Genomic DNA, 114,703 nt, shown 5'->3' with positions numbered 1-114,703 from the left:
CCGGTGATCAGGCCCCAGACCCAGTTCTTGTCGTCGTCGTCACTCAGGTACGCGAGAAGGTCCATGCCTCACGCTAACCGACAGTGATCACCCTTGGGGCGGGTTCGCGAGCATTGTCCGGACTGCCCCGTCGAAGCCCTCGTCGCCGAGGTCGCGGCGCAGGTCCACGAAGTACGGGCCCTCGGCGGCCACCAGCTCCCGGCTCGGCGCGCGCTCCCCGGTCAGCGCCCGCTCGATCGACTCGGCGACCGCCTCGGGGCCGACCCCGGCGGCCGGATCGGAGAAGGCCCGCCGGTACATGGCGTCCACCTGGGACTTCACCTCCGAGTACGGGCCGCCGGCCGCGCCGTTCGCCGCCAGGGTCCGCAGCGCGGTGGCCCCGAACTCGGTGCGCACCAGCCCCGGCTGGATCAGGGTCACCCCGACGCCGAACGGGCCGACCTCGTAGCGCAGCGCGTCGGCGAGGGACTCCAGCGCGTACTTCGTCAGGTGGTAGCCGGCCGCCGCCGGGAACGTGAACAGCCCGCCGGTCGAGCCGACGATCACGATCCGCCCCGCGCCGGCCGCCCGCATCCGGGGCAGCGCGAGCTGGCAGAGCCGCACGGTGCCCACCACATTGGTCTCGAAGCCCCGGCGCAGCGACTCGACCGGCAGCTCCTCCACCACCCCGTACTCTCCGTAGCCCGCGTTGTTGACCAGCCCGAACAGCGCGTCGCCGGCCTCGTCGACCACGGCGCGCATCGACTCCTCGTCGCAGGTGTCCAGCCGGCGCACCCGGGCCCCCGCCGCCGCCAGGTCGCGCAGGGTCTCGGGGTCGCGGGCGGTCGCGTAGACGGTCCAGTCCCCGGACGCGGTCAGGCGCTCGGCGGTGGCCCGGCCGATGCCGGTGGAACAGCCGGTGATGAGGACAGCGGGTTTCTCGGTCATGGGCACAAGTAGTAGCGGACCGGGGCGGCCGGGACTGTCAGCCTTTTGCCAGTTCGACCAGCTTGGCCGCGTACGCGTCGGCGGCCGCCGTGCCCTTCTTCAGGTCCTCGGCGGACGGTGCCTTGGGGTTGGGGAACAGGACGGTCACCTTGACGTGCAGCAACAGGGTGGCCGACTGGTAGAAGTAGCAGCGCGGCTGGTGGGAGAGGGTGGCGGTCTGCGGCCACTCGTACACCGACAGGCCGTTGCCGAGGGCGGTGTCGCGGCCGTCCAGGGGCTGGGGCAGCGCGTCGCCGCCGCCGGCCCGGCACAGCCCGAAGAAGGCCTTCTGGAGCTTGTCGGCCTGCACGGCGGCGGTCACCGGCTGCACGTGCGCCTCGGCGACGGCCGCGTGCCGGGTGGCCTGGCCGGAGTCGCCGGCCGGCAGAGCGAGGGCGTCCAGGCAGGTCACCCCGGTCGTGCCGTCGCCGCCGGAGATCGGTTGCAGCGCGGTGTGGTTGCTGGTGCCGACCCCGGTCGAGCCGGTGGCGGTCAGCAGGGGGGCCAGGGCCGTCGTGCAGGTCCCGGCGAGGGTCTGCTGGGCGGCGTTCATGGTCGCCGGGGGCGCGGGGGAGGGGACCGCGGCGGTCGGCTGGGCGGCCGGCGGGGGGCCGACACATCCCGAACCGAACAGGACCGCGCCGAGGGCGGCCGCGACCGCGAGGTGCCGGATGCTCATCGGCACACCGTACTGAAAACAAAGCTTCCAGAAAAGGGTGTCAATTCCTGGGATGGATCGCGATGAGTACCTGGTACTCCGGTTCGGACGGCTCCTCCGCCGCCCGGAACTCCTCCGCGAGCGCCAGCAGCCGGGCGCGGAACTCCTCGGCGCGGGCGGGTGACACGTGCGCGATCGAGTGGCTGATCATGGCCCGGGTCTCCGGCGGCGCCTCGCGGCTCATCACGTTGTGGCCGGTCAGCAGGCGTTCGTTGATGTCCCCGCGCACCTGGTCGAACAGGGCCATCATCACGTCCTCCACCGCGCCCTCGGGGTCGCGGGGGTGGTCGGGGCCGCGCTGGAACGTGATCCGCTGCTGGCTCGCGCCGTAGTGCTTCTCGATGATGCCGTTCACGATCCGGGTACTGCGGATCTGGAGCAGCGCGCGCTGCTCCAGCGTGTTCAGGTGGTAGTAGATCTTCGTGGTCGAGATGCCGACCCTCGACGCCAGTTCCTTGGCGGTCCACGAGCGGGTGTGGTCGGCCATCATCAACTCGAGCACCGTGAGGCGGATGGGATCGGCGAGCGCCTTGAGGGTGTCGACGTCCTGCACGATGCGGCGTGACGGTTCTTGCTCCATTCCCGCTACCTCATCACGTTCTGCTCTGATTTGGTTAAGGAAGTGTATCAAATGTTTGACAAAAGCTTGTCGTTTTACCAACAGTGAGCGTTACTTCGTGGCGGCGATACGTACAGGTCAAGCACAGGAGTCGTGATGAACGTCGACCCCCAGATCGTGATCCACGCGGTCGAACAGATCAAGGATGCGGGGGAGACCGTTTTCCGGATGTTCCTCGAGGAGATTACCCAGGTGGTCAGCACCCTCGATGACGGCACCCACAGCGGGCACGACGGCGGCTGCTCGGTCGAGTGAAGGCGCAGCCCAGCCGGTACGTGATCGTCGGGCCCACCACCTTCCGGCACCCGGCCGGGCACCCCGTGCGCCCCGTGCTGCACGCGGCCACCGCCCGGGTCTACCTGGTCGACCCGGTCACCGCCGGCCGGCTCGCGGGCGGGGCCCCGCTGCCCGAGGACGCGGAACGGGCGCTGCGCGCGGCCGGGCTGCTCGTCGGGCCCGGGGTCGACGAGCCGGCGGCCGTGATCGCGGCGGGCCGGCGCGCGGTCGCCGACACCCGGGAGCGCCGGTTCGTGGTCATGCCGACGAGCTGGTGCAACATGTCCTGCTCGTACTGCGGGCAGGCCCATGTCCGGGGCGGGACGGGGCCGGGGCACCGCGACCTGCTGGCGGCCCGGTTCGCCGCCGCCGTCGACAGTGGCCGGTACGACACCGCGCACGTCTCCTGGTTCGGTGCCGAGCCCCTGGCGGGCTACGCCGTCGTCCGGGACCTGTCGCGGCGGTTCACGGCGGCGGCGGACACGGCGGGCGTGGGCTACTCGGCGCACATGGTCACCAACGGCGCGCTGCTCGACGCCCGCAAGATCGCGGCCCTGCACGTCGAGGACCGGGTGGGCTACTTCGAGGTCACCCTGGACGGTCCGGCCGCCGCGCACGACGCGAGCCGGCCCCTCAAGCGTGGCGGCGGATCGTTCGCGCACGTCGTGGACGTGATCGGCGCCGCGTTGGCCGAGCACGGGGACCTGCGCTGGCGGATCCGTACCAACGTCGGGGTGGCCAACGCGCACCTGGCCGACGAGTTCGCGGCGACCCTGGCGGCGGCGGGGCTCGCCGACCCCCGGGTCACGCTGTACTCCGCGCCGCTGCACCCCTGGGGCAACGACGTCTCCGCGGCGGCGCTGGACCGGGCCCGGATGGCGGACACGGAACTGGCCTGGCTGGCGGCGTACGCCCGGCACGGTCTGACGACCTGGCTGCTGCCGGGCAGCCCCAAGCCCGTCGTGTGCGTCGCGGTCACCCCGCACGCCGAGGTGGTCGCCGCCGACGGCGGGGTGTACTCCTGCACCGAACAGCCCCTGGTGCCCGGCTTCGCCGACCGGCGGGTAGCGACCCTGGCGACCCTCGGCGGCGGGGCCCGCCCGGCGGGGGAGTTCGACGACTGGGCCGACGCGCTGGAGGCCGACGAGACCGGCTGCCGGGGCTGCCGGATCCTGCCGCTGTGCGGGGGCGCGTGCCCGAAGCTGTGGCGGGAGGGGCATGTGCCCTGCCCGCCGCTGAAGCACAACGTCGCGGGGCGGCTGGACCTCTACGCCCTCTCGGCGGGCTGCACACCCCTCTGAGGCCGCACGGCGACGAGGTCCGCCTCGTTGTTCCGCTTCCAGGCGAGCAGGCCGCAGAGCGCCAGGCCGAGCGCGGTGGCGACTCCGTGGGTGGCGGTCAGCCAGGTCAGGCCGAAGCCCGGGGTGCCGAACGCCTCGCCGGCGGCCCAGAGCACGGCGAGCAGCACCGTGGCGGCCAGGACCGCCGAGCTGAGCTTGAACAGGAACCCGTCGCGCCACATCAGCCAGCCGACGAACCACATGCCGGTGGTGAGCACGAGGGCGCCGACGAGTTCGAGGTGGCCGCCGACGAAGTACCCGATCAGGATGGTCTCCGCGCCGATCGGCACGGTGAGGGCCGCGATCCGGGCGGCCGTCGAGTCCTGGTCGGTCCGGTGGATCAGGCCGGCGACCAGGGCGGCGGTGAACCCGGCGTAGTGCAGCTGCGGCAGGGCGCGCGCCAGGCCCTCGACGTCGACGGCGAACAGGCCGACCCCGGTGCGCTCGACGAGCAGGGCGGCGGCCGCGACGGCCGGGCTGACCAGGGCGGTGCGGACCGCCAGTTCCCGGGGGTTCCAGCCGCTCCGCCGGCCGGCCTGGAAGGCGACGATCAAGGTCATCGCCAGGTACGCCGCGGCGAGTCCCGCCGCCGTCGCGCCCCGGGGCAGCCACAGACTGATCGCGCCGGGCACCGCCGCGAGGGGCCAGAACGTGCGCACGGCCGCGGGCAGGTGCAGCAGCCGCAGGCCGAGCGGGAGGATGACGAGCATGCCGAGGGTGACGATCAGGTTGACGAGGATGGTCATGGCATCCCTCATTTCTTGAACGCGTTCAAGTTATCACGTCGAATTGATCGCGTTCATTGTGATGCTGGTCGCGGGCCCCGCGCTATGCCTGGATTGCCCGATCGGACTGGATCACGTGCCAGCCGTTGTTAGCCTCAGGGCATCGGCGGTCCTCGTCGGCCGCCCGGCTGTGGAGGGTGGTCGGTCGCGATGAACACCTTGGACCGTGCCGTGCGGGCACTGCGCACCGAGTTCCAGGGCACACTGCTCACCCCCGGGGTACCCGGCTACGACGACGCCCGGGCCCTCTTCAACGCCATGATCGACAAGCGGCCGGCCGTGATCGCGCAGTGCGCGGACGTACCGGACGTGCAGGGCGCCCTGCGCCTCGCCCGGGACACCGGCCTGGAGATCGCCGTCCGGGGCGGCGGGCACGGCGTCGCCGGCGCGGCCCTCACCGAGGGCGGCCTCGTGATCGACCTGCGCCGGTTGAACTCCGTCACCGTCGACCCCGACGCCCGGACCGCGACCGTCGCCGGCGGCGCGACCATGGGCGACCTCGACCGGGCCACCGCCGCGTACGGGCTGGCCACCACCGGCGGGCGGGTGTCCAGCACCGGGGTCGCCGGCTTCACCCTGGGCGGCGGCTCCGGCTGGATCGAGCGCAAGTTCGGCCTGGCCGTCGACCGGCTGCTCGCCGTCGACCTGATCACCGCCGACGGCGGCGCCGTACGGGCCAGCGAGCGGGAGAACCCCGACCTGTTCTGGGCGCTGCACGGCGGCGGCGGCAACTTCGGGGTCGCGACCGGGCTGACGTTCCGCCTCGACCCGCTCACCGACTTCTCCTTCGCCCTGCTGCTGTGGCCGGCGGACCGGGGACCGGACGTGTTCCGGCGCTGGCGGGACGTCATGGTCGACGCCCCCGACGAGGTGGGCGGCGGGGCGATCTACCTGACCGGGTCCGCCGAGATGCCGTTCGTGCCCGCGAGCCTGCACGGCCGGCTCGCCGCCGGGGTGCTGTTCACCTTCGTGGGCGACGAGCGGGGCGTCCGCGAGATCGCCCGGCCGTTGCTGGAGCTGGGCCCGGCCGGCGAGATGATCACCGCCCTGCCGTACGTCGAGTTCCAGAGCATGCTCGACGACCCGCCCGGCTTCCGCAACTACTGGTCCGCCGAGCACCTCGACGCCCTGCCCGACCCGGCGGTGGACGCGTTCTGCGCCTCCGCCGCGACCATGATCGTTCCCTCGCCGTCCCAGCACGCGCTGTTCGCGCTCGGCGGGGCCGTGGCGCGCGGTACCGGCGACTGGCCGATCTCGTTCCGGTCCGCGCCCTGGGTGGTGCACCCGTTCGGGCTGTGGTCCGACCCGGCCGACGACGAGCGCGGCCGGGCCTGGGCGCGGGGCGTGCGGACGGCGATGGAGCCCTGGTCCACCGGCGACGTCTACCTCAACTTCACCGGGGACGAGGGGCACGAGCGGGTGGTCGCCGGGTTCGGCAAGGCCAACTACGACCGGCTGGCCGCGATCAAGAGCCAGTACGACCCCGGCAACCTGTTCCACCTCAACCACAACATCCGGCCGGCGTAGACCGGGCGCACCCGGCCGCTGGCACCGGCGTTGCCCGGGCGGCCACCGGCACCCCGGCCCGGGGAGCCACCGGCACTCAGGCCGGGCAGCGCTGCCACTCAGGCCGGGCAGCCGGGCAGCGCCGGCGCCCAGGCGGGGCAGCCGGCGCCCCGCCGAGGTGGTCGCGCTACAGCCGGTCGACCGACGTGATCTCCAGGACCGCCGTACCCGCCTCGTCGGAGGCCCGCAGGTCGACCTCCGCGCTGATCCCCCAGTCGTGGTCGCCCTCGGGGTCGTCGAAGATCTGCCGGACGAGCCAGCGGTCCTTCTCCACGGTGATCATCAGCATCGCCGGCCCGCGCGCGTCCGGACCGGTGCCCAGGGACGAGTACTCCTCGAAGTACTCGTCCATCGCCCCGCGCCAGTCGAACCCGGGGTCGAGTTCCTCCAGCTCCTGGTTGCGGGCGGTCGCGGCCAGCTCGACCCGGCGGAACAGCGCGTTGCGGACCAGGACCCGGAAGGCCCGCACGTTGTTCGTGACGGCCGGCGGGGCGGTGTCCACGGGCATCGCCCCGGTGCCCTCCTCGCCGGGGTTGCGCAGCTGCTCCCACTCGTCGAGCAGGCTGGAGTCGACCTGGCGGACCAGCTCCCCGAGCCACTCGATCAGGTCGTGCAGCTCCTCGGTCTTGGCGTCCTCGGGCACGGTCTGCCGCAGCGCCTTGTACGCGTCCGCCAGGTACCGCAGCACCAGGCCCTCGGAGCGCGCCAGCTGGTAGTAGCTGACGTACTCGACGAAGGTCATGCCCAGCTCGAACATGTCCCGGGCCACGCCCTTGGGGGACAGCCGCTGGTCGGCGACCCACGGGTGCCCCTTGCGGTAGGACTCGAACGCGGCCTCCAGCAGCTCGGCGAGCGGCTTGGGGTGCGTGACGTTCTCCAGGAGCGCCATCCGCTCCTCGTACTCGATCCCGTCGGCCTTCATCTGCTGCACGGCCGCGCCCTTGGCCTTGTTCTGCTGGGCGTAGAGGATCTGGCGCGGGTCCTCCAGCACCGCCTCGACGATGGAGACCACGTCGAGGGCGTAGCTGGGGGAGTTCTCGTCGAGCAGTTCGATGGCGGCCACCGCGAACGGGGACAGCGGCTGGTTGAGCGCGAACCCGAGCTGGAGGTCGTCGGTGACATGGATGGAGACCCGGCCGTCACCGTCTCGTTCTTGTTGGACGATGCCGGCGGTGCGCAGGCCCTTGTAGATGCCGATCGTCCGGCGGATGTGCGCGCGCTGGGCGGCCGGGGACTCGTGGTTGTCGGTGAGCAGGTGCCGCATGTTCGCGAAGGCGTTCCCGCCGCGCTCGATGACGTTGAGGACCATCGAGTGGCTGACGTGGAAGCTCGACGTCAGCGGCTCGGGCTCGGCGGACACCAGCCGGTGGAACGTGGGCTCGCCCCAGCCGACGAAGCCCTCCGGCGGCTTCTTCTTCACGAGCTTGCGGAGCTTCTTGGCGTCGCCGGCCGCCTTGGCGACGGCCTTCTCGTTCTCCACGACGTGCTCGGGGGCCTGCACGATGACGGTGCCGACGGTGTCGTAGCCGGCCCGGCCCGCGCGCCCGGCGATCTGGTGGAACTCGCGCGCCTTGAGCAGCCGCATCCGGATGCCGTCGAACTTGTTCAGCCCCGTGAACAGCACGGTGCGGATCGGCAGGTTGATGCCGACCCCGAGCGTGTCCGTCCCGCAGATCACCTTCAGAAGCCCGGCTTGCGCCAGGAGCTCCACCAATCGGCGGTACTTGGGGAGCATGCCGGCATGGTGCACCCCGATCCCGTGCCGTACCAATCGGGAAAGGGTCTTTCCGAAGCCGGCCGTGAACCGGAAGTTGCCGATCAGCTCGGCGATGGAGTCCTTCTCGGCCCGGGTGCACATGTTGATGCTCATCAGGGCGCTGGCCTGTTCGAGGGCGGCGGCCTGGGTGAAGTGCACGATGTACACCGGGGCCTGCCGCGTGTTGAGCAGCTCCTCGATCGTCTCGTGCAGCGGCGTCGTGACGTAGGAGTACAGCAGCGGCACGGGGCGCTCGCCGGAGCTCACCACGGCGGTCGGCCGGCCGGTCCGCCGACTCAGGTCATCCACGAACCTGGTCACATCGCCCAGAGTCGCCGACATCAGGATGAACTGGGCCTGGGGGAGTTCGATGATCGGGATCTGCCACGCCCAGCCCCGGTCGGGCTCCGCGTAGAAGTGGAACTCGTCCATGATCACCTGGCCGACATCGGCCGACTTCCCCTCGCGCAGGGCGAGGTTGGCCAGGATCTCCGCCGTGCAGCAGATGATCGGCGCGTCCGGGTTGACCTGGGCGTCGCCGGTCATCATCCCGACGTTCTCGGGGCCGAACACCTGGCAGAGCGCGAAGAACTTCTCCGACACCAGGGCCTTGATCGGCGCGGTGTAGAAGGTGGTCCGGTCGTCTGCCAGGGCCGCGAAGTGCGCCCCTATCGCGACCATGCTCTTCCCCGAGCCGGTCGGGGTGCTCAGGATCAGGTTCGCCCCGGAGACGATCTCGATCAGCGCCTCCTGCTGGGCCGGGTACAAACTCAGGCCCTGGTCCTCGGACCAGGCGGTGAACGCCTCGAACAGGGCGTCGGGATCGGGGCTGCCCGGCAGGCGGTCGGTGAGAGTCATAGTGCCCTGATCGTGCCTGGTCGGGGTGGCTCCCGGCTACCCGGGGTGCCCGGGCGTGACCGAGATGCGACCATGCCGGGCTGTCGGCGCGCGGCGCGACCAGGTCGGTGACAGGAGACGCCCTCGGGGGCCGTCGGATGGTCGGCGTCCCTGGAGGCGTCCGGTCCCGGCACGGAGCCGGTCCGGCCACCCGCCGTCTCCGGCGCGAGGCGGATCCGCCCACTCGCTACCCCCGGCGCGGAGCCGGTCCGGCCCCGCAGCCCCCGGGGCCGGACCGGGTGCTGTCGCGATCCGGACACCAACCGGTCCGGACGCCCCCGGAGTCGATCGCCGGCCACTCCGACCCCGGCCGCGAACCGGCCCCCGGAACGAACCGGGAGGCTCCCGGGCAGCCTCGGCAAGTCCGACTCTCGACAGTGGTCGCCGGCGCCCGGGGAGGCCATCGTGGACCCGTCCGGATAAGGATGTCTTTCCGACAGCTGCGTCCGATTCTCGAATAGCGACTTTCCGGACCTCCGTCCACTGTAGAAATGTTTAATGATGGCAGTCCTTGACACAGGTCTGTGATCGACTAATCCTTGTGACGTACCACCTTTCATCGCACTCATAGATGGAGAAAATATAATGCGCCGTGAAGACGAGCCCCAGGCCAAGTTCCGCGAGGACGAGCCGCAGGCCAAGTTCCGCGAGGACGAGCCCCAGGCGAAGTTCGAGAACGAGCCGCAGATCAAGGAAGCCGGCTAACTAGCACTCCGGTGGACCCCGCTTCGGCGGGGTCCACCGTCTTTTCCCGACCGACGCAACAAGAGGAACGCGATGACCGACGACCGGCCACTGGTGCTGATGCTCCGCACGGGGACCCGCCCGGCCCGTGAATTCCTCCTGAAGACCATGGCGGAGAAATACCGGCTGCACCTCTTCACCAGTCTCGTGCCGTCGTGGGAGCTGCCCTACCTGACCGGGTGGACGAAGCACCTGACCCGCGATCCCGAAGACACCCTCGCCGCGGCCCGCGAGCTGCACGCCCGGGACCCGATCAGCGGCGTGATCACCTACGACGAGGCCCGCGTGACCCAGGTGGCCTTCGTGGCCGACGGGCTCGGGCTGCCGAACGCGGGACTCGACGCCGCCGAGGCCTGCCGGCACAAGAACGTGACCCGCCGGGTGCTCGAGGCCGCCGGGGTGCCCCAGCCGCGGTCGATCCCGGTCACCTCGCTGGAGGAGGCCCGGGTCGCCGCCGAGCGGATCGGCTACCCGGTCGTCGTCAAGCCGCACGACCTGCTCGCCGGGATGGGCGTGCTCCGGATCGACTCGGCCGACCAGCTCGAGGAGCGGTACAACGACAGCACCGGCAACCCGGTCGGCGGCGTGCCGGACTACGTGTACGAGCCCCTGATCGAGGAGTGCGTCACCGGTACGGAGGTCAGCGTCGACTGCGCCCTGCACGGCGGGGAGCTGACCGTGCTGTGCCTGGCCCGCAAGTCCACCGGCTTCGCGCCGTACTTCGTGGAGACCGGCCACACCGTCGACGGCGCCGACCCGCTGCTCGGGGACCCCGCGCTGCTCGACCTGCTCCGGGCCGCGCACAAGGCGATCGGCTACCGCGACGGTGTCACGCACACCGAGGTCATGATGACGGCGGACGGCCCGAAGATCATCGAGATCAACGGTCGGATGGCCGGCGGGCACATCACCCACCTGGCGATGTTCGCGACCGGTACCGACATCGGCCTCGTGGCCTGTGACGTCGCCTGCGGGCGGCCCCCGGTGGTCGGCACCGCGCCGGCCCGGGTCGCGGCCATCCGGTTCTTCTCCGTCGAGGAGGACACCACGATCGACTCCCTCCGGTTCGACGAGGACGCGCTGCACCCGGCCGTGGACCACACCGTCGTCACCGCCGAGCCCGGCACCGCCGCCCAGCGGCCGCACGGCACGGGCTCCGGCCGGCTCGCCCTCGCCGTCGCGGTGGGGGACTCGACCCAGGAGTGCCACGACGCCCTCGCGTCGGCCCAGGCCGCCCTGCGGATCAACCAGGACTAGACGGGTACGGCGCGCCCGCCCAGGGGCACGCCGGCGTCTCCGGGAGGTTGCCCCTGTCTTCGGGCGGGGCGACCTCCCGCGGCGTCTCCGGGGTCCGGCGCCCGGCCGCCCGGCGACGGTGGCCCGCCGGGTACGCGCGGTCTCCCGCGCGCCCCGACGGCCGTGTCGGGCTCAGCGGGCCTGGTAGCGGGCGCGCAGGGCCTTCTTGTCGACCTTGTTGGTCTCCGTCAACGGCATCGCGTCGATGAACTCGACCTCCCCCGGCGTCCACGCCGCGCCCAGCTCGGCCAGGACGAGTTCCCGCAGTTCCTCACCCGTGACGGGTACGTCCGGGTTGCCGACCACGTACCCGTGCACGACCTCGCCGTACTTCTCGCTCGGCACGCCGACCACCGCCGCCGCGCGGACCCCCGGGTGCGCGGCGAGCAGGTCCTCGATGGGGCGGGCGAAGATGTTCGTGGAGCCCCAGCCGGTCAGGATCATGTCCTTGACCCGGTCGACGAGGAACAGGTTGCCGGTCGGGTCCACGTAGCCGACGTCCCCGGTGCGCAGCCAGCCGTCCACCAGGGTCTCGGCGGTCAGTTCCGGCTGGCCCCAGTAGCCGGCCATCATCACGCCGCCCGACAGCCACACCTCGCCGACCTCCCCGACGGGCAGCGGCGCGCCGGCCGGGTCGCGGATCTCCAGCTTGAGGTCGCCGTAGGGCTGGCCGACGGAGGCGAGCACGGCCGGGTCGTTCGGGATGTTCTGGTACGCGCTGATGATCGGCGCCTCGCTCATCCCGTACGCGGTCCGCAGCACCGGGCCCAGTCGCTCGATGGCCTGCGCGAGCCGGCTCGACGCCACCGGGGCCCCGCCGACGTTGACCCGCAGCAGGCTGGAGGTGTCGGCGGTGGCGAACGCGGGGTAGTCGAGCAGGAAGTACAGCACCGGGGGCGTGAGCAGGGTGTCGGTGATCCGTTCCCGGGCGATCAGCTCCAGGAACCCGGCCGTGTCGAACGCGGACACGGTGTAGTACGTGCCGCCGGTGAGCAGGGCCATGTGCGCGGGCATCTGGGAGCTGACCACCCAGAACCCGCCCAGGGCCAGGTGCTTCATCTGGTGCTGGCCGGAGGCCGTGTAGTGCGCCGCGAACGCCAGCGCCGTCTCGAAGAACCGCTGGGTGTGGTGCACGAGCTTCGGCTGGCCGGTCGTGCCGCTGGTCTGGAACAGGGCCTGGGGCTCGGTGGTGACCTCGGACAGGTCGAAGGGGAGGTCCGCGATCCGCCCGACCGGGGGCCCGGCGACCAGGTCCGGGCCCACGCCGCCCGCCCCGAGGCAGAACACCGGGCGGTCGGTACCGGCGGCGAGTTTCGCGCCCACCTCGGCGTACTGGCGCGCGTCGTACACGAAGATGTCGACTTCCGCGTGTTTCAGGAACCTCTCCCGGAACGCGGCCGGCGAGTTCGGGGCGATCCAGGCGATCCTGCCGCCCATCAGGTGCACCGCGAACTGCAACAGCACCGCCTCCGGCTCCGTGCTCGCCAGGGCGCCGACCGCCACCCCGGGCCGGACCCCCTCGCGGTGCAGCGCGGCGGCGATCGACAGCGTGCCCGTGATCAGCTCGTGATAGGTGAGCCGGCGGTCGTCGGCGACGATGGCCTCGGCGTGTCCGTACCGGGCGAAGAGGTCCAGTACCCGTGAAATGTAGTTCTGTGTCATTCCGGCCCAGCCCCGATTCGCGGTGATCAGCAAATGGGGCCAAGTTTACTGTGGAGCGTCTCCGAGTCCTATCAGCAGTGACCGCAGCAAAACAGCCAATTCCGCCTGCTCAGAGCCGGAAAGTGTCGCGAGTATCCGGCGCTCGTTGTCCAGATGGTCGGAGATCACCGAGTTGACCTTCCGGTAGCCCTCCTCGGTGAGCCCGACCCGGACGGAGCGCCGGTCGGCCGGGTCCGCGCGCCGCTCGACGAACCCGCGGGCCGCCATCCGGTCGATCCGGTTGGTGATCGCGCCCGAGGTGACCATCATGTGGTCGAGCAGCGCGCCCATGGTCAACTCGTGCGGCGCGCCCGACCGGCGCAGGGTGGCCAGGACGTCGAACTCCCAGAACTCCAGCCCGTGACCCGCGAAGAACTGCTTGAGCTCCCGGTCGAGGAGGGCGTTGAGCCGCGCCACCCGACCGATGATCCCCATCGGGGCGGGGTCGAGGTCGGGGCGCTCGCGCCGCCACTGCTCCAGGAACCCGTCGACCATGTCTTTCAACGTTGAACCTCTTCATGTTAAGGTTTCTGCACTGCTTCAACGTTGAGAAGTTTAACGGAGAACATCATGTGGCTTACCGCGCTCGCCCCCCTGATCTGGGGGTCCACCTACATCGTCACCACCGAGCTGCTCCCCGCCGACCGGCCCCTGCTCGCCGCCACCGTCCGCGCGCTGCCCGCCGGCCTCGTTCTCCTGCTGTTCGTCCGCAAGCTGCCCCAGGGGGCGTGGCGGTGGCGGGCGGTCGTCCTCGCCGTGCTCAACATCGGCGCGTTCTTCCCGCTGCTCTTCCTCTCCGCGTACCGGCTGCCCGGCGGCGTCTCCGCGATCGTCGGGGCCCTGCAACCCTTCGTCGCCGCCGGCCTCGGTTACCCCCTGCTCCGACTGGTCCCCAACCCGCGGATGCTCGTCGCCGGGATCGTCGGCCTCGGCGGCGTCACCCTGATCGTGCTGCGGGCCACCGCCGCCATCGACGGCCTCGGGCTCGCCGCCGGCGCGGCCGGCACCCTGATCATGGCCACCGGCACCGTCCTCGGCCGGCGCTGGGGCGCCCCGCCGGAGGGCCTGTTCGCCCTGACCAGCTGGCAGCTCGCCATCGGCGGCCTCCTGCTGCTCCCGGTCACCCTGGGCTTCGAGGGACTCCCGGCCACCTTCACCGGCGGCAACGCCCTCGGCTTCGGCTACCTGGCGGTGGTCGGCGCCATGCTCGCCTACCCGCTGTGGTTCCGCGGCGTGACCCGGTTGCAGCCCACCCAGGTGTCGATGCTCAGCCTGCTCAGCCCGGTGATGGCGGCGACCCTCGGCTGGATCGTGCTGGGGCAGGCGCTGACCGGGTGGCAGCTGGTGGGGGCGGTGCTGGCGCTGGGGGCCGTGGCGGTGGGGGCGACGGCGCCGGCCCGGGTGCGGGCGGAGGCCCCGGTGCCGGAACTGGTGAAGGTCTGACCCGGAGGGCCGGAGGCCCGGGGCTCGGGGCCGGGGGCTCGGGGCCGGGGGCCGGGGGTCGGGGCTCGCCGGGCTGCTTCCCGACGGCGACGTGGTCCGGGCCGGTATCAGGAGATACCGGCCCGGACCACGTCGCGCTACTTCACCGACCCGGCCATCACGCCCTGCACGAAGTACCGCTGGAAGGCGAAGAACACCCCCAGCGGGATGACCATCGACAGGAACGCGCCGGGCGCGATCACGTCGATGTTCGAGGAGAACGACCGGGTCTGCTCCCGGATCGCGTACGTGATCGGGGCCGAGTCCGGGTTCGCGAACACCAGCGCCACCAGCAGGTCGTTCCACACCCAGAGGAACTGGAAGATCGCCAGGGACGCGATGGCCGGCCAGCCCAGCGGCATGATCACCTTCCGGAAGATCACCGCCTCGCCGCCACCGTCGATCCGCGCCGCCTCCAGCAGCTCCTTCGGGATGCCCGCGAAGAAGTTGCGCAACAGGAAGATCGCGAACGGCAGGCCGAACGCGACGTGGAACAGCACCACGCCCGGGATGGTGCCGAACAGCCCCAGCTTGCCGAAGATCTCGGCGTCGGGGATGAGAGCCACCTGGACGGGTACGACGATCAGCGCCACCACGACCAGGAACAGCCAGTCCCGGCCGGGGAACTCGATCCACGCGAACGCGTACGCCGCCATCGAGCCCAGCACCACCACCAGGATCGTGGACGGCACCGTGATCAGGACCGTGTTCCACAGCGAGGACACGATCCGCTCGTTGCCGAACAGCTTCTCGTAGTTGTCGAGGGTGAGCTGGCCCGGGGCGGAGAACACCGTCCACCAGCCCGAGGCGTTGCTCGCACCAGCCGGACGGAAGCTGGAGATGGCCAGGCCCAGGGTGGGGGTCAGCCAGAACAGTCCGATCAGGACGAGGACGACCTCGCCGACGCGTTTGGCGACGCCGCCGGCCCGGTTGCGCTTCGGGCGCTTCGCGGGTGCCCCGGCGCTGGCCTTGGCGGTGCCGGTCTTGGCGGCGCCGGTGCCCGCGTCGGTGCCGACCCGATCCGGGGGCACCCCGTTCCCAGCCGTGCTCATGTGCCCTCCCGCTTGAGTCGGCGCAGGTTGAACAGCATCGCCGGGAGGACCAGCAGGAACAGCAGCACACCGAGCGCGCTGCCGAGCCCGTAGTCCCGGGCCCCGCCGAAGGACACCCGCCACATCTGGAGCGCCACCACGTTCGCGTCGGCCTGCACGGCCTCCGGGGCGAGGACCAGCACCAGGTCGAAGACCTTCAACACGTTGATCACCATCGTGACCAGGACGACGATGAGTACCGGTCGCAGCTGCGGCACCGTGATCCTGCTCAGTACCTGCCACTCCGACGCGCCGTCCATCCGCGCGGCCTCGATGGTGTCCCGGGGCAGCGCGGCCAGTCCGGCGGCGACCATCACCATGGCGAACCCGGCCCAGATCCACAGGTACGTGCCGATCACGGCCGGGGTCACCACCGCCGGGCCGAGCCAGTCCACCCCGCGGAACGGTTGGGCGAAGTTGTCCGCCGGCAGCCGGACCGTGTACCCGTCGCCGGTCAGCTCCGGGAACGCGAACCGCCCGGCGCCGTCCGTCTTCGCGGTGCCGACCACCTTCCCGTCGCGCACCGCCTCGACGGAGATCCCCGGCAGGCCCTTCTCGGCCGGGTCGATGGCCCGCTGCCGGCCGCCGCCCCCGGTCGCGAAGTCCAGCCAGACCACCCCGCGCACCCCGGCACCGGCGTCCGGGGGCGCGGCGGCCACGGCCCCGGACGGCACCTTGTCGGGGGCCAGCCCCACCAGCGGCACCAGCGCGACCGTCCCGGCGGCGGCCGGCAACTCGACGTTCCCGTCGCCGGTGGTCGTGGTGCCCGCGCCGTCCCGGGGCCGGACGCCCGGGTAGTCCGACGGCGGGGCGAACGCGTCGTGCACCCCGACCACGGCCGCGTTGGCCAGGCCCCGGTCCGGGTCCGCGTCGTACACCATCCGCCAGGTCACCCCGGCCGCCAGGAACGAGATCGCCATCGGCATGAACACCACGGCCTTGAACGCCGTCTGCCAGCGCATCCGTTCCGTGAGGACCGCGAACAGCAGCCCCAGCACCGTCACGATGGTCGGGGCCACCACGACCCAGATCGCGTTGTTGCGGATCGCGGTCAACGTCTCCGGGGACGTGAACATCGTCCGGTAGTTGTCCACGCCCACGAAGGAGCCGCCGCCCGCGTCGAAGAAGCTCCTGACCAGGGTGTACCCGATCGGGTACAGCACCAGGACGGCCAGGATCAGCACCGCCGGCACGAGGAACGGAAGCGCCCTCCTCACTTGTACGCTGCCGCTGCCGCCGCCTCCAGCTTGGCCGCCGTCCCGCTCACGTCGGTCGGGTTCGCCAGGAAGTCCTGGAGGATCTTCCACTCCCCGCTGCCGGGGGTGCCGCCGAACGCGCTCGGCGCCAGGTCGGACATGTCGAACCGGAAGTCGTTGCCGGCCGCGATGATGGCCTCGCCGAGCTTCTTGCTGGTCTCGTCCGGGTAGGCGCTCGACGAGAGGTTCTTGTTGGGGGACAGGAAGCCGCCCTGCTTCGCCCACACCTCCGCCGCCTCCGGGGTGGCCAGCCACTGCAACAGCGCCTGTGCGCCCTTCGTGTTCTTCAACGCCACGGCCACGTCCCCGCCACCGACCACCGAGGGCTTGGAACCCTTGATCGACGGGAAATCGAAGAACTTCGCCGTGGTACCGACCTTCGCGCCGGTCTCCTTCTGGATGTTCGTCGCCACGAAGTCACCCTCGAACACCACCGACGCCTTCGGGCTCGACCCGAACACCTGCGTCACCGACTGCTCGAACTTCGTCTGCAACGCCGAGGACGGCCCGCCCGGGATCGTGTTCGGCGCGCCCCACAACTGGCCCAGCAGGGTCAGCGTCTCCACCACGGTCGGGTCGGTGAACGGGATCTGGTGCTTGGCCAGCTTGTCGTAGTTCTCCGCGCCGGCCACCCGCAGGTAGACGTTCTCGAACCAGTCGGTCAGCACCCAACCGTCGCCGCCGCCCACCGCGAGCGGGGGAGTGCCCGCGTCCGACAGGGACTTCAGCGCGGCCGTGAACTCCTCCCAGGTCTTCGGAGGCTGCACGCCGGCCTGGGTGAACTTCTCCGTCTGGTACCAGATGAGGCTCTTGTTCGCGGCCTTCAGCCACACGCCGTAGACCTTGCCGTCGGCGGCGGTGCCGAGGGTCTTCCAGATCGGGGCGTAGTTCTTGTCGATATTGGACTGGGTGTCCGCGTTCACGGGGTGGAGCGCGCCCTGTTTCGCCAGGTCGGCGAGCAGCCCCGGCTGGGGCAGGACCGCGACGTCCGGCGGCTGGCCGCCCGAGATCTTGCTGCCGAGCACCGTGGCGATGTCGTTGCCCGTCGAACTGAAGGTCACCGTCGCGCCCGTCTTCGCGGCGAACGCGTCGAGGACCTTCTGGAACCGGGCCTGTTCCTCGCCCGACCAGACCGCCGACACCTGGATCGTCTCGCCCTTCAGGGAGCCGTCCGCCGGGGATTTGCCCGTATCGTTACTGCTACAGCCAGCCGCGGCGAGGGCCAGAGCCGCGGTGGTGGCGCCGAGGCGCAGGAAGAATTTCATGGGGTTCCCTCCCGGATGAACACAACCGTTCGAGTACCCGGGGATTATCCCGCAAAACATCAAATCAGAACGGATAAACCATTCGACACGCTCGATACGGTGCGGATGCTCGCAGAGTGTGCGAAGCGCTGGACGAAAGAGGCGTGGACATGGATGTGCGGATACGGACCGTCGGATCCGACGAGGACCGGGAGGCCTGGCGCCAGGTCCGGATCGCGGTCATCCCCGAGGAACGGTGCGCCAGCGTCGCCGAGATGCGCGCGCGGACCAGCCCCCACCGGCTGCTGCTCCTCGCGGAGGTCGACGGTGAACTCGCCGGCAGCGGCATCGCCGACCTGTCCGACGTGGGCGGGCAGATCTCCGTCGCGCCCCGGGTCCTGCCCGGGTTCCGCCGCCGGGGCGTCGGCACCGCCCTGCTGTACGCGCTCGCCGAGCACGCCGCGACCCTCGGCCGACCCCGGATCGGGGCCAACGCCGACGACCCCGGCTCGGTGGCCTTCGCGGTGCGGCACGGCTTCGCGGAGGTCGACCGGCAGGTCGAACAGATCCGGGCCGTCGGCGACGAACCGCTGCCCGCGCCGCTCCCCGGCATCGAGATCGTCACCGCCGCCGACCGCCCCGAACTGTGGCCGGCCGCGTTCGAGGCGTTCGGCCGGGAGGTCACCGGGGACTTCGCCCTCGACCCGCCCATCCTGATCACCCAGGAACAGTGGGTGGAGGACTGGCTCGGGGACCAGGTGTTCCTCGCCGTGGTCGACGGGGAGGTGATCGGGTGCGCCGGCTTCGAGTTGGACACCGACCGGCCGGAGCGGGCCGAGTACGCGCTGACGGCCGTGCGGCGGGACTGGCGCGGGCGCGGGGTCGCCTCGTACCTGAAGAGGTTGACGCTCTGGTGGGCGGCGCGGAACGGGATCACCGAGGTGTACACGTGGACGCAGCGCGGGAACGCGGACATGCGCCAGCTCAACGAGCATCTCGGGTTCACGCTGCGGCAGGAGAGCGTGACGGTGCGGCGGGACCTGCCGCTGTAGCGGCTACTCCGGGAGGTTCGAGCGGTCCGCCGGGACCTCCAGGACCTGGGTGACCGCCGTCAGCGGGATCGGGCCGTAGATGTGCGGGAACACGCCGTCGCCCGCCCGCTCCAGCCTCACCTCCGCGTCCAGGTGGTCGGTCTCGATCACCAGGAGGAGCAGGTCCTCGACGTCCGCGTAGTACCGGGCGGCCACGCCGCGCACCTGGTCGGGCAGGGAGGCGTGGATGTAGCCCTCCTCGGCGAGGGTGCGCTCGCGGGTCGACTTCGTGTACTCCCCGGCGGCCTGTGCGGCGGCCCAGGTGGCGGTGTCGGTGAGGTGGTAGATCACTGTCATGCCCCCGACGCTACCCGAGGCGGACCGGGCGCCGGACTGAAGCTGGGTCTCGGTCGGGCCGAGGCGGCGTCGCGGGGGTCGGGTCGGCGGCGCCGGGGCCGGGTGCCATTCGACCTGGTCGGTACCCCGCGCGGCAGGGCGGTGCGGCCCCGGGAACGCCGTCGGGGAGGGGCCGCCCGAAGGCCGCTCCTCCCCGACGGGACCGTGCGACTAGCTCGCCCTACCCACCCGGATGGTGGTGTAGCGACCCTGCGCGTGCTCCTTGACGACCTCGATCACGGTGTTGGTGTCGGGCACCCTCACACCCTGGTCGGGGTTCGCCGCGTTCCAGTAGTTCCCGGTCCGGTCGTTGAACGCCCGCACCGGCGCCTGCTTCGGGAACACGGTCGCGACCCCACCCCGGTGCAGCGTGATCCTGTCCGTGTACTTCAGCCCCAACGTCGCGTCGAACGACTGGGCCCGACCGCCGACCAGCGTGCCGTCGGCGTACCGCAGCGGGGTGGCCCGCACGTCCACCGGCAGGATCATGCCCGCGCCCGGGTGGTCCCGGGTCGTGTTGTCGGTGAAGTACGGGTCCCAGAGCCAGACGAGCACGCCGTCCTGGTACGGGAAGCGCTCGACCTGGTTGGACTGCCCGGCGACCCCGCCCCAGCCGAAGTTGTACGGCCCGGTCTGCAGGAACGCGCCGTACGCGACGTAGCGCCGGTTCTCCACGATGTACTTGCGCGGGTAGGCCTTCGCGCCCGTCTTGCCGATCCGCGAGAAGCCGACCGCGGTCCAGCCGTTGTCGCCGCTCTCGATGTCGTCGGACAGCACGACCCGGTCCCCGGCCTTCACCGTCACGGTGTCGAGGAGGAAGCCGTTTTCGGCGGTGTTGGTGTCGGTGACGTAGCGGACGCGGAAGAGGACCGTGCCGCCGGCGTATGCGTCGAGGTTGTAGTTGAGGTCGACCCAGCCGGCGGAGGTGCCGGTGAGGCCGGGGCGGCCGCCGACGTTGGGGATGGGTGCGCCGTTGACGGTGCCGCCGACGCCCTTCCAGGTCGCGCCGTTGTCGGTGGACACCTCGCCGTAGAGGTAGTCGAAGTCCTCCTCGATCCAGTAGCGGCTCTTCGCCGACACGCTGGCCGTCGTCGCCCCGGACAGGTCGAGCGAACGGGTCAGGGTCTCGTCGAGGTAGTCGCCCCGGCCGCTCCACCACTGGCTCGCGCCCTGGAACGGTTCGACCAGTTCCGTGGTGATCTGCCGGGCGGGCAGGTCCACGAGCACGGCCTGCTTGTCCGCCGTGTTGTACGAGGACACGCCCAGCTCGTGCGTCGACTCGGTGGCGGCCTTCGCCGTGTCGTAGTTGAGCCAGCCCACCTGGAGCTTGCTCCACGCGTCGAGGTCGCCCGGGTACTCGCCGGTCGGGCCGTTCTCACGCCCCAGGTACGAGGCGGAGGACATCAGCGACCAGAAGTTCACCCCGTTGTCGCCCGTCGAGGCGTACAGGTCGGGCAGGCCCAGGAGCAGGTGGCCGTTCTCGTGCGCCATGAGGCCGAGGCCGCTGTTCTCGCCGCCCGTGAGGTAGTCGCCCACCCACAGGCCGGTGTCGCCGACCTGGGTGCCGCCGTTCTTGTTCCCGGCCGGGCCGGAGACGCCGCGCTGCGGCCAGTACGCGAAGTACCGGTGCGCCCAGACCGCGCCGGAACCCTGCGGGCCACCGCCCCAGGTCTGGTCGACGCCCGCGTGCACGACCTCGTAGTTGTCGATGTACCCGTCCGGCTCGTTGAAGTTGCCGTCCTGGTCGTGGTCGTACTGGTCGCGCTGGTCGTACTCCGCTAGCTGCGCCTTGATCTGCGCGGGCGTGCGGCCCTTGGCGATCTCGCCGTTGTACCAGGCGGTCAGCGAGTCGCGGACCATGTCCCAGTTGCTCGGGCACTGGCCGCCGCCGTCGCACAGGTCGCTGCCGTACCGGGCCTCGTTGTAGGGCAGCTTCACCCAGTCGGAGACGTACCCGGAGATGTCGTAGCGGCCCGAGGACTGGATCTGCAGGTAGTTGCGCAGCGAGTTCGCGCCCTTCGCCCTGCTGAAGAACATGTCCTCGTAGTACGCGCGGTCGAAGTCCGGCCGCCAGATGGTGTGGTTGTCGTTCGTGGTGGCCGGGTTCACGATGGTGTTGTGCGCCGGGCCGGGGGTGCCGCCGTACTTGACCTGGCCCCGGTACATCGTGGTGTTGTCGACCTGGTCGCCGAACTCGGCGAGCACGACGAACACCTTGTCGGACCGCTGCTGGGCGACCTCGACGTAGTTCTGGCCGACCCGGACCGTACCGGCGGGGGCCGGCGCGACCGAACGGGCCTGCGGCGCGCCGGAGGTGACCTGCTCGATGGCCTTGCGGCGGAGCGCCTGCTGCTCCATCTGCTGCGGGCTGAGCGAGACAGGGGCCGCCTGACCCTGGGGGGCGGTGTCGGCGGCGGGGGTGGGGGGCGGGCCGGCCGAGGCGGGGCCGGCGAGGGCTACGGCGCCGAGCAGCGTCGCCGTGAGCCCCGCCGCGATCGCGGTGGTTCTGCGCACTAGGGGGTCCTCTCACCTGGGGTGACCGGTTCGAGGGAGCGCACCGGCCACAGGATCGGTGATATGTTACACACGACACAGCCCGAGATCCATACATGCGAACGGGCAGATCTGCGGGGGACCCCGCCGGAGCCCGGGAAGGGGCCGCGGCGGGGTCGTTCCTGCTAGGACAGGCGGCGGATGTCCCCGTACGCCCGGTAGAAGCCGCCCCGGACGGACTCGCGGACCTCGTCCACCACGTACCGCGCGCCGGCCTGGCGGATCTGCTTCGGGAACTGCACCCGCCAGTCGGAGTGGAAGCCGCCCGAGACCACCCGGACCCGCAGTTCGCCGCCGTCCTGGTAGCACTCCACGACGATGCCCCGGTCACCCGCCGTGGTCACGACCTCCACGGTGGTCGACGGCACGATCGCGTCGAGCTTGGGGGCCTTCACGTCGCGGACCTGCGGCACGGTGCCCTGCTGGGCGTCGCGGATCGCGGCCTCGGAGGCGTCGATGCAGGCCAGCGAGCCGTCGGTGGTGACGATGTAGAGCCGGCCGTCCCGGTACTGCATGGAGAAGGCCGAGCCGCAGCCCGTACCGAGCTTCCACAGCCGGGTGCCCTGGTCGTCGAAGCAGTAGACCGAGGAGGAGCTGTCCCCGGCGAACACGAACCGGCCGTCCTCCGACGCCGCGCACGAGTAGACGGCGGCGTCGCACTGGTAGACCCGGACCTGGTTGCCCGACTTCGTCAGCTCGTGCACCTTGTTGCGGGTGGTGCCCGCGTACAGCCGGTCGGACTCCTGCCAGCCGAACAGCACCTGGCCCTGGGTGTTCTCGTGCCACAGCTCCTTGCCGGTCTCCCAGTCGTACATCGTCACGCCGGCCGAGTGGCCCTGGTAGACGCCGAGGTCGTCGCAGCGCACCATCCAGCCGCCGGTGCCCCGGCCCGGCCGGCGCCACTGGAACTCGTCCTCGTGGTTGAACACCGAGATGCCGCCGCCTGCGTCGGAGACCCCGAGCACGCCGTCGTGGATGTCGAGCCAGTAGATGTCGACGTCCTTGGCGATCTCGTAGGACACCCGGGGGGCCTTGCCGGACAGGTCGTAGACGTTGCCGTCGTCGCAGCCCGCGTACAGCCAGTCGTCGTCGGCGACCATGCACTTCACGCCGTCGGGCAGCTTGAACTCCCGGGTCACCTGGCCGTCGAGCGTCAGGGTGTAGATCTGGCCGCGCTCGTTGCCGACCATCGCGTGCGCGTCGTCGACGAAGATGCCGAACGCCGACGTGCCCGACTGGAACCGCCACAGCACCGGCGCCCGGTTGGCCGTCGAGCGGGTGCTGACGATCTCGCGCCGGGTGATCGAGCGGCGCTGGCGGACGCCCTGCACCGCCTCCTCGTACCCCTTGCGCATCTTCTCGCGGATCTTCTTCTCTGCCTCGGCGAGTGCCCGGTCGGTGCTCGGGAACGAGCTGGTCTTCGCCTGCCCCTGCTCCCCGATCCGGCCGAACCTGATGGTCAGCTCGGTCCCGTCGATCCGCACCTCGTAGAACTTGTGCGAGCCCCCGTCGTTCTCCGACAGCTCCAGATACCGCGTCTCAGCGCTCATTCACCCATCCGTCCACTACGACTGTGACGGCAGGTTAACCGGCGGGTGCGACAAATACCTGAGAGCCAGGTCACGGACCATTGTGGAGTACGCCACGAGCAGGTCCGGCGGGCCCAGTATCTCCAGGTCAACCCCCAGGCGGAGCAGATCGCTGACGGCCATCCGGATGCTCTCCACGGGGATGGTGGCCTCGACCCAGCCGTCACCGTCGGGCGGGCCGGCCGTGGCGGCGGCGGCCCGGGCGACCGTGGTACCGAGCATCCCGGGCAGCAGATCCACCGCCCGAGGGGACAGCCGGACGCGCGCTTCGCCCTGGTACTGCCTGGATTCGAACCATTCCGTGTGCGCGTCCCAGTACCCGGCGAGGTCGAAGTCCTCCGGGCGCGCGCACTCCTCGGCCAGCGGCTCGACGCTCAGGATGTTCGCCACCCGGTATGTCCTGAGTGTCCCCTCGGCGGTGGCGACCAGATACCACCGCCCGGCCTTCAGCACGATGCCCAGCGGGTCCACGGTCCGGGTGACCTCGCGGGGGACCTTCCAGCGCCGGTACCCGAGAGTGAGGCGGACCCCGCGCCACACCGCGTCGGCGACGGCGCCCAGCCAGGGCGTGTCGTCCGCCGCCTGGAACCACGCGGCGGCATCCAGGTGGAACCGCTCCCGGATCCGCCCCGTCGTCGTCGGCAGCGCCGCGTGCAGCTTCAACTCCGCCGCCGTCAGCACCGACCCGAGCCCCAGCTGGGCCGCCGGCCCGGGCATCCCGACCAGGAACAACGCCTCGGCCTCCTCCGGCGTCATGCCCGTCAGCCGGGTGCGGTAGCCGTCCAGCAGCCGGTAGCCCCCGGCCGGGCCGCGCTCGGAGTAGACCGGGACGCCCGCCGCGCCGAGCGCCTCGACGTCCCGGTAGATGGTGCGGACCGACACCTCCAGCTCCTCGGCCAGCTCCCGGGCCGTGCGCCGCCCGTGCTTCTGCAACGACAGCAGCACGGAGAGGAGTCTCATGTACCTGACACTACCTGTCAGGTACACGGGGCAGGCTGACCCGCATGACTATCGCAACCCTGTCCGGCGTCACCCTCGACTGCTCCGACCCGACCGCCCTGGCCGCCTTCTACACCGCCCTCACCGGCTGGGAGTCCGTCTACGCCGACGACTCCTACGCCTACATCGGCGGCGAGGGCCCCGTGAAGATCGGCTTCCAGAAGATCGCCGACCACCCCCGGTCGAACTGGCCGGACGACGCCAAGCAGTTCCACCTCGACTTCGGCGTCGCCGACCTCGCCAAGGCCGAGGCCCAGGCCCTCGAACTCGGCGCCACCCGCCCCGACTTCCAGCCCGGCGACGGCCGGTGGGTCGTCCTGCAGGACCCCGCCGGGCACCCGTTCTGTCTGAGTCCTCTGGCGTAATGGGCGGGTGACGACGGACGAACTGCGCCGGATCGTGGCCGGATCCGCCTGGTTGACCCGGGTGCTGGCCACGGTCCGCGCGGCAGTCCCTCGACGCCTGTGTCGGCCCCGCCGACACGTCGCGGCTGGGCTGATGGTGGCATGGTGACCCATGTGCACAACGCGAAAGGCCTCGGTATGACGCGAGTCTGGCCGTACAACGATCAGCCTGTGGGTTTCGCGCTGCCTGACTACGGCCTGACCGCCGGGCAGAACCGGGAGCTGACCGACCGGATCTGGTCGTACCTGACAGCCGGATCTGACGACGCCGGACACTTCGCGGGCGCGGAGGGCGGCGACTGGCCGATGACGCCGGAGCAGTTGTCCGCGGCGTTCGCGCACGCGCGCCGAGCTCGCGTGCGGCAGCAGGCACAATGGACAGTCGAGCAGGTCCGTACCAACCTCGACCTCGCCTTCGACGACTTGACCAACGCGGGTGTCGTCGCACGCCAGCACTTCACCTGTTGCGGCACGTGTGGCACGGCTGAAATCGGCGACGAAGCCGACAGGTCACGCCACTGGCGCGGATATGTGTTCTACCACCAGCAGGACACGGAAACGCTCGTCCACGAAGGCTCGGTGCACCTGTCCTACGGCATCTTCCCGCCCGAGGATTTCGACGAGGACGTCTACGCACTGCTGCCCGAGGCGGAACGCACGACCAGTTACCTCGCCGAGCTCGTCGAATTCGTCAACACCGACGTAGTTCCCCGCCTCACCGCGCACGGGCTGCGGGTCGAGTGGAACGGCGACTGCGACACCCGGATCCTGGTACGAGGTGCCGAATGGTACGCGAAGTTGTGAGAGGCGCCAGGTCGTCACGTCGGCTGTCGAGCCGGAGGCGTACCCGTCGAAGGGGTTTCGGGGTGGGATCTTTCTCGCTATTGGTGCGTGCTGGACGGGCGGTTTCGGCTACTGGAGGGTAGGGTCGCGGGATGAAGACCGGAGACGTGGCGCCCGAGTTCGAGCTCGCCGACCAGGACGGCACCCCCCGCAAGCTGTCCGACCTGCTCCAGGACGGCCCGGTCGTGCTCTTCTTCTACCCGGCCGCGATGACCGCCGGCTGCACGGCGGAGAGCTGCCACTTCCGCGATCTGGCGGCCGAGTTCGGGGAGCTGGGCGCGCAGCGGGTCGGGATCAGTCCGGACACCGTGGGCAAGCAGCGGGAGTTCGCCGACAAGCACGCGTTCGACTATCCGCTGCTGTCGGACGTGGGCGGCCTGGTCGCGGCGGCCTACGGGGTGAAGCGCAACATCTCGATCCTGCCGGTCAAGCGGCAGACGTTCGTGATCGGCAAGGACGGCCGGATCATCGACGTGGTCAAGAGCGAGGTGCGGATGAACGTGCACGCCGACCGGGCGCTCGAGGCGTTGCGAGCCTCGGGGCGATAGAGCCCGGTCGTACGCACGTACTCAGGCGGCCTCGACCCTCGCGGGGGAGGTGGCCGGCCGGGTGCGTGCCCTGCTGATCAGCGCGTCCACGGACAGTGCGCCGGGGCCGACGATCGCGATCAGGAGGAACGCCCAGGCGAACAGGGCGGACAGTTCGCCGCCGTTCTGCAGCGGGTGCAGCGCGACCTCCTGGTGCACGACGAAGTAGGCGTACGCCATCGAGCCCGAGCAGATCAGGGCGGCGATCCGGGTACCGAGGCCGAGCAGCACCAGGATGCCGCCGGCCAGTTGGATGACGGCCGCGTACCAGCCGGGCCACGATCCCGAGGGGACGGTGCCCCCCTGGCCCATGGCGCCGCCGAACACTCCGAAGAGCGACGAGGCCCCGTGGCTGGCGAACAGGAGTCCGACCACCACGCGGAAGAGACTGTGGACAGTTCCTTGCAATTTGGCTAGTGAGTCCATATCGCCATGTTTGTAGGGACGCCAAGGTCAAGTCAATGAAAATGGCGCACAAGTTCTTAGGGTTACCTAACTCTAACGCTGAGTCGGGCCCTTTCGCCAGCAACCACACCCAGCACCAGCAGATCGACCAGGACGCCGAACACCGTCCCGAACTGCGACAACATGGCGTCGAGCAGCTGTGTGACCAGGAGGTCCAGCAGGATCGCGCGGTGGAACCAGGTGAACGCGCCCGCCCGGTCCCGGCGCAGCTGCAGGAGTCCGATCAGGATGAAACCGGCGGAGGTCATCGCGCTGGCGCTCATGATCGTGGCGAGGATCTCATCGGAGTTGGCGACGAGCTCCTTGGGGAACAGGACCAGCGCGAACAGGGTCGCGGCGGCGGTCAGGATTCCGCCGATCACCTGGAGTACCAGTAGGGACACCGTGAGTATGGTGGCTGTCCGGCTGGCCAGGATCCGGTGCGCGCGGGTCACGAGGGTGCGCGCGAGTCGGTGTCCGAGGTCGTCGGCCCCGTCGGGGAGCGCGGCCAGCAGGGCTGCCGCCGCGGGGGTGGCCGGGAGGCCGGCGGCGGCGCGGAGGTGCGCGTCGGCCTCGGCCCTGCGGTGCGGGCTCAGGCCGGCCGTCACCCCGGACACGGCCTGGAAGACGGCTCCGGCGAGGTGCTCGCCCGCGCGGAGCGGGCGGCTGTGCAGCAGATGGGTACCGAGGAGGAACAGGATGACCGTGGCGTAGATGATCGCGGCGGCCGGCCGGAAGAAGTAGTCGTTGTCCCGGGTCACGAACTTGCCGACCTCGTCGATGAACAGGCCGAAGCCGATCCCGCCGACCACCGCCGTCGCGGGGCGCACGATGGCGCCGATGAAGGACAGGTGCAGGAGCATGGCCAGCGCCATCAGCAGGCCGCCCCACAGGACGTGCGCGATGTGCAGCCGGCTGCCGCCGACGCTCGGGTAGCCGGCGGCGGCGAGTCCGCCCCGGGTGAGCAGGACCGTCGCGACGGCCGTGACCACGAAGGCCGTGAGGAGCGGGACCGCGTGCGGGTCGCGGGGGAGCCCCCACCGGAGAAAAGGCTGCCGCTGCATCGGCTGATTATCCCTTTTGGTACCTGAAAGGTGGCGCACATTCCCGGACGCGACGGCTGTTGTCGAGTAGTAGCATGTGATGTACTACCAACCATGCTCGACACCTATCTCGCCGCCTCCGCGCGCACCGGCAGGTTCACCTACGGTGCCCCCCGGGCGGTCACCGTCTCCGCCGACGGCTCCCGACTACTCCTGCTCCGCTCCACCGGCCCCGCCGACCCGGTCGAGCGGCTGTGGACCGTGGACGTGGCGTCCGGTGCCGAGCACCTCGCTGCCGACCCGCTCGCCCTCTTCGGCGGCCCGGTCACCCTGGACGACCTGCCCCGGGCGGAGCGCGAGCTGCGCGAACGGGTCCGGCTGTGGGCACCGGGCATCGGGTCGTACGCGGCGACCTGCGACCACGCGACGGTCGTGTTCGTGCTGGGCGGGCGGTTGTTCCGGGTCACCCAGACGGTCGCGTCGAGCCCCGTCGCCGGCACCGGTTTCGGTAACGGGACCACCGGCGGGGTCTCCGGCGGCGACGCGGCCTCCGCCATCGGCACCGCCCCGGGCGACGCGGACGCCTCCGCGGGCGACGCGGCCTTCGCCGTCCGGACCACGGTCGACGAGCTCCCCGTCGCCGGCCCCGCCTTCGACCCCTGCCCGCACGCCGACCGCGTCGCCTACGTCGCCGACGACGCCGTCCACGTCACCGGCATCGGCCGGATCACCCCCGCCGACGGCGCCATCTGGGGCCGCGCCGAGTTCAACGCCGCCGAGGAGCTCGGCCGCACCCGGGGCCACTGGTGGCTCCCCGACGGCGACACCCTCCTGGTCACCCGCGTCGACGACTCCGCCCTGATCCGCCGGCACCTCGGCGACCCGGCCCGCCCGGAGGCCACCCCGGTCGCGCAGGCGTACCCGAGGGCGGGCGGGCCCAACGCCGACGTCGAGCTGTACCTCGTCCGGCTCAACGGGCTGACCACGCCGGTGAGCTGGGACCGGGGGACGTACCCCTATCTGACCGGGGTCGAGGCCGGGGAACGCCCGGTCATCACGGTGTACGACCGGCTCCAGCAGCACTGCCTGCTGCTCGCCGTCGACCCGGTGACCGGGGCGACGGAGCACCTCGCCGGGTTCGCCGACGAGCACTGGCTGGAGGCCGTCCCGGGCACGCCGTGCCTGCTGGACGACGGCCGGGTGCTGTCCACCGTGGAGGAGGACACCCGGTCGCTGGCCGTGGACGGGGTCGTGGTCACCCCGCCGGACCTGTACGTGCGCCGGCTCGTCGGGCACCACGCCGGTGGCCTGCTGGTCGAGGCCGGCGACGGGGACCCGGCCGAGCAGCACCTCTACGTCGTCACGCTCGACGGGGGCGCGAAACGGCTGACCCCCGAGCCGGGTACGCACAGCGCGGTCGTCGGCGGCGGCACCCTCGTCACGACCAGCGCCACCCTCGGCGGCATCCGGCGGACCGCGAACGGCCGGCACCTGACCGACGTGTCCGACCCGCTGCCGCACCTCGGCCGCCCGGTCCTCGCCCGGGTCACCGAGCACGGCCTGCCCACCGCCGTGGTCTACCCGCGCGACCATGTCGCAGGCCGCCCCCTCCCGGTGCTCCTCGACGTGTACGGCGGCCCCGGCGCGCAGGTCATCACCCACAACCCGAGGGTGTGGGCGGCCAAGCAGTGGTGGGCCGACCAGGGCTTCCTCGTCGTGACCGTCGACAACCGGGGCACCCCGAACGTGTCGCCCGACTTCACCCGGGCGGTGTTCCGCCGGTTCTCCCAGGTGGTCCTCGACGACCAGGTCTCCGCGCTGGCCGCGCTCGCCGACCGGCACCCGGACCTCGACCCCACCCGGGTCGGGGTGCGCGGCTGGTCCTTCGGGGGCTACCTGGCGGCCCTGGCGGTGCTGCGCCGGCCCGACGTGTTCCACGCGGCCTCCGCCGGGGCGCCGCCGACGGACTTCCGGGAGTACGACACCGCGTACACGGAAAGGTATCTGGGGTTGCCCGCCGACAATCCGGACGGCTACGCGGCCGACGCGCTGCTCGCCGACGCCCCGAACCTGACCCGGCCCCTGCTGCTCGTCCACGGACTGGCCGACGACAACGTGCACCCGCTGCACTCGCTGCGGCTGTCGGAGGCGCTGACGGCGGCGGCCCGGCCGCACTCGGTGGTCACGGTGCCGGGGCTGAGCCACATGACGCCCGACGGGGTGGGCGAGCGGCTGTCGGCGATCGAACTCGACTTCCTCCGGGCGCACCTGCGGCCCTGATCCGGGGCCTCGCGTCCCGGCCGTGCGCGGGCCGGGCCACCCGCGCGGAAAGGTGGGGGCCGCCCGCCGGAAAAAGGTGGGGGGCCGCCCCCATGCGCGGCGCGCCCACCCACGCCACGCTGGGGGTGTGCTGGTCTTCCGTGTTCTCGGTCCCGTGGCCGTGTGCGTGGGCGGCGGTGGTTCCCCGGGGACCGTCGCCGCCCAGCAGCGCGCCCTCCTCGCCGCGCTCCTGCTCCGCCCCGACGAATGGGTGAGCGCGGGCCGGCTCGTCGACGTCCTGTGGCCGGCCCACGCCCCGCGCAACCCCGAGCGCCGGCTGTCCGGGCACGTGTTCCGGCTCCGGGCCGTGCTGGACGCCCTGACCGGGGACCCGAGAATCGAGAGCCAACCAGGGGGGTACCGGCTGCGCCTGCGCCCCGGCCAGCTCGACCTGCACGCCTTCGAGGACCTCGCCGAACGCGGCCGGCGCGCCTACATCGCCGGCGACCCCGACATGGCGTCGCTCCTGTTGACGGAGGCGCTGTCCGTGTGGCGCGGCGAGCCGTACGAGGACGCGCCGGCCGGGCTGGTCGCACACGCGGTCACGGCCCTGCGCGAACGCCGGCTCACCGTGCACGAGCAGCTCGTGGAGGCGGAGCTGGCCCGGGGCCGGGCGGCGGCCGTCGTGCCCCTGGTGCGGGGGCTGCTCCTCGACGCGCCCCGCCGGGAACGGCTGTGGACCCAGCTGATCACCGCGTACGGGCGGTTGGAGCGGCGGGCGGACGCGCTGGCGGCGTACCAGCAGGCGAATCTGGTGCTGCCCCGGCCGGGCCCGCAGTTGCAGGCGGCGCACCGGCTGGTGCAGCGGCCGTGACGGGGGCGGGCCGGGTCGGCGCTGCGGCGCGGCCCGGCCCGCGACGGTGTTTCGGCGCGCGCGGCGGCCGTCGGGTTCCCCGCGCGCTCGTGCGGGTGGCGACCGGGACGGAACGGCTGCGGCCCGTCGCGGCGGGGTCGCCGGACGGGCCGCAGCCGTAAAGGGTGGTGCTACGCCACCGCGATGGCGACGTCGATGTTGCCCCGGGTCGCGTTGGAGTACGGGCACACCTGGTGCGCCTTGGCCACCAGCGCCTCGGCCTGCTCGGCCGGCACGCCCGGCAGGGAGGTGGTGAGCGCCACGGTCAGGCCGAAGCCGCCCGCGCCGTTCGCCCCAAGCCCGACCTCGGCCGCCACGGACGAGCCGTCGATCGCGACGCCCGCCTTGCCGGCGACGAGCCGCAGCGCCGAGTGGAAGCACGCCGCGTAGCCGGCCGCGAAGAGCTGCTCCGGGTTGGTGGCGCCGCCGGGGCCGCCGAGCTCCTTCGGGGTGGCGACCTGGGTGTCGAGCAGGCCGTCGGCCGTGCGGACCTGGCCGTCGCGGCCGCCGGTCGAGACTGCCTCGGTGGTGTAGAGAACCTTCACGTGTTCCTCCGCTGGATCTTGTCGGTGAGGCGGGTCAGGGTGTCGCGCAGTTCGGCCAGCTCGTCGCCGGCCAGGTCGGTGCCGCAGAACAGGCGGCCGGGGATCTCCTCGGCCTTCTCCCGCAGGGCCACGCCCCGGGTGGTCAGGGAGACGGTCACGGACCGTTCGTCCTCGGGGCTGCGTTCGCGGGTCAGCAGGTCGGCCGCCTCCAGCCGCTTCAGCAGCGGCGAGAGGGTGCCGGAGTCGAGCCTGAGTTCGGAACCGAGCTCCTTGACCGTGCGGGCGTCGCGCTCCCAGAGCACGAGCATCACCAGGTACTGCGGATAGGTGAGGCCCAGCTCGTCGAGCAACGGCCGGTAGAGCGCCGTGACGGCCCGGGAGGCCGAGTAGAGCGCGAAGCACAGCTGGTGCCGGAGCTCGAGTTCCATGCGGCTAACGGTAGTGCCCAATTAAGTTGTGCACAACCGATACGGAGCGTGAGCTGGGGCACGGGAGGTGACCTGGGACACATCGGGAAGCGGCGGAACAAGCGGCGGATTCGCAACGGACATAAGCCATCGGCGCTGGTCGAAGGGTTCTGGCGGGCGGGGGTCGGCGAATAACCGGGCGGAACTGTCGTACCCGGCCGGTAGATTCCGCCGGGTGTCCAACCAACCACCGCCGACCGTCGGGCCCGCGGAGCCCACCCTGGCCCCGGCCGCCGTCTCCCTGGCCCCGGTCAGCATCCTGCACCCCGCCGCCGTGCTGCTCGCCGACATCGACGCGGCCTGGGCGGAGGCGGACCGGGTCCGCCGCGCCGCCCGCCGCCGTCCGCTTCAGAGGCAGGCGTCCGCCGGGCAGCGCCCCCGCTCCACGTAGGTCTCCCGGAAGTCCGCGACCGCCGCGCGGACCTCGGCCGGCGCGTTCGTCCGCTCCAGCGCGTCCGCCGCCGCCGCGAAGCACTGCCGCGCCGCCCGCGCCATCGCCGGGGTCGACAGGCCGTGCCGGGCCGCCGACTGCCACGCCCCGCGCACCTCCTCGGTCGCCGCCATCGCCGCGGCCGCCGCGACCGGGTCGTCCATCAGGGCGGACACCACCCCGAGGGGTACGAGCCAGCCGTCCTCCCGCTGCGCGTCGATCATGCGCAGCTCCAGGTACCCCCGGGCCCGGACCGGCGGGAACAGGGTGCTCAGGTGGTAGTCGAGATCGTCGAGCCCCGGCGCGCGGGTACCCGGCGACTGGATCCACTGCCGGAACGTCAGCCCCTGCGGCACCCGCCACACCCCGCTGCCGTCCCGCACGCACATCACGGGCGCGTCGAGGACATAGCGCGCGTACGCCGAGCGCAGGTCCTCGCCCGCCCGCAGCGTCACCGGCCGGGTCCGGGCCGGGTCGAGCGCGTCCCACACCGCCCACCGGGTCGACTTCCAGCCGGTCGGCCGGCCCTCGCGGAGCGGCGAGTTGGCGAACGCCGCCACGAGCACCGGGCCCAGGGCGTGCGCGAGCCGCCACCGGTCGCCGCCGCTGCCCGGGCCCGCGTCCACGCACACCTGCACGGAGGCCGTCGAGCACATCATGAGCTGGCCGGCGGGGGAGAACGGCGCGAAGTACTCGGCCATCGCCCGGTAGCGGGGGGCGTCCACGATCCGGCGCGGGGGGCGGACCGGGTCCAGCCCGTACCCGAGGAGTTCCAGGTTGTTGGCGTGGGCCGCCTCGCGCAGGATCCGCAGGTCGGCGACGGTGTCGGCCACGCAGCCGGCCAGGCCGAGGCCCGCGGCGGAACTCAGTTCCACCTGACCGCCCGGTTCGCAGGTAAGCTGGCCGCCACCGGGTAGTTCGCCGCAGTCCCGCACGGTCTGCCGCACCCGGTCGAGGGGCACGGGCGCCGCCGGATCGGCGGCGTCGCGCACGAGCCATTCGAGCTCCACCCCGAGCCTCTCCACGGGGCCGGTCCGCAGACTGACGGCGGACACGTGGGACATCGCCAGGTCGATCGTGAGTTGCATATCCGTCATTTCGGTCTCCTCCCGATCGTGCACTGTAGGGAGTCTGGCACATCCACCAGCCGCTTTCGGAAATTGTCGGTGGCGGCGGTTAGCCTGCGGTGTCCCGTCAGTGGAGAGGAAACATCCGGATGGCTTGGCTGACCGCCGCAGGCGGCTACGAGGTGACCCTGCGCGAGGGTTCGATAGTGTCCCGCAACGCCGCTGGCAAGGAGCTGCGCACCCTGCCCAAGACGTTGCGCGACGATCCGGCGGTGGTCGGGTTGCGGCAGCTCACCGAGTGGTTCACCCGGCACGGGACGGAGTGCCGCGCCGACGTCGAGCGGTGGATGATCCGGTCCCTGCCCGTCCCGGCGGCACTGCTCGCCCAGGTCTGGGCCGACGAGACCTGGCGCACCACGCTCACCGACCTCGTCGTCGCCGTGCTCGACCAGAATGGACAGTGGGACCCCGAGGAGGTCGGCTTCCTCCGGCACGCCGACGAGGCCGGGATCGGGGTCGTCACCCTCGACGGCGAGACCGTCCGGCTGCCGTGCGAGCGGGTCCTGATCCCGCACCCGGTGACGCTGACGGAGCTCGACGACCTGCGCGAGTTCGCCGCCGACCTCGGCGGCACCCAGACCGTCGCCCAGCTGTTCCGCGAGACCTGGACCCGCCCCGCCGACCTGGACCCGCTGGCCACCGCCGTCGACACCTACTCCGGCGGCCGGTTCGAGCAGCTCCGGCACCTGATGGCCCGCGCGGCCTCCCAGGGCTACCCGGTCCGCGGCGGCTACGCGGTCTGCCGCGTCGTCGAGGGCGGCGACATCATCGAGGCCCGGTCCTGGATCGGCTCCGACGACCCGTACTACGAGACGGAGACCGGCGACCTGGTCTTCGTCGGCCCCAGCGGCAAGGCACTGCCGGTCTCCGAGGTCGGCCCGGTCACCTGGTCCGAGGGCATGCGGATGGCCGCCGCCCTGTACGCGGGCCGCACCGTCGAGAAGAACGAAACGGAGTCCTAGAACATGCGCAGCGCCCACCTGTTGGACGCGGGAGCCGTCCTGCCCCTCGGCGCGTCCGTCGACGCCGAGGACACGGTCGACACCCTGACCGCCCGCGCGTACCGGCACCCCGCGTTCGGCGACCGGACCGTGGTGCGGCTGGTCCCCGGCACGCTCGGCGGTGCCGAGGACCTGACCATGGACTTCCTCGGTTTCCAGGCACCGTCCACTGTGGCCGAGGTCGGGATCGTCCGGCAGCGCGCCCTCGGCTTCCCCGCCTGGGCCCTCGTCAACGACCCGGCCAACGGGCACCACGCGCTCGCCCTGGTCAAGGAGATCGAGAAGCTGGCCCGGATGGCCGGCTCCCGGGTCGGTCCCGCCAAGGACGGCTTCGACGCCCTCGGCCAGAAGCTCGCCCTCGCCGTCCCGCACTTCCTCCCGACGTACTACGAGCAGGCCGGCCGCGCGTTCCTGGCCGCCGAGTCCTCCTCGTACGCGGCGATCATGTTCGGCAAGGCCCGCGAGGCCGAGCGGATCTACGCGCTGACCATCGAGGAGGAGCGCCAGCACGCGGTGTTCCTGGAGTTCGCGCTGGGTGGCGCGCTGACCGCCAAGGCGCTGTCCGCGCACGCCCGCGACCTGGCGGCCCGCAGCACCCCGCTGGAGGCGTTCACCCGGTTCCGCCGGCTGTGCGTCGAGCGCACCCTGGGCGGCCTCCCGCCGTACGCGGCGATGCACACCGACCTGCGCCGGCTCGCCAAGGCCGCCGGGCTCGCCCTCGACGAGGTGGACGAGGAGGTGCTCGGCGAGCTGATCGCCGCGCCGGCCACCTCGAAGGCCCCGGAGTCGTTCTGGGCGGCGTACCGGTCGACGCTGGCCCGCCTCGCGTCCCGCGACCCCGCGCTGCGCGGCAAGCTGCTCGGCATGACCGTCACGAACTGTGACGACGCCGTCTGGATCTCCATCCTCGAGGAGGCCGGGGCCACCGACGCGCTCACCGGCGACGCCGCCCCCGAGGCCTCCTCGCCCGACGGGCCGGCCGGCTGGCTGACCCGGTTCGCGGCCCACCGCTCCCGGCGGTACTGGCGCCGACGCCTCCGGCAGGCCGCCCTGCTGTCCCTCGTCGAGCGGATGGCCCCCCGGCTCGTCGCCGACGGGGTCGCCGTCACCCTCGGTAGCGGCCACGAGATCGAGCTGGACCTGCTCGACGCGTGCCTCGCCCACGGCGTGCCCGTCACCGACCCGGCCCGCGAGGGCCAGTGGAACCTCCGGGTGGACGACTGGCTGTCCGACGAGACCGAGGGCCGCCGCGACCTGGTCGCCGTCGCCCGCGACCCCCGCTTCCTGCCCGCGCTGTCCGCCGGCCTGGAGAACGACCTGCGCGGCCGTGGCGGCGGCCGGGCCTCCGTCGACAAGGTGAACCGGGCGCTGGCGGCCCCCGGCCTGCGGCTGGCCGCCGAGAGCTGGCTCGCCGGGTTCGCCGACGGCCTGGGCGGCCACGGGCTGCCGACCCTGTCCGCGCAGCTCGACCGGCTCGCCGGGCTCGCGTGCGCCGAGGGCCTCGCCGTGCACCCCGACGCGGCGCGGCGGATCGTGGACCACCCGCTCGGCCCCGTGCTGGGGCGCACCCTGCGCGCGGGCGTGCTCGACGAGTACGGCTGGCCGGCCCTCGACGAGGCCGTCGCCCTGGCCACCACCGGCCCCGACGACGACACCGACCTGCGGCTCACCCCGCAGTGGCCGCACCTGATCGTGTCCCGCGACGACTCGCCCGTCGTGCGGGTCGTCGGCCCCGACGGGATCGAGCTCGAACACCACACCCGGATCCCCGCCGACCAGCGCCGCTGGATGTGGCGCCTGGTCCTGCGGTACGTGGACGGCCAGCTCCTGGTCTGCTGGGACAGGGGCCCCGACCGCGCGGGCTACTGGTCGGCCACCCCCGACGACGTGTTCGTCGCCCCCGACGACGCCTTCGAGCACGACATGTGGTCCCTGCCCCTGGAGGGCGGCGGGCGCGTCACCGGCAAACGTCCGCTGCACCCCGGCGACCGGACGGGTCGGGCGGGCGGCATCCTCGCCTCCGACGGCCGGTCCCACTGGCTGCAGCGCAGCGTCGAGGACGGCGTCGCCTGGTTCGAGCTCGACCCGCGCACCGGCGACCTGGGCCGGGCCTCGCTGCCGGCCTTCTTCGAGGACGGCGCGCGCGACGGGGAACTCCTGGTCCGGCACCTGTGCCGGCTCTACCCGGCCCCCGGCGCGCACCTCGGCCCGCTCGGCGGCGCGGACGGCCTCGCGGGCTGGCGGGTCCGGCAGGCCGCCGACGGCGGGTTCACCGGCGAGGGCCCCGACGGCCGGTCGTTCACGATGGCCCCGGGCGTGGGCCCGCTCGGCCTGCGCCCCACGCCGGGCCGCCTCACCGGCCAGCCCGGCGGGGCGCTGCTGTTCCCCGGCTCCGACGTCCCCGTCGGCCTGCTGCGCGAGGGCCACTCCATGAACAACGGGCACACGGCGGTGCTGGCCGACGGCTTCACCGTCGCGACGTACCCGGCCAGTGAGCGCCGGCCCGCGTTCGCCGCGGGCACCCCCTACCTGCCCCCGGTGAACTACTGGCACCACTTCCGGCCCCGGGACGAGGCGGGCTCCGCCGTGCTCCGGGCGCTGACCGACGAGCAGGCCACCGAGCTGGTCACCGGCGCGGCCGGCCTCGAACCGGCCCAGGTCGCCGAGCTGGTCCGCCGGGTGCTCCCGGGCCTCGCCCACCCCGAACTCGTCGCCGGGGTCGCCGGCCTCGTCCGGGTCGCGGCGGGCCAGGCGGCCACCCTCGGGGTGTACTGCGCGATCCTGGAGGGCCGCGAGCTGCCCGACGACGCGGAGTCGGAGGCGGCGGCCGGTCCCTACCCGGACGACACGTTGCAGACGGCCCTGTCCGGGCTCATCCGGTACTGCTACAACCAGCAGTACAGCGTCGCGCGGTTCGTGGCGTGGGCCGGACAGGTGCTCACCGGCGAACCCACCCCGGAGCCGCTGTCCCTGCCCAGCGGGGACCTCGACTGGTTCGACGTGTTCGGGCTGCTCCCCGGCGCGCTGTACCGGGCGGCGCTGCCCACCACCCCCGAGGCGCACCGCAGCACCCTGCTCGCCTTCGTCGAACACTGCGCGCAGGTCGGCCTGCTGGCCCCGGGCAGCCGGCTCCGCCGGGTCACCGTGGTCCCCGACGAGGGCGTGGTGCTCGCCAAGGCGCAGGTGCTCACCCTGGGCGGCGGTCGGGGCGTCGTGCTGCGCGGGGACTCCGACGACGCCGACGTGCTGGAGTTCAGCCCGGACGGCACGTTCGGCGCCATCCCCGGTACCCGGATCACGAAGGAATGGATCTTCACCGACGGCCGGATCGACGCGGACAGCGTGACCCCGTTCGTCGTGGCGCTGCGGGAGCGCGGCCCCGTGGCCTGGGACCCGGCGCGGGTCGACGCGCTGTCGGTCGCGGCCGGGATCAGCCGGGCCGAGGCCGCCGTGGCCCTCAGCGGCATCAACAGCGAGGCCCTGAAGGAACTCGTGGTCGAGGGCCTCACCGAGGCCGAACTGTCGACCGGCTACGACACGTGGAACCGGGGGACGCTGGGCCTGCGGTTCGCCGAGGCGTTCGGCCTGCTGCTGCCGGAGGACCCGACCGACCTGGTCACCACCGGTCCCGACATCGCGCGGTTCGCCGCGTGGGCCGTGGCCCGCAACGGCGTCCGCACCCCGGTCGGTGACGCGCTGATCACGCGGCTGATGAAGTCCCGGCAGTACTACCGGCCCCAGGCCTCCGAGCTGCTGCACGGCATCTCCAACGCCGACACGTGCCGCTGGCTGGCCGGACCGGTCGACGACATCGACGCCGGTGACCTCGTGACCTCCCTGGCCCGGGTCCTGCCCTGGCTGGCCCACGAGCTGCCCGCCGACGATCCGGTGCAGGCACTGCTGCCGGTCGCCGTCGACCGGGTCCGTGCCCTGCTGGCCCACCCCGGGCTCACCCTCCAGTGTGGACATATCGACCCGAAGAAGATCCCGAAGCTGGCCGAACAGCTCGGCGTCACCGTCACCACCACCGCCGAGGGCGACCGGATCGGTCCGCTGACCGTGCCGGCGGAGTCCGGCTGGCGGCCGGTGCGGCTGTCCCCGGCGCAGCTCACCGGGCTCGGCGACCCCGTGCTGGACCTGCTCTGGTCCGAGGTCGGCGCGACGGACCTGGTCACCGCGCTCTGCGGCCTGCTCGACGGCCGGGTCGCACGGACGCTCGGCGGGCAGCGGACCGCGACCGAGGGCGACCCGCACAACCCCGCCGACGCGGTGCCCGCGCTGGTCGAGGAGGTCAGCGCCACCCACGGGCTCAGCGCCGACGCCGCGACGCTGTACCTGCAGCTCCTGGCCCTGCCCAACCCCACGGACCGCAACCTCACCCAGTGGAACGGCTGGAAGCCCGCCCGGACCAAGAAGGCCCGCGCCGAACTGGCCGCCACCGACCTCGTGGTCGAGGGCAAGCGGAGCCGGGCCGGCCGGTCGCTGTTCCTGCCCGGCGGCTGGCTGGAGCTCAAGGCCCCGAACCTGCCGATGGAGGCGTGGAAGAAGGGGCTGCTGCTCACCGACGAGGCCGGCGAGTGGTTCCTGGGCATGATGGTCCCGGCCGTCCCGCTGACCGAACTGTTCACCGTCGCCTGGCAGCGGGTCCGCCAGGGCGACGGCCCCCGCTTCGACGAGCTCATCACCGAAAGGCGCCGCCGACCGTGACCGACACCCCCACCCACCGCCGCCAGGTCGAACCGGCGGAGGACGCGCACGCCGGCGAGCTGGCCTTCCTCGCCGGGTACGACGACGGGCCCCGGCCGCCCGGCTGGCGGATCACCCCGCGTGCCGTGGTCACGTTCATCGTCGGCAGCGAAGGCAAGGAACTGGAACTGCCCGTGGCGGCGCGCGGGGCCGCCCTGCCGGACCGGCTGGCGATCAGCGCCAAGTTCGTCGGCGAGCGCGCGCTGGTCGAGCGGTGCGTCGTCACCCTCGCCGGCGAGCGCGGCCTGCTGCTGGTCGGCGAGCCGGGCACCGCGAAGTCGATGCTGTCCGAGCTGCTCGCCGCCGCCGTGTGCGGCACCAGCGAACTCGTCGTGCAGGGCACCGCCGGCACCACGGAGGACCAGCTGCGCTACGGCTGGAACTACGCGATGCTCCTCGCCCACGGGCCCAGCCCCGAGGCGCTGGTCGCCTCGCCGGTGCTCCGCGCGATGCGGACCGGCGCGGTGGCCCGGATCGAGGAGGTGACCCGGTGCCTCCCCGAGGTGCAGGACGCCCTCGTGTCCCTGCTGTCGGACCGGCGGATCGCGGTGCCCGAACTCGCGGGTACCGGGGACGCCACCGTGCACGCGGCCCCCGGCTTCACCCTGATCGCCACGGCCAACCTGCGCGACCGGGGCGTCTCCGAGATGTCGGCCGCCCTCAAGCGCCGGTTCAACTTCGAGACCGTCGGCCCGATCGGTGACCTGGCCGCCGAGACCGAGCTGGTCCGCCGGCAGGCCACGGCCGCGCTGGCCCGGGCCGCGACGCCGTACGCGATCGACGCGGCCGTGCTCGAGGTGCTGGTGACCGCGTTCCGGGACCTGCGGGGCGGGCGCTCCGTCGAGGGCTGGGACGTGCAGAAACCCTCCACCGTGATGAGTACCGCCGAGGCCGTCGCCGTGGCCACCTCGCTGGGCCTGGCCGCCGCGTACTTCCCCGGCGACCGCGACGTCCTGTCCCTGCTGCCCGGCCACCTCCTCGGCGTGGTCCGCAAGGACGACCCGGCCGACGGCGCGACCCTGCTGGGGTACTGGGACGGGGCCGTCCGGCGGCGCGCGGAGGACGGGGCGCGGCTGTGGCGGCGACTGTGGGAGCTGCGCGATGTCCTCGTCGACTGACGACCCGGGGCGCGGGCCGATCGGCGGCGGGTCACCGGGTCTGTCCGGTCTGGACGGAGTGCTCGTCGAGGAGCCCGGGCGGGCGGTCGCCGAGCTGGCCGGGAGTACGGTGCCGCACCTGATCGGGGTGCGGCACCACTCGCCGGCCCTCGCGGCGGTCCTCCCGGCCCTCCTCGACGCCGCCGACCCCGACGTCCTCCTCCTCGAACTGCCCCCGGAGCTCGGCGGCTGGATCCCGTGGCTCGCCGACCCGGGCACCGTCGCCCCGGTCGCGCTGGCCGGGGTCGTCGGCGACTCCCCGCCGGCCTTCTACCCGTTCGCGGACTTCTCCCCGGAGCTGGCCGCGATCCGGTGGGCCGCCCGGCGTGGCGTCCCCGTCGTGCCCTGCGACCTGCCGCTCGCCGACCCCGCCTGGCGGACCGGCGAGGACCGTGACGGGCCGGACCCGGTGCTGGCCACCGCCCTGCGGGACGCGGCGACCGGCCGGCCCGGCGACGACATGTGGGACCGGACCGTCGAGGCCCGGGCTCCCGGCGCCGACCCCGAGGAGGTGCGCCGGGCGGCGCTGCTTGTCGGCTGGGCGCTGCGGAGCGACGCGGCGCGCGGGGGCGGGGTGTCGGCGCTCGACCTGCGCAGGGAGGCCTGGATGCGGCGGGCGCTGGCCGAGGCGGGCTCCGGTGACGAGGTCGCCGGGCGGCCCAGGCGGGTCACCATGCTGGTCGGGGCCTTCCACGCCCCGGCGCTGTACGTCGGCGACGCGGCCGGTGACGCCCCGCCCGGGCCCGAGGTCGCGACGTCGCTGGTGGCGTACACGTTCGGGCTGCTCGACGAGCGGTCCGGCTACCCGGCCGGCATCCGGGACCCCGGTTGGCAGCAGTCCGTCCTGGAGGCCGGCGCCGACCCCGCCGCCGTCGAGAACGCGGCCGTGGCCGCCGTCGTCCGGGTCTGCGCCCACCTGCGCGCGGCCGGGCACCCCGCCGGGCCCGCCGAGGCGCGCGAGACCGTCCGGATGGCGCTCGACCTGGCCCGGCTGCGCGGCCTGCCCGCCCCCGGCCGGGGCGAACTCGTCGAGGCCATGGGCACCGTCCTCGCGCACGGCGAGGTGCTCGGCCGGGGCCGGGTCGTCGCGTCCGCGATGGAGAACGTGCTGGTGGGGGACCGCAGAGGAGTGCTGGCGGACGGTACGCCCCGCTCGGGGCTGCGGCCCGCCGTGCAGCGGATGCTGGCGGCGCTCGGACTGCCGGGACCCGGTACCCCCGAGAAGGATCTGCGGTTGGATCCGTTGCGCTCCGACCTGGACCGCCGCCGCGACATCGTGCTGCACCAGCTCGCGGTGTGCGGCGTGCGGTACGCGGAGCCGGTGGCCGTCGAGGGGCTGTCTGGCTCCGACGGGCTCACCACCCGCTGGCGGGTGCAGTGGACCCCGGGCACCGACGCCATGCTCGACCTCGCCGGGCTGCGGGGCGTCACCCTCGCCCAGGCCGCGCACGGCACCCTCACCGAACGCCACCGGCGCACCGCGGCCGAGGGCGGCCCGACAGTGGCCGACGTCCTCGGGGCCCTGGCCGCCGCCGCCCGGTGCGGGCTGGCCCGGCTGGCAGCCGAACGGCTCGCCGAACTGGCCGTCATCGTGCCCACCACCGCGAGCCTGCCCGAAACCGTCGAGGCCCTCGCGCTGCTCGACCAACTGCGGCTCGGCCACATCGCCGGGCTGGGCAAACCCGAACCCGACGCCCTCGCGGCGCTGGAGTCGACCACCGCCGAGGTGGAGACCGCCGCCGTCCGGCAACTCGACGGCCTCGCCGGCTCCGAGGACCCGGCGGACGCGGCGGCCCTCGCCGTCCTCGCCCAGCGGTCCGACGCGTTCGGGGTCGGGCTCCGGCTCGAGGCGGCGCTCCGCGACCTGGCCGACGCCGGTTCGCCGGTGATCTCCGCCGCCGCGCACGCCGTCCTGGTCCTGCTGGGCCGGCGCGACCAGGCGGGCCTCGCGCTGCGGGTCACGTCATGGGTGGACGCCGGGAGTACGCCGCAGGCCCGCCGGGTGCTCCAGGCACACCTCACGGGCCTGCTCACCGTCGCCGAACCGCTGCTCCAGGCGGGCGGGCCGGTGCTCGACGACCTTCTCGACCGGGTGGAGACGCTGCCCGACGAGCAGTTCCTCGCCCGGTTGCCGGCGCTGCGCGGCGGGTTCCACACCGTCAGCCCGGCCGGGCGCGACCGGCTGCTGGCCGTGGTGGACTCCCGGCTCGGCGGGGGGACGGACATCGACGCGCCCGGGGACGCCGGCACGCTGCTCGCGCGGTTGCTCGCGGACCGGGCCGGGCTGGCGGCGCTCGGCACCTGGGGGCTGTCCGCGACCGGGGCTCCGGAGGCCGGGGCCGCTCGTGCGCTGTCCGGGGGCGACAGTTCCGCAGCGGTTGGCGGGCCCGCCCAGGCGGGACAAGGGTCGGCGGAATCCAGCTCGATGCGCCCACCGGCCGATGTCGCCGGAGTGACGGGGGCGTCCGTTTCCGGGAGCACCCTGCCGACGGATGCGCAGGCCCTCGCGGATGGCGTCGTGGTGCGCACTCCTGGTGACGTGGGCGCAGTAGGGGAGGCAAGCGACGGTTCTCGGACGACCATGACGCAGACAGGTGCGCGGGCTGAGCCTGCCGCCGGGAGTTCCGACGCGGGAGTGCCCCTGGGGCTGGTGCCGCTCGACCGGTGGCGGCTGCTCCTCGGGCGCGACACGTCCGGGATGGCCGGGCGGGCGGGGCGGTACGCGACCGCGCTCGACGAGCTCTACGGTGCCGGACGCGGCGAGGGCCGGCACGCCGACGACGCCGGCCGGGCCGGGCGCGGGGCCGCGTTCCCCGGGGTCCGCGACTGGGCCGAGGAACTGGAGGTCCTGTTCGGAGCGGGCGTCCGCGAGGAGGTGCTGGCCCGCGCCGTCGAGTCCGGCCGGGTCGAGGCGGCGGGACTGCTCGACCCCGACGCGGTCCGACCCTCGATCGAACTGCTCCAGGCCGTGTTGTCCCTGGCCGGGGCCCTGCCGGAGTCCGCCGTCGCGAAACTGCGGCCCCTCGTGGCCCGGATCGTCGCCGAACTGACCCGCGAACTGGCCACCCGCCTGCGACCCGCGCTCGCCGGGCTCAACACGCCCCGGCCGACGCACCGACCGGGCGGGCGGCTGAACCTGCCGCGCACACTCCGGGCCAACCTCGCCGCGAGCCGCCGCCGCCCGGACGGCAGTCTCATGCTGGTCCCCGAGCGGCCCGTCTTCCACACCCGGGCCCGCAAGGGCGTCGACTGGCGACTGGTACTCGTCGTGGACGTGTCCGGCTCGATGGAGGCCTCGGTGATCTGGTCGGCGCTCACCGCCTCGGTGCTCGCCGGGGTGCCCGCGCTGACCACCCATTTTCTCGCCTTCTCCACGGAGATCGTGGACCTCACCGACCGGGTGTCCGACCCGCTCGGGCTGCTGCTGGAGGTGAGGGTCGGTGGCGGTACCCATATCGCGAAAGGGCTGCGGCACGCCCGGAGTCTGGTCACCGTCCCCTCGCGGACGATGGTCGTGGTCGTCAGCGACTTCGAGGAGGGGTACCCGGTGAGCGGCCTGCTCGCCGAGACCCGGGCGCTCGTCGAGTCGGGGTGCGTGGTGCTCGGCTGCGCGAGCCTGGACGACACCGGCCGGCCCCGGTACAGCGTGTCCGTGGCGGAACAGCTCGTGGCCGCCGGGATGCCCGTGGCCGCGCTGAGTCCGCTGGAGCTGGCCCGCTGGGTCGGGGAGCAGGTCCGATGACCGCGTCGTTGCCGGCAGCGGATCCGTTGGTGGTCGCCGGGGCGGTCGACGCGCTGCCCGGTCGGCTCCGCAAACGGCTCGACGACATGGTGGCCAGGGCCGCCGGCTGGGCCGTGACGGTCGACGGGGATGTCGCCACGGTGACCGTGGACGAGCAGACGACGGTGACCCTGACCCCCGATCGGGGGGTACTGCGGACGGCCGCCTCGGCCCGGTGCAGCTGCCTGCTCGCGCCCAACTGTCTGCACCGGACCGCCGCCCTGGTCCTGTGCCCACCGGCGGACGAGGACGCGGAGGGGCCGTTCGACGGGGAACCGGGGGCGGCATCCGACGGCGCTCCGGTGCGCCCCGAACCCCCGTTCGACGGTGGCCTGGACCTCCTCCCGGTCGGTTCCGGCCCGACCGATCACGACTCGGAGGTCCGGTCCCGAGGGTCGCGGTCCGGCGCCCCCACCGACTCCGAACCGGACGCACCGCCCGGCACAGCGACGCCCGGCACCGGGCCGGCCGGCCACGCCGGCTCCGACCGGACGGCCCCGAAGAAGTCGACCGGTGCGACCGCACCCGGATCCGGTGCCGCGAAGGCCGGCGGTCGGGCACGCGGGTCGGGCGTCGATCCCGCCCTCTCCGGGAACTGGCCGGCGGCGCTGTCCGTACGTCAGCGGGCCGCCGCGCACGGGCTCTGGCAGGCCGGGGTCGGGGTCCTGGCCACCGGCGTCGTCGGGTCCGGCGTGATCGCGGGCGTCGGCCTGCTGCGCGCCGCGCACGAGGCCCGGGCCCAGGGCCTGCACCGGGGTGCCGCCGCCGGCCGCCGGGTGGCCGCCGGGCTCCGGTCTGCCCGGGAGGCGCAGCCCGGCTTCCGGCTGGCGGCCCTCACCGACGACCTGCGCGAACTGCTCGGCCTCGCGCACGCCCTCCAGGGTTCCGAGGCCCCGCCCGAACTGCTGGGCACGGCCCGGAGGGCGTACGACCCCCGGGGCAGCCTCCGCCTGTACGGGCTGTGCACCGTCCCCGTCGTCGCCGAGTCGGGCTACGCCGGGGTGCTGACATACCTGGTCGACCGCGACGGCACCCTGTGGGCGGTCGCCGACATCTACCCGGGCGGGGTGGGCCGGGTCGCCGGTTCCGCCGAGTCCACGGTCTCCGTCGGGGAGGCCGCGATCAGCTACCGGGCGCTCGGCCGCGCCGGCCTGATCCTGTCCGGCGCGACCGCCACCGACACCGGCCAACTGGGCGCGGGCCGGTCGGTGCGCGCGGTCCGGGCGGGCGGCGGCGCGTGGGCCGACGTACCGGCCGCGCGGTTGTGGGAGCAGCCGCTCGGCGCGCAGGTGCACCGGGCGTTCGAGGCGCTCGCGGCGGGGGTCCAGGCCCATCCGGTCGGGGACGACCTGCTCTTCCTCCGGGTCCGGGTGCGCGGGGCGGACACCGAAGGAGTGTGGGCGACCACAGTGGACGGTGTGCCGTTGTGTCTGACGGCGGCGGCGGAGTACCCGGAGCTGCCGTACCGGCACAATCTGCGGATCCTGGGGGAGGCGGTGGACGGCGAGCTGCTGGTGGTCGGCAGTCCCGATGCCTCGCGGCCCGGGCGGGTCCGGGCGCTGTCGGTCGCGGTCACCGGGGACGGGCCGCCGGCGTTGGTGCTGCCGGGGGAGTGGGCCGGCCGCGTCGACCTGGGAATCGACCGCCTGCACCGCAGCCACCTGCCCGCCCCGCCCGGAGTGGGCGTCCCGCCGGGCGAGGCCGGGAAACCTGCGGCGAGCGATGTGCCGGGAGGAACCGGGGAAGCCGGTGGGAGCGGCGCGCCGGGCGGATTCGCAGACGCTGCGGGGAGTGACGCGCCGGGCGAGGTCTCGGAAGCCGGTGTGGAGGGCGCTTCAGGGGTGGAGGATCGTCCCGCCGCCGGAGAGGCTCCCGGTGTCGCCGTGAACCTGCCGGTCGACGGTGGAAGTGAAGCGCCGGGCGGGGTTGGGAAAGCTGCAGAGGGCGGTGTGTCTGGACGGGCGGCGGACGCTGGTGGGAGCGGCCTGCCGGGCGGATCCGCAGACGCTGCGGGGAGTGACGTGCCGGGCGAGGTCCTGGAAGTCAGCGGGGAGGGCGCTTCCGGGGTGGAGGATCGTCCCGTCGCCGGAGACGGTCCCGGGGTCGTCGCGGACCCGCCGGTAGACGGTGGGTTCCGATCCGGGGCGGCCGTCGATCCCGCGCTGCGGTTCCTGCGCGCCCAGGTGGAGCGCACCGTCTCCGGCGGCCGTGCCGTGCAGGCGCTCGCGGCGGACGAGAGCCGGGTGCTCCGCAGGGCCCGGCTGGACACTGGTGCCGCGCTGATGGCGGCGGTGGGTGCGGCGGCCCGGCACCGCCCGCGCGACGCGTTCGGTCGGCTGGCGGACGACGACGGGCACGCGTACGCGCTGGCCTGGTTGTCGGCGGCGGTCTACGAGGACGCGGCCACCAGGGCCTTCGCGGAGGCGACCTGGCTGCCCCAGGAGCACGGGGGCGCCACGGGCTGAGCGATCAGACAACCTCGGGGAAGGTGTGGTCGTCCGGCCCCGGACCACCTCACCTTCCCCGAGATCGCTGCCACATCGGGGCCACCCGCTCCCACGGCACCCCGATGCGCGACCATCCGACACCCCACACCCGGCGGGGCGCCTCCCGAACCCGGTCCAGGTACCCGTCAACGTGAGGTCTGCCCCTGCCGCCAGAGCGCCAGAGGCGCCGACCAGGTGCCCGGCACCACGCCGGTGCCGAGCACCCGATCGGGGGCATCACACCTCCGCCGTCACGCTCTCCTTGCCGTTCTCGATGTGCCCGACCAGCCGCCGCCGGAACCCGGCCTCCTCGACCACGGTCACGGTCAGCTCGTACCAGCCGTGGGACCGCGCCGTGCCCTGGCGGAGCTCGTACACCTTGCCGGGCTTGACGCTGATCTTCCGCGCCCCGTCGATGACGAACGTCCGGGTCGCCGACCCCGTGTTGGCGAGCGACAGCAGCAGCGTCCGGCCCTCGCCCACGATGGACGTGCGCACCTCGACGCCGGACTCCCCGGTGCCCGCGAACTCGCGCCGGAACCCGTTCGGCCCGGTCACCACGAACGAGTAACCGGCCCCCGCCCCGGAAGTCCCCGGCACCTCCACCTCGGCGACCCCCGCCACATCCAGATGCACCGGCCGCGCGAACTCCGCCGCGTACGGCCACACCACCAGGTGCGCGCTCACGGCCCCGTCGTTCCGCACCGTCAACCGCCCCCCGGCGAGGAACGCGTCCGGCTGGTAGGGCAACGCCCGCGCCGGCCGTACCCCCGGCTCCTGCACCGGCATCACCTGCGAGGCCGGAGGCACGGGCCGCCACCGCGCACTCGCGGCGGGCACCGGCCCGGGCGCCGCCAACCGGGGCGGCCGCACCCCCCGGTCGAAGCAGAACGCCGAGGTCAGGTCGCCGGAGACGGCCCGCCGCCACGGGCTGATGTTGGTCTCGCGGACGCCCAGCCACTCCTCGGTGAACCGCACCATCGAGGTGTGGTCGAAGACCTGGGAGTTGACGTAGCCGCCGACGGTCCAGGGGGAGATGACGAGCATGGGGACCCGGATGCCGAGGCCGATCGGCTGGCCGTCGACCCACTCGTCGGTGAAGGAGGCCGGCGGGACGGGCGGCGGGACGTGGTCGAAGTAGCCGTCGTTCTCGTCGTAGGTCAGGAACAGCACGGTGCCGGCCCAGACGTCGGGGTGCGAGCCGAGCGCGTCCAGGATCTGGTAGGTGATGCTGGCGCTGGCGGCGGGGGAGGACGCGCCGGGGTGCTCGGAGTCGGCGGCCGAGGGCACCAGATAGCTGACCTGGGGCAACGTGCCGTTGGCGACGTCGGCGGCGAACGCGGCGGCGAGTCCGCCGGTCTCGACCCGGGTCAGGGCGCGCTCGTAGCGGGACTTCTCGCCCGGCGTCAGCGTGGCGATCCCGGCGGCGAGCCCGTCCTGCAGCCGGGTCCGCTCGGCGCCGGTCGCGGCGCGCAGCTTCTTGTAGTACGTGTCCATGCTCTTGTAGCCCAGGCCGGCGAGCACCTTGCGGGCGATCTGCTTGAACGGGGCGTGGAACTCCAGGTTGTTGTCCTGGTAGTTGTCCAGCTCCTGGTACACCTTCCAGGTCTTGCCGGCCTGCTCGAGCTTCTCGGCGTACGTGCCCCAGGTGTAGCCGGCGTGGCTGTCCTCGGAGTAGGCGGAGTTGCCGGTGGCCCGCTTGCCGTTCGGCTCGAAGCCGATGGTGCCGCTGACGTGGTAGTTGCGGTTCGGGCTGGTCGAGCTCATCACCGAACAGTGGTACGCGTCACACAGGGTGAAGGTGTCGGCCAGTTCGTAGTGGAAGGGCAGGTCGGTGCGGTCGTAGTACGCCATGGTGGCGGGGCCCTTGGCCGCGATCCAGGCGTCGAACCAGCCGTCGGCCCAGGCCTTGTGCCCGCCGGCCCAGTCGTGGTTGAGGTCCCCGATGTAGTGGATGTCCTTGTTGCCGGTCTTCGCGGCCTCGCGGACGGAGAACGGCAGGACGTGCCCGCCGGTCGTGGGCTGCGCGAACACCGGCTTGCCCGTGCGGAGGGCGACGGCGTTGGGGTCGCCGAAGCCGCGGACGCCCCGTAGGGTACCGAAATAGTGGTCGAATGACCTGTTTTCCTGCACGAGGTACACGACGTGCTTCACCGAGCTGAGGTCGCCGGGCGGCGCGGGCGCGGCGAGTGCCGCCTGCAGTGACGGCGGGAGGAGCGAGCTGGCGGCGAACGCGCCGACGGCCGCGGCACCGGTGCCGAGCACCTGCCGACGGGTGAGGGAAGGGGTCATGACCTGTGTGTACCGGCCGATCATGGCCGGCGGATGACGGCCGGGTAGCGTCTTGCTCGCCTCGTGAGATCAACAATGGAGTTCCGATGCGAGACATCGCCGTGTTCAGCGGAAGTGCCCACCCCGAGCTGGCCGCCGAGATCTGTTCCCACCTGGAGGCCCCGCTGCTGCCGGTCCGGTCGCAGCGCTTCGCGAACGACTGCCTGGAGGTCCAGCTCCAGGCCAACTGCCGCGAACGTGACGTCTACCTCATCCAGCCGCTGGTCCGTCCGGTCAGCGAGCACCTGGTCGAGCTGCTCCTGATGCTCGACGCCGCCCGGGGCGCGTCGGCCGCGCGCACCACGGTCGTCATGCCGCACTACTCCTACGCCCGGTCCGACAAGAAGGACGCGCCCCGGATCTCGATCGGGGGCCGGCTGGTGGCCGACCTGCTGGTGGCCGCCGGGGCGAACCGGGTGCTGACCATGACCCTGCACTCGCCGCAGGTGCACGGCTTCTTCAGCGTGCCGGTCGACCACCTGCACGCGCTGCGCGAACTGGCGGAGCACTTCCGGCAGTACGACCTGTCCAACACCACCGTCGTGTCGCCCGACCTGGGCAACGCGAAGGAGGCGGCGGCGTTCGCCCGGCTGCTCGGGGTGCGGGTCGCCGCGGGCGCCAAGCAGCGGTTCGCCGACGACCGGGTGGCCATCTCCTCCGTGATCGGCGACGTGGCCGGCCGGGACATCATCGTGCTCGACGACGAGATCGCGAAGGGGAGCACGGTCCTGGAGCTCCTCGACCGGCTGCGCGAGCTCGGCGCGAACACCATCCGGGTGGCCTGCACCCACGGCCTGTTCTCCAGCGGCGCGTTGAAGCGGATCGGTTCCCAGCCGGACGTGCTGGAGATCGTCTGCACGAACACGGTGCCGATCCCGGCGGACGAGACGCACGAGAAGCTCAAGGTGCTCTCGGTCGCCCCGGCGCTGGCCGAGGCGATGCGGCGGATCCACAACGGCGAGTCGGTGAGCGCCCTGTTCCACCCCTGACCAGACCGAACCCACAGACCTCGACGGGTACCGGGGACCGGCGCGTCCGCCACCCGGAGCGCATGGCGTGTGCCCCCGCGGCGCACGGCACGCGCTCCGGGCCGTCGGGGCCCGGCCGGTGGTCGGCGTGGTGTTCCGGATCCCGGGGTGTAGCCCGGCCCGGTCCCGGGTAGCCCTGAAGGGTCAGTCGATCCAGACCCTGGAGGTGTCATGACGACCGCCAACCCCAACTGGGATCCGTGGAACTACGCGCCGGCCTCGGGCTATCCGGCCGAGGGCGTCGACCTGGTCGGATTCCACGTCGAGGCCACCGACGGCGGCATCGGCAAGATCGACGAGGCCACCCACGACGTGGGCGCGAGCTATGTCGTGGTGGACACGGGACCGTGGATCTTCGGTACCCGGGTGATGCTGCCGGCCGGCGTGATCGGCCAGGTGGACGTCGCGAACGAGAAGGTCCACCTGAACCGCACGAAGGACCAGATCAAGAACGCGCCGCCGTACGACACGGGCATGCGCGACGACCCGAACTACCGCGACGGCCTCGGCGGCTACTACGGCGGCCCGGGCTTCTTCTGACCGGTCCCGACGAACCGACACCCGCACACGTCGAACCACCACCCGGAGAACGGCGGGTGACCCGCACGACACGGCGCACGGGTCACCCGCGCACATGACGAAGCCCCCGGAACCAACTCCGGGGGCTTCGGCGTGCGTACCGGTCAGACGGAGTGCTTGTGCTCCGCGTCGCTCGCGGTCGCCCCGGCCTGCCCGGCCTGCGCGCGGCTCGGGTCGAGGTCGCGGTCGGCGCCGCCGGTCGAGTACGAGGACTGGCCGAACCGGCTGGTCGCGGACGGGTCGCCGACCATGCGGGTGGTGTCCTGCTCCGCGCGGGTCAGGACTCGCTCCCAGCGCTCGCGCATCGGCATGACGAGCCCGCCGCCGAGCCCGACGACGAGGATGCCGCCGATGGTGGCCAGGGCGGCAATCAGCACGGGCTGGGTGACGGCGCCGGCGACGCCGATCTGGTTGAGGGCCGCGATGACGCCGAGCGCGATGATGAACGCCTGGGCGATCTTGGCGAGCAGCGGGCCGTACGACAGCCGGCCTAGGGCGCCCTCGGCGAGGTCGCGGACGGCACGCGCGATGGCGGCGGCCACGACGACGATGACGACGGCGATGAACGCGCGCGGCAGCCACTTCACGACGCCCTCGATCAGGGTGCTGACCGGGTTCGGGCCGAACACGCCGAAGGAGAGCTGCAGGGTGAACAGCAGCAGGGCGTAGTAGGCGAGCTTGGCGGTGAGGCTGCTGGCCTTCTGGGTGCCCAGGAAGCGCTGCAGGCCGGCCTTCTCGACGGCCTTGTTGTAGCCGACCCGGTCGAGGAGCCGGTCGACGAGGTTGCGGATGGCCTTGGAGATCAACCAGCCGACGAACAGGATGACGGCGAAGAGGACGAGCTTGGGCGCGATCGCGATGGTCTTGTCGAGGGCGCTCTGCAGCCCGTCGGTGATACTCACGGCACGGATATCGGTCATGCACACAGGGTAAAGGCAAATCCGCCTAAACATGGTATTGACATGATGTTAGTACTGTGTGCGTTTGCTGCGTCGGCGCCGACAGCCCCACCTCGGGCGGGCCCGCCGACCGCGAGTCGCCGCGGTGGTGGAGCTGTCCGTCGCCGACGCCGCCCCGATCGCGGGCTACCTGGCCGCGCGGGCCGCGGGGCACCGCCCGGTCCCCGGCGGACTCTTGTGGACGGGCTCCCGGACGGACCGACCGGGGTCATGCGGGCGCGGTAGGGCGTACGACTTCCGCGGTACCCGTCGCGGGTCGTGACAAAGAATTTACGTTGCTTTATGGTTGCCGGATGGGGACCGGTCGGGCGCTGCTCAGGTGGGTCTCCCGGTTCGATCCGCTGGTCTGGGACGCGGCGCTGGCCACCGCTATGGCGGGTCTGACGATCGTCGTCGGCGTCCTCTACCTCCCCGACGGCTACCGGGCGTTCGACCCCGAGGCGTGGCTGCTCACGGTGCTGATCAACGTGCCGATGACGCTGCGCCGGCGGTACCCCCGCGTGATCCTGGGGGTGTCCTGCCTGGCCTTCGTGGCCTTCCTCGCCGAGGGCTACCTGCCGTCGATCAACTTCTTCGGCCCGCTGCTGGGGCTGTACACGGTGGCGACGGCGTATCCGACCCGCCGGGTGGTGCCCGCGGCCGTGGCCACGTTCGGCGTGCTCCAGTACAGCGGGATGTCCGCCCGGGTCCTGCCGTGGTACGTGATCGCGTTCCAGATGGCCCTGATCGCCTTCGTGGCCTGCGTGTTCGGCGGGAAGAGCCGGGCGGTGACCGAGCGCAACGCCCGGCTCGCGGTCCTCACCGAACGGCTCCGCCGCGACCAGGAGGACCGCGCCCGGCGCGCCGTCACCGAGGAGCGGATCCGGATCGCCCGGGAGATGCACGACGTCGTCGCCCACCACATGTCGGTGATCTCGATGCAGGCCGGCCTCGCCCGGTACGTGTTCGACACCGACCCCGGCACGGCCCTCGGCGCGGTGCGGACCATCGAGACGACCAGCGGCGAGGGGCTCGACGAGCTGCGCCGGCTGCTCCTCGTGCTCCGGGTCGGCGACGGGGAGGAGGCGACCGCCGGCACCCCGGCGGGTCTGGACCGGCTCCCCGACCTGGTCCGACGGGTCACCGCCTCCGGCGTCCCGGTCGCGTTCGCCGTCACGGGCCGCCCCCGGCCGCTGCCGCCGGGCGCGGAACTGTGCGCGTACCGGGTAACCCAGGAGGCCCTCACCAACGTGCTGAGGCACGCCGGCCCCGCCCGTGCCACAGTGGACCTGGACTACGGGCCGGAGACGGTCACGGTGCGGGTGGTCGACGACGGCCGCCCCGCCCGGCCGCCCGCGGAGTCCACCGGGCAGGGCCTGGTGGGCATGCGGGAACGCGCCCGGATCTTCGGGGGCGTGCTCACCGCGGGCCCCCGCGACGGCGGAGGTTTCGCCGTGCAGCTCGTCCTGCCCACCGTGGCACTCGTGGAGGAAGACAGCCGATGACCCGCGTTCTCATCGTGGACGACGAGGTGCTGATCCGCGCCGGTCTCGCCGCCCTGCTCCGGGCCGCCCCGGGCCTGACGGTCGTGGGCGAGGCGGCCGACGGCGAACAGGCGGTGGCGCTCGCGGCCGAACTGGAGCCCGACGTGGTGCTGATGGACATCCAGATGCCCGGCCTCAACGGGGTGGCCGCCACCGAACGGCTGCTGGCCCGCTCCCGGACCGCCGTCCCGCCCCGGGTGCTGATCGTGACGACCTTCGACCTGGACGAGTACGTGTTCGCGGCCCTGCGCGCCGGGGCCTCCGGGTTCCTGCTCAAGGACACCCCGCCGGAGCGCCTGCTCGCCGCGATCAGCGTCGTCGGGTCGGGGGACATGCTGTTCGCGCCGAGCGTGACGTGCCGGCTGATCGAGGCGTACACCCGGCGGCCGGACCGGGTTCCGGTGGCGCCCGAGCTGGACACGCTGACCTCCCGGGAGGTGGAGGTGCTCGGGCTGGTCGGCAGGGGGCTGTCGAACGCGGAGATCGCCGAGCGGCTGGTGGTCAGCGAGGCGACGGTCAAGACGCACCTGAACCGGACGATGACGAAGCTCGGGGTGTCGAGCCGGGCGCAGACCGTGGTGCTGGCCTACGAGTCGGGGCTGGTGACGCCGCGCGCCTGAGCCCGGGCCGCGCGGCCCGGACCGGGCCGGAACCGCGCGGCGTCAGGAGCTCTAGTTCGGCAGTACCTGGTACTTCGTCACCCCGGCCGTGAACGCGATCCGCGAGATGAAGTCCGACCCGTACAGGTCGTACCCGGCCGCCCGGATCCCGGTGAACCACAGCGACCCGGCGACCGTGGACGTGTAGCTCACCGTCCGGGTGGAGCGGGTCCACACCGGGTCGACCCCGGTGCCCAGGGCCGCGAAGTGCGTGTTGCGGTAGGACGTGTAGCTCGCGAGGTCCGGCCAGGTCTGGGTGCGCAGCGGCACGGAGTACGTGGCGCTGTACCGGGCCAGCACCGCGTTCAGCCAGTCGAAGGTCAGGCTGGACCCGGGCGCGTACTGCCGCAGGTTCCCCTGGTGCATCGTGTGGCTGTACACGGAGCCGGAGCCGAGGTGCGCCATCGCGATCGTGGCCTGCTGGTCGAGGATCTCGGCGTAGCTCAGGTCGTGGTCGAAGTAGGGGAACCGGCCGGTGGGCCCGTAGTAGGAGTTGTAGAACGTGGTCTCCTCCTCGGGCGTGGTCACGTGGTAGGCGACGTCGGTGGGCCAGTCCGGGACGACGAGCAGCGCCGGGACCAGCGGGTGCGGGGTGGAGCAGTTCGAGCACGCCGGCCTGTGGCTGGCGAAGGACATGTTGCCGTGCAGGAACTTCACCCCGGCGGCCTTCGCGGCCTGCAACATCGGGAGGTTCGACGCGGCGAGCCCGTGGTCGGTCGGCGGGTCGATGTCGTTGGTCGGGTCCGGGTGGTAGACCCCGAGCCCGGAGTACTCGGGCGTCTTGAGCACCACGGGCGGCGGGGCGAGCCCGGCCGTCGTACCCGCCGTCTGGTTGTTCCTGATCTCGTCGAGGTTCTCCTGGTAGGGGGTGGTGTTCATCTTCGGGTGGGTCAGGGTGTGGTTGATCCACCGGAACTGCCCGGCGAGGCAGCGGGCGTAGCTGGTCAGCGGGTCGGGCGTCCCCGTCGAGGAGCACTGCGCGGGCGCGGCCGGGTCGATGCCCTCCCCGTTGTAGGCGAGATTCAGGACAAAGGCACTCGCCTGGGGGTACTGCTGCCGCAGCGCCGCCTGCTGGGCCGCCGCCCCGGCCAGGTCCTCGCCCGAGATCCGGAACTCGGTCGGGGAGTAGGTCCCGTCGGCCAGCAGGTGGTCGTTGGCGATGAACACGTCGTCGACGTCCACGTGCAGCCAGTGCCGCTGCTCGCCGACGAACACGCCCCGGGTGGCCCAGCGCAGCAGCCCGTACAGCAACAGGTCGGCCTGCGGCAGGTACTGGTTCGTCGTGAAGGTCAACGCCAGCCGCTCCCGGCCGTCGGGCGCCGTGCTCGTCACGCCGATCACGTCGGAGCCCAGGGTGAGGAGGGGGGTGGCCGCGCAGCCGGGGGCGAGCTGGGACCGGTACACATAGGAGAGTTGGATCGGGACGGTCGCCGAGGCGCGCAGGTAGTCGAAGATCGGCGCGCCGGCGGCGGTCACCGCGGCGTGTTCGGGGGTCGCGCCGATCCCGCCCTCGGTGCCGGCCCGCAGGCAGTAGTCCTCGGGGTAGGCGCCGTGGCCGGCGTACAGGGCGACCTGGCGGACGTGGTAGACCTGCTCGTAGTTCCACAGCGAGTACCACTCGGCGCCGTCGAGCGCGCTGGAGTACCCGCCCGAACCGTCGGCGGTGAGCAGGGCGGCGCTGGTGAGCAGCACCGCGTCGTAGCGCCCGGTCCCGTCCGCCTTCACGAGCGCGGGCAGCGGGCTGGACCCGGCGAGCAGCACGTCGTACGGCGTGCCGACCCGGTCGAGGGCGGCCTTCCAGGTGGCGAGGCCGAAGTCCTCGGCGTCGACGGCGATCACGAGGTGGCGCAGTGCCACCCGGTCGCCCGGGTCGACGGCACCAGCCGGCGACGGCACTCCCAACAGCGCGGCGAACAGGGCGATGACCAGCAGGATTCGAAGTCTCACGGGGGACCTTCTCTCTACGCGAACAGCCCCAGATTGGCCCCGCTTCCTGATCCACAGGGGATTGTGTCCGCCGCGCGACAGAGGTTCTGGCCCCTTCGCGGCCGGCGGGTCGCCGTTCGCCGCGCGGGGGTCGCCGTTCGGGGGCGCGTTTCGGGAGGTCCGGCGGGTATGAGTGGCCATCGGGCGGCGCGGGACGCCGTCCGGCGGTGCTTTCTCACTCTGAATGCGGAACCCTGACATTGGTTCCGGCCTACGTGGGCCGGTCCTACTCCGCCGCGGGCCGGTTCCGGCGGAGCAGCACCTGGATCAGGCCGACCGCCGACACGACGGCCCACACGCCCTCCAGGAGCAGGAAGCCCCACTGCCGTTCCAGCACGGCCTCGATGGCCAGCACCGTGGACCCGACCACGTTCAGCCACAGGTAGACCAGGGACTTCGGGTTGAGGACGCCGGCCTGGGCGAGCGCGAAGCCGGACAGTACAAGCAGGGAACCGACAATCTGGACGAGCTGGCCCACGGAGTACTCCTCGTGAGCGTCGTCTTGGCGGTCCGGGTACGGCGCACATCTCGTCCGGGCGGTCCCCGAACCCGGGGACGCCCCCTCATTGTGCCAGCCAGGGGCGCGGATCGACCGGTGATCCTCCTCGCCGGACCTCGAAGTGCACGTGCGGCCCGGTGGACGCCCCGGTGGAGCCGGCCAGGCCGATCGGCTGGCCCGCGGACACCTGCTCGCCCGGCCGGACCAGGATCACCGACTGGTGCGCGTAGCAGGTCCAGATGGCGCGGTCGGGGTGGTCGAGGCACGTGTAGTAGCCGTAGCCGTCGGCCCAGCCGGCGCGCAGCACCCGGCCGGGGGCCGCCGCGAGCACCGGGGTGCCGACCGGCGCGGCCAGGTCCACCCCGGCGTGCGGGGCGACCCGCTGGAAGTACGGATCCATCCGGGTACCGAACCCGCTGGTCACCGGCCCGGCCACGGGGGACAGCAGTCGGCCGGGCGGCGGCGGGGCGGCCCGCGAGCCGGTCTCCAGCGCGGTCCGCGCCGGCCCGTCCAGCCCGGTCGCCACCACCCGGGCCCGCCGGCCCGCCCGGTCGGCGGTGCCCCGGGCCCCGGACACGGCGGCGCGGTCGGCGGCGACCGCGCGCTCGTGCGTCGTGCGGTCGGCCGGGAGCCGGATGTTCGCCCGGTGCAGCTCCCACCACGGGCCCCGCATCGGCTCGGGCACGGCGGCGGCCCGGCGGTACAGCTCGGCGGGCAGGCCCGCGTCGGTGCGCATGGTCTCGGTGTCGCGGGCGAGGGCGGCCTCGGCGGCGGCCAGCCGGGCGTTCTGCTCGGCGACCTCCCGGTAGGCCTGCGCGGCCCGGAGCACGGCCTGGCCCCGGGCGGCGGCGGCCGGGCTGACCCCGGGTTCCCGGATCGCGGCCGGCGCGAGGGCCGCGCGGGTCACCTCGGAGCGGGGGAGGGCGGGGAGCGCTGCCAGGGGGTCGGCGGACCCGGTCGGGTCGGCGCTGGTGGGGGCGGGGGTGCCGGTGCCGGGCTGCCCGGTGCCCTGCCCCGAGCCGGAGGGTCCGGGCGGCGACGGCGGGGCGGGCGGCATCGGCGGAGCGGGCGGGACCGGCGGGGCGGGCGGGGCGGGCGGCGACGGGAGCGCCGGGGGCGGCACGGTCCCGACGGGCGCGGGTTCCGGGCGCGCCGGCTCCGGGGCCCGGGTCCCCGGGGCCCCCGACTGCGGGGCCGGGTCGGGACCCGCCGACACCGGACCCGCGGCCACGATCAGCCCGGCGAGCGCCGCGCCGATCAGCACCCTGCACGCTAAGTCAGACATCGACTGAGGATAGCCAGCAAATCATGACAAGCACACACGAGGTACGTGGTTGGCACTATTCCGCGTACAGCGCCGCCAGTTCGCGGGCCGTCTCCGCCAGCGCGGCGCGCAGCTCCGGCGGGGACAGCACCTCCACCCCGGCCCCGAGGACGAGCAGCTGGGTCCGCGCGTGCCGGACCGACTCGATCGGCACCGTGGCCCGCACCCAGCCGTCCCGGTCGTCGGCGGCGGTGTCCCGGACCGCGCGGGCCGTCTCGTCGCTGACCAGGTCGTCCATCCGCCGCACCGCCTCCGGGGACAGCCGCAGCACCGCCTCGCCCGTGAACCGCCGGGCCGCGAACTCCGCGAGGGAACGCGCCCAGTGCCCGGCGAGGTCGAACTCCGCCGCCCGTTCGAACCGGTCCTCGGCGACGTGCAGTTCGAGCACCTGGGACACCCGGTACGTCCGGACCTGACCGGCGGACAGCGCCACCAGGTACCACCGGCCGCCCTTGAGCACGAGGCCGTACGGCTCCAGGGTCCGGGTCACCTCCTGCGGCGCCCGCCAGCGCCGGTAGCGCACCTCGACCGCGCGCTGTTCCCAGACGGCGCGCGCGAGGGCGGCCAGGTGCGGCACGTCGTCGGCCTCGGCGTACCAGCCCGGCGCGTCGAGGTGAAACCGTTCCCGGATCCGGCCGGCCCGGTCCCGCAGCTCCTCGGGCAGCGAGGCCATCAGCTTGAGCTGGGTGGCGGCCACCACCGCGCCGAGCCCCAGCTCGGCGGCCGGGCCGGGCAGACCGGCCAGGAACAGGGAGTCGGCCTCGTCGGCGGTGAGGCCGGTGAGCCGGGTGCGGTAGCCGTCGAGGAGCTGGTAGCCGCCGGAGTGGCCGGCGTCGCCGTACAGCGGGATGCCGGCGGCGTGCAGGGCGTCGACGTCGCGGTAGATGGTCCGGACCGACACTTCCAGCTCGTCGGCGAGGGACTGGGCGGTCATCCGGCCCCGGGTCTGCAGGAGCAGGATCAGGGACACGAGTCGACTGGCGCGCACTGACACATTCTGTCAGTGCATCCGCCGCCCCGGGTGCCCGGAGGCCGCGCGGGCGGTGCGGGACCGGCGTGGCCCGGCGGCGGTCAGCGCCGGGGCGCCACGCCCGCCAGCGTCTGCACCGCGAAGTCCGCCACCAGCGTGTGCCACCGCCGCGCCCGGCGCAGCATCGCGTGCCCGTCGTCGAGGTCCTCGAACCGGGCCCCGAGCAGATCCGCCCACCGCCGGGACAGCCCCGGATCGGTCACCCGGTCCCGCGACCCGTGCACGAACAGCGCCGGCCTGCCCGCGAGCTGCTCCCAGGGGTCGCCCGGCTCGATCCACGGCGCCAGCGCCGCCACCCCGACGACGTCCGGCGCGCCGCCCGCGTGCAGGGCCGCCCGGCCGCCCAGGGAGTGCCCGACGAGCAGTACCGGGCGCGGTCCGAGCTGTTCCAGGGCCCACAGCACATCGGTGTACGCGTCCCGGTCGGCCCCGTTCCACCCCCGGTACCGGTACCGCAGCAGCCGGGTGGTCAGCCCGCGCCGCCGCAGCGCCCACGCGAACGGCAGCATCCGCAGGTACGGCAGCAGGCCGGGCGGCTGGTGGCTCTCGGACGCCCCGCCGTGCAGGACGAGGACGACGGGGCCCTCTCCGGCCGGTACTCCGCCGACGATCCTTCGGGTCATGCGACAGTCCTCGACTCTCGGGTGCGGGGGCGACTCCACCGTAGTGCCATTCGTCGCCACCCCGCCCCCGGACGGGTCCCGGCTCCCCGCCCATCCGGGGCCGCCACCGACCCGACCCATCCGTTCTCCCTCCCGCCCCGAATGCACGGTGAAGACTGACTGTGAGGGGTGAAGTGGCCCATGGGGCGACGGCAGGTGGCGGTGATCGGCGCGGGGGTGTCCGGTTTGACGGCGGCGTACCTGCTCCGGTGGGAGCACGACGTGACCCTGTTCGAGGCGGACGACCGGCTCGGCGGGCACGCGCACACCCATGACCTGGGCGGCCTGGCGGTGGACTCCGGCTTCATCGTGCACAACGAGCGGACGTACCCGTTCCTGCTGCGGTTGTTCGCCGAACTGGGCGTGGCCACCCAGGCGACGGAGATGAGCATGTCGGTGCGCTGCGAGGGCTGCGGCCTGGAGTACGCGGGGGCGCGCAAGCTGCCCGGCCTGTTCGCCCGGCCGCGCAACGCCGTCGACCCCCGGTTCCTGGCGATGCTGGCCCAGGTGCCCCGGTTCCACCGGAAGGCCCGGGCGCTGCTCGCCGCCGGGGACGACGACATGACCCTGGGCGAGTTCTCCCGGGGCTTCAGCACCTATTTCGTGCGCCATTTCCTCGTACCCGTCGTCTCCGCGGTCTGGTCCTGCGGCCCGGAACGGGTCGCCGACTACCCCGCCCGCTACCTCTTCGTCTTCCTGGAGCGGCACGGCATGCTCAGCGTGCAGGGCTCGCCCACCTGGCGCACGGTCGTCGGCGGCTCCCGCAGCTACGTCGACAAGGTCGCCGCGGCCCTGCCCGCCGCCCGGCGCGGCGTCCCGGTCCGGTCCGTGACCCGGGTGGCCGGCGGGGTCGAGGTGCGCGACGAGGCCGACTTCGCCCAGTTCTTCGACGCGGCCGTGATCGCCACCCACGCCGACCAGGCCCTGGCGATCCGCCCGGACGCGAGCGCGGCGGAGAAGGAACTCCTCGGCGCGTTCGGCTACTCGCGCAACGAGACCCTGCTGCACACCGACGACGCGATCCTGCCCCGGCACACCAACGCCCGGGCCTCGTGGAACTACCTGCTGCCCGCCTGCGACCCGGGCGCCGGCCGGCCGGTGGTCAGCTACGACATGAACCGGCTGCAACGCCTCGACACCCCGACCCCGCACGTCGTGACCCTCAACCCGGCCGGCCGGGTGCCCGAGGACGCCGTGCTGGCCCGGATGGACTACGCGCACCCCGTGTACACGGCGGAGGCGGTGGCCGCCCAGCGCCGGCTGCCCGAACTGTCCGACGCGACGGTGGCCTACGCGGGCGCGTACCACGGCTGGGGCTTCCACGAGGACGGCTGCCGCTCCGGCGTGCTGGCGGCCCTGAGCTTAGGGGTGGTCTGGTGACGACGGCGACCCTGTACCGGTGCTCGTTGCGGCACGTCCGCACCGGCCCGGTCCGGCACGCCTTCGCCTACCGCACCCACCAGTGGCTGGTCGACGTGGACGACCTGCCGACGATCCCGCGCCTCCTGCGCCCCCTGGCCGGGTTCCGTGCGTCCGACCACATCGGACAGTCGACCTCGCTCCGCCGCAACCTGGACGCCTACCTCGCCGAGCAGGGCGTCGACCTCGGCGGCGGCCAGATCCTGATGCTCACCCACGCCCGGGTCCTCGGCCACGTCTTCAACCCGCTCACCGTGTACTGGTGCCACAACGCCGACGGCACCCAGGCCTGCGTCGTCGCCGAGGTGCACAACACCTACGGCGGCCGGCACTGCTACCTGCTGTTCCCCGACGCGCGCGACGGCGCCGAGGTCGACAAGGACTTCTACGTCTCCCCGTTCATGCCGGGCCGGGGCACCTACCGGATGAGCCTGCCGCTCCCCGGCCACCAGCTGGCGCTCACCATCACCCTGCGGCCCGAGGGCGGGACGCCGTTCGTGGCGAGCCTGCGGGGCACGATGCGCGCCGCGACCGTCCCCGGCCTGCTCTCCGCCGCGTTCCAGACCCTGCTGGTGGCCGCGCGGATCAAGAAACAGGGCATTCTCCTGTACCTGAAGGGCCTGCCCGTCGTCCCCCGTCCCCCGTCCCGAGAGAGAGTCCGATGACCCAGGTCGTGTCCCGTCCCGCCGCCCCCGTCGACCCGACGCGGTGGCCCGACGTCGCGGTGGTGCCCCGGGCCCGGCTGCGGGGCCGGATCGCCGCCGCCCTCCTCGACCGGGTCGCCGACCGCCTCGGCCTGCTCGCCGGTCCGGGCCCCACCCTCCAGCTCCGCGACCAGGAGGCGTTCTGCCGCCGGCTCGGCCGCGACGGCCTGATCGGCTTCGGCGAGTCCTACCAGGCCGGCGAGTGGGACTCCGAGCAGCTGCCCGAGGTGCTGGGCGTCCTCGCCGCGCACGCCGACGCCCTCGTCCCGCGCCGCCTGCAGTGGCTGCGCCGGTTCTACGTGGCCCGGCACCCGCGCGCCGACGCCAACGACCGCGACGGCGCGCGCAGCAACATCCACCGGCACTACGACCTGTCCAACGAGCTGTTCGCGCTGTTCCTCGACGACACGATGACCTACTCCTCCGGGCTGTTCGACGGGCCGGCGAGCTGGGAGAACCTGGCCGAGGCCCAGCACCGCAAGATCGATCGGCTGCTCGACGCGACCGGGGTCGGCCCCGGCACCCGGGTGCTGGAGATCGGCACCGGCTGGGGCGAACTGGCGATCCGGGCCGCCCGGCGCGGCGCGGTCGTCCGCTCGGTGACCCTGTCCTCCGAGCAGCGCGACCTGGCCCTGCGCCGGGCCGCCGCCGCGGGCGTGGACGTCACCGTCGACCTGATGGACTACCGGGACGTGCGCGGCGAGTACGACGCCATCCTCTCGGTGGAGATGATCGAGGCGGTGGGGGAGAAGTACTGGCCCACGTACACCGCCGCCCTCGACGCGCTGCTCGCCCCCGGCGGGAGGATCGGGATCCAGGCGATCACGATGCGGCACGACCGGATGGTGGCGTCGCGGTACACGTACACCTGGATCCACAAGTACATCTTCCCGGGCGGGCTGATCCCGTCCCTGCCCGCGCTGTCCGCCGCGTTCGGCCGCACCCGGCTGCGGATCCTGGACACCTTCGCCTTCGGGCCGCACTACGCCGACACGCTCAAGCTGTGGCGGGCCCGGTTCCTCGACCGCGCCGGGGAACTCGCCCGGCTCGGGTTCGACGACACGTTCCGGCGCACCTGGAATCTCTACCTCGCGTACTCCGAGGCGGGGTTCGCGTCCGGCTACCTCGACGTGCACCAACTCGTCCTCGGAAAGGCGGAGAGATGATCGCGCCCCAGCTCGCGTCGCTCCTGACCACCATCACCGGCCAACCGCCCGCCGTCCGGATCCGAGCCTGGGACGGCAGCGAGGCCGGCCCCGGACACGGCCCCACCCTCGTCGTCCGCGACCCGCTCGCGCTGCGCCGCCTGCTGTGGAGCCCCAACGAACTCGGCCTCGCCCAGGCGTACGCGGCCGGCGAACTCGACGTCGACGGGGACCTCGCCGACGGGCTGCGCCGGGTCTGGCGCCAGGTCCGCACCACCGGCCGGCCCAAGCTCACCGCCGCGCACCGGCTGCGCGCCCTGCGGCTGGCGGGGAAGCTCGGCATCCTCGGCGCCCGCCCGGCCGCCCCGGAGACCCAGGCCCGGCTCACCGGCGCGCTGCACAGCAAGGAACGCGACCGGGCCGCGATCGGCCACCACTATGACCTGTCCAACGCCTTCTACCAGCTCATCCTCGACGAGGAGACGATGGCGTACTCGTGCGGCTACTGGCGCTCCGAGGAACCCGACTACTCCCTCGCCGACGCCCAGCGCGACAAGCTCGACCTGATCTGCCGCAAGCTCGACCTGCAACCCGGCATGCGGCTCCTCGACGTCGGCTGCGGCTGGGGCTCCCTGACCGTGCACGCCGCCTACCACTACGGCGTGCACGTCACCGGTGTCACACTGTCCGCCGAACAGCTCGCGCACGTCGAACGCAGGGTCGCCGAGCACGGGCTGGAGGGCCGGGTCGACGTCCGGCTCCAGGACTACCGCGACGTGCACGACGGCCCGTTCGACGCCATCGCCACCGTCGAGATGGGCGAACACGTCGGGGCCCGCAACTACCCGGTGTTCACGGCCGCGCTGTTCCGGCTGCTGCGCCCCACCGGCCGGCTGCTCGTCCAGCAGATGTCCCGGGGCCGGGTCGCGCCCGGCGGCGGGGCGTTCATCGAGCACTACATCGCCCCCGACATGCACATGCGGCCCGTCGGGGAGACCGTGGCGCTGATCGAGGACGCCGGCTTCGAGGTCCGCGACGTGGAGGCGATCCGCGAGCACTACGTCCGCACCGTCGAGGCCTGGCTGGAGACCCTCGACAAGCGCTGGGCGGAGGCCGTCGACCTCGTCGGCGAGCCCATGGCCCGGATCTTCCGGTTGTACCTGGTCGGCGGGGCGCTCAGCTTCGCCGAGAACCGGATGGGCGTGGACCAGATCCTCGCCGTCCGGCCGATGCTGGAGGGGGACAGCGGGATGCCGTACACCCGGGAGGCCCTCGGTGTCCCCGGTGTTTGAGGCGATGGGCTGGCAGGCCCTCGCCGCCCTGGTCGTGCTGCTGGTCTTCTTCGGGATCGGCACCGCGATCGGCAAGCACCGGGTCGTGGACATCGCGTGGGGCCTCGGGTTCGCCGCGCTCGCCGTCGTCGGCTACCTGATCACGCCCCGGCACTGGCTGATCACCGCGCTCACGGTGCTGTGGGGGCTGCGGCTGGCCCTGTTCATCGCCTGGCGGTCGCGGGGCAAGCCCGAGGACCCGCGGTACGCGAAGCTCCTGGCGGGGAAGAGCCGCTGGTACCCGCTGTTCATGGTGTACCTGCTCCAGTGGGTGATCGTCTGGTTCGTGTCCCTGCCCGTCCAGCTCGCCCAGTGGCACTACGACGGACTGTCCTGGTGGGTACTGCCCGGCGTGCTGCTCTGGGCCGTGGGCATGGTCTTCGAGACCGTCGGCGACTGGCAGCTGTACGCGTTCCAGAAGGCCGGCGGGCGCGGCCGGGTCCTCGACACCGGCCTGTGGCGCTACACCCGGCACCCGAACTACTTCGGCGACGCGTGCGTGTGGTGGGGGATCTGGCTCGTGGCGTGCGCGACCTGGCCGGGGGTGCTGACGGTCCTGTCGCCGGTGCTGATGACGTGGTTCCTGGCGGGGAAGACCGGCAAGCCGATGACGGAGGCCGCCATGAAGGCCCGGCCCGGGTACGCCGAGTATCTCGCCCGGACCAGCGGCTTCGTGCCGTGGTTCCCGAAGAGGACGTGACCGCCCGCCCCGGCTGCCGACCGGGGCGGGACCTCCTCACAGCTCGATGATCGGCTTCGGATACCCCTTCGTCTGCGAGGCCGGCAGCTTCCACGGCTCGTGCACCACCGGCCCGGCCAGCCCCGACAACTCGCCCACGTACCGCCGCACGTACTCCCCGCGCGGATCGTGCTGGTAGCCCTGCCGCACGGGGTTGAACCGCCGGTACGGCCGGGTGTCGTTGCCCGTGCCCGCCGTCCACTGCCAGTTGCCGTAGTTGTTCGCCACGTCCGCGTCCTCCAGCAGCGCCATGAAGTGCGCCGCCCCCAGCCGCCAGTCGATCCGCAGGTGCTTGGTGAGGAACGACGCGACCACCATCCGGGCCCGGTTGTGCATGAACCCCTCGGCGGCCAGCTGGCGCATCCCCGCGTCCACCAGCGGCACCCCGGTCATCCCCGCCCGCCAGGCCTCCAGGGACTCCGGATCGTCCACCCAGTCCTCGACCACGTTCTTGAACGGGTGCGTCGTCAGCCGGGGGAACGCGTGCAGCACCTGGGCGTAGAAGTCCCGCCAGCACACCTGGCGGACGAACGCCTCCGGCCCGTCGAGCAGCGCCCGCGGGGACAGGGTGCCGAAGTGCAGGTGCGCGGCGAGCCTGGACGTCCGGTCCCCGGCGAGGTCGTCGTGGCCCTCGGCGTAGGAGTCCCAGGTGTCCCGCCAGGTGGCGAGCCGTTTCCGCGCGGCCCGCTCGCCGTCCGCGCCCTCGGGGCCGGCCGACGCCTCCAGGCCCGGGGGCAGTGTGAGCCGGTCGGGGGCCGGGGTCGTGCCGGGGCGCACCACGGCCTGCCAGCGCCGCCAGTACGGGGTGAAGACCTTGTAGCTGTCGCCGCCGGTCGGCACGAGTTCGCCCGGCGGGACGACCGTGAGCTGGTCGAACAGCCGCAGACTCAGCCCGGCCCCCTCGCAGGCGGCGGCCAGGCGGCGCTGGCGGGCCTGGGCGAAGCCGGAGACGTCGGCGGCACAGGCCACCCCGATCTGACGGGTACCGTCGCCCGCGCGCAGCTCCGCCGCCAACCGGACCACCTCCGCCGCCGGGTCGCCGGTCCGCTCCACCAGTCCCGCGCCCCGCGCCCGCAGCCCGGCCCGCAGGTCGGCCAGGCAGCCCGCCAGGAACGCCGCCCGGACCGGGCCCACGTCGAGGGCCGGGTCGTGCACGAACAGCGGGACCACGTGCCGGGCGGCGGTCGCGGCGGCGGTGAGCGCGGGGTTGTCGGCGAGTCGCAGGTCCCGGGTGAACAGTACGATCGCCGTGTCCATCATGGGGACATTGTCCCGTGCGGCCCGCGACGGTTGCCGGGGACCCGCCGGGTGGTGCTCCGGGTTCCGCCGGGGGACCGGCTCAGGCGTCGCGGTAGGTGAACGACGCGTACGCCGCCGCCGCGACCGCGCCCGCCCACAGCAGGAAGATCCCCAGCGCCCCCCACGCGCCGCCGTCCATCGCCACGGCCGCGCCCGCGTTGCCGAACGGGAACAGGTCGACGAGCCAGGGCGCCTTCTGGCCCAGTACCACCGTGAGGGGTGTCTCCACCACGAACGCCAGGACCAGCGGCAGCACGATGCCCAACGCGGTGTTCCGGGTGATCCCGGCGATCCCGAAGCCCCACGCCAGCCAGCCGAGCGCCACGAGCACCACCCGCACCGCGAGCCCGCCCACCCCGCCGCCCGGGGCGCCGTCGAACCCGAGCCGCCAGCCGCCCACGGCCACCACCGCGACGCTGACCACGGCCGCCAGCACCAGCACGGCCACGGTGACCAGCGCCGTGACCGCGTACTTGGCCGCGAAGACCGTCGGCCGGCGCGGGAACAGGGTGAGGGTCGAGCGGATGGTGCCGAACCGGTACTCCTGGCCCAGCGCCTGCGCCCCGAACGCGGCGAACAGGAACCCGCCGATGCTCAGCGGCGTCGCCAACCCGGCGGCGAGGTTGCGGGCGGGCACCGGGTCGGACTCGCCGACCGCCACGAACAGCGTCGACAGGCCGGCCGCGATCAGCACCACCAGGGCCGCGATCACCCAGGTGCCGGGCACGGAGCTGATCCGCCGCCACTCGTAGCGCAGGGCCGAGGTCACGGGGCCTCCCGGGTCGCGTACTCCTGGTGGTCGGTGGTCAGTTCGAGGAACGCCTCCTCCAGGCTCGCCGTCCGGGCCAGCAGCTCGCGGACGGGCAGCCCCGCGTGGAAGGCGATGTCACCCACGGTGTCCGTACTGGCCCCCGCGACGGCCACGGCGTCGGCGCCCTCCCGGACGGCGGACAGCCCCTGGGCGGCGAGCCGGTCGATCAACAGCCCCGGGTCGGGCACCCGGACCAGCACGTCGTTGCGGGTGCTCCGGGCGACGAACGCGCCCAGCGGCTCGTGCGCGATCAGCGTGCCGCGCCCGATCACCACCAGGTCGTCGGCCATCAGCTGCATCTCCGACATCAGGTGGCTGGAGACGAACACCACCCGGCCGGTCCCGGCGTAGGCCCTCAGGAACTCGCGCATCCACTGGATCGACTGCGGGTCGAGCCCGTTGGCCGGCTCGTCGAGCAGCAGCACGTCGGGTTCGGCGAGGATGGCGCTGGCCAGGCCGAGCCGCTGGCCCATGCCGAGCGAGAAGCCCTTGGGCCGCTTCCGGGCGACCGTGTCGAGCCCGACCTGTTCGATCACCTCGTCCACCCGGCGGTCGGGGACCCCGGTGCCGGCGGCGAGCATCCGCAGGTGGTCGCGGGCGGACCGGTTCGGGTGGAACGACTTCGCGTCGAGGTGCGCGCCCACCACCCGGCCGGGCACCTCGTGCTCGACGAGGGGCCGCTCGTCGAACCGGGTCGTGCCCTCACCGCGGTCCAGGCCGAGCATCAGCCGCATGGTCGTGGACTTCCCGGAGCCGTTGGGACCGAGGAAGCCGGTCACCCGTCCGGGCTGGAGCACGAAACTGACGTCGTTCACCGCGCGTTTGGCCCCGAAGGACTTTCCGAGCCCGGCCGCCTCCACGATCATGTGGAGAATATTAGGTACTTTTCCCTACTGTTGCAGCCATAACTCCCAGCCGGTGCCCCCGGGCCGCAGCAGGTACGTGTGCCGCTGGTCGAGGTGCTCGTCCCCCTCGACGCCCGGCAACGCCCAGATCGGCGAGCCCAGGAAGGTCAGACGCGCCCGACCCCACTGCCCGCCCTTGATCGTCCAGTCGTACCCGTCGTGGTTGAGCTGGTAGGTGGTGTCGGGCTCCAGCCAGTACACGTGGTTGCCGGAACACTCCAGCCGCAGACTCGTGATCCGGTGCAGTCCGAGCTGGTCGTCGTACGCGGTGTCGACGGCCCCGATCGGCGTCGTCGTCAGGAATTCGGTCACGTCGCCTCCACGACCTTCACGCGCCACACGCCCCGGCGCACATTACGCCCGGCACGCTTGTACTCGAATTCGGCGATCGCGTTCTGCCGGTTGCGGTGTTCGACGATTTCCAGCACCTGTTCCCGGTCGACCAGGCTACGGGGCAGTTCGGTCGTCACCACCAGCCAGACCTGCGGCCGTTGATCCATTGTGAGGCTTCCTCTCCGTACGCCTTGTCTTTCCATAAGCGGATAGGGCGGTACGTTCCAGGTAAGCGGGGTTGAGCAGGCAATCTCGACGGACTGTCGCCTACCTGTCAAACACATGAGTTTTCATTCACGTTATGTCGGCTGTGGGTACAACTTTCCACCGGAAATAAACGGTCCGGCGCGCCTTCCGGGCCGCCGAACCACAACGCGTTACGCATAGCGGATGTACGCACGCAGAAGCATTTTCTTCGCCCTCGTCGCCGGCGGACTCACCCTGGGCGCCGGCACCCCCGCCGCCGCCGAACCGAACATCGCCGTCACCGTGGACGACGGCCGCGCGAGTGTCCGGGCGGGGGAGCGGCACGAGTACACGGTCACGGTCCGCAACGCGGGCACCGAGACCGCGAACCTGGTGCTGGAGGTCGGAGTACCCGTCGGGGTGGAACTCACGGCGCGCAGCCGCGGCGCGGAGGCCGACGGGGCGCGGGTCCGCTGGCCCCTGGAGGTCGGCGCCGGACGGTCCACCCGGATCCGGGTCTCGGGCCTGGCCTCGGCCCTGCCCGCCGGCCAGCAGCGGCTGGCGCTGACGGCGTGCGCGCTGCCGGTGCGCAACGGGGCGGCCGTGGCGTGCGCGACGGACATGAACACGGTGGCGGCCGGCGAGCCGGAGCAGGAACCGATGACGCCGGGCGGGTGGGGGGTCGCGGGCGGGGCCGGGGTGTTGCTGGTGGCGGCCGGCGGCGGGGCCTGGATGTGGCGGCGACGCGGCCGGGGCACCGCCTGACGGCCCCGGCTACGGCTTCTTGCGGTCCAGCTGGATCACCCGGATCCGTTCCAGGTTCGTCGTTTTCGTGACCGTGAACTTGTCCTTCATCAGCGCCGCCCGGCTCTTCGGCAACCCGCCGAACGGGTCGGTCCGGCTACCGGTCTCGACCAGCCAGACCCGTTTGACGTCCCCGAGACACTTGCTCCAGTCCGGGCACTCCTTCGCCGCGAGCCAGCCCTGCTCCCGCGCCGTGCGTTCCATGAACATGTCGCGGGGGCGGCTGGGCGCGTCGCGCAGCTCGTAGTTCATCACCCGGCGGGCGAGGTCACCGGACCGGTCGAACCCGTCGTTGAACGCGACCCCGTCGGTCGGCTGCGCGTGCGCCGCGATGTACCGGAACGCGCCCGCGTACCCGGGCTGCCCGTCGGCCGCGTTGGTCCGCACCTCGCGCTGCGCCGGGAGCCCGGTGTAGCCGAGCAGGGCGACCGCCAGGAACCCGCCGACCAGCCCCAGCGTGGCGGGCATCCGGCCCCGGGCCGGCAGCCGGAACAGTTGGCAGGCGCCCATGGCCGCCAGCAGGCACCACGCCGGGAGGGTGAAGAAGAAGTACCGGGCGAGGAAGATGTGCAGCACCGAACCGGTCAGGTACGCGACCAGGGGAGGCACCAGCAGCCACAGGGTCAGCGTCAGGGCCACCCGCCACCGGGACCGGAGCGCCAGCAGCAGGCCGACGAGCGCCAGCACCCCGAACGCCTGGGCGATGGTCATCGTGCCGAACAGCTGCCGGGGGAACTTCAGCACCGCCGGCCAGTCGTTCTTGATCCAGGACGCGGCCGTCGCCTGACTGCTGCCCAGCACGAACAGCGGGATCACGGCCAGCATCGCCGTGCCGACGGTGACGATCCACTGCCACACCCGGTCGTCGCGGCGGGCCGTGAGGAACACCCAGAGCAGGTGCCCGAGGAGGACCATCAGGGACACGAAGTGCAGCCAGCCGACCACCGCGAGCGTCGCCCCGTACAGGCCCCACCACAGGCCCGTGGGCCGGTCGAGCGCGCGGAGCAGGAGCCAGGTGGCCAGGGTCACCCCCAGGACGACCAGGGCGTAGGACCGGGCCTCCTGGGCGTACCGGGAGACGGACGGCAGCAGCATGAACAGCAGCCCCGCCGTCAGCCCCGTGACGGTGTCCGTCAACCGGCGTCCGATCAGGACGATGAGCAGGCACGCGAGGGCCATGGCGACGGCCGCCGGCAGCCGCATCGTGGTGGGAGAGTCGCCGGCCAGTCTGAGCCACGGGTGCATCAGGACGTAGAAGAACGCGTGGTACAGGTCGATGTTGACGATCAGCCGACGCAGCTCCGCGAACGACAGCCGGGCGGCGTGCCAGGTGACCAGCTCGTCGTTCCACATGTTGCGGTTGCCGGACTGGTACAGGGCGAGGGCCAGCGTGCCCAGGGCCGGGACCAGCGCGAGGAGCGCGCCCGCCCGGCGCGGGCCGGCGCGCGGCGGGGCGGGCGGCGCGACGGCCGGGGCCCTGTCCTCCTCGACCTCCGGGGGCGCGGTGCTCACGTCGGTCATCCCGCGTACTCCTTGACACTGAAGCCGAACACCGGATTCTGGGCCTGTTCCCGCATCGCCTTCAGTGCCGCCGGGTCGTTGTCGATGTTCCAGTCCCCGGAGCCGTTGATGTTGAAGTAGACGATCCCGATCACGTCGGGGCTGGCGGCCACGTTGGTCATCAGGTTGACGATCTGGCTGGGCCGGGACGGGTTCAGCTCGACCCCGGTCTCCACGATGATGATCGGCTTCGCGGTGAACTTCCGGACGGCCGCGATCGACGGGCCGAACAGGTCCTTGAAGTTCCGCTGGCCGTCGAGGGTGTAGTAGCCGTCCAGGCCGACCCAGTCGACGTAGGTGTCCCCCGGGTACAGCGGGCCGAGTTCGACGCCGCGCACCGGGTTGATCACGTTGGGGGTCCAGGCCCACAGCACGTTGGTCGCGTTCTGGGCCCGGAAGATGTCGTGCACGTGCCGCCAGGCCGCGACGTACTCCTCGGGGGTGTTGCCCTTCGTGCCCCACGAGTACCAGTGCCCGTTCATCTCGTGGGCGAAGGTCATCGCGATCGGCAGGTTCAGGTTCCGCACCGCCTTGGCGAACCCGGTGACGTACGTGTCCTGCTTGCCCTCGGCGATGTCCTTCATGGGAATGTCGAACGGCTCCCACCGGATGAACGCCATGCTGCCGCCCTCGTGCAGCCGGCGGGCCTCGGACGCGGCGAACCCGTCCTTGAAGCTCTCGAAGATCGAGACCAGGTTCGGTTCCTTGCCGGTCCGCTCGGCGTGCGCCCTGATCCGCCCCGCGTCCGCGCCGCCGGCCACCGACACGCCCAGGTACTTCGTCTTCGGCGACACCAGCCGGCTCACGTCGTACGTCGGCGCGGGGGCCTGGGTCGGCTCGTTGATCGGCGCGGCCAGGATCCCGCCCGCGTGCCCCCGGATCGGGATCGTGCGCACCACCGCGACCTCGATCGCCGCCACCGCGAGGATGGCCATGATCATGAAAAGGTACTTCGACTTCATGCGATGACCTCGATGTCGCGGGTGGGCTTCACCAGCAACGACTGTAGGGCGATGAGCAGGGCGAACATCCCGGACAGGAACATCGGCACGTAGTCCAGCGGCGGGCCGGTGAACATCCGGGCCCCGGCGAGGCCGACCCAGGCGAGGGACAGCCCGGTGGTCCAGAACCGCAGTCCGTGCCACAGCCGCCGGGTCCGGTCCTTCTTCGCGGTGCCGCCGGTCGGCTGCCAGCCCATCGGGCGGCCCCGGAGGATGTCCCACACGGCGAACATGTGCGCCCAGCCGTAGATCAGCTTCACGGTGAACACGTCCACCCCGTACGGGGTGCGGTGCCAGAGGGGCACGACCGCCAGGTTGTAGATGATGCTCGGGATGATCAGCACGTAGTTGAGCACCGCGATCTGGCTGGGGAACACCGCCAGCAGCACCAGGGGGAGCGCCGGGGTGACCAGCGTGTAGAGCCCGGTGTGAACGTAGTAACAGAAACCGGACACGTAGGACAGGCGGGCCCGCAGGCTGAGCTTCGTCCGCCAGAACTTCCGCGAACTCAGCAGGCTCATGGAACCGGCGCACCACCGGTACTGCTGGGTGAAGAACGAGTCCACGTTGCTCGGGCACAACCCGGCCGCCAGCACCACCGGGACGTACCGCAGGCCCCAGCCCTCGACCCGCAGGTTGAAGCCGGTGTGCACGTCCTCGGAGTGCTCGATCAGAGCCGTGCCGCCGATCGCGTCCAACGCCGCGCGCCGGTAGACGGCGCAGCTCCCCACGCAGATCGCCGCGCCGTGGTGCTGCCGGGAGACCTGCACGGAACGGTAGAACAGCTCCTGGACCGTGCCGGCGCCCCGTTCGAGCCAGCCCTGGCCCTTGTGCACCCGGAAGTACTGCGGCGACTGCACGATGCCCAGGTCGGGCGCGTCGTCGAAGTACGGCAGGAGCTCCTCGAGCATGTCGGCCCGGGGCGCGAAGTCCGCGTCGAGGACCAGGATGAAGTCGTGGTCGGTGCGCTCGAAGGCGTGCCGCATGTTGCCGGCCTTCTTGAACCAGCCCCGGTTGGGCCGCCGCAGGTAGCGGAACCCGAACCCCAGGGCCGTCCGCCGCAGGCCGTCGTCGGGGGAGTCGTCCAGCACGTGCACCCGGATCTCGCCCGGATAGCGGGCCACCATCTTCCGCACGCAGGCCCACGTGTTGCCGACCACGTGCGCCGGCTCCCCGCAGATCGGCAGGAAGACGTCCACCGACGGGTACTTCTCGGGCCGCCACCCCGCCACCAGCCGGCTGTGCGCGCGCATGTCGAAGTCGCGGGTACCGACGTTGACCACGAACGAGATCACGTAGTACACGATCGTGAACCCGAGCAGCGGCGTGAACAGCAGCAGCCACGGGGACATCCGCAGGAACAGCACCTGGCTCACGGTCAGGCAGGTGAAGCTGACCAGCGACGCGAGCATCAACGCGACCAGCCGGCGCTTGCGGTGCACGTACTTCTCGTCGTCCGTCGGGGGCAACGGGACGGGCGCGTACGCCGGCCGGAGGGGGCCGGTCGAGCGCTGGGTCGGGAGCCGCAGCTCGCCGGGGATCCGGAACTCGGCGGTGAGCGTCGGATCGACGCCCCGCGGGGTGCGCCTGGTCAGGAGGGGTCGCATCGTTTCCGGTCGCCGGCCTAGGCGACCGCGGTACGGAGCTCGTTGGCGACGCGTTGCAGGTGCCAGCCCAGCTCGGTGGAGGACGTCAGACGCAGGGTCACCTGGCGGTCGAGGGGGCCGCCGGGCTTGCTGCGCGCGTACCGGACCACTACCAGCCGGTACTGCTTCTGGCCGCCGTCCTCGACGCCCTCCTTGTCCCGGGCGTACAACGTGCCGTCCTCGGCCTTGAACCACTGCAGGCCCCAGGCGTTCTCCTTGCGCCGGAGCTCCTTCTGCCTGTCCTCGCCGCAGCCGTCGGGGCAGTCGCGCACCACGAGCTGCCCGCTCGGGGCCCCGGCCGCGCCCGAACCGTCGCCGCACTGGAACATCGTCGGCCAGCCGGGCTTGACCTGCTGCTTGGCGCACGTCCACGTCGTCGGGACCTTGAAGTCGAACCCGACCTCGCCCTTGGTGTTGGAGGGGACGGTCTTGTCGGTCGGCTTGTAGACCGCCCAGTAGTTCGGCCAGACGGCGACCTGCGGGGGTTCGAGGCCGGGCACCACGCCCGTCGTCGGCTCCGGCTCGGCCTGCGGGCTCGGCTTCGGGTCGGCCTTCTTGCTCAGTTCCAGGTACGCCACCACGCCGCCGCCGAGCAGCAGCACGACGACCAGCGCCAACGCGCCGAGCACCAGGAAGAGCCCCTTGCGCGACTTCTTCGGCGGCGGATACCCCGCGGCGGTGTAGGGCACCCCGGACGCCTGTCCCGGCGGCGCGCTGTACGGCGTGCCCGAGACCTGCCCGGCCGGCCCCGACACGGGGTACGGCGCGGCGGACACCGAACCGGGCATTCCCGACACCGGGTACGGCGCGGCGGACACGGGCGGCGTGGGCCAGCCCGGCGCGGGCGGGGCGCTCTGCGGGGCGCCGACCGGCGCGCCCTGTACGGGGGCGCCGGGCCACTGCGGCGCGGCCTGCGGCGGGACGGGACCGCCCTGGCCCGGAACCGGCTGCCCCGGCCACTGGTGCCCGGTCACGGCCTGCCCCTGCCACGCCTGCCCCGGACCGGGCTGCCCCTGGCCGACCTGTCCGGGACCGACCTGTCCGGGACCGACCTGTCCAGGACCGACCTGGCCCGGGAACTGTCCGGGAGCCTGCTGCGCCTGCCCCGGCCACTGCTGCGGCCCCGGCTGCGCGGCCCCGGGCTGCCCCGGATGCGGCGCGCCCACCCCGGGCGCCTGCGGATGCCCCGCCACCGGCGGAGCGCCCGCCCCGGGCCCGGCCTGCTGCGGCACGGTCGGCGGCTCGGGCGCGGCGAACACCCCCGGCTGCCGCCCGACCTGCGGCAGGCCGCTAGGCGGCGTGCTGCCCTGGTCCGGCGGGAACCCGAGCACGGCCGTCGGCTCCGACCCGTGCGGCGGGGTCGCCGACTCCGGCGCGCGCGGCGCGGCCACGGGCTCCGGCGACGTCAACGACGAGGGGAACGCCCCCGGCGGCAGGAACCGGCGATCCTCCTGTGGGATCGGCTGCAGGATCGTCGCCTGCTCCGGCTCCGGCGGCGCGGGGAACACCTGCGGCACGGTCAGCTCGGCCGACATCGGCTCCGGCGCCCAGCCCCGGCCGGGCTGGCCCGTGCCGGCGTCCGGGGCGAACGGGATGTTCATCGCGCCGAGGAACTGGCGGGCGGCGTCGTGGTTCTCGCCGTGGAAGGCGATCCAGGGCCGCTTGCCGGCGGGGTCGGTCGCGGCGACCAGGTTCTGCCCGGAGAGCACCTGGTTGATGAAGACCATCGCGAAGCTGAAGGTGGACCGGTGCGCGCTGTTGCGCTTGGCCCCGTCGGTCATCACGACGACGGTGAACCGCTGGCCGTCGTCACTCTGCGCCAGCCAGGTTTGGGCGATATGGGAGTCGCTCAGGAGCTGGAGCAGCGCGTACGGGCCGACCTTCGCCATGGTTCCTCTTCAGGGTAAGGAATGGTGCGCCCTGATGGTATCGAGTACCGGCCAGTCCTCAACGTCGGAAGTCGGCGAGATCGCAGTACCCATAAGCGTTTTGTGACTGTCCATGTGCATACAGTGAGGCCGGCCCGGGAACTCCCGGGCCGGCCTCCGCGCGGTGGTTACAGCCGGACCAGCATCTTGCCGGTGTTGGCGCCCCGCATCATCCCGAGGAACGCGTCGACGGCGTTGCCGATCCCGTCCACGACGGTCTCCTCCGCCGTGACCTCGCCGCTCGCGAGCCACCCCGCGACCTGCTGGACGAACTGCGGGGCGAGGTCGTTGTGGTCGCCGACCAGCATGCCGCGCAGGGTCAGCCGCTTGCCGATCGCGAGGGCCAGGTTGCGCGGCCCGGGCACCGGCTCCGTGGCGTTGTACTGGCTGATCGCCCCGCACAGCGCCGCCCGGCCGTGCACGTTCAGCGCGCCGATCGCGGCCTCGAGGTGCTCGCCGCCGACATTGTCGAAGTACACGTCGATGCCGTCCGGGGCGGCCTCGGCCAGCTGCCCGCGCAGGTCGCCGGCCCGGTAGTCGATGGCGGCGTCGAAGCCGAAGTCCTTGACCAGGCGGGTGGCCTTGTCGGGGCCGCCGGCCGAACCGACGACCCGGCCCGCGCCGAGCAGTCGGGCGAACTGGCCGACCAGGCTGCCGACCGCGCCGGCCGCGCCGGACACGAACACGGTCTCGCCGGCCTGGAACTCCGCCACGGCGAGCAGGCCCGCGTACGCGGTGAGGCCCGGCATGCCCAGCACCCCGAGATACGCCGAGGCGGGCGCGAGGGTGGCGTCGACGACGCGGACGCGGGCGGCGTCCACCAGCGCGAACTCCCGCCAGCCCAGGCCGTGCAGCACCGTCGCGCCGACCGGCACGTCGGGGGAGTCGGACGCGACGACCTCGCCGACCGCGCCGCCGTCCATGACCGCGTCCAGCGCGAACGGCGGGACGTAGGACTTCACGTCGTTCATCCGGCCCCGCATGTACGGGTCGACGGACATGAACGTGTTGCGGACCACGACCTGGCCGGGGCCCGGCTCCGGCACCTCGGCGGTGACCAGGGCGAAGTCCGAGGGCTTCGGCTCGCCGACCGGACGGGACACAAGGTGGATCTCACGACTCAGCATGTGATCGACCGTAGCACAGTTGCGTGCGCACGCACATACATCTACGCTGGGGTGATGTTCGATACGGAGGAAGACCGGGCCTTCTACGGGCTGATCTGGGCCGGCAACGCCCTGACCTGCCTCGTGGACAAGGCGCTCACCGCCACGCACGCGATGCCGCTGTCCTGGTTCGAGGCCCTCTTCTGGCTCGACCAGCAGACCGGCCCCGTCAGCCCCACCCACCTGGGGGAGGCCGCCATGCTGTCCCGCAGCCGGCTGTCCCGGGTCCTCGACGAGCTCGCCGCGCGGGGCCTGATCGACCGCCGGCCCAGTCCCACCGACGCCCGCGCCGTCACCGTCGTCCTCACCGACGCCGGCCGCGCCCTCTACGCCGCCGCCGACGCCACCCGCCGCGCCGCCGTCGCCCCCTCCTTCACCGACAAACTGGACGCCCAGGACACCGCCGACCTGATCCGCGTCTGGCGAAAGATCCGAAACCCCTAGCCGGCTACGGGTACCGGAGCCCCCGGCACGCATCGGCCGTCCCTGCCCCGCCACACCCCGGCGGGCGCTCCGCACCCGCCCCGCCCCACCGGGCATGCCGGCCCCGCGCCCCCGACGGGGGCGCTCCGCCCACCCCCGAGAGGCCGTCGCCGGTCATCCCGACGACGCCCCCGTCCGGGCGGCGCCTACAGCCGCACCTCCACCCCCGCAGCCCCCGGCAGGAACGTCACCCGCTCCACCTTCCCCGCAGCCACCACATCCGCCACCAGATCCTCCGCCAGCTCCATCCCGGTCAGCACCAGCTCCGCCACCGGCGCCCGCATCGACACCCGCGCCGTCGACTTCGCCTTGCGCACCGCCGCGATCAGCTCCGCCGCCACCACGAGCCCGGCGTCCCCCTCGGAGCCCCTCTCCAACGCACGGCCCCCGCCGGAGCCTCCGGCCCCGGCCCCCCACAGCCCACCCGGCCAGGTCGCCCGATGCACGGACCCCTCCCGCCACCACGACCACACCTCCTCCGTGGCGAACGGCACGAACGGCGCCAACAACCGCGACACCCCGTCCAACCCGGCCCGCAGCGTCCCCACCGCCGACGCGTCCCCCGAGTACGCCCGCTCCTTCACCAGTTCCAGGTAGTCGTCGCAGAACGTCCACAGGAACGCCTCGGCCGCGTTCAACGCCCGGGTGTGCTCGTAGGACTCCAACGCGGCCGTGCACTCGGCCACCGTGTCGGCCAGCCGCGCCAGCAACGCCCGGTCCAGCGTCGCCGTGGCCCCCGAGTCGCCCCCGGGCAGCGACAGCACGAACCGCCCCACGTTCAGCAGCTTCGTCGCCAGCCGCCGCCCCACCTTCATCTGCGCCGGGTCGAACTGGGTGTCCACCCCGAGCCGGCCCTGCGCCGCCCAGTACCGCGCCCCGTCCGGCCCGAACTCCGCCAGCAACTCCAGCGGTTCGAGCGCGTTGCCCGCCGACTTGCCCATCTTCTTCCGCTTGGTGTCCAGGATCCAGCCGGAGATCGCCGCGTGCCGCCACGGCAACCGCTCCGGGTCGCGCAGCACCGACGTGAACAGCCAGGTCCGGATGATCTCGTGTGCCTGGGCGCGCAGGTCCATCGGGTACGTCCGCGCGAACAGGTCCTCGTCGTCCCCCCAGCCGCACGCGATCCGAGGCGTCAGCGACGACGTGGCCCACGTGTCCATCACGTCCGGGTCGGCCACGAACCGCACCCCCCGGTCGGCCTCGGTGAACCCGGGCGGGCAGTCCGTCGCCGGGTCCACGGGCAGCTCCGCCTCGGGCGGCACCATCGGCCGGGCGTGGTCGGGCAGCCCGTCGGCGCCGAGCGGGTACCACACCGGGAACGGCACCCCGAAGTGCCGCTGCCGGCTGATCAGCCAGTCGGAGTTCAGCCCGGCCACCCAGTGGTCGTAGCGCACCCGCATGTGCGCCGGGTGCCACTCCAGCTCCCGACCCCGCTCCGCCAGCCAGTCGGCGTGCGCCAACGTCCGGTAGAACCACTGCCGGCTGCTCACGATCTCCAGTGGACGCTCGCCGTTCTCGTAGTACCGCACCGGGTGGGTGATCGCGCGCGGCTCCCCGAGCAGGTCCCCGGACTCCCGGAGCAGCTCCACCACCCGGGTCCGGGCCTGCTTCACGGTCAGCCCCTCGAACGGCGCGCCGAACCGCCCGTCCCGCCCGATCAGCACCCGGGTCGGCAGTTTCAGCTCCCGCCACCAGATCACGTCGGTGGCGTCGCCGAACGTGCACACCATCGCGATCCCGGTGCCCTTCTCCGGGTCGGCCAACTCGTGCGGGTGCACGGTCACCGCCCGGCCGAACAACGGGATCTCCACCTGGGTGCCGAAAAGGGCCTGGTAGCGCTCATCGGAAGGGTGCGCCACCAGAGCCACGCACGCCGGCAGCAGCTCCGGCCGGGTCGTCTCCACGGTGACGCCGGCCCCGAACCGCAGCGTGTGGTACGCCCCGGGCACCTCCCGGTCCACCTGCTCCGCCTGCGCCACGGCCGTCCGCAGGTCGGTGTCCCACGCGGTGGGCGCCTCCGCCTGGTACGCCTCCCCGGCCGCCAGGGCCCGCAGGAACGCGCGCTGCGCCACCCGCCGGGCCCGCGCCCCGATCGTCGTGTACAGCAGCGTCCAGTCCACCGACAGCCCCAGCCGCCGCCACAGCTCCTCGTACGCGCGCTCGTCGGCGGCCGTGATCTCCTCGCACAGTTCGATGAAGTTCCGCCGGGACACGGCCACCGGACGCTTCGGCGGCACGGCGGGCGGCGTGAACGCCGGGTCGTAGGGCAGCGACGGGTCGCAGCGCACCCCGTAGTGGTTCTGGGCGCGGCGCTCCGTCGGCAGGCCGTTGTCGTCCCAGCCGATCGGGTAGAACACCTCCAGGCCGCGCATCCGCTGGTACCGGGCGATGATGTCGGTGTGGGTGTAGCTGAACACGTGGCCCACGTGCAGGGTGCCGCTCACGGTGGGCGGCGGCGTGTCGATCGAGTACACCTCGGAACGGGTCCTCGACCTGTCGAAACGGTAGGTGCCGGCGGCCTCCCACCGGGCGGACCACTTCGCGTCCAGGTCGTCGAGGGACGGCTTCTCGGGGATCATGGTGGAACCTCTCGCGGGCATGCGACCAGTACCGCGCGGCACCGGGGCTACCGGGTCGAGGGCACGACCCGGGGCGCGCCGGTGCGCGGCGACGCGTGGGGCGCGGAAACGGGAAAAGGACGAGCTGGGGGAGCGGGTGCTACCCGCCCACTACTCGCCGCGTGCCCAGGGAACGGTGACGTGACGTCGAGACGGTCATCGGTCCTCCCTCAGGCGAGATCCACACGGTGGTGCCCGCCATCATACCCGGCGGGCACCACGTCTTCGAGGCTCGCGCCTCAGCCCCTCACGTGTTGATGTCGCGCCGGTTGAACGCCCACAGCCCGATCCCGACCAGGACCAGGGAGGCGGCGGCCAGGATCCCGGCGTCGCCCCACTGGAACCCGTTCTTCAGCGGCGACCCGCCCAGGTAGTAGTGGAACGGGGACACGTTGCGGGTCCAGCCCAGGCCGAGCTGTGCCCCGAAGCTGTTCGCCGCGTAGGTGAGCACCCCGACGGCGGCCGTGGTCGCGAACACCAGCCCGCGCCGCCCCACGACGCTCCCCGCGCACAGCGCCAGCGCCCCGAACAGGATGCCCAGCAGGGCCAGGTTCAGGCACTGCGCGGCCAGGTTGGTCACCGACACCGACCCGAGCTCCGCCGCGCCCCGGATCGCGACCAGCCCGACGAACACCAGCACCGCGATCCCGGTCGACCCGGCGACCAGCGCCCCGAACCGTTGCAGCACCAGGCTCGTGCGGCTCAACGGGTGCGCCAGCAGCAGGTCGAGCTGGCCGGACTCCTCGTCCCCGGCGACGGCCCGCGCGCCGGTGGACGCGCCGTAGAACAACACGAGGAGGGGTACGACGATGCCGAAGGTGTTCGCCCCCAGGTACCCGGCGGCGGAGCCCAGGTCGTCGAGGTGGAAGCCCTCCTTCAACGCGTCCGGGAGGTTCTTCAGCGCGTCGGCCATCGCGCCGCCGGACATGGAGGGGAAGAAGCTCGCGTACATCAGGGCGACCAGCGTGGTGCCCACCGACCAGCCGAGCAGGGAGCGCCGGGCGTCCCACAGGGTCTTGGTGAAGACGTTACGCGACATGGCCGGCCCCCTCGTGCTGGTAGTAGGTGAGGAACAGCTCCTCCAGGTCGGGCTCCTCGCTGAGCAGCCCGGTGACGGTGTGCCGGGCGGCGGCCTTGACCAGCGCGTCCGGGCTGCCGGCGACCCGGCAGGTCAGCACGTTGCCGTCGGCGGCCAGGTCGGTGACCCCGGGCAGGTCGAACTCGGCCGGGTCCACCGGCGCGTCGAACGTCAGGGTCACCTTGCGCACGGCGCGTTCGCGCATGTTCTCCACCCGGTCGAGGGCGACCAGTCGGCCCTCGCGCAGGATGCCGACCCGGTCCGCGACGGCCTGCACCTCGCTCATGATGTGCGAGGACATGAACACGGTCTGCCCGTTGTCCCGGGCCTCGGTGACCAGCTCCAGGAACGTGCGCTGCACGAGCGGGTCCAGCCCGGACGTCGGCTCGTCGAGGATCAGCAGCTCGGGGGCGTGCATGAACGCCTGCACCAGCCCGACCTTCTGCCGGTTGCCCTTGGACAGGCTGTGGATCCGCGCGGTGAGGTCGAGGTCGAGCCGGTCGGCGAGCGCCGGGATCCGGGCGGCCGCGCCGTCGCCGCGCAGGGCCGCGAGGAACGCCAGGCACTCCCGGACGGTCTGCCGGCCGTCGACCACGAAGTCGCCCGCGAGGTAGCCGAGGCGGCGGTGCAGGGCGACCGCGTCGGCCCGGGGGTCGAGGCCCAGCACTCGGGCGGTGCCGCCGGTGGGCCGGATCAGGTCGAGGAGGAGCCGGATGGTGGTGGACTTCCCGGCGCCGTTCGGCCCGAGATATCCAAATATTTCGCCACGTTGTACGTCGAGGGTGAGCTCCGTGAGCCCCCGGCGGCGTCCGTAGGTCTTGGCCAGCCCGTCGAGCTGGATCACCGTTTCCATAACTCGGACACTACTGAAGTTTCACAAACTTGTAAAGCTTCCGAATGATGTGGGAGGCTGGGGTCATGACCGAGACCCGCCGGCCAGCCGACGCCGAGACCCGCCGCCCCGCGACCGCGCTGCACGACGCCGCCGAACGGCTCGCCCTCGTCTTCGTCGAGAACGGCATGCAACGCATGGCCGCCCGGGTCTTCTGCGCCGTCCTGTTCGCCGAGCGGGAGACCGTGACCGCCGGGGAGATCGCCGACCAGCTCGACGTCAGCGCCGGCGCGGTGTCCGGGGCGATCAAGACCCTGATCACCGTCGGCCTGATCCAGCGGGTGCCCGCCCCCGGCAGCCGCCGCGACCACTTCCGGTTCCAGACCGACGCCTGGGCCACTCTGCTGACCAGCAAGAACAACGTGCTCGACGTGATGCGGCAGGCCGCCGACGAGGGGATCGCGGCCGCCGGCATCGACAGCCCGGCCGGCGAGCGCCTGGCGGAGATGCGCAACTTCTACGCGTACATGCTCCAGGAGACGGAGCGGATGCTCGACCGCTGGCGCGAGTACGAGGCCCGGGGCCGCGCCGGGAGCTGACCTCGCGCGCGCCGCCCGCCCATAGGACTTCCCTATGGCCCGGTAGGGAACCGATGCCTACCGACCTGCGGAAACGCGGCCGAGACTGGGTGCATGAGGAACTTCGGCCCGAACTGGTTCGCGTCCGTGATGGGCACCGGCATCGTCGCCACCTCGGCGGCCACCCTCCCGTACGCGGCCCCGGCCCTGCGCCCGGCCGCCGTCGCCGTCTGGTTCCTCGCGGCCCTCGCCCTCGCCGCCGTCACCACCGCCCACCTCCGATCGCGCCGCCGGGCCGCCGGCACCCGGGGCGGCCGCACGACGAAGACGAACATCGCGGGCCACTCCCGCGCCGTGGCCTCCCCGGACCCCACCGCCGACGGGGGCCGGCCCGGATCCGATGTCGGCGGACCGGTCGACCACTCCGCCGCCCAGTTCCACGGCGCGCCCCCCATGGCCCTGCTCACCGTCGGCGCGGGCGCGCTCCTCCTCGGCCGCGACGTGCTCGGCACCGAACTGGCCGTCGCCGTCGACGCCGTACTGTGGACCCTCGGCACCCTGTTGGGCCTGGCCAGCGCCGTCGCCGTCCCGTACCGGATGATGAGCCGCCCCGGGCCCGCCCCGGCCTCCCCGACCTGGCTGCTGCCCGTCGTCGCCCCGATGGTCTCCGCGTCCACCGGCGCGCTCCTCGTACCGCACCTGCCCGCCGGCCAGCCCCGCCTCGACCTGCTGCTCGCCTGCTACGCCCTGTTCGGGGTCAGCCTCGTCGCCACGCTCGCGATCCTGCCGCAGGTCTGGGCCCGGCTGGTCCGGGAGCCGCTGGCCGCCGCTGCCGTCCCGACCCTGTGGATCGTGCTCGGCCCGCTCGGCCAGTCCGTGACCGCCGCGAACCTGCTGGGTGACGCCGCGCACACCGCCGTGGCCGGCCCGACGGCACGCGCGCTGGAGTTCTTCGGCCTGGTCTACGGCGTACCCGTCTTCGGCTTCGCCCTGCTCTGGATCGTGCTCGCCGGCCTGCTCACGGCGCGCGCGGCCCGGGCCGGACTCCCGTTCACGATGACGTGGTGGAGCTTCACGTTCCCGGTGGGGACGTGCGTGACGGCCGCGACCGGACTGGCGCACCGGACCGGTTCCCCCGCGTTCGCGGTGCTGGCCGTGGCGCTGTTCGTGGCGCTGGTGGCGGCCTGGGCGACGGTCGCGACCCGCACCGTGTACTCCCTGTTCCGCACGGAGACCCCAGGTCCGACCGCCCCCGGCCGATCGCCGTTCCCGGGCCTGGAGCCCGTCGGGCCGGGCGCGCCCGGGTCGCGGACCACGGAGCCGGGCGCCACCCTCACCGCCCTCCGGTGAAACGCCTGCGGGCGCGACCCCCTGCCGGGGGTCGCGCCCGCAGGCACAGGTCGTTCTAGGCGGCGGGGACAGCCTCCGGAACCGTGGCCCGGGCCCGCACCAGCCCGGTCAGGCCGAGCACCGCGCCCATCCCGATCCACAGGATCACCATCGTGCCCGCCGCCAGGACCCGGAAGTCCCACAGCAGCTTCGGCGGCACCTCGATCGCGTCCGGGTTGTTCGGCAGGATCACGAACATCAGCACCAGCGCCAGCACGGGCACGGCCGCGACGACGAGGTGCCGGACGGGCGTGGCCGCGCCCCGGCTGACCAGCCAGGAGTGCAGCAGCAGCGCCCCGGCGACGGCGACGAGCCCCATCACCGTGGCGGCGAGCCAGGCGTCGGTCCGACCGTCCACCGTGTCGCCGTTGCCGACCCCGGGCGGGTTCGCCGGGTAGCGCAGGAACGGCAGCAGCCAGACGCCGACCAGGCCGGCCGTGGCGAGCCGCAGCGAACGGCCCCACACGTCGGTGTCGAGGTCGGAGCGGTGCACCAGGAAGTACACGAGGCCGAACAGGGCGCCGAGGGCCAGGCCGACGGCGAGCATCGCGACCATGAGGCCGAAGTGCTGCTCACCCCGGGTGAACACCTCCTCGCCGACCTCGCCGGCCGCCGCCGAGCGGGCCGACTCGATGTCGACGGCCCGGTCCATGATCGGTTCGGCGATCAGTCGGGCGAACCCGCCGGCGAGCACACCGGCGGCGCCGCCGGCCAGGAGTCCCCGGCCGAGCAGCGACAGTACGGAGGCCATCAGTGGCAGGGGGCGCCGGCGACGTGCCGGGCGTCGTGGGCGAACTCGTGCACGAAGTTGCTGTCGAAGGACAACTTGCCGAGCAGCGGGGCGAGCAGCGCGCCCTGGTCGATGAACACCGCGTACAGCGTGAGCAGCGCGAACACGACCGCCACGGCGACGATGATGCCGTCGCGGACCGGGCGCAGAGCGGCTCCGGTGTCGGCGACGGCACCGGGAGTGGTCAAGGAAGCCATCTGGTACTCCTCCCCGGGGTGTCCCCGCCCCGGTATCGGGAGAACGACGGGTCAGTGTCCTGACTCCCGGATCGTCGTCACCCCTCGGCCTTCCCGCCCGTGGGGCAGTGGCCGCGTACGAGGGAGAACTCCCCGGTCACAGTGGCGGGACCGTCCCGGATTCACACCGGAGTTCCTGCGCACCGTCGCCTCATTGTTAATTTGTGCGCACCCAGCATCGACGCAGAGTGCTCCACAGTCAACCCGAACGTAGTGCTGTTCATCACATCCGAACGTGCGCGGTTTCCGGCTCCCGCCCGAGCCGCCGCACGCCCCGCACGGCGAACAGCGCGAGCGCCGACGGCACCCCGACCAGCGTCATCACCATCAGCGTCGGATGCAGCCCGAACGCGTCGGCCGCCGGACCGGCCAGCGCCATACCGACGGGCATCGATCCCACGGTGACGAGGAGATCGAACGACGTCACCCGCGACAGCGACCCCTCCGGAATGTGGGTCTGCAACGCCGTCTCCCACAGCGTGAAGAACAACGCCACCGCCACCCCGGTCACGCCCTCCAGCACCGCGATCACCGCCAGCGACCCGGCCCCGCCGATGATCAGCGCCTGGCACGACGCGACGGTCAGCGCGGCGGCGGCCACCAGCAGCGGACGCGCCGGCCGCCAGCGCATCGCGATCACGTCGCCCACGATCGACCCGACCCCGAACGCGGCCACCACCACCGCCCAGCCCTTCGCCCCGCCCAGTTCCCGCTCGGCGAGCACCGGGCCCAGAACGAAGACCGAGGGCAGGACGACCAGGTGGTACACGGCGGCGGCGGTCAGGGTCGACCACACCCAGGACCGGGTCCGCACCGCGCGGAACCCGTCGCGCAGCTCGGCCAGGAAGTCGCCGGCCTCCTCCACGGTCCCCGCCCGGGGCCGCAACCGGGCCAGGTACACCGCGCTCACCGCGAACGTCAGCGCGTCGACCGCGAGTGCGCCGCCCGGCCCGAACACCACCACCAGCCCACCCGCGACCGCCGGCCCCGCCACCAGCCCGGCCGACATCACGAACCCGCGCAGCGCGTTGGCCTCCTGCAACCGCTCCGGCGACACCGTCAACGGCACGAGCCCGGACATCGCGGGACTGAAGAACGCGTCGGCGGTGCCGAAGATCCCCATCAGCGCGACCAGGTGCCACACCCGCGCGTCCCCGGTGAACAGCAGCACGGCGGCCACCACCTGCGTCCCGCACCGCACGATGTCGGACACCAGCATCACCCGGTGCCGGGGCAACCGGTCCGCCCACACCCCGCCCACCAGGGTGAACAGCAGGAACGGCACCGTGGCCGCCGCGATCACCCAGCCCACGTCGGCCGCGCTGCCACCGATGGACAGCACCGCGAACGGCAACGCCACGAACGTCACCCGGTCACCCAGGCTGGACCAGGCCTGCCCCGCGAACAGCAGCGCGAACTGCCTCTCCTCACGCAGGACGGCGGGCCACGGAATTCTCATGGCCGGATTCTCGTCCGCGCGTTTGGGCCGGGCCACCGGTTTAACCCCAGATCAACCCCCTCATCTGGGTACGGATCCCCGCCGCCTTCCGCGACGCCGGCACCACGCCCCACGCGGGCCACCCCGGGGCACAGGCGGGTCCGCGGGTGCTGACCCGCGCCGGTCCGCCCCGGAGTCCCGCCGTGAGGACGGACCATGCCCCGGGCTCGCCGGTCCGGGGCACAGCCCTTCCGTCGCGCGGGACCGCGCCGGGGTGCCGACCTGTGCCGGTCCGCGCGCGGGCGCCTGCCCGGTCGGGGACCGGGGACGGAGATGTGGGGGAGGTGCCGATGCGCGGTGGTCGCCGCCCCACTCGTAGCCATATGCGGTTTGGAGGGGTTGAACTGGGGGTCAGGCCAGGAAGACGTCGGGGCCGTCCGGGAGTTGGGCGCGCGGGCCCGGCACCTTGTAGTCGTCGGTCAGCAGCGTCGTCGGGCCCGGCCAGGTCGACTGGGTGACCTCGATGGTGCGCCGGTCGCCGTCGAACGCGGTGTGCAGCAGGGTCAGCACGGGGGTGTCGGCCCGGATCTGGAGCGTCTCGGCCTCCTCGCGGGTGGGCAGCCGGGCGCTGAGCTGGTCGGTCGCGTAGACGTAGCGCCGGCCGCTGGCCTCCTCCACCTCCTGGTAGAGCGGCCGGGTCAGCGGCGTCAGCCCGTCCAGCGGACTGCCCGTGACCTCGGCCGGCCGCAGCCAGCTCGCGCTGACCTCCACGACCTGGTCCTGGCTCGTGACCAGGGACCGCCGGACCAGCAGCTCCGCGCCGTCGGGCAGCCCGAACGCGCTGGCCACCTCGTGCGGGGCGGCCGACCGGCCGACCAGGGTGACCTGCTGGCGGTAGTGCCCGTTGGGGTCGGAGTGGTAGCCCCGGGTGCTGCCGTAGCGCCCCCGGGCCAGGCGGGCCAGCTTGCGGCGCACGCCCCGGACGTAGGTGCCCGAGCCCGGCCGGGTGATCAGCAGCCCCTCGATCCGGAGCTGGTCGATCGCGCGCTGGGCGGTCTGTTTCGCCACGCCGTAGATCTGGCCGATGTCGGGGATGGACGGCAACTTCTCGCCGGGGCCCCAGTCGCCGTGCTGGATCTTGGCACGGATCTGGTCGGCGATCTGGCGGTGGGGCCACTCGGCGGCCCCGGGGTTGACGGACACGGGCGCCTCCCTCGCAGGTTCCTAGGATGCCACAGATGTGTGACCGATGCCACGGCGCAAGGGATTTCTCCCTATCGGTGGGTCGGCCGAGGGTCATAGCGTGGCCGTACCGCCGACCCTCGGCGTGACCTCCACCGCGCCGGGGACGTCAGGTCCGCGGCGGGCCGGGCCGGGCCTCGCGGGCGGTGCGGGTCCCGGCCCGTGGGCTGGACGTTCACTCCGCTGTCAGGGGTCGGTCAGGTGACGTTCCGCAGTGTGCTGTCCGACCGGGACACCGTGGTCGGCGTACGCCACGGGTGGGTGGCGCGCAGTACCACTCTGAGGGGGGTGGGAGGAGGGGACGGGTCCCGACCCGTCCCCTCGCCGCCCACGGTGGGGACACAATGACCGACATGGAGTATCCGCAGATCCTGGAGCAGGTCCGCGCGCAGGTCGCCGGCGAGATCGGCGGTGGCCTGGTCGCCGACTACATCCCGGCGCTCGCCGCCGTGGACCCCGGCCGGTTCGGGATGGCGGTGGCCACCGTCGACGGCGCGGTGTACGGGACCGGGGACTGGCAGGTCCCGCTGTCCGTGCAGAGCGTGACCAAGGTGTTCAGCCTGGCCCTCGTGCTCCGGGAGGACGGGGAGAAGATCTGGCGGCGGGTGAGCCGGGAGCCGTCCGGCAACCCGTTCAACTCGCTGTTGCAGCTGGAACAGGACCGGGGGATCCCGCGCAACCCGTTCGTCAACGCCGGGGCGCTGGTCGTGACCGACCGGCTGCTGACGTTGACGGGGGACGCCCGGGGCGCGGTGCGGGACTTCCTGCGGGCCGAGGGCTCCACGGGCACGGACCCGACGGGTACCGGGGGCCCGGCGGCCGGCTCGGGGCTGGCCGGCGTCGGGCCGAGCATCGACTTCGACCTGAAGGTGGCCGCCTCGGAGGCCGAGCACGGGCACCGCAACGCCGCCCTCGCGCACCTGCTCGCCAGCTACGGCAACCTGGAGAACCCGGTCGCCGACGTCCTGGAGCACTACACCTGGCAGTGTTCCCTGGTCATGACGTGCGAGGAACTGGCGCTGGCGGGGCGGTTCCTGGCCCGGCACGGTACGGCCGCCGACGGGACGCGCCTGCTGTCCCGCAGCGACGCCAAACGGCTGAACGCGACGATGCTGACCTGCGGCACGTACGACTCGGCCGGCGAGGTCGCCTACCGGGTCGGGCTGCCCGCGAAGAGCGGCGTCGGCGGGGCGGTCCTGGCCGTGGTGCCGAACCGGTGCGCGCTGGCCGTGTGGGGGCCGGGGCTCGACGCGAGCGGGAACTCCGTGGCGGGGTTGGCGGCGCTCGACGCGTTCACGACGCTGACCGGGTGGTCGGTGTTCTGACGGGCACCCCCGCCGAGGGCTCGGGGACGGTCGACCCGGCCGGAAGGGCAGGCCCGCTCGCCGCCGGCAGGCCGGGCCACGGTGTGGGCGGCGCGCCGGTTCCCCGTACCCGTCGAAGGGGTTATGCCTGGGTCGGGCCGCCGCGACGGCGCAGGTACTTCTCGAACTCCTTGGCGATCTCGTCGCCGGACAGCGGCCGCAGCCCCGCGTCACCCTCGCGCTGCTCCAGCTGCCGGACGTAGTCGCCCAGCTCGCTGTCCTCCTCGGCCAGGGCCGTGATCCGCCGCTCCCACTCGGTGGCCTCCTCCGACAGCCCGGCCAGGGGCACGGGCAGGTCGAGGAGCTCCTCGATGTGGTGCAGCAGGGCCAGCGTCGCCTTCGGGCACGGCGGGTTGGAGGCGTAGTGCGGGACGTGCGCCCAGAAGGACACGACGTTGAGCTCGGCGCGGGTGGCCGCCTCGTGCAGGACGCCGACGATGCCGGTGGGGCCCTCGTAGCGGGCGCCGACCAGGCCCAGGCGCTCGGTCTCGGCCGGGTTGGTGGACGTGCCCGACACGGGCAGCGGCCGGGTGTACGGCACGTCGGCGAGCAGGGCCCCGAGCAGCACGATCCGCTCGACGCCGAGGCTGTGGCACATCTCCAGGACGTCCTCGGAGAAGGCCTTCCACCGCATGTTCGGCTCGATGCCCCGGATCAGCACGATGTCGCGCTCCAGCTCCGGCGGCGTGGCCACCAGGAACTGGGTGGTCGGCCAGTCGATCCGCCGGGCCTCGCCCTCGACGAGGGAGATGACGGGCCGGGTGACCTGGAAGTCGTAGTAGTCGTCGGGGTCCACGGCCGCGATGGGTCGCGCGTCCCACACGGCGTCGAGGTGTTCGATGGCCGCGGTCGCGGAATCCGCCGCGTCGTTCCACCCCTCGAAGGCGGCGATGGCGATGGGCGAGCGGAGCACCGGCAGGCCGTCGAATTCGGTCACCTGGTCAGACTACGTCGCCCGGGTGGGCTCGAAGTCACGCAGGTCCGTGAGGCGCCGAACTATTCCGCTCCACTAACCTGGACAGGTGACTGACTCACTTCTCTCGGCACTGGGTTCGCGGGTCCTGGTCTGCGACGGCGCCATGGGCACCATGCTGCAGGAATACGACCTCCCGCTGGAGGATTTCCAGGGTCACGAGGGCTGTAACGAGATCCTGAACGTCACCCGGCCCGAGGTGGTCCGCGAGATCCACGACGCGTACTTCGCGGCCGGCGCCGACTGCGTCGAGACAAATACCTTCGGTGCGAACTATGGCAATCTCGGCGAATACGGCATTGTCGACAGGTCGTACGAGCTGGCGGAGTCCGGCGCCCGGATCGCGCGGCAGTCCGCCGACCACTGGTCGACCCCCGAGCAGCCGCGCTACGTGCTCGGCTCGGTCGGCCCCGGTACGAAGCTGCCGACCCTCGGGCACGCCCCGTACGCGCTGCTCCGCGACTACTACCAGCAGTGCTGCGAGGGCCTGATCCACGGCGGCGTCGACGGCATCCTGGTGGAGACCTGCCAGGACCTGCTCCAGACCAAGGCCGCGATCGTCGGCGCGAAGCGGGCCATGGCCGCCACCGGCCAGCGGGTCGCCCTGATCTGTCACGTGACGGTCGAGACCACGGGCACGATGCTGATCGGGTCCGAGATCGGCGCCGCACTGACCGCCCTGGAGCCCCTCGGGATCGACTACATCGGGCTGAACTGCGCCACCGGCCCCGCCGAGATGAGCGAGCACCTGCGCTACCTGTCCCAGCACGCCACGGTCGGCCTGTCGGTCATGCCGAACGCCGGCCTGCCGGAGCTGGGCCCGCGCGGCGCCGTCTACCCGCTCGGGCCGGCCGAGCTGGCCGAGGCCCTCAAGCGCTTCGTCGTGGAGTACGGCGTGGGCCTGGTCGGCGGCTGCTGCGGCACCACCCCCGAGCACATCCGGCAGACGGCCGACGCGGTCCGGGGCCTCACGCCCGCCGCGCGCACCCCGGTCATCGACGCGGGCGTGTCGTCGGTGTACCACCACGTGCCGTTCGTCCAGGACGCCGGCGTCCTGATGGTCGGCGAGCGCACCAACGCCAACGGCTCGAAGGCGTTCCGCGAGGCCATGCTCGCCGGGGACTGGCAGAAGTGCGTCGAGACCGCCCGCGACCAGATCCGGTCCGGCTCGCACATGCTCGACCTGAACGTCGACTACGTGGGCCGCGACGGCGCCGGGGACATGGGCGAACTCGCCGGCCGGTTCGCCACCGCCTCCACCCTGCCGATCATGCTGGACTCCACCGAGCCGCCGGTGATCGAGGCGGGCCTCGAACGGCTGGGCGGCCGGTGCATCGTCAACTCGGTCAACTACGAGGACGGCGAGGGGCCGGAGTCGCGGTACACCCGGATGATGCACCTGGTCAAGGAGCACGGGGCCGCCGTCGTGGCGCTGACCATCGACGAGGAGGGCCAGGCCCGGACCGCCGAGTGGAAGGTCCGGGTCGCCACCCGCCTGATCGAGGACCTGACCGGCAAGTGGGGGATGCGGATCCAGGACATCATGGTCGACTGCCTGGTGTTCCCCGTGTCCACCGGCCAGGAGGAGACCCGGCGCGACGCGATCGAGACGATCGAGGCGATCCGGCGGATCACGGCGCTGTACCCGGGGATCAACTTCACCCTCGGCCTGTCGAACGTGTCCTTCGGCCTGAACCCGGCCGCCCGCCAGGTGCTCAACTCGGTGTTCCTGCACGAGTGCGTCGAGGCCGGCCTGACCAGCGCCATCGTGCACGCCAGCAAGATCCTGCCCATGTCGAAGATCCCCGACGAGCAGCGCTCCGTCGCCCTCGACCTGGTCTACGACAAGCGGACGTACCACGCCGACGGCAGCGTCGACTACGACCCGCTGTCCAAGCTCCTCGACCTGTTCGACGGGGTCGACGCCGCCTCCGCCCGGGCCTCGCGCGCCGAGGAACTGGCCGCCCTCCCGCTCGACGAGCGCCTCCAGCGCCGGATCATCGACGGCGAACGCAACGGCCTGGAGGCCGACCTGGACGCGGCCCTGCGGACCCGCACCGCGATCACGATCATCAACGACACGCTGCTGGAGGGCATGAAGACGGTCGGCGACCTGTTCGGCTCCGGCCAGATGCAGCTGCCGTTCGTGCTCCAGTCCGCCGAGGTCATGAAGACCGCCGTCGCGTACCTCGAACCGCACATGGACAAGGCCGACACCACCGACAAGGGCACCATCGTGCTGGCCACGGTCAAGGGCGACGTGCACGACATCGGCAAGAACCTGGTCGACATCATCCTGTCCAACAACGGCTACACGGTCGTCAACATCGGCATCAAGCAGCCGATCAACGCGATCCTCGACGCCGCCGCCGAGCACAACGCCGACTGCATCGGCATGTCCGGCCTGCTCGTCAAGAGCACCGTCATCATGAAGGACAACCTGGCCGAGATGCTCCAGCGCGGCATGGCCTCCCGCTGGCCCGTCATGCTCGGCGGCGCGGCCCTGACCAGGTCGTTCGTCGAGGACGACCTCCGCGACATGTACGACGGCGGCGAGGTCTACTACGCCCGCGACGCCTTCGAGGGCCTGTCCCTGATGGACCGCGTCATGACCGCCAAGCGCGGCGGCGCCCCCGTCCTCACCGCCGAACAGCTCGCCAAGACGGCCGAGCGCAAGGCCCGCCGCGAACGGCACCGCGCCATCGTCCGCGAGGCCGAGCCGGCACTCGACGACACCACCCGCTCCGACGTGGCCGTCGACTCCCCGGTCGTCACCCCGCCGTTCTTCGGCTCCCGGGTCATCAAGGGCATCCCGCTGGCCGACTACGCCGCGCTGCTCGACGAGCGGGCCACCTTCCTCGGCCAGTGGGGCCTCAAGGCCGCGCGCGGCGGCGAGGGCCCGTCCTACGAGGAGCTGGTCGAAACCGAGGGCCGACCCCGGCTGCGGTACTGGCTGGACCGGCTCACCGCCGACCAGGTCCTCGAGTCCGCGGTCGTCTACGGCTACTTCCCGGCGTACTCCGAGGACAACACCCTCGTCGTCCTCGACGAGAACGGCCACAGCGAACGGGCCCGCTTCACCTTCCCCCGCCAGCGCCGCGACCGCCGCCTGTGCCTCGCCGACTTCTACCGGCCGCGCGGCTCCGGCGAGCTGGACGTCGTGGCCATGCAGCTGGTGACCGTGGGCAACCCGGTCAGCGAGTACGCCAACAAGCTCTTCGCCGCCAACGCCTACCGCGACTACCTCGAGGTCCACGGCCTGTCCGTGCAGCTCACCGAGTCCCTCGCCGAGTACTGGCACCGCCGGATCCGCTCCGAGGTGACCCTGCCCGGCGGCGGTTCCGTGGTGGAGGCCGACCCGGCGTCGCTGGACGGGCTGTTCAACGTGGACTACCAGGGCTGCCGGTACGCGTTCGGGTATCCGGCGTGTCCCGATCTGGAGGACCGGGCGAAGGTCGTGGAGCTGTTGGGGGCGGATCGGATCGGGGTCGAGTTGTCGGAGGAGTTCCAGCTGGTGCCGGAGCAGTCGACCGACGCGTTGATCACGTTCCACCCGGAGGCGAACTACTTCAACGCCAAGTAGCCGTGTCTGGTCAGGCCGCCTTTTGATAGTTCGCCGGGCCGCCCCGGGGTCCTAGTAGGCTTGTTGCGAACGTTGTTCGCCGACAAGTCCATCGCGGTATGTCAATGTTCATGTGTGGGTTGGCGTCTGTGGGGACCTGGCCTCGTTGAGGTCACCACGAGCACTCCCGAGAGGGAGTCGTCGCTGACCGGTGCGGGCACCAGTCGCCGGCATCCACGTTGCGACAGGCCTACCAGCCCAGCCGGTGGTCCTGGCCCTATCGGCGTTCTACCGATGCCACCGGCCCAGCGACACCCCCAGATCATGGCCCGGGTTCACCGTCGGCGGGCGCACCCCCGGAAACACCGGCTCCGACACCGGGGAACAGGGCCGAAAGACCCCGTTGTCGCGGGCGGAGTGGACCCTCGTCGACGGGTCACTGGGCACTGCCGGTGTCGGCGCAGGGGGCGCAGGCTGGGACCGGGAAGCGAGACGAACGGAGTACCCGCCACCCGCCCTCCCGCGTCGGCCGGTTCTGTCCGGTGGAAGCCGGTGAACGACGTCCGGGGAGGGCGCCATGAGGGGCCTGTTGGCCCCGGGCTCGCCGGGTGGCGCAAACCAGGCTCAGGACGACAGGAAAGAGGTGCCGACATGACCTACGCGCTGGTTGCCTACGGTTCCAGCCACGGATCCACCGCCGACATCGCCGACTGGATCGGTGAAACGCTACGCGAGCGCGGCATACGGGTCGACGTGTCCGACGCCGCCACGGTCGAGGACGTCTCCCACTACGACCTGGTGGTGCTGGGTGGCGCGCTCTACGCGCACCGCTGGCAGCGCCAGGCGCGCCGTTTCGCCCGCCGGCACCGCACGGCGTTGCTGGCCAGGCCGGTGTGGCTGTTCAGTACCGGCCCGTTGGACCGCTCGGCCGAGGGCGCGGTGATCGCGCCGGTGCCCCAGGTCGCGCGGATCGCCGAACGGATCTCGGCTCGGGGGCACAGCACGTTCGGTGGCCGGCTGGCGCCGGACACCACCGGGTTCCTGGCTCGCCGGATGGCCAGGACGATGGCTGGCGACTTCCGCAACCGCGCCCAGGTGACGGCGTTCGCCTACGGCATCGCCGCCGAGGCCGCGCGTCCTGACGTCGACGCGGTCCGCTAGTCGGCGGGAGGCTCATGACCATGGAGCCACCGGCGGCCTCCGCCGTCCCGTACCGCCGTCCCGAGGACTGTCCGCGGGCACGTACCCGGTTGTACCGCGAAGGAGTCTGCCTGTCGGAGAACTTTCCGGTCGCCGACATCACCGGACACCTGGCGGACCCGGCGTCGGTGGTGTGGTTGGACCTGTGCCGGCCGACCCCGGCTGACTTCGCGATGCTCGACAAGGAGTTCGGGCTGCACGAGTTGGCCGTAGAGGACGCCCTCGACGAGGCCCAACGGCCCAAGATCGACCGGTACCCCACGCACCTGTTCCTCAGCGCCTACGCCGTGCACCTCGACCCGAAGGGTGTCCGGCTCGACGTGGGGGAGGTCGCGGTGTTCATCACCGGCCAGGCGTTGATCACGGTCCGCAAGGACGACCAGTTCGACCTCGGGCCGCTGCTCGCCCGGTGGGACGCCTCACCCGACCTCGCGGTCCATGGGGTCGCGTTCCTGCTCCACGGCCTGCTCGACCTGCTCGTGGACGGGCACTTCGACGCCGTCTCGCAGCTCGACGAGGGCATCGAGCAGTTGGAGGACCTGCTCTTCGACGAGCGGCGCGCCCAGATCGAACAGGTGCACCGCCGGTCGTTCCAGCTGCGCAAGAACCTCGTTGTGCTCCGCCGGGTCGTCCTGCCGATGCGCGAGGTCCTCAACACCCTGCTGCGCAGGGATCTGCACACCATCGACGAGGCCATGGTCCCGTACTTCCAGGACGTCTACGACCATGTCCTACGCGTCACCGAGTGGACCGAGTCGTTGCGCGACCTGGTCGCCACCACGGTCGAGACGAACCTGACCGTCCAGGCCAACCGCATGAACCTCATCATGAAGAAGGTGACCAGCTGGGCCGCGATCATCGCCGTGCCCACCGCGATCACCGGCTTCTACGGCCAGAACCTGCCCTATCCCGGACACGGTACCGGCTGGGGCGTGTGGACCTCCACGGCCCTGATCGCCGTGGTGTCCGGACTGCTGTACCTCGCCTTCAAGCGCCGGGACTGGCTCTGAACGCGACAGCTGGAACGGCACGGCCGAGGCGGGACCTTCGGCACTGGTCGCCCGGGGGCGGATGGAATCGAATGAGGTCGGAGGTGCGCAACCCATGCCCACGAGAAAGATGATCATTGAAGAACAGCTTCCGGGGTACGACGTCGTGCGCACCGAGCAGCTCGTGGTCGACGCCGCCCGGCGGCGACGTTCCGGGCGGTGTGGGAACTGGACCTCATGACCGTCCGCACGCCGCTGCTGACCGCGATGTGGGTCCGGGGGATCCCTGACCGGCTGCTCCACCGGGCCCAGCCCGTTCCGGCCCTGCTCAGGCGCCGCGCCGTCGCGGCCTCGGGGCACTGATGAATCCCGCCGGCGGCCGGACCCGGACACCACGAAGCCGGCGAGCCCGTGCGGTCGCGAGTGAGTGGACATCGTGACCCCCGGGCGCGTACCGGTCGGGGCGGAGCGGGTACCACCGGGTGGTCGTGCTCGACCGTGGCTGTGGATGTCGGTGGCCGCCGCTGTGCTCGCCGCCGCGGGCAGCCTCGTCGGACTCCTCAACATCGGAAGCGTCTACGGCCGGGAGGCCGCGGCGTTCGTCGAGCAGGCCATCGCCCAGGACCTCGTCAACCTCGCCGTCATCACCCCCGCCACGGTCATCCTCGCGCTCCTGGCACTCAGGGGCTCGCGGGCGGCCCACCTCGCCTGGCTGGGCGTGGTGGCGTTCACGGTCTACAACTACGTGATCTACACCCTGTCCATCCACGTCGGGCCGCTGTACCTGGCGTGGATCGCCGTCCTGGGCCTGTCGCTGTTCGCCCTGATCGGCGGCCTGACGCCCGCCCGGATCCGCGACCGGATCCCGGTCACCGAGGTGTGGCGAGCGGCCACAGGCTGGTACCTGGTCATCATCGCTGTGCTGTTCGCAGGTTTGTGGCTCGCCGACATCGTTCCGGCGGTCCTGACCGGGGAAGTGCCTGCCGGAGCCAGAGACCTCGAACTGCCGTCGAACCCGGTCCATGTCCTGGACCTGGCCTTCTACCTGCCGGCCGCTCTGGCCGCCGGAGTGCTGCTGCTGCGCGACAACGCCTGGGGGCACGCGACCGCACCCGGCCTGTTGATCTTCCTGGCGCTCACGGGCCTGCCGATCCTGCTGACGCCGTTCGTCGCCGCGGCTCGCGGTGGCCACCGGGTCTGGCCGGTCCTCGTCCCGATCACCGTGATCACCCTCGCCAGCCTCACCCTGGCCCTGCGCATGCTCGGCGCCGCTCGCCAGAGGACACCGGGCAGATAGGCGGCGTCGCCGATGGCAGGCGCACCGTCCTGACCGAGACCCGCGAGCCCGGACGCCCGACAGGGCACCCGCCCGCCGACGAAGCGAACGTTCGCTCCCGATCCGCTGCGGCCGGGCATAGCATCGTGGTATGGCCAAGAAGCATGACGATGCTCCAGTTTCCTCCGCTTTAGGCCTGTCCCCGCTGTCGCAGACGGGTCTCGATGACCTGCTCGGGGAGCTGCTGTCCCGGGTCGGGGTGGTGATGGCCAGCCGGGAACGGCTGCGCTCGCTGCTCGACGCGGTCGTCGGGATCGGCACCGATCTGGAACTGCGCGCCACTCTGGAGCGCATCATCCAGGCGGCGTGCGCCCTGACCGACGCCGAGTACGGGGCGCTCGGGGTGATCGGCCCCGACCGCACGCTGACCGAGTTCATCACGCACGGCATGGACCCGGAGACCCACGCCAGGATCGGGGACCTGCCCTCCGGGCACGGCATCCTGGGCCTGCTGATCGAGGAACCCCAACCGATCCGGCTGCCGGACATCACGAAGCACCCCCGCGCCTACGGCTTCCCCGCCGAGCATCCGGCGATGCACACGTTCCTCGGGGTGCCGATCCGGATCCGCGACCAGGTGTACGGCAACCTGTACCTGTCGGAGAAACGCGGTGGCGGCCAGTTCACCGACGACGACGAGGAGATCATGATCGCCCTCGCCGTGGCGGCCGGCGCGGCGATCGACAACGCCCGGCTGTACGCGCAGTCCCGCCGCCGGCAGCGCTGGCTGGAGGCCGCCACCGAGACCAGCACGGTGATCCTCAGCGACGTCGACCGCACGGAGGCGCTGCGCCTGGTCGCCGCGCGTGCCAGGGAGGTCGCCGAGGCGCACCTGGTGCTGGTGATGCTGTACGACCCCGACGGCGGTCGGCTCCTGGTCGAGGTGGCCGACGGCGACCCCGGCGCGGCACTGGTCGGGTTCGCCGTGCCGGCGGACCACGGCGAGATCTCGTCGGTCATCACCGAGCGGAGCCTGGCGGTGGTCGGGGACCTCGGCAGGGCGGCGACCTGGCCGGTGGGCCTGTCGACGGGTACCGCGCTGCTGGTGCCGTTGATCGCCGACGGTGACCTGCTCGGCGTGCTGGCGGTCGCCTACGAGCGTGGCGGGGTGACATTCGCTGAGGGGCCTGACGTGGCCCTCGTGGAGACGTTCGCCGGGCAGGCGGCGCTCGCCCTGGTCCGGGCCGGCGCGCGGGACGAGCGGGCGTTGCTGGCCATGCTGGGGGACCGCGAACGCATCGCCCGCGACCTGCACGACGTCGTCATCCAGCGGCTGTTCGCCGCCGGCATGCAGTTGCAGAGCGCGGCGCGAATCACGGGCAAGCAGGACGTCGCCGACCGGATCAACGCCGTGGTGGATGACCTGGACGGCACGATCCGCGACATCCGGAGCGCGATCTTCGAGCTGCGGTCCCCCTCGGGCACGGATCTGCGTACCCAGGTGCGTGACCTGGTGGACAAGAGCGCCACCACGATGGGGATCCGGCCCACGCTGGCCCTCGAAGGGCCCGTGGACAGCGCGGTGCCCGAGGAACTGCGTCCGGAGGTGCTGGCGGTGCTGCGCGAGGCCCTGGCGAATGTGGCCCGACATGCCCGGGCCGGCCGGGTGCGGGTGGCGCTGCGGGTCACGGAGGGCCGGGTCACCCTGACTGTCGCCGACGACGGCGTGGGGGGCGCACAGCCCCGGGGCGGTCTGCTCAACCTCGCCGAGCGGGCCCGGGTCTTCGCCGGGGGCTTCGAGGTCGCCGACGTCGAGCCGTCCGGCACCCTGCTGACCTGGTGGGCCCCGATCTAGAGACCCCTTTTCCGGGTACCGGCGGGTCAGGGCCGGTTCGGGCCGAGGAGTTTGCTGGCCAGCACGGCCGCCTGCGTGCGTCGTTCGAGGCCGAGTTTGGCCAGCACGCTGGACACGTAGTTCTTGACGGTCTTTTCCGCCAGGAACATGGCGGCGGCGATCTCCCGGTTGGTCATGCCCTCGGCCATGTGCACGAGGACCTTGCGTTCCTGTTCGGTGAGGTCGGCCAGTGCGTCGGGGGCCCGGGTGCCCTGCCGGATCCGGTCGAGGACCCGGGCGGTGACGGCCGGGTCGAGCAGTGACTGGCCGGCGGCGACCCGGCGGACGGCGTCGACGAGGTCGGTGCCGCGGATCTGCTTGAGCAGGTAGCCGGCGGCCCCGGCCATGATCGCGGCGAACAGGGCCTCGTCGTCCTCGTAGGAGGTGAGGATCAGGGCCTGGATCGTCGGGTCCACCGACCGCACCGCCCGGCACACCTCGATGCCGTTGCCGTCGGGTAGCCGGGCGTCGAGGACCGCGACCTGGGGCCGCAGCGCCGGGATCCGGCTGGCGGCCTCGACGGCGGAGCCGGACTCGCCGACGACCTCGACGTCCCCGGAGTCCTCGAGCAGTTGACGCAGGCCCCGGCGGACCACTTCATGGTCGTCGAGGAGGAAAACGCGGATCATCCTGTCGTTATACCCCGCCGCAGGCGTGTCCGACCCGTGCCGAAGGTCCCGAACCGGGCGGGACCTTCGGCACGGACCGCTCACGGTCAGCGCAGCCAGCGCATCCTTGCGACCAGGGGCTGCCGTGCCCACCAGCCACCCAGGCCCCAGGTGTCCCCGGCGTGGGCCAGCGCCAGCGCGACGAGCAGGCCGGCGTAGATCAGGTGGTCGTCCATGAACGGGTTCGTGGCCGGCGGCAGGACGGCGGTCCACATCATGACCAGGAGCAGGGCCCCGGCGATCGCGGCGACGCGCATGCCGATCCCGGCGATGAGCGCGATCCCGACGGCGGCGAGGCCGGTCATGAACGCCACGTCGGCGAAGGTGGTGCCGGCGATCGAGTGGTAGAAGTCGGCGAACGGTCCCTTGGCGGAGTTCTTCAGGAACCCCAGGGTCGGGTGGCCGCCGTTGATCCACGCCGCTGGGGACTTCGTGGCGTACCCGAGGCCGAACAGTTTGTCGAGGAACGCCCACAGGAACACCCAGCCCAGGGCGAGCCGCAGACCGGCCAGGACGTACCGGATGGCGGGAGTCTGACCGTTCGTGGTCTGGGCGGAGTGCGTTCGGCCGGCGTCGCGGGTGATGGTGCTCATCGTCGAGTCCCTTCTCTTTCGTCCCGCACAGCCTGTGCCGGCCGCCGGTCGCGGCACAGGGCCGCACGCACTGCTCAGCCCGGGTCTTTCGGCACTGTTCGCCCGCTCCCCGCTGCCGGAGGCTGAGGTCAACCACAACTCCCGGAGGCCGCCATGACCGAGTCCGTCGTCACCGCCCACGTCGTCGTCGGCGTCGACGGCTCCGACACGGCCCTGGCGGCCGTGGACTGGGCCGCCGACGCCGCGGCGCGGCGGGGCCGGCCGCTGCGGATCGTGCACGCCTACATCTGGCCGGCGATGCACCTGCCCGACGGGCCCGTGTCCTCCCGGGAGGTCCTCGCCGGGCTGCGCGCCCAGGCAGGGGAGTACCTCGCGCAGGCTGCCGGCAGGGTCACCGCCAGGCACCCCGACCTGCGCGTGGACCCCATTCTTGTCGAGGGTGCCGCGGCGGCGGTACTGCTGGGCGAGAGCCGCGCCGCGGCCATGGTCGTACTCGGGCACCGGGGGCTGGGCGGGTTCACGGGGCTGCTCGTCGGGTCCGTGGGGGTGCAGGTCGCCGCGCACGCCGCGTGTCCCACGGTCATCGTCCGCCCGCACCTGCTCCCGCCGGGGCCGGGGGCCGGCAACGTCGTCGTCGGCGTGGACGGCGCCGGCGGGTCGGAGCGGGCGCTGGAGTTCGCGTTCACGGAGGCGTCCCTCAACCGGGTCGGGTTGACCGCCGTGCACGCCTGGCGCTGGCCACTGTCCACCGAACCCGGCGAGATGCTGCCCCCGGTCCATGACCCAGAGCTCGCCGGCGCCGAGGAGCAGCGTGTGCTCACCGAAGTCCTCGCCGGCTGGCAGGAACGCTTCCCGGACGTGAAGGTCACCCACCACCTCGTGGCGGGCCGGGCGGGCCGGGCGCTGATCGACGCGTCGCCCGGCGCGCACCTGGTCGTCGTCGGCTCGCGCGGACGCGGCGGTTTCGCCGGCCTGCTGCTGGGCTCGGTCAGCCAGGCCGTACTGCACCACGCCGACGGCACCGTCGCCATCATCCGCTAGACCACCGGCACCGTCCGGCAAAGGGGGAACCCGTCATGTCCATCCACTTCACCGACACCGACCCCACACGGCGCGCGCGTGCCAGCGCGGGACCGCTGGGCCTGGCCGCGTTGACGGCGCTGCGTGCCCCGTCGCTGTTCAACACCCAGCCGTGGCGGTGGGATCTGCACGACGACGTCGCCGACCTGCGCGCCGACCTGGACCGCCAGTTGGTGGCCACCGATCCCGACAGCCGGCTGCTGATCGTCAGTTGCGGAACCGCGCTGCACCACGCGCTCGTCGCCCTGGCCGCCGCCGGACACACCGTCGAGGTGCGTCGACTGCCCGATCCGTCGCAGCCGACGCTGCTGGCCCGGCTCGTGCTCACCGGCCGGCGCGCTCCGACCCCGATGGACCTTCGCCTCGTCCAGGCCATCGCGGTCCGGCGCAGCGACCGCCGGCCCTTCACCGCGATCCCGGTACCCGGAGAATCGGTGGAGGCTCTGCGCGACGCGGCCGAACGGCATGGCGCCCACCTGCAGTTCCTCCGCGACGAGCAGGTGGTGGAGCTGACCGTCGCCGGGCAGCACGCCTCCGACGCCGAGTTCACCGACCCGGCCTACCGGGCCGAACTCGGTGCCTGGACCCACCGCCCGCCGCACGCCGCCGACGGGGTTCCCGCCGACGCCGCCGTGGCGACCGTGCCCCGGCGGGTGGTGGTCCGCGACTTCGCCCCGGCCGGCGACGCCGCCCTGCCCCCGGGCACCGGTACCGACGCCGGCACCCGCTACGGGCTGCTGTTCACCGACACCGACGCGCCGGCGGACTGGTTGGCGGCGGGGGAGGCGATGTCGGCGGTCCTCCTCGCCGCTGTCTGCGCGGGCCTGGCCGCATCGCCCATGAGTGACATCACGGAGGTGCCGGCCGTGCGCGAGGATCTGCGCCGCCGGATCCTCGCGGGCCTCGGCTGGCCCGTCCTGGCCCTGCGGTTCGGGACCGTCGAACGGCCCGGCACCGTACCGCGCAGCCCCCGCCGCGACCCCGGACAGGAACCGTCATGACCGCCCTGACGCGGGAGGTCTTCACCGCGGCCGTGACGGCTGCGACCCTCGCCCCCTCGATGCACAACACCCAGCCGTGGCTGTTCCGCCGCGACGGCGACACCGTCGAGGTGTACGCCGACACCGGCCGCGACCTCACCGTGGCAGACCCGCACCACCGGGCCGTGCGGATCAGCTGCGGCGCGGCGCTGCTCAACCTGCGCCTCGCCCTGACCGCGCACGGCCACCCGATGACCGTGCGGCTGCTCCCCGAACCCGGCCGCACGGACTTCCTCGCCCGCCTCACCCCGGCCGTCGACCGGCCGGCGACGCCCCTGGAACGGGAACTGCACGCCGCGATCGGGCTCCGGCACAGCAACCGCGACCCGTACCTGGACAGCCCCGTGTCCACCGAACAACGTGCCCGCCTGACCCACGCGGCGGCGACTGAACGATGCTGGCTGCAGCTGGTCGACGACCCGGCCGCCGTGGCCCGGATCGCCGCGATCCTGCGGAGAGCCAACCGGCGGATCACCGACGACCCCGGCTACCAGGTCGAGTTGGCCGCCTGGATCAACCACGACCCGGCCCGCCGCGACGGCGTACCGGTCAGGGCCGGCGGCCCGGCCCCCGCGGCCCACGAACTCCTGCCCCGGCGGGACTTCGGCGGCCCGGCGCACCCCACAGGCCGCGACTACCAGGCCGAACCGCTGCTGGCGGTCCTCGGCGCGCACGGCGACCTGCCCGGAGACCAGCTCAGGGCCGGACAGGCCCTGCAACGGGTCCTGCTCACCGCCACCGTGATGGGCCTGTCGGCGTCGATGATGTCCCAGCCCGTCGACGACGAGGCCGCCCGCGACGAGCTGTGGCGGGAACTGCACTGGCAGGGCAGCCCGCACATGCTCCTACGCCTCGGCTACGGCCTCCCGGCCACCGCCAGCCCCCGCCGACCGGCGGCCGACGTCATCCTGCCCTGACAGGCCCAGGGCCGAAGGTCCCTCCGGTCAGGGCGGAAAGCCTCTGCCCGGCACGGGCGCACCTGGTGAAGCTGAAGACATCGAGTCCCGTGGAGGAAACATGAGCAACAAACACCGCCTCGGCGTCGTGGTCGGCGTCGACGGTTCGGCGTTCGCGGACGCGGCCCTGGACGTCGCCGCGGACCAGGCCGCCGCGCGCGGGCTGCCGTTGGAGATCATGCACGGCTTCGTGCTGCCCACCCTGAACAGCTCCTTGATGGCCGTGCCGTATCCGCCGGAGTTCACGATGCCCCCGCCCGAGGTCGCAGAGACCCTCGCCCGCGCCGAGACCCGGGTGGAACGCCGACACCCGGGGCTCGATGTCGACACGCACCTGATCCACACCACCCCGGCGGCGTGGCTGGTGGAACGCTCCGCCCACGCGGCCTTGGTCGTCGTCGGCTCGCGCGGCACCGGCGGGTTCGCCGGCCTGATGCTGGGCGCGGTGTCCGGTCAGGTCGCCACCCACGCCGCCTGCCCGGTCATGGTCGTCCGCGGCGAGACCGACCGGCCGGCCACAGCCCCGGTCCTGGTCGGGGTCGACGACCGCGAACACAGCGTGGCGGCCCTCGAATTCGCCTTCGCCGAAGCCGACCGTCGGGGCGCGCCGTTGCGGGCGCTCTACGTCTGGCACACCGTCCCCGAGGCGGGAACCGGCTCAGGGACGCAGCCCGGGTCCACGTTCATCGAGGCCGTGGAGACCTCCGAGCGGGTCCTGGCCGAGGCGATGGCCGGGTTCGCCGAGAAGTACCCGCAGGTGCAGGTCACCCGCGCCCTGTCCCACGACCGCAACCCGGCGGAGATCCTCCTGGAGGAGTCCGCCCTCGCCAGCCTGGTCGTCGTCGGTTCCCGTGGCAGGGGCGAGGTGGTGAGCCTGCTCCTCGGCTCGGTCGGCTACACGCTGATCCACCACGCCGACTGCCCCGTCGTCATCGTCCACCCCGTCAAGACGGAGTAACCCCTAGCGACACGGGCCCGGCCCAGCCATGGCCGGACCCGTGCGACCCGAACCATCTGGAGTGCGGAGGAGCATGCGATGACCGCCCGTTCCGGGTACCCCGTCGCCACGGACCCGACCGTTCAGCCGCGGACGGCCCCGTCCGGCCTCACCAGCGCGGAAGTGGCCGCGCTACGCTCCCGCCACGGCCCGAACAGCATTCCTCCGCCGGCCCCGCGCCGGCTGTGGCACCGGGTCGTCGACCAGCTGCGCGATCCGTTGGTGCTGCTGTTGCTGGCGGCGATGGCCGTCACGGTCGCCTTGCGCGACGTGTCCGACACGATCGTCATCGCCCTGGTCGTCGTGGTGAACACCGCGATCGGCATCCGCCAGGAGATCCGCGCCGACCAGGCCGTGGCCGCCCTGCGGGAACTGGCCGCGCCGCACGCCCGCGTGGTCCGCGACGGGGTGGCCAGCCTCGTCGCGGCGGCCGACCTGGTGCCCGGAGACGTGGTGCGCCTGGAGGCCGGCGACATCGTGCCCGCCGACCTGGCCGTCCTCGAGGCGGCCCAGGCGCGGGTCGACGAGTCCGCGCTGACCGGCGAGTCGGTTCCGGTGGACAAGATCGAGGGCGACGACCTTTCCGGGGGTACCGTTCTCGCCGCCGGCCGCGCCAGCGCCACCGTGACCCGCACCGGCCCGGACAGCGCCCTCGGCCAGATCACCGCCCTCGTCGCGGCCCAGCCCCGCCGACCCACCCCGCTCCAGAGACGGCTCACCGGACTGAGCCGGATCCTGGGTGCCACGGCTGTCGCGGTGTCGGTGGTCGTGATGGTCCTGGGTCTCCTCGCCGGCCGGGAACCGGTGGAGATGCTCCTCGTCGCGGTCAGCCTCACCGTCGCCGCCGTGCCCGAGTCCCTGCCGGCGGTCGTCACCGTGGCCCTCGCCCTCGGCGCCTACCGGATGGCCCGCCGCGCGGCGATCGTGCGGCAGCTCACCGCCGTGGAGACCCTGGGATCCGTCACCGTCCTGGCCGCCGACAAGACCGGCACCCTCACCGAAGGGCTCATGACCGTCGAGCTGCTGGTCTGCGGCGACACGACCGTCGCGGTGTCCGGACGCGGGTATGACCCCGTCGGGGACGTGCAGCCCGGCGCAGACCCGGGTCGGCTGGATCGGCTGACCCGCGATCTGGTGCTGTGCAACGACGCCGACCTGGCCCCGCCCGAGGAGGCCGGGGGCCGGTGGACACCCGTCGGGGACCCGATGGAAGCCGCTCTCCTGACCGCTGCCGCCCGGCACGGGGTCCACCGGGCCGCGTGTCCGCGCCTGTTGGAGGTGCCCTTCGACGCGGTGCGCCGCCGGATGACCACCGTGCACCGCGACGGCGACAGCTACCTGACGATCTGCAAGGGCGCCCCGGAGACGATCCTGACCACCGAGCTACTCACCGACACCCCGGCGGCCGTCGCCTCGGCCGTTGCGATGGCCGAGGACCTCGCCGCCCGGGGCTACCGGGTCCTCGCCGTCGCCGACGCCTCGACCACCACCCTCCCCACAGCCGGGAACGCGGCGCACGACCTGCGGCTCGTGGGACTCGTCGCGTTGGCCGACCCGGTCCGCCCGGAGGCCGCCGAAGCCCTGGAGACCTTCACCAGGGCCGGTATCCGACTCCTGTTGATCACCGGTGACCATCCCGCGACCGCCAGGGCGGTAGCAGGCCAGTTGGGCATCATCGACGGCCACCACGGCGAGGTCGTCCTCGGCCACGACGACCTGACCCCCGAACGCCTCGACAGGGCCCGGGTGTTCGCCCGCACCCGCCCCGAGCACAAACTCGCCATCATCACCGCACTGCAGGACCGGGGCGAGGTCGTGGCCATGACCGGCGACGGCGTCAACGACGCGCCCGCCCTGCGCCGCGCCGACATCGGCGTCGCCATGGGCAGAGGTGGCACCGAGGCCGCCCGCCAGGCCGCGCACCTCGTCCTGGCCGACGACAACCTCGCCACCGCCGCAGTCGCCGTCGAGGAGGGCCGGCGCATCTACGCCAACATCCGCCGCTTCCTCGCCTACGCCCTCGCCGGCGGCCTCGCCGAGGTACTCATCATGCTCACCGGCCCGGTTCTGGGGTTCGCCATCCCGCTGCTCCCGGCCCAGATCCTGTGGATCAACATGCTCACCCACGGCCTGCCCGGCGTGGCGCTGGGTGCCGAACCCGGTGACCGTGATGCCATGCGCCAGCCACCCCGACGCCCCGGCGCGGCCATCCTCGGGCCCGCACTGCTCTGGCAGATCCTCGGCGTCGGCGCCCTGATCACCGCCGTGTCCACCGTCATGACCCTGGTGGCGCACCGGTCGGACTGGCCGTGGCAGACGGTCCTGTTCACCGTCCTCGGCCTCGCCCAACTCGGCGTCGCCCTCGCGGTGCGGGCCCGGCGGCAGCCTGGGCAGCCACGCAACTGGTGGCTGCCGGCAGCCGTGGCCGTGTCCCTGGCCGGCCAGCTCGCAGCCCTCTGGCTGGCTCCGTTGAGAGCCCTGCTGGGCACCGAGTCCCTCACCGGGTACCAGGTGTCGTGCTGCGCCCTCGCCGCCAGCGTCCCCGGGGTGGCGCTCGCCGGCTACCAGGCGGTCAGATCCCGGCGCGTGGCGACCCGGACCGGGGCTGACGGCGCCTCGCGAGGTGCCGTCAGAGTCCTGCGGATCGACAAGTCCGAGGACCGGATGTAGCGGTCAACCAGCGTCGTCCACAAGGGACGGTCGGGCCTACCACGACGACCGCCCGGCACCCGGATCCGCACACCGCCCTGCCGCTACCCGTGCACCCCGCACGGCGCTGCTCACCGACACCTACCCGCCATTCCGCCTCGACCAGGGCGGCGACGAACCGGAGGCCACCTCATGAACACGTTGAACCCGAAGGAACTGCGGGCCCTCGACAGGTACTGGCGGGCCGCGAACTACCTGTCCGCCGGTCAGATCTTCCTGCTCGACAACCCGCTGCTCCGCGAACCACTGCGCCCCGAACACATCAAGCCGCGCCTCCTCGGCCACTGGGGCACCAGCCCCGGCCTGAACCTCGTCTACGCCCACCTCAACCGGATCATCGCCGGCCGCGACCAGCCGGTCCTGTTCGTCACCGGCCCCGGGCACGGCGGCCCGGCCCTGCTGGCCAACACCTGGCTCGAAGGCACCTACACGGACAGGTACCCGGAGGTCACCCGCGACGCCGCCGGGATGGCGAAGCTGTTCCGGCAGTTCTCCTTTCCCGGCGGAGTCCCCAGCCACGTCGCCCCGGAGACCCCCGGCTCGATCCACGAGGGCGGCGAGCTCGGCTACTCCCTGGCGCACGCCTTCGGGGCGGCGTTCGACAACCCCGGCCTGGTCGTGGCGTGCGTGATCGGCGACGGCGAGGCCGAGACCGGCCCGTTGGCCGCCGCCTGGCACTCGAACAAGTTCCTCACGCCGGGCCGCGACGGGGCGGTGCTGCCGATCCTGCACCTCAACGGGTACAAGATCGCCAACCCGAGCGTGCTGGCCCGGATCGGAGCGGACGAACTCACCGCGCTCCTGACGGGCTACGGCTACGAGCCCCACTTCGTCACCGGTGACGATCCGGCCGAGGTTCACCAGCAGCTGGCCGCCACTCTCGACCTCGTCTTCGACCGGTTGACCGCGATCAGCTACGAACCGGCCCGGCCGCGCTGGCCGATGATCGTGTTGCGTACCCCCAAGGGCTGGACCGGGCCCCGGGAACGCGACGGCCTGCCGGTCGAGGGCACGTGGCGCGCGCACCAGGTTCCGCTCCCGGCCGCGAAGTCCGACCCGGGCCAACTCGCGGCACTGGAGACGTGGCTGCGCTCCTACCGCCCGGATGAGCTGTTCGACCTGTCGGGCGCGCCCCGCCGCGAACTCACGGATGGACTTCCGGGTGGTCGGCGCCGGATGGGTGTGGTGCCGCAGTCCAACGGTGGTTCCCTCACCCGGGAGCTGGTGCTGCCCGACTTCCGGGACCATGCGGTGAAGGCCGGTGCGACGGTCGGCGCGACCCGGGTGCTCGGTGGGTGGCTGCGCGACGTGATGGCCGCCAACCCGCGCACCTTCCGGTTGTTCGGCCCCGACGAGACGGCCTCCAACCGGCTCGATGCCGTCTACGAGGTCACCGGTAAGGCGTGGCAGGCGGAGGTGCTGCCCACCGACGAGCACCTCGACCCGGACGGGCGGGTGATGGAGATCCTGTCCGAGCACACCTGCCAGGGCTGGCTGGAGGGGTACACCCTGACCGGCCGGCACGGCCTGTTCTCCTGCTACGAGGCGTTCGTCCACGTCGTCGACTCCATGGTCAACCAGCACGCGAAGTGGCTGAAGGTCTCGCGGACGATCCCGTGGCGGCGGCCGGTGCCCTCGCTGAACTACCTGCTCACCTCACACGTCTGGGAGCAGGACCACAACGGCTTCTCCCACCAGGACCCCGGCTTCATCGACCACGTGGTCAACAAAAAGGCGGAGATCATCCGGGTGTACCTGCCGCCGGACGCCAACACCCTGCTCTCGGTGACCGACCACTGCCTGCGCAGCCGCGACTACATCAACGTGATCGTCGCGGGCAAGGCACCCGCGCCCGTGTGGCTGGACATGGCCGACGCCGCCGCGCACTGCGCCCGGGGCCTGGGCGTGTGGGACTGGGCGTCCACCGACGACGGCGACCCCGACGTGGTCCTGGCCTGTGCCGGGGACGTCCCCAGCCGCGAGACCCTCGCCGCCGCCGACCTGCTCCGCAGACACCTGCCCGACCTGCGGGTCCGGGTCGTCAACGTCGTCGACCTGATGCGCCTGCAACCGGAGTCCGAGCACCCGCACGGCCTGCCAGACAGTGAGTTCGACGCGATCTTCACCACGGACAAGCCCGTGATCTTCGCCTACCACGGCTATCCGACCCTGATCCACCGACTCACCTACCGCCGGGCCGGCCACGGCAATCTGCACGTACGCGGCTACAAGGAGGAAGGGACCACCACCACACCGTTCGACCTGCTCATGATGAACGACCTGGACCGCTACCGGCTCGTCACCGACGTCATCGACCGGGTTCCGGGCCTCGCCCGCCGCGCCACCGACCTGCGCCAGCACGCTGTGGACGCCCGCGCCGCCGCCCGCGCCCACATCCTGGCGCACGGCGAGGATCCCGCCGAGATCCGCGACTGGACCTGGCCGGACAACCCCCGCCCGCAGGAGTCGTCGTGACCCTGCCCTCCGCAGCCACGCCGGCCGCCCGACCCCTCGCGCTGGCCACCCTGAAGACCGTGCACACGGTCATCTGGCTCGCGGTGGAGTCCAGCATGGCGTACCTGCTCTATGCCGGAGTCACGCATCGAACCGACCGCCGGGCAGCCATCGCCGCCACGATCGTCGCCACCGAGAGCGCCGTCTTCCTGGCCAACGGAGCCCGCTGCCCCCTCACCGAACTGGCCATCCCCCTCGGCGGGACCCGAGCCCCCGTCACAGACCTCTACCTACCGAAGTGGCTCGCGCACAACCTGCCCGCCATCCACATACCACTGATCATCGCGGTTGTGTACCTGCACGCCCGGAACCTGCGCGCCACCCGGTCCGGATCACGCGGTTACCACGCGGCTCCGCACGTGCGGGCTACCCCGGTGACGTGACTGAATCCCGCCCGGACCTGGGCGGGATTCAGTCACGTGCGGCGTCGGTGGCCCGGCAGGCTGGTGGCCGGCCGGGCCCTGGGTCACGAGTGGCGTGTCCGTCGCCGGTAGAGGGCTATGAGGAGGGTCGCGCCGACGGTGAGCAGGGTCGTTCCCGTACCCATCAGGATCGGCACTGTTCCGCTTCCGGTCGTCGGCAGTCTCCCCGGTCCGTGGCCCGGGCCGGCTCCGGGCGACGTGTCGGCGGTCGGACCGGGAACGGGTGTCGCGGATCCCGTCGGGGTGGCGGACGGTGTCACGGTGTGTGAGGCGGTGGGTCGGGCCGTCGGGCTCACAGTGGGACCGGCGGTGGGCGTGGAACTCGGGCTCGGGGTGGGCCCGTGGGTGGGTCCCGCGGTCGGACCGACGGTGGGGGACGCGGTCGGTGTCGGTGAGGCCGTGGGCGACATCGTGGGAGCCGCGGTGGGTGTCATGGTCGGTCCGGCGGTCGGGGTGACAGTCGGGCCGGCGGTGGGTGTCACCGTGGGGCCGGCGGTCGGTCCGGCCGTCGGTGTTGACGTGGGGCCGGCGGTGGGTGTCACTGTGGGTGTGGCTGTCGGGCCCGTGGTGGTGCTGGGGCTCGGTGTGGGTTGGGCGCACACGGGTGCGGTGATGGTGTTGGTGTCGAGGGTGACGGCTGCGGTCTGGGCCAGGGCGCGGCCCTGCAGGGTGGCACCGGTCTTCATGGCGATCGAGGCCGAGGCGAGGATGTTGCCGATGAAGGACGTGCCGGTGTCGAGGGTGGCGGAACTGCCGACCTTCCAGTACACGTTGCACGGCGCGGAGCCGTTGATGAACACGACGCTGCTGTTCGGTGCGGTGATCAGGGTCGAGTCGACCTGGAAGATGAACACGGCCTGCGGATTGCCGAGGGCGTTGAGGGTCAGTGCCCCGGTGACCTGGGCCTCGGCGGTCCGGTAGACGCCGGGGGTGAGGGTGTCGCCGCCGAGCTCGTTGACGTGCCGGATGAACGGGGTACGTCCCGCCGCGTCGTTGTAGGCGGTGGTCAGGTCGTTCTTGGCGACCAGTGCGACGTCGTCGGCCAGGTGTGTCTCCCCGCCGACGGCGGGGGAGCCTGTGACCGCGCTGCCGGGATGGATCCCGAGGCTCTGGGCCATGGTCGTCGTGCCGGTGTTGGTGACGGTGGACCCGGCCAGGACGGAGAAGTTCGCGGCGGTCCCGAGGCCCACGGGTGCGTCGGCGGCGCTGGCCCCGTTCGGGTAGGACAGGACCATCGTGGCCGCCACCCCGGCTGCGGCCAGTCCGGCGAGTACCGGCGCGACGGCGCGACGGGCATGAACGTTGCGGGTCACAGCGCGGCCATCCGTGAGGCCATACGACTGAACTGCACGAAAACAGAAGAAAGGCCCATATGGCCAATAAGACTCATTAAACCACAATATGGAGCCCACGGATGCCCACGATGGCGTTCCCCAAATTGCATCCATTCCATTTCGGGATCATTCAGGACGGCGCCGTGTTGCGAACCTTTCGCGGCGCAGGAGCCGCTGACGGCGTGGTTCCGCCCCCGGCTCTGTCCGGGGCCGGGGCGAACAGGCTCAGGTGCCGGTCTGGTGTTCGGCGTTGTTGCGCAGCGCTTCGGCGAGGTGGTCCTCGAGGAGGATGATCCGACACGCCGCTTCGAGGGCGGGGATCTGGTGCGCGAGAGCTGCAAGGATTCGCCGACATGGGGATGTTTGCGGGTTATGGCAGGGGCCGTTCCGTTGGCGGTCGACAGGGAGACGGCACTCGCCTCTCTGTCGACCGACCTGTCGACATCGACTCCTGTGGAATCAACTAGGTCGTGGCCAGGCCGTCAGGTGCGCGCTTCGGTCCACCGTGGTTCATGGCTCACCAACGATGAAAGCGCTGGTGGTCCCGGGTCTTCGCCATTCACCATGGCCGGTCACGACCCCGTCTTCATTCCAACGCCAAATAGGGATACTTGGCTTTTCAAGTAGTCAAACGTGGTCTACGAGTGTTCTGGGCTGTCGCTGGGCCTCGTGGGTTACTCGGAAGTTAGGGCCGACTTGGGCTGATCGCGGCTCGCCTGATTCTGAGCACGGTTGGGTTCGTCGCGGTTGTTGTCACAGCTTGCTGCGTACAGCGCGTCGATTGCTTGCCGTGCTTGGCTGCAGTCGGTGAACAGGCGGCCGTAAGACCGAAGGGTGAATTCGGGTGAGGCGTGGCCTAGCCATGAGGACAGGTTCGTGATGGTCTCGCCGGTACTCAGTAGGTGGGCTGCGAACCAGTGCCGGAGCATGTGGCAGCAGTTCGAGGGCACCTCGGGTAGTCCTGCTGCGCGAAGAGCCCGATGCCAGATCCTTCGGTTGAACTGTGCGGTGTGCTGCTCTGTTCGTCTCCGTGGCGAGGTAGAGCAGCACCGTGTGAGCGGGGCGGTCGGTCCTAGTTCTGCGTACTCGTCGGCTTGCGGGGCCAGCGTACGTGCGTCTTTTCAGGAGCTCAAGGTGCCGACGTAGGCGTAGGCGACGCCATAGCCGTCGAAGTACGGGTAGGTGATCCCTTGGTTCGCCCGAGGTTCGACCAGCGGGACCGCAGAGTGCATTGCCAGCGTCCCAGCTGCTCGACTACCGTCACCCACCTCACCGCGCACTGCCGACCTGATACTCGTTGAGGGCTTCTTGGAGGCTGATGTGCCGGAATTGGTACGTGGCTCCGGTCTGCCGGAGGATTCCTCGGCGGTGTGCGTCTTCGAGGAAGGAGATGAATCTCCACGGGATTCTTCCTGTCAGGGCGAGCCAGGATCTCGTGAACTGGTACCGCACCCAGGCGCTGCCGGCGTGCGCCTTGCTGCCGAAAGACAGTACGACGGTGATACCGAAGCCGATGCCACCGGCGGCGACCAGAAGGCTACCGGTGTTCTGGTATCCGCTCGTGCCCGCCAGCAGTGCGGCCGGGACGCCGATCAGCAGAGCGGGAAGTGCGTCCCCGCGCAGGGAGCGTCGGGCATTGAGCAGGTCCGACTCCGGACGACCCGCCTTACGGTAGGAGTAGGCGACATACGGGATGGTCAGCAGCGCGGCCACCGCGCCGGACGCCGGCCCGAAATCCGGGCTGTAGAACCATCCGACCCAGATGCCGACGCTGATACCTACGGTGAGGGGGACCGCCGCTGTGCGCCAAGGGGAGGACAACTGATTGGGTTGCCGCCATCGGGACTGGAGTGCAACGCCGCAGAGCATCGCGACGATGAGCGCCACGACCTTACCGACCGACAGGGCACCAGCGAAGGCGGCAATGAACACAAACAGTTGTTGGACGAGGATGGCGGATTTCACCCGGTCGGGAACGTTCCGCTCTTCAAGGGGCTTGCGCTTCACATGATCGACCGGGATCGTAAGGCGCCACCAGGCGATCTCGGTCGAGGAAAGGTCCGTGAGATGCTGGGCCAGGAACCCCAGATACTTGCGGGCCGCCGCGAGTTCACCTTCGGCGTAGATCGACTGCAAGTAGCGGCCCGTCAGGGTCTTCCGGATGCTCGATGCCGTCTCGGTGAGCAGTTCCGTGGGGTCTGTGTCCGGCGCGGTGTAAGCCGTACGTGCCAGGTACAGCATCAACGGAGTGGCCAGTGCCCGCGCTACCTCAGAGTCCGGATTCTTGCGGAGGTATCGTCCGATCGGCCGCCATCGTGCGGCCGTCTCGGCCGTCTGTCCGCTTGGAAGGTACGCGGCGGCCTGTGTACCAGTGACCGGCGATAGTTCGACGACGAAGGCGCGCCCGAGCGGCCTTCCGCTGGGCACGATGGCATCCGTGTAGTCCTTCGAGCGGCAGGTCATGACGCACGGACGGTCGGCTCCGATCGCAGCGGTCAGTTTCGTAATTGCAAGCGCCCTGAGCGACGGGGGCACCTCATCGAGTCCGTCGAGGACAGGAATGATCCGCTTGTCGTTGAGAAGAACGGTGGCGCCGTCCCCCGCCCCCAAGCTCCGCTTGAGCGGCGGGTATTGCGAGCGCAAGTGCGCGATGAACCAATCCTGAAAGTCCTCGGAATCTGGCCGCCAATCGGAGAGGTTGACCCTGACCGGAACGGGAACACTCCGATCCGTGGCACGCATCTCCAGGAGCCCACGTGTCAGGAGGAGCGCCGTGGTCGACTTACCCGAGCCAGGGACGCCGATGATGACGAGCTGGCGGTGTGAAGTCCTCATCAGCAGCGCAGGAATCGCGGCGATGTCGTTCGTGTCGGGAGTCTTGAATCTGGTCACGTAACCACCTACCGAGATTCCGGGCACAACCTTCGACAGATCAGCGGCGGACGGCGTGACCTGCTCATCCGCCATCCGCCACTCCACCGCGATCGACTCGGCCTGGGTGAGGTGCAACCGGGTGGCCTCTCGGTTCGATTCCTCGCGGACTAATCCAGATAGGTGGTCCAAGACGGTGTCGGTCGTCTCGGGAGCCTTGCCCGTGACAAAAGTGATGATACTGATACCGAAGGACAGCAAGCCGAGGATGAAACTTCCTACGCTGCCAGCGCTGTCCAGCGTTCCGAGGCTCTTCGGGGACAACCAGATCAAGACACTGACGATCATCAGAACGATGGCGAGCGCCAAGGAGCCTCCGAAGGTCCAGGACCGAGCTGTCGAGCGAAACTTCGGGTACAGGCGCACGATCATTATCATGCCCTACATCGAGACTTCCACCACCGTTGTGTTCGCAAGCGGTGGGAGGCGAATCCCGTATGGACAGTTTGTGATCGATACGATTCCGCTGCCCCGCAATGCGTGCGGGCGCTCCTGGCGCAACGCGATGGCGTCTCGGCCACGGACGTCGCCCCCGACGTCCTGACGGACCTCGTCCGGCAAGTCTTGCCAGCGTCTGGGCATGACTTGCACCAAGTCCAGCGCGCCGATCCGGCCTCTCAGGTCTGGGGGTGGCTGCACCGGAGTTGGTCGCCGACCACCGACGCTGCGCTGCGCTGGGAGCCGAGGCCCGACGCATCGCGCCGGACGAAAAAGCGGCCGGCGCGCCTCTTCCTCGCCGACCTGCAACCGGACGAGCGTCGCCGGTAGCCCAACCGGCCAATGGCCCCGCCCCGAAGGTAGGGATCTTCGCGATCATTCCGCCCTCGACCCGACGCATGCCGACCTTGAGCCTGTACGTCGGCTGCCCGAAGAGCGGATCGTAGGGGCAGCTGCAAGGTGGGTGCTGCGCCCACTAGCATGTGGGCTGATCCCAACACGGCCCCCGACAATAGGTCAGGGGTTCGGGATGCCTACTGGTGCTGTGACCCAGAATTCCCGACCAGGCGGAAGAAGCGCTAGTAGCACTTTAGCCACTCGGCGCGTGGCCTTCGGCTGTTCAGCGGTGTCGTGCAAGGGTAAGTATCCATAGCATTCTGCCAATGGGTCTCAGATGGAAGATCTCCTTCATCGTGCTCGGCCTCGTAGCGGTGACGATCTTGGCAGTGGCGATCATGTCTCGGAACAAACCCGATACTCCGCCAGGTTCAGCTGCAGGTCGACTGCCAACCCTGACCACAGATGATGCACGAAGGTTGGCTGGTGATCTGCGTTCCAACGACGAGAGCCGCGTCCGCAAAGCGATCGCGATGCCTAGCAGTCAGCCCGTGGGACTGCACCCGGTTTGGTTGACTCCTTGATCTGTGAGGATCTTGGTCCTCCTGGAAGGATGTCTTCGTGCCGAAAGCTTTCCCGCCCGAGTTC

The 114,703-nt window shown here is 72.3% G+C and carries 95 protein-coding genes and 2 riboswitches (1 of these 97 cut by a window edge); of the genes, 45 read left to right on the top strand and 50 right to left on the bottom strand.

What is annotated here, in order from left to right:
- The 4 genes in view from AB0M43_RS18070 to AB0M43_RS18055 are tightly spaced (at most 40 nt apart) and all read right to left on the bottom strand, a layout consistent with a single transcriptional unit that may run on beyond the window.
- Positions 1-65: the 5' end (the start) of a PLD nuclease N-terminal domain-containing protein gene (locus tag AB0M43_RS18070; RefSeq protein WP_363725981.1), read on the bottom strand. Its footprint begins 193 nt before the window's first position; only the first 65 of its 258 coding nucleotides appear in the window; the start codon lies at positions 63-65; its stop codon lies off the left edge, out of view.
- A gap of 22 nt (positions 66-87) precedes the next feature.
- The gene (locus AB0M43_RS18065; protein WP_363725980.1) at positions 88-927 is read right to left on the bottom strand and encodes an SDR family NAD(P)-dependent oxidoreductase; all 840 of its coding nucleotides are present in this window, start codon (positions 925-927) and stop codon (positions 88-90) included.
- A 37-nt stretch (positions 928-964) separates the two neighbouring features.
- Positions 965-1,645: a hypothetical protein gene (locus AB0M43_RS18060; RefSeq protein ID WP_363725978.1), complete on the bottom strand. Its 681-nt coding sequence runs from the start codon at positions 1,643-1,645 to the stop codon at positions 965-967.
- A 40-nt stretch (positions 1,646-1,685) separates the two neighbouring features.
- Entirely contained in the window at positions 1,686-2,264 is a 579-nt protein-coding gene (locus tag AB0M43_RS18055; protein ID WP_363725976.1) for a helix-turn-helix domain-containing protein, read from the bottom strand.
- Between the two features lie 135 nt (positions 2,265-2,399).
- Between AB0M43_RS18055 and AB0M43_RS18050 the strand changes: the two genes are divergently transcribed.
- Both AB0M43_RS18050 and AB0M43_RS18045 read left to right on the top strand, forming a co-directional pair.
- Entirely contained in the window at positions 2,400-2,558 is a 159-nt protein-coding gene (locus tag AB0M43_RS18050) for a hypothetical protein (protein ID WP_363725974.1), read from the top strand.
- A complete protein-coding gene (locus tag AB0M43_RS18045; protein ID WP_363725972.1) occupies positions 2,555-3,880 on the top strand; it encodes a radical SAM protein in 1,326 nt (441 codons plus the stop codon). The genes AB0M43_RS18050 and AB0M43_RS18045 overlap by 4 nt, the downstream gene beginning before the upstream one ends.
- On the opposite strand, the gene AB0M43_RS18040 is transcribed toward AB0M43_RS18045, so the two are convergent.
- Positions 3,847-4,665, bottom strand: coding sequence for a YndJ family transporter (locus AB0M43_RS18040; protein WP_363725971.1), 819 nt, complete (start codon positions 4,663-4,665; stop codon positions 3,847-3,849). The genes AB0M43_RS18045 and AB0M43_RS18040 overlap by 34 nt on opposite strands.
- Before the next feature lie 189 nt (positions 4,666-4,854).
- On the opposite strand from AB0M43_RS18040, the gene AB0M43_RS18035 reads away from it, so the two are divergent.
- Complete coding sequence (locus AB0M43_RS18035) at positions 4,855-6,231, top strand: FAD-binding oxidoreductase (protein WP_363725969.1); 1,377 nt, start codon at positions 4,855-4,857, stop codon at positions 6,229-6,231.
- A gap of 166 nt (positions 6,232-6,397) precedes the next feature.
- Here the strand turns inward: AB0M43_RS18035 and AB0M43_RS18030 are convergent, their stop codons facing one another.
- Positions 6,398-8,884, bottom strand: coding sequence for a DUF3516 domain-containing protein (locus AB0M43_RS18030; protein WP_363725968.1), 2,487 nt, complete (start codon positions 8,882-8,884; stop codon positions 6,398-6,400).
- A gap of 816 nt (positions 8,885-9,700) precedes the next feature.
- Between AB0M43_RS18030 and AB0M43_RS18025 the strand changes: the two genes are divergently transcribed.
- Entirely contained in the window at positions 9,701-10,924 is a 1,224-nt protein-coding gene (locus AB0M43_RS18025; protein WP_363725966.1) for an ATP-grasp domain-containing protein, read from the top strand.
- A 171-nt stretch (positions 10,925-11,095) separates the two neighbouring features.
- Here the strand turns inward: AB0M43_RS18025 and AB0M43_RS18020 are convergent, their stop codons facing one another.
- The gene (locus AB0M43_RS18020; RefSeq protein WP_363725964.1) at positions 11,096-12,625 is read right to left on the bottom strand and encodes an AMP-binding protein; all 1,530 of its coding nucleotides are present in this window, start codon (positions 12,623-12,625) and stop codon (positions 11,096-11,098) included.
- Between the two features lie 45 nt (positions 12,626-12,670).
- Positions 12,671-13,159, bottom strand: coding sequence for a MarR family transcriptional regulator (locus AB0M43_RS18015; protein ID WP_363726972.1), 489 nt, complete (start codon positions 13,157-13,159; stop codon positions 12,671-12,673).
- Positions 13,160-13,234: 75 nt separating this feature from the next.
- Here AB0M43_RS18015 and AB0M43_RS18010 point away from each other — a divergent pair, with 75 nt between their 5' ends.
- Positions 13,235-14,107, top strand: a complete 873-nt coding sequence (locus tag AB0M43_RS18010; RefSeq protein WP_363725962.1) for an EamA family transporter — start codon at positions 13,235-13,237, stop codon at positions 14,105-14,107.
- Between the two features lie 137 nt (positions 14,108-14,244).
- On the opposite strand, the gene AB0M43_RS18005 is transcribed toward AB0M43_RS18010, so the two are convergent.
- Genes AB0M43_RS18005 through AB0M43_RS17995 form a run of 3 tightly spaced genes read right to left on the bottom strand, consistent with a single transcriptional unit; the run spans position 14,245 to position 17,758 of the window.
- Positions 14,245-15,198: a carbohydrate ABC transporter permease gene (locus AB0M43_RS18005; RefSeq protein ID WP_363725960.1), complete on the bottom strand. Its 954-nt coding sequence runs from the start codon at positions 15,196-15,198 to the stop codon at positions 14,245-14,247.
- Positions 15,195-16,454 (bottom strand): ABC transporter permease subunit, encoded by a 1,260-nt coding sequence (locus AB0M43_RS18000; protein ID WP_363725958.1) that lies wholly within the window; start codon positions 16,452-16,454, stop codon positions 15,195-15,197. The genes AB0M43_RS18005 and AB0M43_RS18000 overlap by 4 nt, the downstream gene beginning before the upstream one ends.
- Positions 16,451-17,758 carry an extracellular solute-binding protein gene (locus AB0M43_RS17995; RefSeq protein WP_363725956.1) on the bottom strand — a complete coding sequence of 436 codons (1,308 nt, stop codon included), beginning with the start codon at positions 17,756-17,758 and terminating at the stop codon, positions 16,451-16,453. The genes AB0M43_RS18000 and AB0M43_RS17995 overlap by 4 nt, the downstream gene beginning before the upstream one ends.
- Before the next feature lie 149 nt (positions 17,759-17,907).
- Between AB0M43_RS17995 and AB0M43_RS17990 the strand changes: the two genes are divergently transcribed.
- Positions 17,908-18,789, top strand: a complete 882-nt coding sequence (locus AB0M43_RS17990) for a GNAT family N-acetyltransferase (RefSeq protein WP_363725954.1) — start codon at positions 17,908-17,910, stop codon at positions 18,787-18,789.
- A 3-nt stretch (positions 18,790-18,792) separates the two neighbouring features.
- On the opposite strand, the gene AB0M43_RS17985 is transcribed toward AB0M43_RS17990, so the two are convergent.
- The 4 genes from AB0M43_RS17985 to AB0M43_RS17970 form a co-directional block, all read right to left on the bottom strand.
- Complete coding sequence (locus tag AB0M43_RS17985) at positions 18,793-19,125, bottom strand: DUF952 domain-containing protein (protein ID WP_363725952.1); 333 nt, start codon at positions 19,123-19,125, stop codon at positions 18,793-18,795.
- A gap of 210 nt (positions 19,126-19,335) precedes the next feature.
- On the bottom strand, positions 19,336-21,678 hold the full coding sequence (locus AB0M43_RS17980) for an immune inhibitor A domain-containing protein (protein ID WP_363725950.1): 2,343 nt from the start codon (positions 21,676-21,678) through the stop codon (positions 19,336-19,338).
- 164 nt (positions 21,679-21,842) lie between these two features.
- Positions 21,843-23,267 carry a WGR domain-containing protein gene (locus tag AB0M43_RS17975; RefSeq protein ID WP_363725948.1) on the bottom strand — a complete coding sequence of 475 codons (1,425 nt, stop codon included), beginning with the start codon at positions 23,265-23,267 and terminating at the stop codon, positions 21,843-21,845.
- A gap of 15 nt (positions 23,268-23,282) precedes the next feature.
- Positions 23,283-24,266, bottom strand: a complete 984-nt coding sequence (locus AB0M43_RS17970) for a YafY family protein (protein ID WP_363725946.1) — start codon at positions 24,264-24,266, stop codon at positions 23,283-23,285.
- Between the two features lie 44 nt (positions 24,267-24,310).
- Between AB0M43_RS17970 and AB0M43_RS17965 the strand changes: the two genes are divergently transcribed.
- From AB0M43_RS17965 to AB0M43_RS17955, 3 genes are all read left to right on the top strand, one after another.
- Complete coding sequence (locus AB0M43_RS17965) at positions 24,311-24,670, top strand: VOC family protein (RefSeq protein WP_363725944.1); 360 nt, start codon at positions 24,311-24,313, stop codon at positions 24,668-24,670.
- Positions 24,671-24,811: 141 nt separating this feature from the next.
- The gene (locus tag AB0M43_RS17960; RefSeq protein WP_363725942.1) at positions 24,812-25,513 is read left to right on the top strand and encodes a hypothetical protein; all 702 of its coding nucleotides are present in this window, start codon (positions 24,812-24,814) and stop codon (positions 25,511-25,513) included.
- Positions 25,514-25,644: 131 nt separating this feature from the next.
- On the top strand, positions 25,645-26,100 hold the full coding sequence (locus AB0M43_RS17955; protein ID WP_363725940.1) for a peroxiredoxin: 456 nt from the start codon (positions 25,645-25,647) through the stop codon (positions 26,098-26,100).
- Between the two features lie 21 nt (positions 26,101-26,121).
- On the opposite strand, the gene AB0M43_RS17950 is transcribed toward AB0M43_RS17955, so the two are convergent.
- Both AB0M43_RS17950 and AB0M43_RS17945 read right to left on the bottom strand, forming a co-directional pair.
- The gene (locus AB0M43_RS17950; RefSeq protein WP_363725938.1) at positions 26,122-26,565 is read right to left on the bottom strand and encodes a DoxX family protein; all 444 of its coding nucleotides are present in this window, start codon (positions 26,563-26,565) and stop codon (positions 26,122-26,124) included.
- A 62-nt stretch (positions 26,566-26,627) separates the two neighbouring features.
- Positions 26,628-27,647 (bottom strand): hypothetical protein, encoded by a 1,020-nt coding sequence (locus tag AB0M43_RS17945; protein ID WP_363725936.1) that lies wholly within the window; start codon positions 27,645-27,647, stop codon positions 26,628-26,630.
- A 93-nt stretch (positions 27,648-27,740) separates the two neighbouring features.
- Between AB0M43_RS17945 and AB0M43_RS17940 the strand changes: the two genes are divergently transcribed.
- Complete coding sequence (locus AB0M43_RS17940; protein ID WP_363725934.1) at positions 27,741-29,906, top strand: prolyl oligopeptidase family serine peptidase; 2,166 nt, start codon at positions 27,741-27,743, stop codon at positions 29,904-29,906.
- A gap of 127 nt (positions 29,907-30,033) precedes the next feature.
- On the top strand, positions 30,034-30,759 hold the full coding sequence (locus AB0M43_RS17935) for an AfsR/SARP family transcriptional regulator (protein WP_363725932.1): 726 nt from the start codon (positions 30,034-30,036) through the stop codon (positions 30,757-30,759).
- Positions 30,760-30,929: 170 nt separating this feature from the next.
- Here the strand turns inward: AB0M43_RS17935 and AB0M43_RS17930 are convergent, their stop codons facing one another.
- Positions 30,930-31,343: an organic hydroperoxide resistance protein gene (locus AB0M43_RS17930; RefSeq protein WP_363725930.1), complete on the bottom strand. Its 414-nt coding sequence runs from the start codon at positions 31,341-31,343 to the stop codon at positions 30,930-30,932.
- Complete coding sequence (locus tag AB0M43_RS17925) at positions 31,340-31,771, bottom strand: MarR family transcriptional regulator (RefSeq protein WP_363725928.1); 432 nt, start codon at positions 31,769-31,771, stop codon at positions 31,340-31,342. Before AB0M43_RS17925 ends, AB0M43_RS17930 begins: the two co-directional genes overlap by 4 nt.
- A 214-nt stretch (positions 31,772-31,985) precedes the next feature.
- Here AB0M43_RS17925 and AB0M43_RS17920 point away from each other — a divergent pair, with 214 nt between their 5' ends.
- A complete protein-coding gene (locus tag AB0M43_RS17920; RefSeq protein ID WP_363725926.1) occupies positions 31,986-32,201 on the top strand; it encodes a hypothetical protein in 216 nt (71 codons plus the stop codon).
- Here the strand turns inward: AB0M43_RS17920 and egtA are convergent.
- Positions 32,159-33,337: an ergothioneine biosynthesis glutamate--cysteine ligase EgtA gene (gene egtA, locus AB0M43_RS17915; protein WP_363725924.1), complete on the bottom strand. Its 1,179-nt coding sequence runs from the start codon at positions 33,335-33,337 to the stop codon at positions 32,159-32,161. The genes AB0M43_RS17920 and egtA overlap by 43 nt on opposite strands.
- Before the next feature lie 119 nt (positions 33,338-33,456).
- Here egtA and AB0M43_RS17910 point away from each other — a divergent pair, with 119 nt between their 5' ends.
- Genes AB0M43_RS17910 through AB0M43_RS17890 form a run of 5 tightly spaced genes read left to right on the top strand, consistent with a single transcriptional unit; the run spans position 33,457 to position 46,517 of the window.
- A complete protein-coding gene (locus tag AB0M43_RS17910; RefSeq protein ID WP_363725922.1) occupies positions 33,457-34,329 on the top strand; it encodes a DUF4132 domain-containing protein in 873 nt (290 codons plus the stop codon).
- Positions 34,330-34,332: 3 nt separating this feature from the next.
- Positions 34,333-39,075, top strand: coding sequence for a hypothetical protein (locus tag AB0M43_RS17905; protein WP_363725920.1), 4,743 nt, complete (start codon positions 34,333-34,335; stop codon positions 39,073-39,075).
- Positions 39,072-40,232: an AAA family ATPase gene (locus AB0M43_RS17900; protein ID WP_363725918.1), complete on the top strand. Its 1,161-nt coding sequence runs from the start codon at positions 39,072-39,074 to the stop codon at positions 40,230-40,232. The genes AB0M43_RS17905 and AB0M43_RS17900 overlap by 4 nt, the downstream gene beginning before the upstream one ends.
- Positions 40,216-44,013, top strand: coding sequence for a DUF5682 family protein (locus tag AB0M43_RS17895; protein WP_363725916.1), 3,798 nt, complete (start codon positions 40,216-40,218; stop codon positions 44,011-44,013). The genes AB0M43_RS17900 and AB0M43_RS17895 overlap by 17 nt, the downstream gene beginning before the upstream one ends.
- Entirely contained in the window at positions 44,010-46,517 is a 2,508-nt protein-coding gene (locus tag AB0M43_RS17890) for a hypothetical protein (protein ID WP_363725914.1), read from the top strand. Before AB0M43_RS17895 ends, AB0M43_RS17890 begins: the two co-directional genes overlap by 4 nt.
- A gap of 258 nt (positions 46,518-46,775) precedes the next feature.
- Here the strand turns inward: AB0M43_RS17890 and AB0M43_RS17885 are convergent, their stop codons facing one another.
- Positions 46,776-48,830 carry a phosphocholine-specific phospholipase C gene (locus AB0M43_RS17885; protein ID WP_363725912.1) on the bottom strand — a complete coding sequence of 685 codons (2,055 nt, stop codon included), beginning with the start codon at positions 48,828-48,830 and terminating at the stop codon, positions 46,776-46,778.
- A gap of 86 nt (positions 48,831-48,916) precedes the next feature.
- Here AB0M43_RS17885 and AB0M43_RS17880 point away from each other — a divergent pair, with 86 nt between their 5' ends.
- Complete coding sequence (locus AB0M43_RS17880; RefSeq protein WP_363725910.1) at positions 48,917-49,858, top strand: ribose-phosphate pyrophosphokinase; 942 nt, start codon at positions 48,917-48,919, stop codon at positions 49,856-49,858.
- A 210-nt stretch (positions 49,859-50,068) separates the two neighbouring features.
- Positions 50,069-50,437 carry a PRC-barrel domain containing protein gene (locus tag AB0M43_RS17875; protein WP_363725908.1) on the top strand — a complete coding sequence of 123 codons (369 nt, stop codon included), beginning with the start codon at positions 50,069-50,071 and terminating at the stop codon, positions 50,435-50,437.
- Positions 50,438-50,580: 143 nt separating this feature from the next.
- Here the strand turns inward: AB0M43_RS17875 and AB0M43_RS17870 are convergent, their stop codons facing one another.
- Positions 50,581-51,396, bottom strand: coding sequence for a hypothetical protein (locus AB0M43_RS17870; protein WP_363725906.1), 816 nt, complete (start codon positions 51,394-51,396; stop codon positions 50,581-50,583).
- A 332-nt stretch (positions 51,397-51,728) separates the two neighbouring features.
- Between AB0M43_RS17870 and AB0M43_RS17865 the strand changes: the two genes are divergently transcribed.
- A complete protein-coding gene (locus AB0M43_RS17865) occupies positions 51,729-52,919 on the top strand; it encodes a sensor histidine kinase (protein ID WP_363725904.1) in 1,191 nt (396 codons plus the stop codon).
- The gene (locus tag AB0M43_RS17860) at positions 52,916-53,578 is read left to right on the top strand and encodes a response regulator transcription factor (protein ID WP_363725903.1); all 663 of its coding nucleotides are present in this window, start codon (positions 52,916-52,918) and stop codon (positions 53,576-53,578) included. The genes AB0M43_RS17865 and AB0M43_RS17860 overlap by 4 nt, the downstream gene beginning before the upstream one ends.
- 51 nt (positions 53,579-53,629) lie before the next feature.
- On the opposite strand, the gene AB0M43_RS17855 is transcribed toward AB0M43_RS17860, so the two are convergent.
- From AB0M43_RS17855 to AB0M43_RS17835, 5 genes are all read right to left on the bottom strand, one after another.
- Positions 53,630-55,564 carry a hypothetical protein gene (locus tag AB0M43_RS17855; protein WP_363725902.1) on the bottom strand — a complete coding sequence of 645 codons (1,935 nt, stop codon included), beginning with the start codon at positions 55,562-55,564 and terminating at the stop codon, positions 53,630-53,632.
- A gap of 265 nt (positions 55,565-55,829) precedes the next feature.
- Positions 55,830-56,081: a hypothetical protein gene (locus tag AB0M43_RS17850; protein ID WP_363725900.1), complete on the bottom strand. Its 252-nt coding sequence runs from the start codon at positions 56,079-56,081 to the stop codon at positions 55,830-55,832.
- Positions 56,082-56,094: 13 nt separating this feature from the next.
- Positions 56,095-56,165: riboswitch (guanidine-III (ykkC-III) riboswitch) on the bottom strand.
- Between the two features lies 1 nt (position 56,166).
- Complete coding sequence (locus AB0M43_RS17845) at positions 56,167-57,387, bottom strand: M23 family metallopeptidase (protein WP_363725898.1); 1,221 nt, start codon at positions 57,385-57,387, stop codon at positions 56,167-56,169.
- A 55-nt stretch (positions 57,388-57,442) separates the two neighbouring features.
- Positions 57,443-58,414, bottom strand: coding sequence for a YafY family protein (locus AB0M43_RS17840; protein WP_363725896.1), 972 nt, complete (start codon positions 58,412-58,414; stop codon positions 57,443-57,445).
- A gap of 83 nt (positions 58,415-58,497) precedes the next feature.
- Positions 58,498-59,079: an alpha/beta fold hydrolase gene (locus tag AB0M43_RS17835; RefSeq protein WP_363725894.1), complete on the bottom strand. Its 582-nt coding sequence runs from the start codon at positions 59,077-59,079 to the stop codon at positions 58,498-58,500.
- A gap of 180 nt (positions 59,080-59,259) precedes the next feature.
- Here AB0M43_RS17835 and AB0M43_RS17830 point away from each other — a divergent pair, with 180 nt between their 5' ends.
- Genes AB0M43_RS17830 through AB0M43_RS17810 form a run of 5 tightly spaced genes read left to right on the top strand, consistent with a single transcriptional unit; the run spans position 59,260 to position 64,417 of the window.
- The gene (locus AB0M43_RS17830) at positions 59,260-60,498 is read left to right on the top strand and encodes an FAD-dependent oxidoreductase (RefSeq protein WP_363725892.1); all 1,239 of its coding nucleotides are present in this window, start codon (positions 59,260-59,262) and stop codon (positions 60,496-60,498) included.
- The gene (locus tag AB0M43_RS17825) at positions 60,495-61,202 is read left to right on the top strand and encodes a DUF1365 domain-containing protein (protein ID WP_363725890.1); all 708 of its coding nucleotides are present in this window, start codon (positions 60,495-60,497) and stop codon (positions 61,200-61,202) included. Before AB0M43_RS17830 ends, AB0M43_RS17825 begins: the two co-directional genes overlap by 4 nt.
- Entirely contained in the window at positions 61,199-62,407 is a 1,209-nt protein-coding gene (locus tag AB0M43_RS17820; RefSeq protein ID WP_363725888.1) for a cyclopropane-fatty-acyl-phospholipid synthase family protein, read from the top strand. The genes AB0M43_RS17825 and AB0M43_RS17820 overlap by 4 nt, the downstream gene beginning before the upstream one ends.
- Positions 62,404-63,678, top strand: a complete 1,275-nt coding sequence (locus AB0M43_RS17815) for a cyclopropane-fatty-acyl-phospholipid synthase family protein (RefSeq protein WP_363725886.1) — start codon at positions 62,404-62,406, stop codon at positions 63,676-63,678. The genes AB0M43_RS17820 and AB0M43_RS17815 overlap by 4 nt, the downstream gene beginning before the upstream one ends.
- Positions 63,662-64,417: a DUF1295 domain-containing protein gene (locus AB0M43_RS17810; RefSeq protein ID WP_363725884.1), complete on the top strand. Its 756-nt coding sequence runs from the start codon at positions 63,662-63,664 to the stop codon at positions 64,415-64,417. Before AB0M43_RS17815 ends, AB0M43_RS17810 begins: the two co-directional genes overlap by 17 nt.
- 36 nt (positions 64,418-64,453) lie before the next feature.
- On the opposite strand, the gene AB0M43_RS17805 is transcribed toward AB0M43_RS17810, so the two are convergent.
- From AB0M43_RS17805 to AB0M43_RS17785, 5 genes are all read right to left on the bottom strand, one after another.
- Complete coding sequence (locus tag AB0M43_RS17805; protein WP_363725882.1) at positions 64,454-65,716, bottom strand: deoxyribodipyrimidine photo-lyase; 1,263 nt, start codon at positions 65,714-65,716, stop codon at positions 64,454-64,456.
- A gap of 79 nt (positions 65,717-65,795) precedes the next feature.
- Positions 65,796-66,524 carry an ABC transporter permease gene (locus AB0M43_RS17800; RefSeq protein ID WP_363725880.1) on the bottom strand — a complete coding sequence of 243 codons (729 nt, stop codon included), beginning with the start codon at positions 66,522-66,524 and terminating at the stop codon, positions 65,796-65,798.
- The gene (locus AB0M43_RS17795; protein WP_363725878.1) at positions 66,521-67,432 is read right to left on the bottom strand and encodes an ATP-binding cassette domain-containing protein; all 912 of its coding nucleotides are present in this window, start codon (positions 67,430-67,432) and stop codon (positions 66,521-66,523) included. The genes AB0M43_RS17800 and AB0M43_RS17795 overlap by 4 nt, the downstream gene beginning before the upstream one ends.
- Positions 67,433-67,456: 24 nt before the next feature.
- Positions 67,457-67,783 carry a hypothetical protein gene (locus AB0M43_RS17790; RefSeq protein ID WP_363725876.1) on the bottom strand — a complete coding sequence of 109 codons (327 nt, stop codon included), beginning with the start codon at positions 67,781-67,783 and terminating at the stop codon, positions 67,457-67,459.
- The gene (locus AB0M43_RS17785; protein ID WP_363725874.1) at positions 67,780-67,971 is read right to left on the bottom strand and encodes a hypothetical protein; all 192 of its coding nucleotides are present in this window, start codon (positions 67,969-67,971) and stop codon (positions 67,780-67,782) included. Before AB0M43_RS17785 ends, AB0M43_RS17790 begins: the two co-directional genes overlap by 4 nt.
- A gap of 223 nt (positions 67,972-68,194) precedes the next feature.
- Here AB0M43_RS17785 and AB0M43_RS17780 point away from each other — a divergent pair, with 223 nt between their 5' ends.
- Positions 68,195-68,755 (top strand): hypothetical protein, encoded by a 561-nt coding sequence (locus tag AB0M43_RS17780; protein WP_363725871.1) that lies wholly within the window; start codon positions 68,195-68,197, stop codon positions 68,753-68,755.
- Positions 68,756-68,764: 9 nt separating this feature from the next.
- Here the strand turns inward: AB0M43_RS17780 and AB0M43_RS17775 are convergent, their stop codons facing one another.
- The 5 genes from AB0M43_RS17775 to AB0M43_RS17755 all read right to left on the bottom strand — a co-directional run bounded on the left by AB0M43_RS17775 (position 68,765) and on the right by AB0M43_RS17755 (position 76,056).
- Positions 68,765-70,315: a glycosyltransferase family 39 protein gene (locus AB0M43_RS17775; protein WP_363725869.1), complete on the bottom strand. Its 1,551-nt coding sequence runs from the start codon at positions 70,313-70,315 to the stop codon at positions 68,765-68,767.
- Positions 70,312-71,316, bottom strand: coding sequence for a glycosyl hydrolase (locus AB0M43_RS17770; protein WP_363725867.1), 1,005 nt, complete (start codon positions 71,314-71,316; stop codon positions 70,312-70,314). Before AB0M43_RS17770 ends, AB0M43_RS17775 begins: the two co-directional genes overlap by 4 nt.
- A complete protein-coding gene (locus AB0M43_RS17765; RefSeq protein WP_363725866.1) occupies positions 71,313-72,962 on the bottom strand; it encodes a glycosyltransferase family 2 protein in 1,650 nt (549 codons plus the stop codon). The genes AB0M43_RS17770 and AB0M43_RS17765 overlap by 4 nt, the downstream gene beginning before the upstream one ends.
- 17 nt (positions 72,963-72,979) lie before the next feature.
- Positions 72,980-74,890, bottom strand: a complete 1,911-nt coding sequence (locus tag AB0M43_RS17760; protein ID WP_363725864.1) for a hypothetical protein — start codon at positions 74,888-74,890, stop codon at positions 72,980-72,982.
- Between the two features lie 167 nt (positions 74,891-75,057).
- Entirely contained in the window at positions 75,058-76,056 is a 999-nt protein-coding gene (locus tag AB0M43_RS17755; protein ID WP_363725863.1) for an NADP-dependent oxidoreductase, read from the bottom strand.
- 54 nt (positions 76,057-76,110) lie between these two features.
- Here AB0M43_RS17755 and AB0M43_RS17750 point away from each other — a divergent pair, with 54 nt between their 5' ends.
- Positions 76,111-76,539 carry a MarR family transcriptional regulator gene (locus AB0M43_RS17750; RefSeq protein ID WP_363725861.1) on the top strand — a complete coding sequence of 143 codons (429 nt, stop codon included), beginning with the start codon at positions 76,111-76,113 and terminating at the stop codon, positions 76,537-76,539.
- 185 nt (positions 76,540-76,724) lie between these two features.
- Here AB0M43_RS17750 and valS read toward each other — a convergent pair whose 3' ends face one another.
- From valS to AB0M43_RS17735, 3 genes are all read right to left on the bottom strand, one after another.
- Complete coding sequence (gene valS / locus AB0M43_RS17745) at positions 76,725-79,157, bottom strand: valine--tRNA ligase (RefSeq protein ID WP_363725860.1); 2,433 nt, start codon at positions 79,155-79,157, stop codon at positions 76,725-76,727.
- Between the two features lie 286 nt (positions 79,158-79,443).
- Entirely contained in the window at positions 79,444-80,235 is a 792-nt protein-coding gene (locus AB0M43_RS17740) for an ABC transporter permease subunit (RefSeq protein ID WP_363725858.1), read from the bottom strand.
- A complete protein-coding gene (locus tag AB0M43_RS17735) occupies positions 80,225-81,127 on the bottom strand; it encodes an ABC transporter ATP-binding protein (protein ID WP_363725856.1) in 903 nt (300 codons plus the stop codon). Before AB0M43_RS17735 ends, AB0M43_RS17740 begins: the two co-directional genes overlap by 11 nt.
- Before the next feature lie 65 nt (positions 81,128-81,192).
- On the opposite strand from AB0M43_RS17735, the gene AB0M43_RS17730 reads away from it, so the two are divergent.
- Both AB0M43_RS17730 and AB0M43_RS17725 read left to right on the top strand, forming a co-directional pair.
- The gene (locus AB0M43_RS17730; RefSeq protein WP_363725854.1) at positions 81,193-81,705 is read left to right on the top strand and encodes a MarR family transcriptional regulator; all 513 of its coding nucleotides are present in this window, start codon (positions 81,193-81,195) and stop codon (positions 81,703-81,705) included.
- A 93-nt stretch (positions 81,706-81,798) separates the two neighbouring features.
- A complete protein-coding gene (locus tag AB0M43_RS17725; protein ID WP_363725852.1) occupies positions 81,799-83,034 on the top strand; it encodes a TDT family transporter in 1,236 nt (411 codons plus the stop codon).
- A gap of 55 nt (positions 83,035-83,089) precedes the next feature.
- Here the strand turns inward: AB0M43_RS17725 and AB0M43_RS17720 are convergent, their stop codons facing one another.
- The 4 genes from AB0M43_RS17720 to AB0M43_RS17705 all read right to left on the bottom strand — a co-directional run bounded on the left by AB0M43_RS17720 (position 83,090) and on the right by AB0M43_RS17705 (position 86,740).
- A complete protein-coding gene (locus AB0M43_RS17720) occupies positions 83,090-83,824 on the bottom strand; it encodes a CbtA family protein (RefSeq protein ID WP_363725850.1) in 735 nt (244 codons plus the stop codon).
- On the bottom strand, positions 83,824-84,060 hold the full coding sequence (locus tag AB0M43_RS17715) for a CbtB-domain containing protein (RefSeq protein ID WP_363725848.1): 237 nt from the start codon (positions 84,058-84,060) through the stop codon (positions 83,824-83,826). Before AB0M43_RS17715 ends, AB0M43_RS17720 begins: the two co-directional genes overlap by 1 nt.
- A gap of 31 nt (positions 84,061-84,091) precedes the next feature.
- A riboswitch (cobalamin riboswitch) is annotated at positions 84,092-84,290 on the bottom strand.
- Positions 84,291-84,322: 32 nt separating this feature from the next.
- Positions 84,323-85,558, bottom strand: a complete 1,236-nt coding sequence (locus tag AB0M43_RS17710; protein WP_363725846.1) for an MFS transporter — start codon at positions 85,556-85,558, stop codon at positions 84,323-84,325.
- Positions 85,559-85,948: 390 nt separating this feature from the next.
- The gene (locus AB0M43_RS17705; protein WP_363725844.1) at positions 85,949-86,740 is read right to left on the bottom strand and encodes a GntR family transcriptional regulator; all 792 of its coding nucleotides are present in this window, start codon (positions 86,738-86,740) and stop codon (positions 85,949-85,951) included.
- A 392-nt stretch (positions 86,741-87,132) separates the two neighbouring features.
- On the opposite strand from AB0M43_RS17705, the gene AB0M43_RS17700 reads away from it, so the two are divergent.
- A complete protein-coding gene (locus tag AB0M43_RS17700) occupies positions 87,133-88,104 on the top strand; it encodes a glutaminase (protein WP_363725842.1) in 972 nt (323 codons plus the stop codon).
- 121 nt (positions 88,105-88,225) lie between these two features.
- Here AB0M43_RS17700 and AB0M43_RS17695 read toward each other — a convergent pair whose 3' ends face one another.
- Positions 88,226-89,080: a PAC2 family protein gene (locus AB0M43_RS17695; protein ID WP_363725840.1), complete on the bottom strand. Its 855-nt coding sequence runs from the start codon at positions 89,078-89,080 to the stop codon at positions 88,226-88,228.
- 85 nt (positions 89,081-89,165) lie between these two features.
- On the opposite strand from AB0M43_RS17695, the gene metH reads away from it, so the two are divergent.
- The 7 genes from metH to AB0M43_RS17660 all read left to right on the top strand — a co-directional run bounded on the left by metH (position 89,166) and on the right by AB0M43_RS17660 (position 97,998).
- A complete protein-coding gene (gene metH, locus AB0M43_RS17690; protein WP_363725838.1) occupies positions 89,166-92,699 on the top strand; it encodes a methionine synthase in 3,534 nt (1,177 codons plus the stop codon).
- A gap of 630 nt (positions 92,700-93,329) precedes the next feature.
- Positions 93,330-93,839, top strand: a complete 510-nt coding sequence (locus AB0M43_RS17685) for a flavodoxin domain-containing protein (RefSeq protein ID WP_363725836.1) — start codon at positions 93,330-93,332, stop codon at positions 93,837-93,839.
- Between the two features lie 14 nt (positions 93,840-93,853).
- Complete coding sequence (locus AB0M43_RS17680) at positions 93,854-94,888, top strand: magnesium transporter CorA family protein (RefSeq protein WP_363725834.1); 1,035 nt, start codon at positions 93,854-93,856, stop codon at positions 94,886-94,888.
- A gap of 94 nt (positions 94,889-94,982) precedes the next feature.
- A complete protein-coding gene (locus tag AB0M43_RS17675; RefSeq protein WP_363725832.1) occupies positions 94,983-95,108 on the top strand; it encodes a hypothetical protein in 126 nt (41 codons plus the stop codon).
- Positions 95,105-95,230, top strand: coding sequence for a hypothetical protein (locus AB0M43_RS17670; protein WP_363725830.1), 126 nt, complete (start codon positions 95,105-95,107; stop codon positions 95,228-95,230). Before AB0M43_RS17675 ends, AB0M43_RS17670 begins: the two co-directional genes overlap by 4 nt.
- A 145-nt stretch (positions 95,231-95,375) precedes the next feature.
- On the top strand, positions 95,376-96,164 hold the full coding sequence (locus AB0M43_RS17665; protein ID WP_363725828.1) for a hypothetical protein: 789 nt from the start codon (positions 95,376-95,378) through the stop codon (positions 96,162-96,164).
- Between the two features lie 130 nt (positions 96,165-96,294).
- A complete protein-coding gene (locus AB0M43_RS17660; RefSeq protein ID WP_363725826.1) occupies positions 96,295-97,998 on the top strand; it encodes a GAF domain-containing protein in 1,704 nt (567 codons plus the stop codon).
- 26 nt (positions 97,999-98,024) lie between these two features.
- On the opposite strand, the gene AB0M43_RS17655 is transcribed toward AB0M43_RS17660, so the two are convergent.
- On the bottom strand, positions 98,025-98,666 hold the full coding sequence (locus AB0M43_RS17655) for a response regulator transcription factor (RefSeq protein ID WP_363725824.1): 642 nt from the start codon (positions 98,664-98,666) through the stop codon (positions 98,025-98,027).
- 86 nt (positions 98,667-98,752) lie between these two features.
- On the bottom strand, positions 98,753-99,298 hold the full coding sequence (locus AB0M43_RS17650; RefSeq protein WP_363725822.1) for a hypothetical protein: 546 nt from the start codon (positions 99,296-99,298) through the stop codon (positions 98,753-98,755).
- A gap of 153 nt (positions 99,299-99,451) precedes the next feature.
- Between AB0M43_RS17650 and AB0M43_RS17645 the strand changes: the two genes are divergently transcribed.
- From AB0M43_RS17645 to AB0M43_RS17615, 7 genes are all read left to right on the top strand, one after another.
- Entirely contained in the window at positions 99,452-100,339 is an 888-nt protein-coding gene (locus AB0M43_RS17645; protein WP_363725820.1) for a universal stress protein, read from the top strand.
- A 35-nt stretch (positions 100,340-100,374) separates the two neighbouring features.
- Complete coding sequence (locus AB0M43_RS17640) at positions 100,375-101,379, top strand: nitroreductase (RefSeq protein ID WP_363725818.1); 1,005 nt, start codon at positions 100,375-100,377, stop codon at positions 101,377-101,379.
- Complete coding sequence (locus tag AB0M43_RS17635) at positions 101,376-102,335, top strand: nitroreductase (protein WP_363725816.1); 960 nt, start codon at positions 101,376-101,378, stop codon at positions 102,333-102,335. Before AB0M43_RS17640 ends, AB0M43_RS17635 begins: the two co-directional genes overlap by 4 nt.
- Before the next feature lie 100 nt (positions 102,336-102,435).
- The gene (locus AB0M43_RS17630) at positions 102,436-103,332 is read left to right on the top strand and encodes a universal stress protein (RefSeq protein ID WP_363725814.1); all 897 of its coding nucleotides are present in this window, start codon (positions 102,436-102,438) and stop codon (positions 103,330-103,332) included.
- A 78-nt stretch (positions 103,333-103,410) separates the two neighbouring features.
- Positions 103,411-106,041, top strand: a complete 2,631-nt coding sequence (locus AB0M43_RS17625; RefSeq protein WP_363725812.1) for a cation-transporting P-type ATPase — start codon at positions 103,411-103,413, stop codon at positions 106,039-106,041.
- Positions 106,042-106,212: 171 nt separating this feature from the next.
- Positions 106,213-108,555 carry a phosphoketolase family protein gene (locus AB0M43_RS17620; RefSeq protein WP_363725810.1) on the top strand — a complete coding sequence of 781 codons (2,343 nt, stop codon included), beginning with the start codon at positions 106,213-106,215 and terminating at the stop codon, positions 108,553-108,555.
- Positions 108,552-108,977, top strand: coding sequence for a hypothetical protein (locus AB0M43_RS17615; RefSeq protein ID WP_363725808.1), 426 nt, complete (start codon positions 108,552-108,554; stop codon positions 108,975-108,977). Before AB0M43_RS17620 ends, AB0M43_RS17615 begins: the two co-directional genes overlap by 4 nt.
- An 83-nt stretch (positions 108,978-109,060) precedes the next feature.
- On the opposite strand, the gene AB0M43_RS17610 is transcribed toward AB0M43_RS17615, so the two are convergent.
- The 3 genes from AB0M43_RS17610 to AB0M43_RS17600 form a co-directional block, all read right to left on the bottom strand.
- Positions 109,061-110,329 (bottom strand): ice-binding family protein, encoded by a 1,269-nt coding sequence (locus tag AB0M43_RS17610; protein WP_363725806.1) that lies wholly within the window; start codon positions 110,327-110,329, stop codon positions 109,061-109,063.
- Positions 110,330-111,024: 695 nt separating this feature from the next.
- Entirely contained in the window at positions 111,025-111,456 is a 432-nt protein-coding gene (locus AB0M43_RS17605; protein WP_363726970.1) for a tyrosine-type recombinase/integrase, read from the bottom strand.
- Positions 111,457-111,619: 163 nt separating this feature from the next.
- On the bottom strand, positions 111,620-113,590 hold the full coding sequence (locus AB0M43_RS17600) for a hypothetical protein (protein ID WP_363725804.1): 1,971 nt from the start codon (positions 113,588-113,590) through the stop codon (positions 111,620-111,622).
- Positions 113,591-114,703 lie beyond the last annotated feature (1,113 nt).

The organism is Longispora sp. NPDC051575 (genome assembly GCF_040681875.1).
Taxonomy (GTDB): Bacteria; Actinomycetota; Actinomycetes; order Mycobacteriales; family Micromonosporaceae; genus Longispora.
This window is presented reverse-complemented; position numbering and strand designations above follow the sequence as displayed.

Coding starts and splice junctions, on each gene's coding strand:
- AB0M43_RS18065 (WP_363725980.1), bottom strand. CDS start 927: ATGACCGAGAAACCCGCTGTCCTCATCACCGGCTGTTCCACCGGCATC.
- AB0M43_RS18060 (WP_363725978.1), bottom strand. CDS start 1,645: ATGAGCATCCGGCACCTCGCGGTCGCGGCCGCCCTCGGCGCGGTCCTG.
- AB0M43_RS18055 (WP_363725976.1), bottom strand. CDS start 2,264: ATGGAGCAAGAACCGTCACGCCGCATCGTGCAGGACGTCGACACCCTC.
- AB0M43_RS18050 (WP_363725974.1), top strand. CDS start 2,400: ATGAACGTCGACCCCCAGATCGTGATCCACGCGGTCGAACAGATCAAG.
- AB0M43_RS18040 (WP_363725971.1), bottom strand. CDS start 4,665: ATGACCATCCTCGTCAACCTGATCGTCACCCTCGGCATGCTCGTCATC.
- AB0M43_RS18035 (WP_363725969.1), top strand. CDS start 4,855: ATGAACACCTTGGACCGTGCCGTGCGGGCACTGCGCACCGAGTTCCAG.
- AB0M43_RS18030 (WP_363725968.1), bottom strand. CDS start 8,884: ATGACTCTCACCGACCGCCTGCCGGGCAGCCCCGATCCCGACGCCCTG.
- AB0M43_RS18025 (WP_363725966.1), top strand. CDS start 9,701: ATGACCGACGACCGGCCACTGGTGCTGATGCTCCGCACGGGGACCCGC.
- AB0M43_RS18020 (WP_363725964.1), bottom strand. CDS start 12,625: ATGACACAGAACTACATTTCACGGGTACTGGACCTCTTCGCCCGGTAC.
- AB0M43_RS18015 (WP_363726972.1), bottom strand. CDS start 13,159: ATGGTCGACGGGTTCCTGGAGCAGTGGCGGCGCGAGCGCCCCGACCTC.
- AB0M43_RS18010 (WP_363725962.1), top strand. CDS start 13,235: ATGTGGCTTACCGCGCTCGCCCCCCTGATCTGGGGGTCCACCTACATC.
- AB0M43_RS18005 (WP_363725960.1), bottom strand. CDS start 15,198: ATGAGCACGGCTGGGAACGGGGTGCCCCCGGATCGGGTCGGCACCGAC.
- AB0M43_RS17995 (WP_363725956.1), bottom strand. CDS start 17,758: ATGAAATTCTTCCTGCGCCTCGGCGCCACCACCGCGGCTCTGGCCCTC.
- AB0M43_RS17990 (WP_363725954.1), top strand. CDS start 17,908: ATGGATGTGCGGATACGGACCGTCGGATCCGACGAGGACCGGGAGGCC.
- AB0M43_RS17985 (WP_363725952.1), bottom strand. CDS start 19,125: ATGACAGTGATCTACCACCTCACCGACACCGCCACCTGGGCCGCCGCA.
- AB0M43_RS17975 (WP_363725948.1), bottom strand. CDS start 23,267: ATGAGCGCTGAGACGCGGTATCTGGAGCTGTCGGAGAACGACGGGGGC.
- AB0M43_RS17970 (WP_363725946.1), bottom strand. CDS start 24,266: ATGAGACTCCTCTCCGTGCTGCTGTCGTTGCAGAAGCACGGGCGGCGC.
- AB0M43_RS17965 (WP_363725944.1), top strand. CDS start 24,311: ATGACTATCGCAACCCTGTCCGGCGTCACCCTCGACTGCTCCGACCCG.
- AB0M43_RS17960 (WP_363725942.1), top strand. CDS start 24,812: ATGGTGACCCATGTGCACAACGCGAAAGGCCTCGGTATGACGCGAGTC.
- AB0M43_RS17955 (WP_363725940.1), top strand. CDS start 25,645: ATGAAGACCGGAGACGTGGCGCCCGAGTTCGAGCTCGCCGACCAGGAC.
- AB0M43_RS17950 (WP_363725938.1), bottom strand. CDS start 26,565: ATGGACTCACTAGCCAAATTGCAAGGAACTGTCCACAGTCTCTTCCGC.
- AB0M43_RS17945 (WP_363725936.1), bottom strand. CDS start 27,647: ATGCAGCGGCAGCCTTTTCTCCGGTGGGGGCTCCCCCGCGACCCGCAC.
- AB0M43_RS17940 (WP_363725934.1), top strand. CDS start 27,741: ATGCTCGACACCTATCTCGCCGCCTCCGCGCGCACCGGCAGGTTCACC.
- AB0M43_RS17925 (WP_363725928.1), bottom strand. CDS start 31,771: ATGGAACTCGAGCTCCGGCACCAGCTGTGCTTCGCGCTCTACTCGGCC.
- egtA (WP_363725924.1), bottom strand. CDS start 33,337: ATGACGGATATGCAACTCACGATCGACCTGGCGATGTCCCACGTGTCC.
- AB0M43_RS17910 (WP_363725922.1), top strand. CDS start 33,457: ATGGCTTGGCTGACCGCCGCAGGCGGCTACGAGGTGACCCTGCGCGAG.
- AB0M43_RS17905 (WP_363725920.1), top strand. CDS start 34,333: ATGCGCAGCGCCCACCTGTTGGACGCGGGAGCCGTCCTGCCCCTCGGC.
- AB0M43_RS17895 (WP_363725916.1), top strand. CDS start 40,216: ATGTCCTCGTCGACTGACGACCCGGGGCGCGGGCCGATCGGCGGCGGG.
- AB0M43_RS17890 (WP_363725914.1), top strand. CDS start 44,010: ATGACCGCGTCGTTGCCGGCAGCGGATCCGTTGGTGGTCGCCGGGGCG.
- AB0M43_RS17885 (WP_363725912.1), bottom strand. CDS start 48,830: ATGACCCCTTCCCTCACCCGTCGGCAGGTGCTCGGCACCGGTGCCGCG.
- AB0M43_RS17880 (WP_363725910.1), top strand. CDS start 48,917: ATGCGAGACATCGCCGTGTTCAGCGGAAGTGCCCACCCCGAGCTGGCC.
- AB0M43_RS17875 (WP_363725908.1), top strand. CDS start 50,069: ATGACGACCGCCAACCCCAACTGGGATCCGTGGAACTACGCGCCGGCC.
- AB0M43_RS17870 (WP_363725906.1), bottom strand. CDS start 51,396: ATGACCGATATCCGTGCCGTGAGTATCACCGACGGGCTGCAGAGCGCC.
- AB0M43_RS17865 (WP_363725904.1), top strand. CDS start 51,729: ATGGGGACCGGTCGGGCGCTGCTCAGGTGGGTCTCCCGGTTCGATCCG.
- AB0M43_RS17860 (WP_363725903.1), top strand. CDS start 52,916: ATGACCCGCGTTCTCATCGTGGACGACGAGGTGCTGATCCGCGCCGGT.
- AB0M43_RS17845 (WP_363725898.1), bottom strand. CDS start 57,387: ATGTCTGACTTAGCGTGCAGGGTGCTGATCGGCGCGGCGCTCGCCGGG.
- AB0M43_RS17835 (WP_363725894.1), bottom strand. CDS start 59,079: ATGACCCGAAGGATCGTCGGCGGAGTACCGGCCGGAGAGGGCCCCGTC.
- AB0M43_RS17830 (WP_363725892.1), top strand. CDS start 59,260: ATGGGGCGACGGCAGGTGGCGGTGATCGGCGCGGGGGTGTCCGGTTTG.
- AB0M43_RS17820 (WP_363725888.1), top strand. CDS start 61,199: ATGACCCAGGTCGTGTCCCGTCCCGCCGCCCCCGTCGACCCGACGCGG.
- AB0M43_RS17815 (WP_363725886.1), top strand. CDS start 62,404: ATGATCGCGCCCCAGCTCGCGTCGCTCCTGACCACCATCACCGGCCAA.
- AB0M43_RS17805 (WP_363725882.1), bottom strand. CDS start 65,716: ATGATGGACACGGCGATCGTACTGTTCACCCGGGACCTGCGACTCGCC.
- AB0M43_RS17795 (WP_363725878.1), bottom strand. CDS start 67,432: ATGATCGTGGAGGCGGCCGGGCTCGGAAAGTCCTTCGGGGCCAAACGC.
- AB0M43_RS17785 (WP_363725874.1), bottom strand. CDS start 67,971: ATGGATCAACGGCCGCAGGTCTGGCTGGTGGTGACGACCGAACTGCCC.
- AB0M43_RS17780 (WP_363725871.1), top strand. CDS start 68,195: ATGTACGCACGCAGAAGCATTTTCTTCGCCCTCGTCGCCGGCGGACTC.
- AB0M43_RS17775 (WP_363725869.1), bottom strand. CDS start 70,315: ATGACCGACGTGAGCACCGCGCCCCCGGAGGTCGAGGAGGACAGGGCC.
- AB0M43_RS17770 (WP_363725867.1), bottom strand. CDS start 71,316: ATGAAGTCGAAGTACCTTTTCATGATCATGGCCATCCTCGCGGTGGCG.
- AB0M43_RS17765 (WP_363725866.1), bottom strand. CDS start 72,962: ATGCGACCCCTCCTGACCAGGCGCACCCCGCGGGGCGTCGATCCGACG.
- AB0M43_RS17760 (WP_363725864.1), bottom strand. CDS start 74,890: ATGGCGAAGGTCGGCCCGTACGCGCTGCTCCAGCTCCTGAGCGACTCC.
- AB0M43_RS17755 (WP_363725863.1), bottom strand. CDS start 76,056: ATGCTGAGTCGTGAGATCCACCTTGTGTCCCGTCCGGTCGGCGAGCCG.
- AB0M43_RS17750 (WP_363725861.1), top strand. CDS start 76,111: ATGTTCGATACGGAGGAAGACCGGGCCTTCTACGGGCTGATCTGGGCC.
- valS (WP_363725860.1), bottom strand. CDS start 79,157: ATGATCCCCGAGAAGCCGTCCCTCGACGACCTGGACGCGAAGTGGTCC.
- AB0M43_RS17740 (WP_363725858.1), bottom strand. CDS start 80,235: ATGTCGCGTAACGTCTTCACCAAGACCCTGTGGGACGCCCGGCGCTCC.
- AB0M43_RS17735 (WP_363725856.1), bottom strand. CDS start 81,127: ATGGAAACGGTGATCCAGCTCGACGGGCTGGCCAAGACCTACGGACGC.
- AB0M43_RS17730 (WP_363725854.1), top strand. CDS start 81,193: ATGACCGAGACCCGCCGGCCAGCCGACGCCGAGACCCGCCGCCCCGCG.
- AB0M43_RS17725 (WP_363725852.1), top strand. CDS start 81,799: ATGAGGAACTTCGGCCCGAACTGGTTCGCGTCCGTGATGGGCACCGGC.
- AB0M43_RS17720 (WP_363725850.1), bottom strand. CDS start 83,824: ATGGCCTCCGTACTGTCGCTGCTCGGCCGGGGACTCCTGGCCGGCGGC.
- AB0M43_RS17715 (WP_363725848.1), bottom strand. CDS start 84,060: ATGGCTTCCTTGACCACTCCCGGTGCCGTCGCCGACACCGGAGCCGCT.
- AB0M43_RS17710 (WP_363725846.1), bottom strand. CDS start 85,558: ATGAGAATTCCGTGGCCCGCCGTCCTGCGTGAGGAGAGGCAGTTCGCG.
- AB0M43_RS17700 (WP_363725842.1), top strand. CDS start 87,133: ATGGAGTATCCGCAGATCCTGGAGCAGGTCCGCGCGCAGGTCGCCGGC.
- AB0M43_RS17685 (WP_363725836.1), top strand. CDS start 93,330: ATGACCTACGCGCTGGTTGCCTACGGTTCCAGCCACGGATCCACCGCC.
- AB0M43_RS17680 (WP_363725834.1), top strand. CDS start 93,854: ATGACCATGGAGCCACCGGCGGCCTCCGCCGTCCCGTACCGCCGTCCC.
- AB0M43_RS17675 (WP_363725832.1), top strand. CDS start 94,983: ATGCCCACGAGAAAGATGATCATTGAAGAACAGCTTCCGGGGTACGAC.
- AB0M43_RS17670 (WP_363725830.1), top strand. CDS start 95,105: ATGACCGTCCGCACGCCGCTGCTGACCGCGATGTGGGTCCGGGGGATC.
- AB0M43_RS17665 (WP_363725828.1), top strand. CDS start 95,376: ATGTCGGTGGCCGCCGCTGTGCTCGCCGCCGCGGGCAGCCTCGTCGGA.
- AB0M43_RS17660 (WP_363725826.1), top strand. CDS start 96,295: ATGGCCAAGAAGCATGACGATGCTCCAGTTTCCTCCGCTTTAGGCCTG.
- AB0M43_RS17655 (WP_363725824.1), bottom strand. CDS start 98,666: ATGATCCGCGTTTTCCTCCTCGACGACCATGAAGTGGTCCGCCGGGGC.
- AB0M43_RS17650 (WP_363725822.1), bottom strand. CDS start 99,298: ATGAGCACCATCACCCGCGACGCCGGCCGAACGCACTCCGCCCAGACC.
- AB0M43_RS17645 (WP_363725820.1), top strand. CDS start 99,452: ATGACCGAGTCCGTCGTCACCGCCCACGTCGTCGTCGGCGTCGACGGC.
- AB0M43_RS17640 (WP_363725818.1), top strand. CDS start 100,375: ATGTCCATCCACTTCACCGACACCGACCCCACACGGCGCGCGCGTGCC.
- AB0M43_RS17635 (WP_363725816.1), top strand. CDS start 101,376: ATGACCGCCCTGACGCGGGAGGTCTTCACCGCGGCCGTGACGGCTGCG.
- AB0M43_RS17630 (WP_363725814.1), top strand. CDS start 102,436: ATGAGCAACAAACACCGCCTCGGCGTCGTGGTCGGCGTCGACGGTTCG.
- AB0M43_RS17625 (WP_363725812.1), top strand. CDS start 103,411: ATGACCGCCCGTTCCGGGTACCCCGTCGCCACGGACCCGACCGTTCAG.
- AB0M43_RS17620 (WP_363725810.1), top strand. CDS start 106,213: ATGAACACGTTGAACCCGAAGGAACTGCGGGCCCTCGACAGGTACTGG.